This window comes from Actibacterium sp. D185-2, assembly GCF_054954595.1.
The window spans coordinates 1-110,676 of record NZ_JBPWNX010000008.1 but is presented as its reverse complement, the minus strand read 5'-3'; the positions used below and the strand labels follow the sequence as shown (position 1 = coordinate 110,676).

Here is a 110,676-nt window from a genome sequence, read left to right as displayed (position 1 = left end):
CGGGTGGCTGCGGCTGCCCCCTGAAAGGTTCTGAATTGACCGATTTTTCCATGCTCGGCCTTGCGCCGCGCCTTCTGCAAGCGCTCGAAGCCCAGGGCTTCACCGACCCGACGCCGATCCAGGCGAAGGCCATTCCGCACATCCTTGACGGGCGCGACATCATGGGCCTGGCCCAGACCGGCACCGGCAAGACCGCGGCCTTCGGCCTGCCGTTGATCCATCAACTGATGGAAGTGGGCCATGCCCCCGCGCCGAAAACCGCGCGCGCCCTGATCCTGGCCCCCACGCGCGAGCTGGTGAACCAGATCGCCGACAACCTGCATGGGTTCGTCAAGGGCAGCCACCTGAAGATTGCCAAGGTGGTCGGCGGGTCGTCGATCCACATGCAGACCAAGCAACTGGGCCGTGGCACCGACATCCTTGTCGCCACCCCCGGACGCCTGCTGGACCTGATCGAGCGGCGCGCCGTGTCGCTGGACCAAACCCGGTTCCTGGTGCTGGACGAGGCCGACCAGATGCTGGACCTGGGCTTTATCCATGCGCTGCGCAAAATCGCCGCGATGCTGGCCACCCCGCGTCAGACGATGCTGTTCTCGGCGACGATGAACAAGCAGATGAACGAACTGGCCCAGACCTATCTGGACCACCCGATCCGGGTGCAGGTCAGCACGCCGGGCAAAGCGGCCGATAAAGTGACGCAATGCGTACATTTCATCGAACAGCCCAATAAACCGGCAAAGTTGAAAGAATTGCTGGCCACCCACCCCGGCGAACTGGCGCTGGTCTTCGGGCGCACCAAGCACGGCTGCGAGCGTCTGAAGAAACAGCTGGAGGCCGCGGGATTCGCCGCAGGCTCGATCCACGGCAACAAAAGCCAGGGCCAGCGCGAGCGGACGCTGCAATCCTTCCGGGACGGCAAGATCAAGGTGCTGGTAGCCACCGATGTGGCCGCACGCGGCATCGACATTCCGGGTGTGGCGCATGTCTACAACTACGATCTGCCCAACGTGCCCGAGAACTATGTCCACCGCATCGGCCGCACCGCGCGCGCCGGCGCCGATGGCATGGCGATTGCGTTCTGCTCGTCCGAAGAGGTCGGCGATCTGCGCGGCATCGAAAAGGTGATGGGCATCTCGATTCCCGTCGCCTCGGGGCAGCCGCCGTTCGAAGAGCGCAAGCCGGCGCGCAAGGGCAACGGCCCCGCCGGAAAGTCCCAGCGCCGGCGTCCGCAGCGCGGCCGGGGCGGCAAGGGTCAGCGCATGGCCGCCTGAGCCGGAAAGCAGTGTAAGAAAAAGGGCGTCCCACGCGGGACGCCCTTTTTTTATTGGGAAACGAAGGCCCCTGTCAGGTTGCCTCTTCCTCCAGATGCAGCTTCATCTCCAGCAAGACGCACTGAAGGGCAGTGGTTTCGCGCAGCAGCCGCTTGGCCTCGTTGATGGTGATGATCCCGTCCTCGATCGACTGGCTGTATTCGGCCATCAGCATCGCGAAACGCTGCGACAGGGCCACCACGTCGGCATTCACCCCCCCGCTGTTTTCGGAGTTCCGCTTTTCCTGTGCATAGGACAGCGTGATCCCCTGCAACTCGGCCAGCGCGGTGGTGACATGCGGGAACCGCGCAGCCCCTTCCAGTGCCGCCACGGCATCGACCGGCATGAATCTGTCGGCATGTTCCTCGGCATCTGAATAATAGCGCCCCAGCGTCGCCTTGGACCGCCCTGTCAACGCACAGGCTGCTTCGACCCCCACATCCTTGACCAGCGCTTCGCTATGCTTCTTCAGGTAGCTTCCGATACCGCCCATATTTTCCCGCTCGCGTTTCAACGTCCGACATGCATGCGGGGAAACCCCGCATCCTTTTCCCATTACTGCGCTAAATGGGATTTGTCATATACATTTCAGTCTCTGGAAACAGAGACAAGTACGAGTAACCGGCTTCCCCTACGTCGGTTTTGGGTGGGGAGCGGCTGCGCCGTCGTTCTGGGGGCGATGGTTCGGGCAACCGGATCAAGTGGTGTCAGTCCTTCCCAGTGCATTTAAGGTGGCCTTTTTCAAGAGTTCCAGACCCGGGTATCATCCCCGATAAGCCGCCCGGGTCTGGGATTTTTGCCTTCTCCGCCACATGCCGGAAATCTTGACGGCACAGCCCTTGATCCCCGCCTTGCGGGGCTGGATAAACGGGGCATGGCAAAGCTCTATTTCAACTACTCCACCATGAATGCGGGAAAATCGACGCTGCTTTTGCAGGCGTCCCATAATTACCGCGAACGCGGGATGCAAAGCTTGCTGCTGACCGCCCGGCTGGATGACCGTGCCGGGGCGGGGCGGATCGCATCGCGCATTGGAATCGGCGAACCGGCGGCAACCTTCGGGGCGGCCGACGATCTGTTCGCACGAATCGCGGCGCGGCTGGCGGACGGCCCCTGCGCCTGCGTCTTCGTCGACGAGGCGCAGTTCCTGACCCCCGATCAGGTCTGGCAACTGGCGCGCGCCGTCGACGGCCTGAACGTGCCGGTCATGTGCTACGGGCTGCGCGTCGATTTTCGCGGTGAATTGTTTCCCGGCTCTGCCGCGCTGCTGGCGCTGGCCGACGAAATGCGCGAGGTGCGCACAATCTGCCATTGCGGCAAGAAGGCCACCATGGTGGTGCGCCTGGGGCCCGACGGCACCGCCCTGCATGACGGCGCCCAGGTGCAGATCGGCGGAAACGAGTCCTATGTCTCGCTCTGCCGGCGCCACTGGCGCGAAGCAATGGGCGACGCGGCGTAAGCGCCGCGCCGCCCGGTCGCGTTACATGTATTTGTGGAAAAATTCATCCACCGCGCGTTCGGCGGCGTCCTTGCGCTCGCCGTAACGTTCCTGCACCAGGCCGACCAGCTTTTCACGCTTGCCCGCGGCCTGGTCCAGCTCGTCATCGGTCAGTTTGCCCCACTTTTCTTTCGCGGCGCCTTTGAGCTGCTTCCAGTTGCCTTCAATAATATCCCAGTTCATGTCGAAGCTCCTTTCAGGTTGCGTTCGACAGGAAAACGGGTGGCGCGGCGATTAGGTTCCCGGCCTCAGACCTGATTGGGCGGTGTTTCGCCGGACAGGGCCGCGCGGATGTTCGCGACCGCCATCAGCCCCATCGCCTGGCGTACCTCCAACGCGGCGGTGCCCAGATGCGGCAGCAGGGTGACGTTTTCCAGCGCGCGCAAGACGGCAGGCACGTCGGGTTCGAATTCATAGACATCCAGCCCGGCCCCCGCGATCCGCCCGTCCTGCAACGCGGCAATCAGCGCGGCCTCGTCCACCACATCGCCCCGGGCGATGTTGACGAAATGCGCCGTGGGTTTCATCGCGGCGAAAACCCCGCCCTCGATCAGGTGGCGGGTGGCCGGACCGCCGGGCACCGCGACGACCAGAACATCGGCCGCCTGCGCCACCGCGTCGAGGCTGGCCAGCTGCGTGGCGGGCATACCGGGGTCATCCACCGCCGAGCGGTTGAAGAACACCACCGTCATGCCGAACCCGAAGTGGCAGCGTTTCGCGATCGCCTTGCCGATTCGCCCCATGCCAATGATGCCCACAGTCTTGCCGGTCACATGCTGGCCCAGCATCTGGGTCGGGTGCCAGCCCTGCCACTGGCCCGCGCGCACCAGCCGCTCGCCCTCGGCCGCGCGGCGGCAGCTCATCAGGATCAGCGTCAGGGCGATGTCGGCGGTGGCGTCGGTGACGGCGCCGGGCGTGTTGGTCACGGCGACGCCGACCGCACGCGCCGCCGCCACGTCGATGTGATTATAGCCCACGCCGAAATTGGCCAGGATCCGCGTGCGCGGATGGGGCACCTCGGCGAAAATATCGGCGGTGAACGCATCGCCCAGCGTAGGCAGAACCGCGTCGAAGATGGTCAGGGCCGCGCGCATTTCGGCGGGTTTCATCGGCGCGGTGCTGGTGCGGACCTCGACCTCGGCAAAGGCGCGGGCCGCTTCGCAGACGCTGTCGGGCAGCGGGCGGGTGATCAGAATCCGCGCCATCAGAACAGCCGCCCGCCGAGGGGCACGTCCTTGTCGGGGGTCAGCAGCACCACCTCGCCCGCGGCATCCGGCACGCCCAGCACCAGAACTTCGGACATGAACTTGCCGATCTGGCGAGGCGGGAAATTGACCACCGCCATCACCCGCTTGCCCGGCAGGTCCTCGGGCGTGTAATGCGCGGTGATCTGGGCCGAGCTTTTCCGCTCGCCGATCTCGGGCCCGAAATCGACCCACAGCTTGATCGCGGGCTTGCGCGCCTTGGGGTAAGGTTCGGCGCGGGTGATCTGCCCCACACGGATATCCACCTTCAGGAAATCGTCGAAACTGATCGTGCTCATTGGCCCAGTTCTCGGCTGCGGTCGGCGGCGGCCTTGACAGCCCGTTCCAAAAGCGCGGGAAACCCGGTTTGCGGTTCCATCAGAACCGCCAGCGCGGCGGCGGTGGTACCGCCGGGCGAGGTCACGTTCACGCGCAACTGCGCGGGGTCCTCGGCCGCAGTTTCCGCCAGTTGCCCCGCCCCGCCCACGGTGGCCTTGGCCAGCCGCATCGCCAGATCGGCGGGCAGCCCCTGCGCCTGCCCCGCGGCGGCCAGGGTTTCGATCAGGTGGAACACATAGGCCGGGCCAGAGCCCGACACGGCGGTGACCGCATCCATCTGCGCCTCATCCGTCAGCCGCACGGTCTGACCCACCGCCGACAGCAGCGCCTCGGCCAGTTGCAACTGATCCTCGCCCGCCACGACATTGCCGATCAGCGCGGTAATGCCACGCCCGACAGCGGCAGGGGTGTTCGGCATGGCGCGGATCACCGGCGTCTGCGCCCCCAGCGCGCGTTCGTAATATCCAAGCGGGGTGCCCGCCGCGACGGACAGAAACAGGGTGCGGTCATTGCCCAGCGGGGCAAGCTGCGGCAGCGCCTGTTCCATCATCTGGGGTTTCACGGCCACCAACACGATAGCGGGCGCATCAGGCAAGGCCGCGTTCAGATGCAGCCCCTGCTCCGCCAGCCCGGCCAGCCAGTCCGATGGATGCGGATCCAGCACCCAGACCGACGCGGGCGGCAATCCACCGGCCAGCCAGCCTTGCAGCATCGCCGAGCCCATCTTGCCACAGCCGAGAAGAACAAGCCCCCGGCTGCGAACATCATTCATATCCATCGAAACCCCCTGTCATTTGGGGGGCAGGTTAGGCGCGGCCGTAGGCCTCTGCAATGGCGACCTGCATCGCCTCGGCCGGGGTCTGATCCGTCCAGGAGACAAGCTGAAACGCGGGGTAGAAACGTTCCGACGCGGACACGGCGGTGCCGATCAGCCGGTCGATCTGTTCGGCGCTGGCGATCTGCCCCCCGGACAGAAGCAAGCCGTAGCGATAAACCATCAGCCGCTGCTCGTTCCAATAGGTGAACGCGCCCGCCCAGCACATGTCGTTGGTGCGGTTCAGCGCCTCATAAAGCTGGGGCAGCTTGTCCGCGGGCGGCTCCATCTCGAACGTGCAGATCAGGCGCAGCGTTTCGTCATAGGCCGACCAGGCCAGCGTGATGGAATAGGTCCGCCACTGCCCCTCGACGGCCATCGCGATCTGATCATCGGCCACACGGTCGAAATCCCAGTCGTGATGCTCGGCAATATGTTCGACGATGTCGATAGGGTGCAGCTCTTCGGTGTGAAGGAAGTCTTCGGAAAGTGACATGCCCGGCCTCTTTGGTTGTAGCCTGGCGTGGGTGGCAGCCCCGCTAGGCTTAGGTGCCTGCTCAAGGTGCGGCGGTTATAACCGACCACCCTTACTAGATATGGTGTGCCAAAAGAGGGGAAGCTGTAAAGGGCAATTATTGCAAATCTTATATGAACGCGGCTTTCCTGTTAAATTTCGGGCATTCCGAAAACCACGCCACGGGCCCGCCCCAACCTGAAAAGCGGGGCGGGCCTGTGGCGCAGGGCGTTGTTTCGAAAGCCGTATCAGGCCGCGTCAGACCATTCCCAGGGGCGTGTAAATTCCCCCAGCAGGTGCATGACGGCCTCGTCATCCACATCGCCGTCGCGCACCAGACGGGCCACCAGGCCGCGCTTCTTGTCCTCGACGACCTCGATCACATGGGCCTTGTGCCCGGCCTTTTCCAGCGCCGCGTCGTAAACCCGGGCGATGGCACGCTTGCGCAGTTCGGGCTTGAACACCTTGCCCACGGCGGTTTTCGGCAATTCGGCCAGAATCTCGATATGTTTGGGGATCGCCGCGCGTTCGTGGATATGGACCCGCGCATAGTCCATCAGCGCCTCGGGCGTGACCTCTGCCCCGTCCAGAAGTTCGACATAGGCGCAGGGCAGCTCGCCCGCGAAACTGTCGGGCTGTCCGATCGCGCCGACGAAGGCCACCGCCCTGTGACCGGCCAGGGCCTCTTCGATCTCGGCCGGGTCGATATTGTGGCCACCCCGGATGATCAGATCCTTGGCCCGCCCGGTGATGTAGAGATAACCGTCGGCATCCAGCCGCCCCAGATCGCCGGTGCGCAGATAACGCCCTTCGGCGAACAGGCCCAGATTCTTGGCATCCTCGGTATAGGTCGAACCGTCGAACACGCCGGGGCTGGAAATACAGATTTCACCCACCTCGTCGGTCTGACATTCCCGGTCGATATTGCCGACCGCGTCGCAATGCAGAATCCGCACGTCGGTATAGGGGAACGGAACCCCGACCGAGCCGGTCTTTTTCTGCCCGTCGGGCGGGTTGATCGACACCAGGCAGGTCGCCTCGGTCAGCCCGTAACCTTCGCAGATCGTTACCCCGGTGGCGGCCTCGAACCGGTGATACAGCTCGATCGGCAGTGGGGCGGACCCCGAAAACGCATAGCGCAGGCTGGACACGTCCGCATCCACCGGGCGCTGCATCAGCGCCGCGATCGCGGTGGGCACGGTGATGACGAAGGTGACGCGCCAGCGTTCGACCAGCTTCCAGAAATTGTCGAACACCCCGTCGCCGCGATAGCCCGCCGGGGTTGGAAACACCACATGCGCGCCCGAGGCAATGACCGACATCAGCACCGGATAGGCGGCAAAGACATGAAACAGCGGCAGCGGGCAGATCAGCGTATCCTGCTCGGTGAACAGCAGGCGCTGGCCCAGCCAGCCGTTATAGATCATCCCGGAAAAGCGGTGCTGCGCCACCTTTGGCATGCCGGTGGTGCCGCCGGTATGGAAATAGGCGGCCACGCGGTCCGTACCGCTTTCGGCAAAGTCGAGCGCGTCGGACCGTTCTTTCGCGGCTTCGGCGTTGAAATCCATCAGGTCGGCATGGTGATGGCCGGGGTTTTTCGGCCGGATCAGCGGCACGATCCAGCGCTTGGGCGGGGTCATGTACCGCAACAGATCGACCTCAAGCACCGTGTCCACATGCGGCGCATGTTTCACCGCCTCGGCCACCTTTTGCGCGATATCGCTTTTGGGAAAGCTTTTCAGCGTCACCACGACCTTGGCATTGGTTTCGCGCAGGATCGCGGCGATCTGCTCGGCCTCCAGCAGCGGGTTGATCGGGTTCACAATCCCCGCAGTCGCCCCGGCGATCAGGGTGATCGCGGTTTCGGTGCAGTTGGGCAGGATATAGGCCACCACATCGGTCTCGTCCACACCCAGACGGTGAAACAGGTTGGCGGCCTGCGTGACCCTGGCATGAAGCGCGTCCCAGCTCAGCGTTTCGGCCTTGTCCTTTGGGCCGGAAAACATCTGAAAACTCAGCGCGTTGCGGGGGCCGTGTCGCCGCGCGGTCTGGCTGAAATACTGATACAGCGTGACCGGAAGCCCGAGATCCGCCCAAGTGGTTTCGGCCTCAATAGCGTCACGATCCGCAGCGGATGCGAATTTCCCCATAGTGTTCTCCTCCCACAAGCCTCTGCCGGGCTTTCCAGTAAGATATGAAAATGAGAAGAAACTGGGCGCTTAGCAAGCATAAGCGCACCCCGAATACGCAACGTAAAGCGGCAACAGGGGGCGAATGCCCCCTGCCCCATGCGCGATTGGCCGCGATCAGACCTGCGGAATGCGCAGAACCTGGCCCGGATAAATCTTGTCGGGATGGGTAAGCATCGGCTTGTTGGCCTCGAAAATCTCATTATAGCGCGCGCCGCTGCCCAGCGTCTTGCTCGCGATCGCCCACAGCGTGTCGCCCTTTTCCACCGTATGGAACACCGGCTCATCGCCGCCGGCCTCATCCTCGACCGCGGCCACGCCTTCGACATTGCCGACGGCCAGAATGACCTTTTCCTTCATCTCCTGACTGGCGGCTTCGCCGCTGACCTTGACGGTGTCACCGTCAACGGTGATGTCCAGCCCGGTGGCGTCGAGGCCGAGTTCCTCGATCTCTTTTTTCAGCACATCCTCTGCCGGCGCTTCCGAGGCTTCGGCGGCGCCGACCAGTTTCTTGCCCGACCCTTTGATGAAATTCCACAGACCCATGGGGTTATCCCTCCGTTAAGTTGTCCGGAGCAGACCTTAGTCTTCTGCTGTAACAGGAAATAGGGGGAATTCAGGCCGCATTTTCCACCCCATGAGTGAACTGAAGCCGGGCCAGCCGCGCATAAAGCCCGCCCTCGGCCACCAGCGCGTCATGGGTGCCGGTGGCCACGATCCGGCCCTCGTCGAACACCACGATGCGGTCGGCCTTTTTCACGGTGGCCAGACGGTGCGCCACGATGATCGTGGTGCGGTCGGCGGTCATCTCATCCACCGCCTGCTGCACCAGCCGCTCGCTTTCGGCATCCAGCGCCGAGGTCGCCTCGTCCAGCAGCAGCACCGGTGCATCGCGCAGGATCGCGCGGGCAATGGCGATGCGCTGTTTCTGGCCACCCGACAGCATGACGCCGCGTTCGCCCACATAGCTGTCATAGCCATCGGGCAGCTTGCTGAGGAATTCATGCGCGGCGGCGGCGCGGGCGGCGGCCTCTACCTCGTCATCCGTCGCGCCGGGACGGCCGAAGCGAATGTTTTCACGCGCGGTATCGGCAAAGATCACCGGGTCCTGCGGCACCAGCGCCACATGCTGACGGAAATCCGAACGGGCAACTGCGTTCAACGGCAGGCCATCCAGCGTGATCTGCCCCTGCTGCGGGTCATAGAACCGCTGCAAAAGCTGGATAACGGTCGATTTTCCCGCCCCCGACGGGCCGACCAGCGCCACGGTCTCGCCCGGTTCTATGGTCAGGTTGATGCCCTCCAGCGCCGACTGGTCGGGCCGGGTGGGATAGTGAAAGGTCACATCCTCGAACGTAATCGCACCATGAACCGGGGTCGGCAGCGGTTTGGGATCGGCCGGGTCCTGCACGCTGTCCTCGGCATTCAGCAGCTCGACCAGGCGTTCGGTGGCCCCGGCGGCGCGCTGCAGTTCGCCCCAGATTTCAGACAGGGCGCCGACCCCGCCGGCCACCATGACCGAATAGATCACGAACTGCACCAGCTCGCCCACGCTCATTGCATCGGCGCGCACATCGCGGGCGCCGATCCACAGCACCCCGACCACGCCCGAAAAGACCAGCGTGATCACGATCACCGTCATCACCGCCCGGGTGCCGATCCGTTTTTGGGCCGAGACATAGGCGCGTTCCGTCACCTCGCCGAAACTGTCGCGGCTTTGCGTTTCGTGGGTGAAGGCCTGGACCGTCTGCACCGACAACAGCGCCTCGGAGGCCGACCCGGACGAGGCCGCGATCCAATCCTGGTTCTCGCGCGACAGCGCCCGCAACCGGCGGCCCAGCACCACGATCGGCACCACCACGGCGGGGACCAGCAACAGCACCAGCCCGGTCAGCTTGGCCGAGGTCAGCAACATCAGCACCATGCCGCCGAAGAAGATCAGCACATTGCGCAGCGCCACCGACACGGACGAACCGATCACCGACAGGATCAGCGTGGTGTCGGTGGTGATCCGGCTCAGGACCTCGCCAGTCATGATCCGCTCGTAAAAGGCCGGGCTCATGCCGATCATGCGGTTGAACACCGCCTTGCGGATATCGGCCACCACCCGTTCGCCCAGCCGGGTGACAAGATAATAGCGCAGCCCGGTGCCCAGCGCCAAAAGCCCGGCAATGCCCAGCGCCGCCAGAAAATAACCATCCAGCAACTGCGCGCTGTCGCTGCCGAAGCCGTCAACGACGCGGCGCACCGCAATCGGCAGAATCAGTGAAACCGAGGCGGTCAGGATCAGCGCCAACCCGGCCAGCGCCACCATGATCTTGTAGGGTGCTATGAACGGGGCCAGCCCGCGCAGCGCGCCGATCCGCTTGGATTTTTCACGCTCTTCGCCGGTGTCGCCATTCCGTCTTGCCATGCGCGTGCATCCCTTCTGGTGTTGGCCCGTCTTAAAAGATGGCGCGCGGGACAACAAGGCGCAGATGGTCGCCCTGAAGCGAGGATGGGGCGGGTATGGGCCTGCTTGCTCTCTTGGCTTGCGCCGCACGGCAATAGGGCAGAAGTTTGCCAAGCACTTGCGCATCAGCGCCGCTGCCGCTAAATAAATCATCGTCGCGGGCGTTGTGTAATGGTAAGACCTCAGCCTTCCAAGCTGATGACGCGGGTTCGATTCCCGCCGCCCGCTCCATTCCCTCAACAGATGTGCCTTTGTCAAACTTAGGCACGTGTGTGCCGCCAATGATCCTTCATGGCAGGTTTTCGGGACATCAGCCTTTTCAGGAATTTCAAATCGGGCGCAGGTTGGACAGTCGAGCGGCTCCGCCATACCCACCCGACTGATCCGCAGGTGCAACACGGCGGCGGGGACCGCATGAAAAAAGGCGCGCCGGTCAGGCGCGCCCCTGGGGTCGGTCAGCAGGGCCGATTACTTGGCGGTGATACGACCGTCGGTATAGGGCGTATAGGGCCCGGTCGCGGCCATGTATTCGGCGGTCACATCGGCCAGGTCGGGGCCGAAATCATAGACATGCTGCGCGTTGGTCGCGAACATCTTGTAGCCGTCGCCGCCGTTGCGGACATAGTTGTTGGTGACAACACCGTATGTCGCGGCGGGGTCGATCGGCACGAAGCTGTCGCCGTCGGCCACCATCACATCGGAAATCCGCGCGCCAGGTTCGGCCTTGGCGTCGAAGGTGAATTTCAGCCCGGCCACCTGCGGGAAGCGGCCTGCGCCTTCCTCAAGCTGGCTGACGCCGTTTTCCAGCGCGTCGATCACGGTCTGACCGTCGGTCTGGAACGTGGCCAGCGTGTTCTGGAACGGCAGCACGGTCAGCACCTCGCCCATCGTCACCTCGCCCGCATCGATGCTGGCACGCAGACCGCCGCCATTCTGGATGGCGATCTGGATGCCCTGCCCCTTGACCCGTTCCAGCATCGCATCGGCCACCAGATTACCCATCGAACATTCCATGGCACGGCAGACCGTACGGTCGCCCTCGATCGCCACGGCGGTTTCGGCCACGACCTTCTGGCGGATCTCGTCCAGCGGGACGGCCAGTTCGGCGATGCGGGCCTTGGTTACCTCATCCTCGGTGACGGCGGCATCCATGACCAGCGGCTCGCCCGTCGCTTCGGTGATCACGCCTTCGTCGTCGAAGGTCACGTTCAGCTCGCCCAAAAACTTGCCGTAAGCATAGGCCGACACGATGGCGGTATCGCCCACCATGGTCGGATAGGGGCCTTCGGCGCGCTCATCGGTATTGGACAGCAACGTGTTGGTGTGGCCGCCGACGATCACATCCACACCGGTGGTGTTTTCCGCCACCGTCTTGTCGACGCCGTACCCCGAGTGGCTGAGCACGATGATCTTGTTCACGCCGGCCTCAGTCAGCTTGTCGACTTCGGCCTGCACCGCATCGGACGGGTCGGTGAAGATGATGTTCTTGCCGGGGCTGGCCAGTTCATCGGTATCCTGCGGGGTCAGACCGATCAGGCCCAGCTTTTCGCCGCCCCGCTCGATGATCGTGGATTTCTGGATCGCACCGGCCAGCAGCGGCTCGCCCGAAATGTCGGCGTTCGACATCAGGATCGGAAAGCCGACCGAATCGACAAAGCCACGCAGAACCTCGGGGCCGTCGTCGAATTCGTGGTTGCCCACGGTCATCGCGTCATAGCCCATCTTGTTCATCATCTCGGCCGCGACCTTACCCTTGTAATAGGTATAGAACAGCGAGCCCTGAAACTGATCGCCCCCATCCACCAGGATAAAATTGTTGGTGCGTTTCTTGGCGTCTTCCAGTGCGGTCACCAGACGGGCCGAGCCGCCAAAGCATTTGCCTTCGGCGTTGTCCTCGGCCGAACAGCCGCTGTCATATTTCGAGATCGGCTCGAATCGCGCATGGAAATCGTTGGTGTGCAGGATGGTCAGGGAATAGTCCGCCGCGGCAATCCCTGCGGACAGGGCAAGGGCGGCGGTCGAGGCAGCAAGCAAGCGCACAATCATGGTGTAACTCCCGGTTGGCAGATGACGGTTTTATGACAGCAGGTTGACCCGTTCCGACGGCAGAGTCAAAGCCCGGAATACTGCGATGGCTACGCTGTGCCCGTGACATTTCGATGACGCCACGTCGGGGGCCAGAGCACGGTCAGGCGCTGTCGGCCCGCAGCCATCCACGGCAAAGCGTATCGGCCATCAGCGCGACGTCCCCCTGGCTCTGCCCGGTCAGCAGCCGCAGCCAGGCAAGCCCCATGATCGCATCCGCCGCCATGTTGACATCAAGACCCGGGTCGGCCTCGCCCCGCTCTTTTGCCCGCGAAATCATCCGACGGAGCCCGCCGATCCGCTCGCTGCGATAGGTTTCAAGGGCCTCGGCCAGATCTTCCTCTGCCTGGGCGCCGGCGATGATCAGGCGGAACATGCCACCCTCGGGCGTGGACCAGAAGGCAAACAGCGCGGCATAGAACTGCGCGATATCGGCCCGCAGCGCGCCGGTGTCGGGCAGGCGGAAATCCCCCTTGCGACGTTCATATATCGCGACAATAAGCCGCCCCCGCGACGGCCACCAGCGATAGAGCGTGGCCTTGCCCGCATGGGCGCGCCGGGCCACGGCCTCCATCGTCAGGCCGCGAAATCCCCGCTCGGCCAGAATTGCCTCGGCCGCATCCAGAACGGCGGCTTCGGTTTCGGGATTGCGCCGCGCCCCGATCGACAAGCGCGTTTTCTGTCCGGTCAAGCCTGCTCTCCCTTGCCAAAACGGAACGTATCGTTCATATAAACATAACGGAACGTTCCGTACCTATGGAGAGTGTCATGTCCGCCCCAGCCCGTAAACCCTCGCGCCTGCGCTTTGCCGTCTTTGTCTTCCTGGCCGTCTATCCGCTGGTCGTGGCAATTTCCTATCTCGTCGGGCCGCTGATCCTGCACCTGCCGATCTGGGAACGAAACCTGATCACCGTGCCGATCATCGTGGCGTCGATGGTCTGGGGGATCATCCCGCAGATCAACCGCCATTGCGCGCGCTGGCTGTAGGACAGTCCGGATTTCATCAACGGCATTGACCCGCACCCTATTGCGGGGCATCACGCGGCCATGCTGATCTTCAAGATATTCCGCCGCCCCGAATGGCAGGCGTTTCGCGATGCGGGCCAGACATCGGGCGCGCCGGTCGATCTGGCCGACGGCTACATCCATTTCTCGACCGCCGAACAGGTGACCGTGACCGCGGCAAAGCATTTCGCCACCGAAAGCGACCTGGTGCTGGTCGCGTTCGATGCGGGCGCGTTGGGCGATGCGCTGAAATGGGAAACCTCGCGCGGCGGGGCGCTGTTTCCGCATCTCTATCGCGCGTTGCGGCTGGACGAGGTGGTATGGGACAAATCCCTGCCGCTGGGCGTCACCGGCCATATCTTTCCCGAGGGCGTGGTATGAGCACACTGGAACGTCTGGGCCTGGGCCTTTTGCACCGCGTCGATCCCGAACGCGCCCATCATCTGTCGCTGATGGCGCTGCGGGCGGGGCTGGTGCCCCTGCCCGGCCTGCGCACCTCGCCCCGGCTGGCGACCACGCTGGCCGGTCTGGACCTGCCCAATCCGGTCGGACTGGCGGCGGGCTATGACAAGAACGCCGTGGCACTGACGCCGCTGGCGCGCGCCGGCTTCGGGTTCATCGAGGTGGGCGCCGCCACGCCGCGCCCGCAGCCAGGCAACCCGCGCCCGCGCCTGTTTCGCTTGACCGAGGATCGCGCGGTGATCAACCGCTTCGGGTTCAACAATGACGGGATGGACGTCATCGGCGCCCGGCTGGCGGACCGGCCCAAGGGTGCCATCATCGGGCTGAATCTGGGCGCCAACAAGGACAGCGCCGACCGCGCCGCCGATTTCGCGCAGGTGCTGGCCCATTGCGGCCCGCATGTGGATTTCGCCACGGTTAATGTCTCGTCCCCCAACACCGAACGCCTGCGCGAGTTGCAGGGCAAGGCGGCGCTGTCAGCGCTGCTGGCCGGGGTCATGCAGACCCGCGCCGCCCTGGCCCGCCCGATTCCGGTCTTTCTGAAAATCGCCCCCGATCTAAATGATGCAGAGCTGGCCGAAATCGCCGGGGTCGCCCTGGACACGGGGCTTGACGCGATCGTCGCCACCAACACCACGCTGGCGCGCGACGGTCTGCACGGCCCCCATGCGCAAGAGGCCGGCGGGCTGTCGGGCAGGCCCCTGTTTGCGAAATCCACCCGCGTGCTGGCCCGACTGTCGGCACTGACCGACGGGCGCATTCCGCTGGTCGGCGTGGGCGGTATTGCGTCGGCCGAAGATGCCTATGCCAAGATCCGCGCCGGGGCCTCGGCGGTACAACTTTATTCGGCGATGGTCTATCAGGGGCTGTCGCTGGTCCCACGGATCGTGGACGGGCTGGACAAGTTGCTGGCGCGTGACGGATTTGACACCGTGGCCCAGGCGGTGGGAACCGGAAAAGAGGATTGGCTATGAGCGGCATTACCATTTGGCACAATCCGCGCTGTTCGAAATCGCGCCAAGCGCTGGCCCTGCTGGAAGAGCGTGGCGAGACCCCGGTGGTGCGAAAATATCTGGACGACGCGCCCAGCCTTGAAGAGTTGCGGCTGGTGCGCGACACACTGGGCCTGCGCGCGGTGGATTTCTGCCGGGTCAAGGAAAAGCGCTTTGCCGAGCTGGGCCTGTCGAAGGATGCCGATGACGAAACCCTGCTGCGCGCGATGGCCGACAACCCAGTGCTGATCGAGCGGCCCATCGTCTTTGCCAAGGGCCGCGCCGCCCTTGGCCGCCCGCCCGAGCAGGTGCTGGAGATCCTTTAGGAAGAAAATTCGTGAATTTTCTTCCGCAGAAAATTTTTCGTGAAAAATTTTCCTCAGCCCTCTGCCGACGCTTCCAACCTCGGATAGCGCAGCGCCAGCGTCACCCCCCGGGCGACGAACGAGATCAACAGCGCCATCCACAGCCCGTGATTGCCAAAGGCCGGCATCAGCACAGCAATCGCCGCGACATAGACCACGAAGGAGATCGCCATCATATTGCGCATATCGGCGGTGCGGGTGGCCCCGATGAAGATGCCGTCGAACATCCAGGCCGCCAGCCCCAGCAGCGGCGCAAAGGCCATATAGACCAGATAGCCCCGCGCGGCCTCGCGCACTTCGGGCGCGGTGGTCATGATATCGATGATCCAGCCGCCGAACAGCGCGAAAGCCGCGGCCAGCGCCACCACGCAGACAAGCCCCCAGAACCCGGTCAACAGCGCCGCGCGCCGCAGCGACACCCGCGCCCGCGCACCCAGCGCCTGCCCCACCAGCGCCTCGGCCGCGAAGGCGAACCCGTCCAGCGCATAGGCGGTGATTTCCAGAAACTGCAACAGGATCTGGTTAGCCGCCAGCGTCACATCCCCGAAATCCGCGCCAAAGAACAGGAACGACACAAAGATCGCCTGCACCAGCAGCGACCGGATCAGGATATCACTGTTGACCCGCGCCATATGGGTCAGCCGCGCGGTATTGAACACGCGCGGCCAGTCTTTCCACGCGCTGCCCCGGAATGCGCCACGACACAGCCACAGGCCCAGCGCCGCCCCCGACCATTCCGCCAGGAACGTGGCAATGGCCACGCCTTCCACCCCCCAATCCAGGTCAAGCACGAACCACAGATCCAGAACGATGTTCAGGCCGTTCATCCAAAGCTGGATCACCAGCACCGCCCGGGTGCGTTCCAGCGCGATCAGCCAGCCGGTTATCCCATAGATCGCGATCGCCGCAGGGGCCGACCAGACCCGGATCCGCATATAGCTGCGGGCCATGCCTTCGACCTCGGCACTGGCTGGGGACAGCTGAAACGCCCCCCAGAACACCGGCGCCTGCAACAGGATCATCGCCAACCCCGCCGCCAGCCCAAGCATCAGCGCGCGCGACAGCATGGCGTCCACCTCGGCCCCGTCGCCAGCCCCGTGTGCCTGGCTGGTCAGGCCGGTCGTGCCCATCCGCAGAAAGCCAAAAATCCAGTATATGCCGGTAATGATGATCGCGCCGATCCCCACCGCGCCGATCGGGGCGGCCAATCCCATCTGCCCCACCACGCCGGTATCGACCGCGCCCAGGATCGGCACCGTCGCATTGGACAGCACGATCGGCAGGGCGATCTTCAGCACCCGCCGGTGGCTCAGCGCCGGGGGTGCCGCGACCTTAACCATCGCGGGATGGCATCAGGAAATGCCCCGTCGCCTGCGCGAACAGACGATCGCGGTTGTCCTGCCAACCTTCCACATGGACGCTGGCATAGCGCCGGCCCGAGCGGTTGATCCGCGCCCGCGCATAGGCGTCGCGTGGCAGGCCCGAGCGCAGGTAATCCACGGTAAAGTCGATCGTCTTGGGGATCCGCGGCAAATGCCCCGATTCCAGCGCCAGCGGATCCAGCGTGTCGCTTTCCATCTGCTCCCACAGCAGCGACCAACTCAGACCTATGATCGCGGTCACCTCCAGAAACGCGGCGGTCACCCCGCCATGAATCGCCGGCAAAAGCGGGTTGCCGATCAGTTGTTCGCTGAACGGCAGAATGGCGGTCAGCTCGTCCCCGCGGCGGTCGAATTCGATGCCCAGAAATCCGATATAGGGCACGCCGCGCACCAACGTCGACAGCGCGGCGTCGCGGCGCTGTTTGACGATCTGAACGGGCTCCGGCCGGGGGCGGGTCATTGGCCGCCCTCTTGCGGAATGTCGACGGTAAAGGCCCCCGTGGCGGCGGCCACCGGGCGGTCGCGGTCTTCGTCCATCGCGGTGGCGCGTACGAAAGCCACGGTGCGGGTGACATGATAGCATTCCGCCCGCGCGGTGATGCGCTGGCCCGGCGTCGCCGGCCGCATATAGTCGATCCGCAGATCCATCGTGGCGGTGCTGCCGGGAACCGCCGGGTGGCTGATCACCGCCGCCCCGCCGCAGGTATCCATCAGCGCCGACACGGCGCCGCCATGAATCACGCCGGTCTGGGGGTCGCCCACCAGCCGCGCGTCATAGGGCATCGAAATCTCGGCCACACCATCTGCCAGATACTCCAGACGCATCGACAGGGCGCGAGCGTGGGGAATCCCCTCGGTGAATTCAATGGCCAGTCTGGTCTTCGGATCGCTCATGTCGCGCCCCCTTATCTGCTGCCGGATTTATTGGGGCTTGCTATCCATGCTGCAAGTGCTAATTATTTAAATGAGAATAATTCGCAGATGCATTTAGTGAGCCACCCCATGCCAGCCGATCACCTGACCGCCAAAGCGCAGCCCCCGTTCGCCCTGGCGAATTTCCCCGGCCCCTTCCGCGCAAAGCGGCTGCTGGTCGTGCTTGTTTATCTTGCGCTGGCCTTGGCGCCCGGACGGCTGGGCGAGATCACGCGCGGGCTGTTCACCGATGCGTTCACCCAGGTCTCGGTCTTCGTGGCGGCAACCCTGCTGCTGTTCTACGGCGCAGAGCGGCTGTTCCATTTCGACATGGGCACCGCGCTGCGCAGCGCGAAACGCTGGCAGGTTCCGGTTGCCGCGTTTCTGGGGGCGACACCCGGCTGCGGCGGCGCGGTGGTCGTTGTCGCAGCCTATAGTTCGGGCCATGTCGGGCTGGGCGCGATGGTCGCCACGCTGACCGCAACCATGGGCGATGCGGCCTTTCTGCTGATCGCCACCCGCCCCGAGGCCGCAGCCGTGATCCTGCCGCTGTCGCTTTGCGTCGGCGTGATATCGGGCTGGCTGGTCGATGTCTTCAACCCGGTCGCGCTGGAGGCCCCCGGTGGGGCATGCAAAAGCCCCCCGGTGATCGGGCGCATCCGGGCGAAGGACTGGCTTTATATCCTGTTCGCCGCCCCCGGCCTTGTGTTCGGCGCGGCCCAGCTTGTTCAAATCCAGATGGACACCCTGTTCGGCATTCCCGCAACATGGTTCGGAATGATCGGCGTCACGACCGGCCTTGTGATCTGGTCCACATCGTCGGTGCAGGCCATGACCCATCCCGGCGATGCGCCCGTGACCCGCGCCGCCGAGGAAACCAGCTTTATCACCATCTGGGTGCTGGCGGCCTATCTGTTCTACGATTACGCCGCCGAATTCGCGGGGCTCGATATCAAGATGTGGTTCGAATCCATCGCGCCGCTGCTGCCGCTGATCGCCATTCTGGTCGGCTTCGTTCCCGGCTGCGGGCCGCAGGTTCTGGTAACCACACTCTATATCAACGGCGCGATCCCGTTTTCGGCCCTGATCGGCAATGCGATATCCAATGACGGCGATGCACTGTTTCCCGCCATCGCGCTGAACCCGAAGGCGGCGGCCCTGGCCACGGCCTATTCCGCGATCCCCGCGCTTATCGTGGCTTACGGGTTCTACTTTCTGGCGCCCGGCTTCATGAACTGATTTGCACCCCTGCGCCAAAGCGTCTACCGTAAAAGGCAATGCGGCAGACAGGGGGAAACGGTGGAAGCAGAGCGCCTGACCTTCAAGGAAATGTGCGCCCGGTTCGACGTCACACCTCGTACCCTGCGCTATTATGAATATATCGAGTTGCTGGCCCCCGAAAAGGATGGCCGCAGCCGGTTCTATACCCCCCGCGAAGTCGCCCGCCTGACGCTGATCCTGCGCGGCCGCCGGTTTGGCTTCAGCCTGGAAGAAATCCGGCAATGGCTGGAAATCTATGAGCAGCAGGGCACCGAAGCGCAGATGGCCACCTGGGTCGAATATGCCGACCGGCAGCTGATCGCGCTGAAAGAGCAGAAAGCGCAGCTGGAAAACACGATCGACGAGCTACAGAAACTGCGCGACGACGTGGCCTTGGGCCGCAGCTGACAGCCACATCCCGACAGGCGTCCCCCTACATCCGGTGACACGGCGTCAACGGTCGTTGTGACGTCACGTTTCGTTTACGTTCACGTCACCTTCCCTTGTATGACTGGAGCCGCACGCGCCACATAGCCCCAAAGCGCGAGCAAGAAGGCATGACTGTATGACCGATGACCTGATGACAATCCGACAGATGTGCGAGGCATATGACGTGACGCCGCGTACCCTGCGGTTTTACGAATCAAAAGAGCTTCTGTACCCGATCCGCGAGGGTCAGAAACGGCTGTTCACCAAACGCGACCGTGCGCGGCTGAAGCTGATCCTGCGCGGCAAGCGTTTCGGATTCAGCCTGGAAGAGATCCGCCAGCTTCTGGATCTTTACGACATCGGCGATCAGCAGGAGACACAGCTGCGGCGCACACATGACGCGGCCAGCAGGCATCTGTCGGAGCTCGAACAGAAGCGCGCCGAATTGGACACTGCAATCAATGACCTGAAGGATCAGCTTGCCTGGGTGGAGAGCAGGCTGGACGACTTCGGGCGGAAACAAGCCGCCGAGTAATCGGATCGGAGGATCAAAGGGAGAGAGACGGATGCCGGCCTATACCGCACCAACCAAAGACATGCAGTTCATCCTGCACGAACTGCTGAACGTGACCGAGACCGGCATCGCCGGTTATGACGAGCTGGAGGCCGATTTCACCGCCGCCGTGCTGGAAGAGGCCGGCAAGCTGGCGACCGAGGTGCTGGCGCCGCTGAACGCGGTCGGCGATACCGAAGGCTGCGTTCTGGAAAACGGCGTGGTCCGCACCCCGACCGGGTTCAAGGATGCCTATGAGCAGGTGAAAGCCGGCGGCTGGATGGCGCTTGACTGCGACCCCGAATATGGTGGCCAGGGCATGCCCTATCTGATGAACTCGGCCGTGGGCGAGATTTTCGTCTCCGCCAACATGGCGTTCAACATGTATCAGGGCCTGACCCATGGTGCCTATTCGGCGATCCATGCCCATGGCACCGCAGCGCAGAAGGCCACCTATCTGCCGAAGATGGTCACCGGCGACTGGACCGGCACCATGAACCTGACCGAACCGCATTGCGGCACCGATCTGGGCCTGATGCGCACCCGGGCCGAACCGCAGGACGACGGCAGCTATCTGATCACCGGGCAGAAGATCTTCATCTCGGCCGGCGATCACGATCTGGCCGAGAATATCATCCATCTGGTGCTGGCCAAGGCCCCCGGCGGCGGCGCGGGCACCAAGGGGATCAGCCTGTTCATCGTCCCGAAATTCATGGTGAACGAAGATGGCAGCCTGGGCGAACGCAATCCGGTATCCGTCGGCAAGATCGAGGAAAAGATGGGCATTCACGGCAATGCCACATGCGTGATGAACTATGACGGTGCGACCGGCTATCTGACCGGCGATCTGCACAAGGGCATGCGCGCGATGTTCACCATGATGAACGAGGCCCGGCTGGGCGTCGGACTGCAAGGCTATGCCCAGGCCGAAGCCGCGTATCAGAACGCGGTCGCCTATGCCAACGACCGGCTTCAGGGCCGCGACGTGACCGGCGCCAAGAACCCCGAGGGGCCTGCCGATCCGATCATCGTGCACCCGGACGTGCGCCGAAATCTGATGGATCAGAAGTCCTTTGTCGAAGGCGCCCGCGCCTTCACCTTCTGGGGCGCGCATCTGATCGACAAGGCGCACCGGCAGGACGACGCGGCGGCCGAGGGGCTGGTCTCGTTGCTGACGCCGGTCATCAAGGGCTTCCAGACCGACAAGGGCTTCGAGATGGCCGTAGCCGCGCAGCAGGTGTATGGCGGGCATGGCTATATCGAGGAATGGGGCATGTCGCAATTTGCCCGCGATGCCCGGATCACCCAGATCTACGAAGGTGCTAACGGCGTTCAGGCACTGGATCTGGTCGGTCGCAAACTGGCCCAGGACGGCGGCAAGCATGTGCTGGCGTTCTTCGAACTGGTCAAAACCTTCATCAAGGAGAACGACGACAACGCGGCGCTAAAGACGGACTTCCTGGAGCCGCTCAAGAAAGGCTCGAAGGATCTGCAGGCCGCGGCGATGTATTTCATGCAGGCCGGCATGAAGAACCCGAACGACGCGCTGGCGGGCTCTTATGACTTCATGCACCTGTTCGGGCATGTCTGTCTGGGGCTGATGTGGGCGAAAATGGCCAAGGCGGCGATGGAAGCGCTGGAGGCGGGCGCCGCTGATGTGGCATTCTATGAAACGAAGCTTGCCACAGGTCGCTATTACATGACCCGTCAGTTGCCCGCCACGGCCCTGCATCTGGCCCGGATCGAAACCGGCGCCGAAACCGTGATGGCGCTGGAAGCGGCCAGTTTCTGACCCAACGGGCGCCGGCCCCCGCCGGCCCCGCCACCAGGAGACGCCGAATGCCCAAACGCCTGCGCCTGACCCGCCGCTTTCCGGTCGCCATGACCGAGGACGGCTATCGCCGCCTGCGCCGCTTCGCGCAGGAGGCCGGATTGGACGAGGGCGAGGCGCTGTCGTTCCTGTTCGAGCATTTCGACAGCGTGACCGACCATACCAACCTGACCCACCGGCTGCGGCTGTTCAACGCCGAGCTGGAGGCGCGCAAACGGTGAGGACGCACGCGCGGCACAGGCTGGATCGCCTCCGGCGGGAGTATTTGGGCCGAGAAGAACAGGCAGGTCCACCCCGCCATCCGGCATTTTCCGGTCCGGGCCGGGGGCTGGCGGGACGGCGGGGCTTCTCCTCGGGCGGTCATCGGCTCTCCAGCCTGTACCGCAAGACAAAGACTGGGCCGTTAAGGTTAATGTCGGGTTATCGAAACGCAATCCGTGTTTCTTCTCGGCAAAAATACTCAATGCACGGCGCCTGACACGGGCGCGACGACGGGAGGAACGAATGACAATCAAACTGTATTGCTTCGGCGAAAGCGGCAATTCCTACAAGGCGGCGCTGACCATGGAACTGGCCGGGGTGGAGTGGGAGCCGGTTTTCGTCGACTTCTTCAACGGCGCGGCCCGCAGCCCCGAATTCCTGGCGATCAATCCGATGGGCGAGGTCCCGGTGATGATCGACGGGGATGTGACGCTTAGCCAGTCTGGCGTGATCCAGGACTATATCAGTTCGAAAACCGGCAAGTTCGGCGGCCGCAGCGCCAATGAGCGGCGTGAGGTTCTGCGGTGGGTCTTTTGGGACAATCACAAGATGTCGTCGCAATGCGGCACGGTGCGGTTCCTGATGAACTTCTTGCCCGAGGAAAAGCGCCCCAAGGAGGCGATCGCCTTCCTGCAAGGCCGCCTGAAGGCCGCGTTCAAGACGCTGGACACCGCGCTTGCCGGCCGCAGCTGGCTGGTGGGCGATCAGCCCACGATCGCCGACTTCGCCTGCTGCGGCTATCTGTTTTATCCTGAACCTTTTGGTTTCGAGCGGGCCGACTGGCCCAATATCGACGCGTGGCTGGACCGCATCAGTGCCCTGCCCGGCTGGAAGCCCCCCTATGACCTGATGCCCGGATCGCCCGCCGATCGCGCGTAAGACAATTCCAAGACAAGAAGAGAGGCAAAGATGACCGACGCCTATATCTATGACACCGTGCGCACCCCGCGCGGCAAGGGCCGCAAGGACGGTGCGCTGCACGAGGTGACCTCTGTCCGCCTGTCCGCCCAGGTTCTGAATGCGGTCAAGGCCCGCAACAATCTGGACGGCCACGCGGTCGAGGATGTGATCTGGGGCAATGTCACCCAGGTCGGCGAACAGGGCGGCTGCCTGGCGCGGAGCGCGGTACTGGCCTCGGATCTGGATCAGTCGATCCCGGGCCTGGCGATCAACCGCTTCTGCGCCTCCGGGATGGAGGCCGTGAACCTGGCCGCCAACCAGATCAGGGGCGGCGCGGGTGCCGCCTATATCGCGGGCGGGGTCGAAATGATGGGTCGCGTGGCCATGGGCAGCGATGGCGCCGCGATTGCGGTGGACCCGTCGCTGGCGATGGGCACCTATTTCGTGCCGCAGGGCATTTCGGCCGACATCATCGCCACCGAATACGGGTTCTCGCGCGATGACGCGGATGCGCTGGCGGTGGAAAGCCAGGCCCGCGCCGCGATGGCGTGGCAGGAAGGCCGGTTCGGCAAGTCGATCATCACCGTCACCGACCAGAACGGCCTGCCGATCCTGGATCATGACGAATACATGCGCCCCGGCACCAGCATGCAGACCCTGGGCGCGCTGAAACCGTCGTTCAAGGACATGGGCGAGGTCATGCCGGGTTTCGACAAGGTCGCGATCATGAAATACCCGCATCTGGAGCGGATCGAGCATGTGCACCATGCCGGCAATTCCTCGGGTATCGTGGACGGCGCGGCCAGCGTTCTGATCGGCAACAAGGCGTTTGGCGAGCAGTACGGGCTGAAGCCCCGCGCCCGCATCCGCGCCACCGCCAAGATCGGCACCGACCCCACCATCATGCTGACCGGCCCGGTACCCGTGACCGAGAAGATCCTGCGGGAGTCGGGCATGAGCATCGGCGACATTGACCTCTTTGAGGTGAACGAGGCCTTCGCCGCCGTCGTGCTGCGCTTCATACAGGCGTTTGACGTGGACAGCGCCACGGTCAACGTCAATGGCGGCTCGATCGCGATGGGCCACCCGCTGGGCGCCACCGGCGCGATCATCATCGGCACCCTGCTGGACGAGTTGGAGCGCACCGGCAAGGGCACCGGCCTTGCCACGCTGTGCATCGCCTCGGGCATGGGTGCGGCCACGATCATCGAAAGGGTGTGAGATGGGCGTCATCGACATGGACACCGTTCCGGTCAAGACCGGATCGATCTATCCCGAACCCTATGCCAGCCAGATGGCCGGGCGCAGTTCGCTGCGGCTGGGCACTGCTGGCGGATTGACCCAGTTCGGCGCCAATCTGGTCATCTTGCAGCCGGGCGCGAAATCCTCGCTCCGGCACTGGCACCTGCACGAGGATGAATTCGTGATGGTGACCGAAGGCGAATGCATTCTGGTGCAGGACGAGGGCGAAACCGTGATGCGGCCGGGGGACTGCGCGGCCTTTCCGGCGGGCGACCCGAACGGCCACCATTTCCTCAACCGCACCGCGGCCGAGGCCCGGTTCCTGGTCATCGGCAGCCGCGCCCCGCGCGAGGTAGCCACCTATTCCGATGTCGATCTGGTGCTGGAACTGGCCGATGGCACGGCCCGCTACACCCATAAGGACGGCAGCCCCTATCAGGGAGACAAGACATGACCGATTTCACCTATTCCGTAGACGGCGACGGCGTCGCCACCATCACCTGGGATCTTCAGGGCAAGTCGATGAACGTGCTGAACCTGGACGGTCTGACCCAGCTTGACGCACATATCGACGCGGCGCTGGCCGATGACGCGGTCAAGGGCGTGATCCTGACCAGTGGCAAGGACACCTTCGCCGCCGGCATGGATCTGAACATCATCGCCAAGATGAAAGAAGAGGCCGGCGATACCCCCGCCAAGGGCGTATTCGACTGGGTCATGGCGCTGCACGGGCTGCTGCGCAAGATCGAGCGCGCGGGCATGGACCCCAAGACCCTGAAGGGCGGCAAACCGATCGCCGCCGCCCTGCCCGGCACCGCCCTTGGTATCGGGCTGGAACTGCCGCTGGCCTGCCACCGCATCTTTGCCGCCGACAATCCGAAGGCCAAGATCGGCCTGCCGGAAATCATGGTCGGCATCTTCCCCGGCGCGGGCGGCACCACCCGTCTGGTACGCAAGCTGGGTGCGATGGCCGCGGCCCCCTTCCTGCTGGAGGGCAAGCTGTCGGACCCGAAAAAGGCCAAGGCCGCCGGGATCATCGACGAGGTGGCGGATGACCCCGTGGCCGCCGCGCGCGACTGGGTGCTGAATGCCAAGGACGCCGATCTGGTGAAACCCTGGGATGCCAAGGGCTACAAGATGCCCGGCGGTGCGCCCTATCACCCGGCGGGCTTCATGACCTTCGTCGGTGCCAATGCCATGATCAACGGCAAGACCCAGGGCGTGTACCCGGCGGCCAAGGCGCTGATGTCGGCAGTCTATGAAGGCGCGCTGGTGCCCTTCGACACCGCCCTGAAGATCGAGGCGCGCTGGTTCACCAATGTGCTGATGAACCCGTCCTCGGGGGCGATGATCCGCTCGCTGTTCATCAACAAGGAAGCGCTGGAAAAGGGCGCGGTGCGCCCGGCGGGCATCCCCGGCCAGAAGGTCGGGAAAGTGGGCGTTCTGGGCGCTGGCATGATGGGCGCGGGGATCGCGCTGGTTTCGGCCCTGGCCGGGATCGAGGTCGTGCTGCTCGACCAGAAGCAGGAGGCCGCCGACAAGGGCAAAGCCTATAGCGAAGCGTATATGGACAAGGGCATCGCCCGGCGCAAAGCCACGCCCGAAAAGAAAGAGGCCGTGCTGGGCCTGATCACCGCGACCACCGATTATGCCGCCCTCGAAGGGTGCGATCTGATCGTCGAGGCGGTGTTCGAGGACCCCGCGATCAAGGCCGAGGTCACCGCCAGGGTCGAGGCCGTGGTCGGTGCCGACTGCATCTTCGCCACTAACACCTCGACCCTGCCGATCAGCGAGCTGGCCAAGGCCAGCCAGCGGCCCGAACAGTATATCGGCATCCACTTCTTCAGTCCGGTGGACAAGATGATGCTGGTCGAGATCATCAAGGGCAAGCAAACCGGCGACCGGGCCGTGGCCAAGGCGCTGGATTTCGTGCGCCAGATCCGCAAGACGCCGATCGTGGTCAATGACGCGCGCTTCTTCTACGCCAACCGCTGTATCATCCCTTATATCAACGAAGGGGTGCGCATGGTGCGCGAAGGCGTGGCCCCCGCCCTGATCGAGAATGCCGCCAAGCTGGTCGGTATGCCGTTGGGCCCGTTGCAGCTGACCGACGAGACCTCGATCGACCTGGGCGTGAAGATCGCCAAGGCGACCAAGGCGGCGATGGGCGGCGACTATCCCAATGACGACGTGGACGAGGTGCTGTTCTGGATGTTCGATGCCGGCCGGCTGGGCCGCAAGGCGAATGCCGGCTTCTATGCCTATGACGCGGCAGGCAAGCGCGAAGGGCTGTGGGACGGGCTGGCGGCCAAGTATCCACTGGCCGCCGATCAGCCCGAGGTGACCGAGGTGCAGCACCGGCTGCTGTTCGCCCAAGTGCTGGAAGCCGTCCGCGCGCTGGAAGAAGGTGTGCTGATGGATATCCGCGAAGGCGACGTAGGCGCCATTCTGGGTTGGGGCTTTGCGCCGTGGTCGGGCGGGCCGCTGTCGTGGCTCGATATTCTGGGCGCGGGCCGCGCGGTTGCGCTGTGCGATCAGTTGACCGCAGCCCATGGCGACCGCTTCGCCGCACCGGCGCTGCTGCGCGACATGGCCGCGAAGGGCGAAACCTTCTATGGCCGGTTCGCGCCGCAGACCAAAGCCGCCTGAGGCAACGCACCAGGGGCCGCACCTGCAACGGGTGTGGCCCTTTTCTAGAACGAATAGCCAAAGCGCCGGATGTCTTCGGCGCACATCCGCGCCAGCAATTCCGCATCCGCATCGGAATAATAGCGACGATAATCCGCCCCCCGCGCCGACTGGTTGACCTGCGGCATGTCCAGCGCAAAGCCAAGATGCGCTTCGACCGGGGCCAGATCATCCGCCAGATGCTCCAGCCGCACGAAGGCATTGCACCGCTGCTGTCCCGTCGCGTCCTGCATGTAGGATCCGAAGCTCTGTGCGCCCAGGCTGGTGCGCGTTTGAACGTGGTTCAGAAACGGACTGAACGCCAGGTCATGCGCCAGCCCCACCGCCGGGTGGTCAAAGCTTTGCGCCCGCAGCCAGTGGTAATAGCTGACCGCCCGGTCCCAGGGGTTGCGTACCAGGGTGAAGGTAAAGAAACTGTCGATCTCCGCCTGCCCGACCAGCCCGTAAATATCGCGCAGCCGCGCATGTTTCCACAACCGCCCCACGGTCTGCACATCCTTCAGCCGCCGCCGCCGGTTGCGCGCCTTGGGCGTGTCGCCGATCAGGATGTCATCGGACATCGCCCGCGCCTCCAGCGCGAGGGCCAGAGAGGTCCCGCCGGTCTTGGGGATGTGAACGAAGATATAGCGCCGCCCGCGGGAAATGATCATGCCCGCAGCCTAGCGCAGCGCGCGGTCCGGGCAAAGACGCAGACCTGAACGCCATGGATTGCGGCGGCCCGTCTGCGCGGCTACATATTATGACAACCCGACAACAAGCGAGCAGGACCCCGGCCGCACATGACGGCGCTGTCAGAATTTGAACGGCTCGAAAGCCCCGGCTTGTGGCGTGACGGCCCCGACGCACAGCGGCGCGACGTGATCGTATCGTTCGGCGATGCGTCGCTGGTGATTTCAGACCTGCGCGAAAAGGCGCTGGCGCATTGGTCGCTGGCTGCCGTGACCCGGCTGAACCCCGGCGAAAGCCCGGCCTTGTTCAGCCCCGACGGCGGCCCCGAAGAGGTTCTGGAAATCGACGATGACGTGATGATCGGCGCCATCACCAAGGTCACCGCCGCGATCGAGCGGACCCGGCCCCGCCCCGGTCGTCTGCGGCTGGTCCTGCTGGGGTCCAGCCTGGCGCTGGTGGTCGCGCTGATGCTGTTCTGGATGCCCGGCGCGCTGCGCCGCCATACGGTGGCCGTGGTGCCCGCGACGATACGCGCCGAAATCGCACAGGGGTTGCTGCGCCATATCGGGCGGGTCGCGGGCCAGCCGTGCCACGCGCCAGGCGGCGACAGGGCACTGGCGCGGATGGCAAAGCGGCTGCTGAACGGCAATGCCACCTTGATGGTGCTGCCGGGCGGCGTGGCCCAGGCCGCGCATCTGCCCGGCGGGGTGATCTTGCTGAACCGCGCCCTGGTCGAGGATTACGAGGATGCCGATGTCGCCGCCGGCTTCGTGCTGGCCGAGCGCGCCCGCGCCGCCCGGCACGATCCGCTGGATCAACTGCTGCGCTTTGCCGGGGTGGTTCCGACCTTCCGCCTGCTGACCACTGGCGCCCTGCCCGACAGCGCATTGGAGGAGTATGCCAACACCCTGCTGACCCGGCCACCCGCGCCGCTGGACACCGAGGCGCTGCTGGCACGTTTCGCGGCGGCAAGGGTGCCGTCATCGCCTTATGCCTATGCGCTGGATCAGTCGGGCGAGTCCGTTCTGGCGCTGATCGAGGCCGACCCGATGCGCGGCGAAACGCGCGCGCCGGTGCTGCCGGATGGGGATTGGGTGCGGCTTCAGGGCATCTGCGGCGGATAGGACGCCGAAAAAACAACACCCCGCCAAGGGGGCGAGGTGCTGCTCACTGTCCGAGAAGTTTTTTATCGCACGAATGCGTCCCGGTACCCTGCCTTGCGGACCGCCCCGAGGGCGGAATTGATTTGCGACGGGTCGCCGAACGGCCCCGCCATCACGATCTGAAGCGGCTTGCCCTTGGCGCTGGTCCGCGCAACCCGCACCGGCAGGCCCATACGCTGCAACCGGCCAATGGTGGCCTGCGCGTTGGCGGCGACGCCGAAGCTGCCGACCTGAACGTAGCGCCGCGTGCCGGCGCTGGCCACGGCGGCTTTCGGCGCGGCAGCCTTCGGCTTTTGCGCGACCTTTACCCGGACAGGCGCGGATTTGGTCGAAACCCGGACCGACGTTGCCGCCGGCGCCTGGGCGGATCGGGTGGCCACTGCGGGGGCGGTGCCAGGCGTAATCAGTTTGCGCGGCACGGTCCGGGTCCAGACCTGATCCATCGCCGCTTCGCCCGCGGCGGTGCCCCTGGCGCGGTTCGGGTTCAGCCGGTCATCCTTCCACGCGGCGACATAGCCCTTGGGCACCGTGATCGGCGCGGGCGCTGCCATGACGGGGGCCACGCTACGGGTGGCCGGACGACCGCCCTGCAGGGCCGAGCCCCGCCTGGAGGGGCTGACCGTCTGCGGGCCACAGCGCACGCGCACATCCTTGCCGTTGTTTATATATTGCGTCGACAGCTCGGACGCACCCTTGCAGATCGGCGCGGCAGAAACCGGCGCGACCTTCTGTTTCACCGGCGTTGCGGGCACGGGTTTCGGCGCGGCCACGGGTTTCGGCGCGGCCACGGGTTTCGGCGCGGCCACGGTCTTGGGCGCGGGCCGGGCCACGCGCGGCGGTGTGGTGGTCGTGGCAACGGTCGGAATCGGCGCGCGGACCGTCTGTGTCGTGCGCACTGGCGTCGCGGCTTTCGGTGCGGGTGCGGCGGCAACCTTGGGCGCGGGGCCCGGCGCCGCGGCGAAGGTCGGCTTGAAGCCGCACATCACCTCGCGTCCCCGCGACACGCGCGGCACCCAGCTGACCTGACCGGCATAACCCGCACGGATATAAACGCAGCCCTTGCTGTCGACAAACTGGTTCGCGGTATAGCTTGCCGGGGGGTATTCCGCGGGGCCGTCATCCCGTCGAAGCGACGCGGCCTGACCGTCGCCTGCCAGAATCATCGCTGTGGCCAATATGGCCATACCTAATTTATACGCTCGCATCTCGGACCCCACAGGATATAGGGTTCACCCCCATATATTATGGTCCGAATCATGCAGGAAGGTTGCGAATCAGTAAAGCGCTATTTCGCTTATTTTGTGCCGTACATGCGATCGCCCGCATCCCCTAGCCCTGGAACAATATATCCATGGTCGTTCAGCTTTTCGTCTACCGCTGCTGTGACGATGGGCACATCGGGGTGGGCCTCTTTCATCCGGGCGACCCCTTCGGGCGAGGCCAGAAGGCACAGGAAACGAATATTGGTGGCCCCCGCCTTTTTCAGCAGATCAACCGCCGCGACCGAGGAGTTGCCGGTGGCCAGCATCGGATCGACCGCGATCACGATCCGGTCTTCCAGCGCTTCGGGCACCTTGAAGTAATACTGCACCGGCTCCAGCGTTTCTTCGTCGCGGTACAGGCCGATGAAGCCCACCCGCGCCGCCGGGATCAGATCGAGGATCCCGTCCAGCAGCCCGTTGCCCGCCCGCAGGATCGAGATCAGCGCCAGCTTCTTGCCGTCCAGAACGGGGGCGTCGATCTCGCACATCGGGGTTGCGATACGCCGCGTGGTCATCGGCAGCTCGCGCGTGACCTCATAGGCCAGCAGATGCGAAATTTCGCGCAGCAGACGCCGGAAACTGGCCGTCGACGTGTCCTTGTCACGCATCAGCGACAGCTTGTGTTGCACAAGGGGGTGATCAACAACAGTCAGGTGTTCAGTCATCGGCTTGCTCCAGGCGTTTCAACAGGGTCGCGCGGGTCGTTTCATCGCAGAAGGCGGCGTTGGCGGCAATGACATTGATCTGCCGGAAAGTGCCTTCATCCCAGTCGAACGCATCGGCCAGGCGATCATATTCATCGGTCATGCTGGTGTGAAAGAACGGCGGATCGTCGGTCGAGACGGTCACCTTCACCCCTTTGTCAAAGAACCGCCCGATCGGATGCGCGCGCCAATCGGGATAAAGGCCCAGCGCAATGTTCGAACCCGGGCAGACCTCCAGCACCACGCCGCTTTCGGCCAGTTCATCGACCAGCGAGGGATCCTCTGCGGCGCGCACACCGTGGCCGATCCGCTCGACCCGCAGGTCGCGCAGCGCCGCGCGCACCGACTCCGGCCCGCCCCATTCGCCGGCATGGGCGGTCAGCCGCAGCCCCGCCTCGCGCGCCATGTCGAACGCATAGGTGAAATCGCCGGGCTTTCCCGCCTTTTCATCCCCGGCCAACCCGAACCCGGTCAGCCAGTCGCCCGCCGTCTCGGCCGCGCAACGCGCGGTTTCCCTGGCCTTGTCGGGGCCGAAATGACGAATGCAGGTGACGACGCCGCGCATGATGATGCCATGGGCCCGTTCGGCCTGATCCGCCGCATCGCGGATCGCATGCAGATATTCGCGCCACGCCCCCACATCGCGCCCGCCGCAAAAATCCGGCGACAGAAAGCTTTCGGTATAGATCACACCATTGGCCGCGCTTTCCTCCAGCACAGCCAGGGTCAGCCGGTGGTAATCCTCGGGGGTTTGCAGGGTGGCGGTGGCGGCCTCATAGACCTGAAGAAACTGCCAGAAATCGCGAAACGCGTAACTGCCATTGGCGTCGAACGCGCCCGAAATATCCATGTGCTTTTGCTTTGCCAGCCCCCGGATGAAAGAGGGCGGCGCGGCCCCTTCCAGATGCAGATGCAGTTCGACCTTGGGGATGGCTTTCAGGTTCATGTCTTATCCTTATTGGGGCGTCACGCCCAGATGGCGCGCCATCAGATCGGCCACGCCGGTAAATCCGATCAGCCCGATTTCGCGCCCGCCCACGCCATGCGCCACCACCGGCACCCGTTCGCGGGTATGATCGGTGCCAACCCAGGTGGGATCGTTGCCGTGGTCGGCGGTGAACAGGATCAGATCGCCCGCCCGCGCCTTTTCGAACACACGCGGCAGTTGCCCGTCGAACCATTCCAGGGCTGCTGCATAACCCGACACGTTGCGCCGGTGGCCGAACAGGCTGTCGAATTCGACGAAATTGGCGAAGGTCAGACTGCCGTCCCCGGCCGTGTCCATCAGGCCCAGAAGATGCTCCATCAACTGCGCGTCGGTGCCCTTGCGCACATCGTCGATGCCCTGCATCGAAAAGATGTCGCCGATCTTGCCGATTGCATGCACCGCGCCCCCCGCCGCCTGCACCCAATCGCACAGGGTGGGCGCGGGCGGCGCCATGGCATAGTCGTGGCGATTGGTGGTGCGGGTAAACCCCGCCTGCGCCGTGCCGACAAAGGGGCGCGCGATCACGCGCCCCACCTTCATCGCATGCAGCATCGGCGCGATATCGCGGCACAGCTGCAACAGCCGCTCCAGCCCGAAGCTTTCTTCATGTGCGGCGATCTGGAACACGCTGTCGGCCGAGGTATAGCAGATCGGCCAACCGCTGCGCATATGCTCGGCGCCCATCTCGGCCAGAATGGTGGTGCCCGAGGCGTGGCAATTGCCCAATATGCCGTCCGTGCCCGCCAGGCGGCAAACCTCGGCCACCACGTCGGGCGGGAAGGCGGGCACCGTGTCGGGGAAATAGTGCCAGTCCCACGGCACCGGCACCCCGGCCAGTTCCCAATGCCCCGAGGGCGTGTCCTTGCCGCGCGAGACCTCTGTCGCGGCGCCCCACAGGCCCTGCGGTGTGGCCGTCAACCCCGGCGTGTCATCGCCCGAGGCCAGCCGTACCGCCGCCCCCAGCCCCAGCCGATCCAGGTTGGGCAAGGTCAGCGGCCCGCTGCGCCCCTGCTCCGCCTGCCCGGCGGCGCAGGCCTGCGCGATATGGGCCAGCGTGTTGGCCCCGGTATCGGGCGTGCCCGCGTTGAAGAACAAATCCGCATCGGGCGCGCCGCCGCAGCCGACGGAATCCATCACCAGCAGAAAGGCGCGCGCCATCAGCGCAGCCTCCGATGCACCAGCGGCGGGATCACCGGGGCCTTGTCGCCCAGCGTATAGGCCGCGCGCACCGCCGCTGCCGCCGCATCGGCCTCGGCCTCGGTGGCGGCATGCACCATGGCCAGCGGCATGTCGGGGCTCAGCCGTTCGCCCAGCGGTGCCAGCTCCGACAATCCGACCGAGGGGTTGATCTTGTCGCCGCCGCGCTTGCGCCCGCCGCCCAGTTCGACCACGGCCAGGCCCAGCGCGTGGCCGTCGATCTCGCGCACCACGCCGGCCTCGCCCACGGTGACCTCGCGCAACACCGGCGCCGCGGGCAGCCGGTCAGGCCAGCGTTCGACGAAATCCACCGGACCGCCCAGTTCCGCCACCATTTCACCGAAGCGTTCCGCCGCATCACCGCTTTCCAGCGCCCGGGCAATGCGCCCGGCCCCGTCGGCGGCATCGGCGGCCAGCCCGCCCAGCGCCAGCAACTCGCCGCCCAGCGCACAGGTCAGATCCCACAGCGCCGGGGTAACACCGGTGCCGGTCAGGGTTTCCATCACCTCGATCACCTCCAGCGCGTTGCCTGCGGCCCCCACCAGCGGCTGGCTCATGTCAGTGATCAGCGCCGTGGTCATGCAGCCCGCCCCCTGCGCGGTTTCCACCAGCGCCTCGGCCAGATCTTCGGCGTCTTCCAAATCCTTCATGAACGCGCCCGAACCGACCTTGACGTCCAGCACCAGCCCCTCCAGCCCGGCGGCCAGCTTCTTCGACAGGATCGACGCGGTGATCAGGTCGACGCTTTCCACCGTGCCCGACACATCGCGGATCGCATAAAGCCGCTTGTCGGCCGGGGCGATCTCCCCCGAGGCGCCGACGATGGCGCAGCCGATATTGGCGGTGATTTCACGCAGCCGGTCAATCGGCACCTCGGCGCGGTAGCCGGGGATCGATTCCAGCTTGTCCAGCGTACCGCCGGTATGGCCCAGCCCGCGCCCGGAAATCATCGGCACATAGGCACCGCAGACCGCCAGCGCCGGCGCCAGCAGCAGCGACACGCAATCGCCGATCCCGCCGGTGGAATGCTTGTCCAGCACCGGGCCGGGCAGATCCCAGTGCAGCACCTGACCACTGTCGCGCATCGCCTTGGTCAGCGCCACGCGCTCTTCCTTGATCAGCCCGTTCAGCAACACCGCCATGGCAAAGGCCCCGGCCTGTGCATCGGTCACCCCGCCATCGGCGAGCCCCTTGGCGAACCAGTTTATTTCGGCCTCGGACAGCGGGATCTCGTCACGCAACTTGGCGATGATGACGCGGGCATCCATGGGTCAGTCCTTTTTCATGTGGGACGCGCCGAACGCGCCGGGCAGCAGGCCCGACACGGTTGCGGTCTGCGTTGCGCCGCCGGTGGTCGCCATGGTCACGGGCACGTCCCCCGCGGCGAATTCGGCCAGTTTCTGACGGCAGCCGCCGCAGGGCGGCACCGGGGCCGGGCTGTCGGCGATCACCGCGACCTCGGCGATTTCATATTCGCCGGCGGCGCACATGGCGGCAATCGCGCCCGCCTCGGCACAGGTGCCTTCGGGATAGGCCACGTTTTCCACGTTGCAGCCGGTAAAGACCGCACCCGAGCGCGTGCGAAGCGCCGCGCCGACCTTGAAGTTGGAATAGGGCGCGTGGGCGTTTTCACGCACCGCCCGTGCTGCATTGAGAAGCGTCATCCGGGAAACCTCCTGCCCGCAATCTGAGCCGCGGCGCGCCGGGATGCAAGCCTGCCCCGCGCGCCCTGCCGGTGCGTCACCGGCCAAATCCGGCGCCGTACCGGCGTTCGCCATCATCCTGTCGCATATCCCGGTCAGGCTGGCCAGTGCCTGGCCTTGCCGCAAGTTCGGCTTGCGGGGCAGGCAGGATCGGCGTATCCGGGGCGTGCAGATTTAGTTTAATATTAAACCATCCTATAGGAAGGGCGTCATGGAGGACAAGAAGGCAAAGGGCGACCGTCAGGCGGCACTGCGCTATCACGCCGAGCCGCGGCCGGGCAAACTGGAGATCCGCGCGACCAAGCCGCTGGCCAACGGGCGCGACCTGTCACTGGCCTATTCCCCCGGTGTCGCCGAAGCCTGCCTTGAAATCCACGACACCCCGCAAACCGCCGCGCTTTATACGGCGCGGGCCAATCTGGTGGCGGTGATCACCAATGGCAGCGCGGTGCTGGGCCTGGGCAATATCGGCGCGCTGGCCGCCAAGCCGGTGATGGAAGGCAAGGCCGTCCTGTTCAAGAAATTCGCCAATATCGATTGTTTCGATATCGAACTGAATGAAAGCGACCCGGAAAAGCTGGCCGATATCGTCTGCGCGATGGAGCCCTCCTTCGGCGCGATCAATCTGGAAGACATCAAGGCCCCCGACTGCTTTATCGTTGAAAAGCTGTGCCGCGAGCGGATGAATATCCCGGTGTTCCACGACGATCAGCACGGCACCGCGATCGTGGTCGGCGCGGCGGCCACCAATGCCCTGCTGGTCGCGGGCAAGCGGTTCGACGAGATCAAGGTCGTTTCCACCGGCGGCGGTGCGGCGGGCATCGCCTGTCTGAACATGTTGCTGAAGCTGGGCGTGAAGCGTGAAAATGTCTGGCTGTGCGACATTCACGGGCTGGTCCATGAAGGCCGGACCGAGGATATGACCCCGCAAAAGGCCGCCTATGCGCAACCCTCCGATCTGCGCACGCTGGACGATGTGATCGACGGGGCCGATCTGTTCCTGGGGCTGTCGGGCCCGAAGGTTCTGACCCCGGAAATGATCAAGAAAATGGCCCCGCGCCCGATCGTTTTCGCGTTGGCCAATCCGACGCCCGAAATCATGCCCGACCTGGTGCGCGCCGCCGCCCCCGATGCGATCATCGCCACCGGCCGGTCGGATTACCCCAATCAGGTAAACAACGTTCTGTGCTTTCCGTTCATCTTCCGCGGCGCGCTGGATGTGGGCGCGACCGAGATCAACGACGACATGCAGCTGGGCTGTATCGAAGGCATCGCCGCCCTGGCCCGCGCCACCACCAGCGCCGAAGCGGCGGCCGCCTATCAGGGCGAGCAGCTGACCTTCGGCGCCGATTACCTGATCCCCAAACCGTTCGACCCACGGCTGATGGGGGTCGTCGCCTCGGCCGTGGCGAAGGCCGCGATGGCGTCGGGCGTAGCCACCCGCCCGATCGAGGATTTCGCCGCCTACAAGGAAAAGCTGGACGGTTCGGTGTTCAAGTCGGCGCTGATCATGCGCCCGGTCTTTGCCGCCGCCGCGCAGGCCCAACGCAATATCGTCTTCGCCGAGGGCGAGGACGAGCGCGTGCTGCGCGCCGCCCAGGCGATGATCGAGGAAACCACCGACAAGCCGATCCTGATCGGCCGCCCCGACGTGATCGCCCATCGCTGCGACCGGGCCGGGCTGACCATCCGCCCCGGCGAGCATTTCGAGATCGTGAACCCCGAAAACGACCCGCGTTACCGCGACTACTGGGAAACCTATCACATGCTGATGGCGCGGCGCGGCGTGACGCCCGACCTGGCCCGCACGATCCTGCGCACCAACACCACCGCCATTGCCGGGATCATGGTGCACCGGGGCGATGCCGACAGCATGATCTGCGGCACGTTCGGCCAGTATCTGTGGCATCTGAACTATGTTCGGCAATTGCTGGCGCGTGACGGGCTGCACCCGATCGGTGCGCTCAGCCTGATGGTGCTGGAAGATGGGCCGCTGTTCATCGCCGATACCCATGTGCATCCCGAACCCACGCCCGAACAGATCCGCAACACCGTGATCGGTGCCGCCCGCCATGTGCGCCGCTTCGGGCTGGAACCGAAGATCGCGCTGTGCTCGCATTCCGAATTCGGCAATCTAGATTGCGACACCGGACGGCGGATGCGCGCAGCACTGGAACTGCTGGAGATGCACGAGCCCGATTTCGCCTATGAAGGCGAAATGCACATCGATTCCGCCCTCGATCCGGTTCTGCGCGAACGGATCTTCCCCGGCAGCCGGCTGGAAGGTGCGGCCAATGTGCTGGTCTTCGCCAATACCGATGCCGCTTCGGGGGTGCGCAACATCCTGAAGATGCGCGCCGGCGGGCTGGAGGTCGGGCCGATCCTGATGGGCATGGGCAACCGCGCCCATATCGTCACGCCGTCGATCACCGCGCGGGGCCTGCTGAACATGTCGGCGCTGGCCGGTACGCCGGTGGCGCATTACGGCTAAGCGTCCGACAAAACGCCAGCATCAAAGCTGCGCGAAATAATCATATAGCATGGCGGCGATCCGCGTTTCGAACTTGCGCCAGCCCCCAGCGCTTCGTAACAGAATTATGCGGCTTGGAGGAGAGCATCATGACATACGCAGAGATTTACGCCGGCTGGAAGGCCGACCCGGACAGGTTCTGGATGAAGGCCGCCGAAGAGATCGACTGGATCACGCCGCCCTCCAAGGCGCTGTTCGACGACAAGGCCCCGATGTATGAATGGTTCTCGGACGGGATGGTGAACGCTTGCTGGAACGCGGTGGACCGCCATGTCGAGGCCGGGCGCGGCGATCAGATCGCCATCATCCATGACAGCCCCGTCACCCATTCCAAGAAATGGCTGACCTATGTCGAACTGCGCAACCGCGTGGCCACCCTGGCCGGGGCGCTGCGCGCCAAGGGCGTGGAAAAGGGCGACCGCGTCATCATCTACATGCCGATGATCCCCGAGGCGCTGGAGGCGATGCTGGCCTGTTCACGGCTGGGGGCTGTGCATTCGGTGGTGTTCGGCGGCTTTGCCGCGCATGAACTGGCGGTGCGGATCGACGACGCGACCCCCAAATGCATCATCGCCGCGTCCTGCGGGATCGAGCCGGGCCGCGTCGTGCATTACAAGCCCCTGCTGGATGGCGCGATCGAGCAGGCCACGCACAAGCCCGATTTCTGTGTCATCTTCCAGCGCGAACAGGAAGTCGCACATCTGGAAGAAGGCCGCGATTATAACTGGCACGGGTTCCAATACGGCGTCGAGCCCGCCGAATGCGTCCCGGTCGAGGGCAACCACCCGGCCTATATCCTGTATACCTCGGGCACGACCGGCCAGCCCAAGGGCGTGGTGCGCCCCACCGGCGGCCATCTGGTGGCGCTGAACTGGACGATGAAAAACATCTATAACGTCGATCCCGGTGATGTGTTCTGGGCCGCATCCGATGTGGGCTGGGTCGTGGGGCACAGCTATATCTGCTACGGCCCGCTGATCCACGGAAACACAACCGTGGTGTTCGAGGGCAAGCCGGTGGGCACACCCGATCCCGGCACGTTCTGGCGGGTGATTTCCGAGCACAAGGTGAAAAGCTTCTTCACCGCGCCCACGGCGTTTCGGGCCGTCAAGCGCGAGGACCCGAAAGGCGACTTCGTCAAGAAATACGACCTGTCCACGCTGAAAACCGTCTATCTGGCCGGCGAGCGCGCCGACCCCGACACTATCACCTGGGCCCAGGACCAGCTTGGCGTGCCGGTGATCGATCACTGGTGGCAGACCGAACTGGGCTACCCCGCCGTCTGCAACCCGGTCGGGATCGAACTGCTGCCGGTCAAGCTGGGCTCGCCGTCGGTGCCGCTGCCGGGATACGCGATGAAGATCGTCGATGACGACGGCAACGCCCTGCCTGCGGGCGAACTGGGGGCGGTCGTCACCCCCTTGCCGCTGCCGCCCGGCACGCTGCACACCCTCTGGAACGCCGAGGACCGGTTCCGCACAAGCTATCTGGAACACTTTCCGGGGTATTATGAAACCGGCGATGCCGGTTATCTGGACGATGACGGCTATCTCTACATCATGGCGCGCACCGATGACGTGATCAACGTGGCCGGGCACCGCCTGTCCACCGGCGCGATGGAAGAGGTGCTGGCCGCCCATCCCGATGTCGCGGAATGCGCCGTCATCGGCGTGGCCGATCCGCTGAAGGGGCAGGTGCCGCTTGGGTTTCTGTGCCTCAACAGCGGCGCGGGCCGCGATCATGGCGAGGTGGTCAAGGAATGCGTCAAGCTGGTGCGCGAGCAGATCGGCCCGGTCGCCGCGTTCAAGCTGGCTTGCGTGGTGGACCGGCTGCCCAAGACGCGTTCGGGCAAGATCCTGCGCGGCACCATGGTCAAGATCGCCGATGGCGGTGATTTCAAGATCCCCGCCACGATTGATGATCCGGCGATTCTGGACGAGATTGCCAGCGCTTTGAAAACACTGGGCTACCCAAACGCGAATTGATCACGGATAATGGCGTTAACCTGTCTCAAATGACAGGTTGGTGCTGTTGCGAGCCATGCGGTAAGACTGGTGGCAATGCAACTTTAACGAGTGAACGGGACGTGTGGATACGTCTGATCGGCAAAGGATTTGTGCTGTGACGCCACCGGCTTCACCCCCTTTTTCCGAAGACGCCCCGGTGAACAACAAGCGGGCCGCGCTTTTGGGGCACGACATTCGCAATGCGGTGTCGGACATTCTGGGGGGATTATCACTGGCTGATCTCAGCCCGCTGGACGTGGAATCGCGGCAGCAACTACAGCGTGTTCGCAGCGCGGGTGAACAGCTTGCGCGGCTCAGCGACGAGGTGCTCGCGCTGATCACCGGCGAGGCCGGACCCGGCGCAGCGCTGGCACAGAACCTGAACCTGCGATCATTTCTGGACGACATGCAGGCCCGCTGGTCCGCCCATGCCCACGAAAAGGGGCTGGAATTCGCGCTGGAACTGGGCGCCGACCTGCCCCCCGTGATCGGCACGCAACAGGGGCCGCTGGAACGGATACTGGCAAATCTCATCGGCAACGCGATGAAACACACGGATATGGGCGAGGTCACGCTGGCCGTCGGGATGCGGGCCCGCGAAACCCTGAGCCTGACGGTGCGCGACACCGGCCCCGGCTTCAGCGACGATGCGCTGGCGCGACTGTTCGAGGCCGGTGGTCGCCCGCCCGCAAGCGGCACCCCCGGCAGCGGCCTGGGCCTGCATATCGTGCATGAACTGGCCGATCAGATCGGCGGCCGGGTCGAGGTCGGCAATCACACGCTGGGCGGGGCGCGGGTATCGGTACTGCTGCCGCGCCCCGCCTGGGCGCCGGGCCTGGGCGATCTGGCGGATGCCGGCGCGCCCCTGCCCGACCTGACCGGGAAAAGCGTTCTGGTCGCCGAGGACAACAGGACCAATCAGCTGCTGATCCGGCAGATGCTCGACACGCTGGGCGCGGAATGCCGGATCGCCCCCGACGGGCAGGACGCACTGTCGCTGCTGGCGCGCGAGCATTTCAACCTGGCGCTGGTCGATATCGAAATGCCCCGCCTGTCGGGGCTGGATCTGATCCGCAGCCTGCGCGCGCGTGAGGCCGATACCGACAGCCCCGCCGATACATTGCCGGTCCTGGCGATCACCGCCTATGTGCTCAGCGCCAATCGCGAAGAAATCTACGAGGCCGGGGCGGACGGCATTCTGGCCAAACCGATCATGAGCCTTGAATCCTTCGGTCAGGCGATTGCCGCCGTTCTGGCCAAACACGCCACCGCCGCCCCCCCCGACCTGCCCCCAGCGGCCAGGATGCCCGCATTGAACGGGCTGCATCTGGACCGGCTGCTGGCGCTGGCGGGCGATGCGAATGGGCGCGAATTGCTGGACCGGCTGCGGCAGGATTTCCTGAGCGTTCAAAGCGGGGTGCAGGGCGGGCTGAACCTGCCCGATTTCGCGCTGTTGCGGGCCCGGACCCATGTGCTGATCTCGCTGGCCGGGGCGATCGGGTCCGATCATCTGCAATGCATGGCCGAAACCCTGAACACCGCCGCCCACAACAAGGACAACACCCTGACGCGGATCGTCGGCCCCAAGGTCGTGCAGCAGATCGGCCGGGTCCTGGCCCGGCTTGACGATGAATATGCGGGCCGGTTCGGGAAGGGGGCAGAATGACCCCCCTGCTGCTGATCGAGGACACGCCGTCGCTGCAGATGGTCTATGAATCGGTGCTGCGCAGCGCCGGGCACGAGGTCGTCAGCGCCGGCACCGCCCAGGAAGGGCTGACGCAGTTTCGCCGGCTGCGCCCGCATGTGGTTTTGCTGGATCTGATGCTGCCCGACCGCTCCGGGCTGGATCTGATGGCCGATCTGCTGGACATCCAGCCCGAAACCCATGTGATCGTTGTCACCGCCAATGGCTCGATCAACCGCGCGGTCGAGGCAATGCGCGGCGGCGCCTATGAATTCCTGCTCAAGCCGTTCAACGAACAGCGCTTTTTGCATGCGGTGGAAAATGCCCTGGCCGATGGCGCGCGACTGCGCGGCGAACGGATGGCCTCGACCGAAATAGGGCCGATGTCGACCTTTGTCGGCTCCTCGCCGGTAATGGCCGAGGTGTATGGCCGAATCCGCTCGGTCAGCCGGTCGATGGCCACGGTCTTTGTCACCGGCGAAAGCGGCACAGGCAAGGAAATCTGCGCCCAGGCGGTTCACAGCAGCTCGCACCGCGCGCAGGGCCCGTTCGTGCCGCTGAACTGCGGCGCGATCCCGCCCGACCTGCTGGAATCAGAGGTGTTCGGCCATCTCAAGGGCTCGTTCACCGGGGCAATCGCCGACAAGCCCGGCGCGGCGGCGGTGGCCGATGGCGGCACCCTGTTCCTGGACGAAATCTGCGAGATGGATCTGAACCTTCAGACCAAACTGTTGCGGTTCTTGCAGACCTCGACGATTCAGCCGGTGGGCGCGCCAACCCCGCGCAAGGTGAACGTGCGCATCATCTGCGCCACCAATCGCAACCCGCTGGAAGAGGTCCGTCGCGGCCGGTTCCGCGAGGATCTGTATTACCGGCTGCATGTGGTGCCGATCCATCTGCCGCCGCTGCGCGAGCGCGGCGAGGACGTGATCGAAATCGCCGAGCAGACGCTGCAGCGCTACGCCACCGAAGAGGGGCGCAATTTCACCGGCCTGTCCGACGAGGTGAAGGCCCTGTTCCGCCGGCTCAGTTGGCCGGGCAATGTGCGCCAGTTGCTGAATGTGCTGCGCCATGGGGTCGTGCTGAATGACGGGCCGCTGCTGACGCTCGACATGCTGCCGATCGAGCTGCACCACGAACGGGAACGGCTGAATGGCGCCCCAGCCCCGGTGGCCGCCCCCACGCTGGACGCCGAACGCCCGCATGTGACGCTGGACGGCCTTCTGGGCAAGACCCTGGCCGAGATCGAACAGATGGTGATCGAAGAAACCATCGTCCGCCACGGCGGATCGGTGCCCAAGGCGGCCCGGGTGCTGGATGTGTCGCCCTCGACCCTGTATCGCAAGCGCGAGGCCTGGTCGAAATCGGGCACTGATGACTGACGCCCCTGGCGTTTCAGACGAACTGTTCGCGGATCAGCCGCTCTTCCAGCCCATGGCCGGGATCGAACAGGATGCGGTGGCTGATCGACGGATCACTTTGAATTTCCACCGACACGACCACGCCCGCGCTGCGGCTGTCGGCATCGGCCATCACCGGCCGTTTCGACGGTTGCAGCACATCGAACCGCACCTTCGCGCTGCTGGGCAGCAGGGCCCCGCGCCAGCGTCGCGGCCGAAAGGCCGACATCGCCGTCAACGCCAGAACGTCCGACCCGATCGGCAGGATCGGCCCGTGCGCGGAATAGTTATAGGCCGTCGACCCCGCCGGCGTGGACAACAGCGCACCGTCGCAGACCAGTTCCGCCAGCCGCACCTTGCCGTCGATCGAGATACGCAGCTTGGCCGCCTGCGGCCCCGCGCGCAGCAACGACACCTCGTTGATCGCCAACGCCTCGTGCACGGCACCATCATGGGATATCGCGCGCATCCGCAGCGGGTGGATCACTTCTTCCTCGGCCGCGGCCAAGCGTTCCAGCAAACCCGGTTCGGCATATTCGTTCATCAGAAAGCCGACCGTACCGCAATTCATGCCATAGACCGGCACGTTCAGGTTCTGGGTCCCATGCAGGGTCTGCAGCATGAACCCGTCCCCGCCCAGCGACACGATCACATCGGCCTGCTCGGGCGGCACGTTGCCATATAGCGCGCACAGATGCTGGCGCGCGGTTTCGGCAATGTCGGTCTCGCTTGCCATGAAAGCGATTTTCGTTCGGGCCATTCGCGCGTCCTTCCTGTCGGCGCATTGTTCCCAGTGTGGGCGGCGGAACTCAAGCCCAAACCGGCGCCACCTGTCATCACCCTTGCGCGTTCACGCCGGCGCAAAAGTTTCCGATGCGCGCCCGGCATTTCGCGCAAACCGTCCGAACCGCCGTTTTCGGCCCTTTCGTGGCAGAGGTTTGTCAGTTAAATACGCCGCAATTCCGCTGCTTTCAGGAGATGACGCCATGAATGCCCCGCACCGCGACACCGGTTTCTTTACCGAGTCCCTTTCCACCCGCGACCCCGAAATCGCCGATGCCATCGGATTGGAACTGGGCCGCCAGCGCGACGAGATCGAGCTGATCGCCAGCGAAAACATCGTGTCCCGCGCGGTGATGGAGGCGCAGGGATCTGTCCTGACCAACAAATACGCCGAAGGCTATCCCGGGCGGCGCTATTATGGCGGCTGTCAGTTCGTGGACATCGCCGAAAACCTGGCGATCGACCGCGCCAAGCAGCTGTTCGACTGCGGCTTTGCCAACGTGCAGCCCAATTCCGGGTCGCAGGCCAATCAGGGCGTCTTTACCGCGCTGCTACAACCCGGCGACACCATTCTGGGCATGAGCCTGGACGCGGGCGGGCATCTGACCCACGGGGCCAAGCCCAACCAGTCTGGCAAATGGTTCAACGCGATCCAGTATGGCGTGCGCAAGCAGGACAGCCTGCTGGATTACGATCAGGTACAGGCACTGGCGACCGAGCATCAGCCCAAGCTGATCATCGCCGGCGGCTCGGCCATCCCGCGGCAGATCGACTTTGCCCGGATGCGCCAGATTGCCGACAGCGTCGGGGCCTATCTGATGGTCGACATGGCGCATTTCGCGGGGCTTGTGGCGGGTGGCCAGCACCCCTCGCCCTTCCCCTATGCGGATGTGGCGACCACGACCACGCATAAAACCCTGCGCGGTCCGCGTGGCGGCATGATCCTGACCAATGACGAAGCGATCGCGAAAAAGGTCAACTCGGCCATCTTCCCCGGTATCCAGGGCGGCCCCCTGATGCATGTGATTGCCGGCAAGGCCGTGGCCTTTGGCGAGGCGCTGCGCCCCGAGTTCAAGGATTACGCCGCGCAAGTGGTCAAGAACGCCCAGGCGCTGGCCGATCAGCTGATGAAAGGCGGGCTCGATATCGTCACCGGCGGCACCGACACCCATGTTCTGCTGGTCGATCTGCGGCCCAAGGGCGTCAAGGGCAACGCGACCGAAAAGGCGCTGGAGCGCGCCCACATCACCTGCAACAAGAACGGTATCCCCTTCGACCCCGAAAAGCCGATGGTCACCTCGGGCGTGCGCCTGGGCACCCCGGCGGGCACCACCCGCGGCTTCGGCGAGGCCGAATTCCGCCAGATCGCCGACTGGATCGTCGAGGTGATCGACGGGCTGGCCGCCAATGGCGAAGAGGGCAACGCCGAAGTCGAGGCCAAGGTACAGGCCGAAGTGCTGGCGCTGTGCGCGCGTTTCCCCGTCTATCCCGGCCTGTGATCTGCGGATCGGGTCGATGAAAAGGGGGCTTCGGCCCCCTTTTTCATGCGCGGCGATTGCCGGACGGGTCGGACTACGCCCCGATCAGACGTAGCCGCGCCAGACCAGCACCGCCACCACCGCCGCGAACACCGCGATCACGCTGAACGCGATACCGCCCAGGATGCTCAGCCCCGTGTCGATCCGACGCTTGTTGGGGTCCACGGTCTTCAGCCAGGCGGTCACACGCCGCTCTGCCGCTTCCAGCCGGGGCAGGTCGATCTGGCGCATCAGCCGTGGGTTGTCGGCCAGCGCCAGCGCATCGGCGATCGCCTGTGCGTCCCGGCGCACATGACCCGGCAGCAGCCGCCCGGCGCGCCTGACCTTGGCGGGCAGACCGTGGCCGCCCACATGCAGCCGCCGTTCCATCAGCCCGGCGATCCCGTCGGCCAGCTCCTGCACTGTCACCTCGGCCATTGGCCTTTTCTCCCTGCCCCGTTGCGCCCGCAAGGCGCCAAACGCACTGGCCCCGCCCCGCGCAAAACGCTATGCAAAGCCCATGCTCAATACGATCCTGACCGGCCCCGCCACCGCCACCCCGCCCCTGCTGATCGCCCATGGCCTGTTCGGCTCTGCACGCAATTGGGGGGTAATCGCGAAACGGATGTCTGACACGCGGCAAGTCATCACGGTTGATATGCGAAATCACGGGGAAAGTCGCTGGGAAGGGACCCATAGTTATCCCGATCTGGCCGCCGATCTGGCCCAGGTGATCGCCGCCCATGGCGGGCGCGCCGACGTGCTGGGCCATTCGATGGGCGGCAAGGCGGCGATGATGCTGGCCCTGACCCACCCGCAGGCGGTGAACCGGCTGATCGTGGCCGATATTGCGCCCGTGGCTTACGGCCACAGCCAGACGCCGCTGATCGACGCGATGCGCGCGATCGACCTTACGGCGGTCGCGTACCGCTCGGATGCCGACCGGCAGCTTGCCCAATGGGTGGATGATGCCGGCACCCGCGCGTTCTTGCTGCAATCGCTGGATGTGAAGGCACGGCGCTGGCGGCTGAATTTCGACGTTCTGGCCGCCGAGATGGCGAAAATCACCGGCTGGCCCGAAACCGGCGGACAGTTCGGCGGGCCTGCGCTGTTCTTGTCCGGCGCGACCTCGGACTATGTGAAACCCGAACACCGGCCGCTGATCAAAAGCTTGTTTCCAAACGCGGAATTTGCCGAGGTCGCGGGGGCGGGTCATTGGCTTCACGCCGAAAACCCGCGCGCGTTCGAGACAGAGCTGCGCCGCTTTCTGGACGCGCCAACCCCCTAGCGCCGGGGGCGGATCATCCGTTGCATGATATTGGTGCGCAGCACGAACTGCTCGTACAGAACGACCCCGACATGGGTCAGGATCAACCCGATCAGCACGCGTTTCAGGATATAGTGCGCCAACCCGGCCTGCGCCGATGACAGAACCCAGGCCAGCGCGCCGGTGACCGGCAGCAGCAACAGCACCGCATAAAGCGCGAAATGCAGGATCCGCGCGCCGGGCCGGCCGGGGGCGGGTATGCCCTGTTCCTGACGCAGCGCCAGCCGCAGTGCCACCAGAACCAGGATCAGCGCGCCGCACCCGAAATGCATCATCGCGCCGACCCCCAGCACAACGCCCGTCGCGTCAAGCCGGTCCTGAAACGCCTGTAGCGCGCTGTGCGGCAGCAGCAGTTGCAGCGCGACCAACAGCACGACCAGCCAATGCAGGCGAATTTGCGCCCGCGAATATCCGGCACCCGGCATTCATCCCTCCACTTCCTGCCCCGACAGAAGGGACAGCCTCTAAGTAAGAGGGGGCTCACCGATACAGCAAGACGGCTAAAAGGACAGGTTCCGCCGGGTCAACTGCTTGCCAGGTTTCGGGCCACGGCCCAGGAAACCGGCACCGCCACCACGAAACCGGCGGCAGCGGCGGCAAGAATGGGCACCAGGGTGTCGTAACCCGCGACAAGAACGACAACGATGGCCGACCCCATCAGGGTGGTGGAAATCAGCGAAAACAAGATCAGTGCAAGACGCAGCATGAGGCTCCTCCGGTCACGGCGCGGTCCACCTGCCATAAAAACCGGAATTGCGGATATGTCTTTGATCTGACGCAAACCCGCAGCCGATACCCTGGAACCCGATCGCGCCCGCCGCGTTATATCAGCAGGTTATCAATCTAGGAGCTGACAATGACCCGTATGATACTGGCCCTCACCGCGCTTATGGCGCTGACCGCCTGCGAAACCGTCGAAGGCGCCGGGCAGGATATCGAAAACGCCGGCGAGGCAATTTCCTCCGGGGCGCAGGAGACCCAGGCCGAAATGTAATCGGTCCGGGCGGGTAACGAGTATGGCGGGCCTTCGGGCCCGCTTTTTCATTCCTGGCCAGCGGTGGCGGCGCACAAGTGCTGGCAGGATGAAACCGGCTGGGCTATGCGTTGGAACGTCATGAATCAGGAGACGACAATGACCCGCATCATTCTGACCGTTGCCGCGCTGTTCACCCTGACCGCCTGCGCCACCATCGAAGGCGCCGGAAAGGATCTGGAAAGTGCCGGGCAGGCGATTTCCAGCGAAGCGCGCGAAGCTCAGGCCGGAAACTGATCGGAACCGTCGCGCATTGACAGCTGGCCGGTCGTCGGGCGAGGCTGGGGCATTCCCAGTATCCGTTTGAGGCCGCCCATGATTTCCTATCCCTCCTTCCCCTATTTCTCCGGCTGGAACAGCGATTTTCACGCCCCCTTCTCTGGCGATGTGATCCAGAGCATCGAGCCGCGAGTCTTTTCCCCCGACATCGCCGGCGATGCCGAGATCGAAGAGCGCATCCACATGAACGTGGCCAGCTATGGCAGGCAGTTGGGCAAGATCCTGGAAGCGCTGGAATTGCTGTCCGCCGCCACCGGCACCGATCTGCCCGCGATCACCGATCTGGTGGCCCGGGTCGAGGCCGAGAAAGCCGAGCGCCGCAGCAGCCTGCGCGCCGAGGCCGAGGCCGCCCTTGCCAAGCTCAGACAGGTCGACCCCGAGGCATGGCGCGACCTGTCCGGCGGCTGAGTCACCCGGCCGCATCGGACCTCTTGCCGTGCCGCCGGGTGGAAATGTCGGGCAGCGGTCAGGCCGGGATCTGATAGGCGGTCAGGGTCATGTCGCAGCCGGCGTCGCGGATCGGGGCCAGCGCCTGATAGGCGTCCGAGGCGAACCAACCCTCAAGGGCCGCCATATCGGGAAAGCGGATCACCCCGGTTCCATGCGGCGTGGTCTCGCCCAGCAGGGCGGCGCCAAAGCCGCCACGCATCACCATCTCGCCCCCGAAAGCGGCGATTGTCGGGCCAGCCTTGCTGGAGTATTCCGCCAGTTTTTCGGGGTCTTTCACGCGAATGGTCGCGATCGCAAAAGCTGTCATGGTCGTTCCTTTTCTTGACTCGACACGTTTTGATCACATATGAACAAAACATAGGCAAAATGATTTGTCCATAGGTGTATAAAACTTTTAGATCACAGGCGGATGAGGACGCAGACCTTGGCAAGACCTTCGAAATTCGACCGTGACGCGGCGCTGGAAATCGTGATGAACGAGATCTGGCGCAATGGCTATGAGGCGTCGTCGGTCAAGGCCCTGTCGGAACGTCTGGGCATCACCCGGTCAAGCTTTTACAACGCCTTCGGCACGCGCGAAGCGATGTTCCGGGAGGTGCTGGCGAAGTATTTCGAACAGACCCCCGACCGCCCCCTGGGCACGGCCACGCCGCAAACCCCGATCAAACCGCTGCTGACGAATATCCTGCGCGAAATCTGCCGCACCCGCGCCCTGGACCCCGAGGCGCGCGGCTGTCTGACGGTTAACTGCGTGGCAGAACTGTGCGCGACCCATCAGAACCTCGGCGGCCTGCTGGCAGAGGCCATCCTGGGCAGCACCGCCCGGATCGAGCAGGTCCTCGGCTGGGCCGCGACCGGCGGTGAAATCGACGAAACCGCCGATCTGCACACGCTGGCCCTGTCGGTGCAAAGCCTGATCCTGGGGTTGAGCGTGCTGAGCAAAATCGTTCATAGTGAGACCAAGCTTTGGGCCGTGGCCGCCGCCACGCTGAAAGGGCTCGGCCTGTATGAGGAGACCGCTCATGCGCAGCATTGAAGAGATTTACCAGATCGCCGCCGGGCGCAAGGGCGGCGCCGACGCGCTTGAGGCGCTGCTGGAAAAGCCGCTGCCGTCCGACGCGCTGGCCGCCCAGCCCGATGACCGCTGGCTGTCGGCCATGGCGAAATGCCTTTTTCAGGCCGGGTTCAACTGGAAAGTGATCGCCGCCAAATGGCCCGGCTTCGAAGAGGCGTTCGACGGGTTCCTGCCCGGTCGCGTCGCCCTGTATAATGACGACGACATGGACCGGCTGCTGGCCGACGCACGGATCGTGCGCAACGCGGCAAAGATCAGCGCCGTCATCGAAAACGCGATTTTCCTGACCGATCTGGCGCGCGACCACGGCACCGCCGCGCGGTTCTTTGCCGACTGGCCGGACGACGATCTGGTCGGCCTGCTGGACCTGATGAAAAAGCGCGGCGCGCGGCTGGGCGGTGTGACCGGGCAACGGGTGTTGCGGATGATGGGCAAGGACAGCTTCATGCTGTCCGCTGATGTCACCGCGCGGCTGATCGCCGAAGGCGTGGTGGACAAACCCCCATCGTCGAAGAGCGACATGGCTGCGGTGCAGGCGGCATTCAACGACTGGCGCGCAGCGTCGGGCCGCTCGATGTCCGAAATCAGCCGCCTGCTTGCGACCAGCATCGGCGGCTGACCGGGCACCCGAGTCGCCGCCGAAGCCCCCAATTGGCAGGATCGTCCGGCACAGGCGTGCGGCGGGCCACGGAAGGAAATGCCACCCCCGCCACGCCGGGCAAGAAGGCGGACCATGCAAACCCGCATCGGTGGAACAGTATTCCACCCCGTCAAGGGTTTTCCCCAGAAAACTCCTTTTCGACCCATCCGTATAGCGAAATACCGGGAAAATGGTCTACTTTCTGCATGTGCATTGGAGCCCGGACCTATGAAGCATTTCCCGATCTTCCTGTCTGTCAGTAACCGCCGCATCCTTGTGGCGGGCGGCGGTGATGCGGCCGTGGCCAAGCTGCGGCTGATCCTGAAGACCGACGCGCAGGCCGTGGTGTTTGCCGAAGACCCGGTGCCGCAAATCCGCGACTGGGCCGCGCAGGGGCGGCTGGCCCTTGTGCACCGCGCGGTGACGCGGGCCGATCTGGACAGGGCCGTGCTGCTGTACGCGGCACATGGCGATGCGGCGCTGGACGGCGATGTCGCCCGGCTGGGCGCGGCGGCGGGCGTGCTGACCAATATCGTCGACAACCTGCACGACAGCGCTTTTCTGACCCCCGCCATCGTGGACCGCAACCCGGTTACCGTCGCCATCGGCACCGAAGGCGCAGCACCGGTGCTGGCCCGTGCGATCAAGACCCGGCTGGAGGAGACGCTGCCGCAATCGACCGGCCTGCTGGCGCGGGTGGGCAAGGCATTTCGCCCGATGGCCGAACGCCTGCCGATGGGCCGCGCGCGCCGCGCCTTCTGGGCCGAGTATTATTTCCGGGCCGGTCCCGCCGCGCTGAACGCCGACGGCGCGGCGGCGCTGACCGGCACGCTGGAAACGCTGCTGGGCCAGCATCTGGGCACGCAGGCCCGCCCCGGCCATGTCGATCTGGTCGGTGCCGGGCCGGGCGACCCCGAGTTGCTGACCCTCAAGGCCCGCCGCCTGCTGGACGAGGCCGATGTGGTAATCCACGATCGCCTTGTCGCGCCGGAAATCCTGGAACTGGCCCGGCGCGAGGCGCTGATCGTCGAGGCCGGAAAGACCGGCTTTGGCCCCTCGATGCCGCAAGATGAGATCAACGCGCTGATGATCGCCCATGCGCGCGGCGGTGCCCGTGTGGTGCGGCTGAAGGCCGGCGATCCGGGCGTCTTTGGCCGCCTTGACGAAGAGCTGGACGCGCTGGCCGACGCGGGCATCGAATGGCGCATCGTGCCGGGCATCACCGCGGCCACCGCCGCCGTGGCCCAGATCGGCCAATCCTTCACCCGGCGCGGGCGCAACGGTGCGGTCCGGCTGCTGACCGGGCATGACATCAAGGGCTTTGCCGAGCAGGACTGGCGCGCGCTGGCCCGTAGGGGCGAGGTCGCCGGGATTTACATGGGCAAGCGCAGTGCGCGGTTCCTGCAAGGGCGGCTTTTGATGCATGGCGCGGACCCGGCCACGCCGGTCTGCATCGTCGAAAACGCCTCGCGCCCTGACAGCCGGGTGCGCGCGGCCACGCTGGGCGATCTGCCCGCCGCGCTGGCGGGGATCGACGGCCCCGCCGTCCTGTTGCTGGGGCTGGCCCCCCGCGCCGCCGCCGCCATGATTTCAGAGTTGAAGGAGCAGGCCCTATGAGCCGCCGTTTCACCCCCAAGGTCGTCACCGCCAATGACCTGCTGGATGGCGACGCCGTCTGGCTGACCGCCGACAACCGCTGGGCGCGGCGGATGACCGAAGCCGAGCTGATCGAGGACGAAGCCCACGCCCAGATCCGCATGATCGAGGCCGACAGCCAGCAGCATATCGTCGTCGGTGCCTATCTGGCCGATGCCAGACCGGGGCCAGACGGCCCCGAGCCCGTGCATTTCCGCGAGGCGTTCCGCACCCGCGGGCCGTCGAACTATGCCCATGGCAAGCAGGTGGAGACCCCCGATGTATAAGTACAACACCTTCGACGAGGCCTTCGTGCGCGAACGGGTGGCCCAGTTTCGCGGCCAGGTCGCGCGCCGCCTTGACGGCGCGCTGTCCGAGGACGAATTCCGCCCGCTGCGCCTGATGAACGGGCTTTACCTGCAACTGCACGCCTATATGCTGCGGGTGGCGGTGCCCTACGGCACGCTTTCCAGCCGCCAGATGCGCCAGCTGGCGATGATCGCGGATCGCTGGGACAAGGGCTATGGCCATTTCACCACGCGCCAGAACATCCAGTATAACTGGCCGAAACTGCGCGATGTGCCCGACATGCTGGCCGCGCTGGCCGATGTTGAAATGCACGCGATCCAGACCAGCGGCAACACGATCCGTAACGTGACCGCCGACCATTTCGCAGGCGCCGCCGCGGATGAGATCGAAGACCCCCGCGCCTGGGCCGAATTGATCCGGCAATGGTCCACCGACCACCCGGAATTCCAGTTCCTGCCGCGCAAGTTCAAGGTCGCCGTCACCGGCAGCCCCAATGACCGCGCCGTGACCCGCGCCCACGACATCGGGCTGCGGATGGTCACGCGCGACGGCGAGGCCGGGTTCGAGGTGATCGTGGGCGGCGGTCTGGGCCGCACCCCGATGGTGGGCCAGGTGATCCGTGATTTCCTGCCCAAATCCGATCTTCTGCCCTATCTCGAGGCGATCGTGAGCGTCTACAACCTGCTGGGCCGGCGCGACAACAAATACAAGGCGCGCATCAAGATCACCGTGCATGAAAACGGGCTCGACCATATCCGTGATCTGGTCGAGCGTGAATTCATCGCCCGCCGCGCGCTGTTCAACGGCGCCGATCAGGCGTTGCTGGCCGAAATCGCACCGGCCTTCGCGCCCCCGGCCTTTGTCACCGCCCCCACCGAAGGGTTCGACACGGCCCGCACCGCCGATCCGGTATTCCGCGCCTGGGCCGACACCAATCTGGCCGAGCATCGCGCGCCCGGCTATGCCATTGTCACGATCTCGCTCAAGGCCCACGGCGCGACGCCGGGCGACGCCAGTTCGGATCAGATGCGGGTGATGGCCGATCTGGCCGAAGAATTCGGCCATGACGAGCTGCGCGTCAGCCACGAGCAGAACATCGTGCTGCCGCATGTGCACAAATCATACCTGCCCGCGCTGCATGCCCGCCTGCTGGCGGCGGGGCTGGCCACGGCCAATGTCGGGCTGGTGTCCGATATCATCGCCTGCCCCGGCATGGATTACTGCGCGCTGGCCACCGCGCGTTCGATCCCCATCGCGCAAGACATCGCGACCCGGTTCGATGAGCTGAAGCTGGAACATGAAATCGGCCCGCTGAAGATCAAGATCTCGGGCTGCATCAACGCCTGCGGCCATCACCATGTGGGGCATATCGGGATCCTCGGCCTCGACCGCGCCGGGGTCGAGAATTACCAGATCACGCTGGGCGGCGACGGCACCGAAACCACGGTGATCGGCGAACGGGCCGGACCCGGCTTTGCCGCCGATGCGATCGTACCCGCGATCGAGCGGCTGCTGCTGGCCTATCTCGATCTGCGGGCGGATGCCGGGGAAACCTTCCTTGCGGCCTATCGCCGGCTGGGACCCGACCCGTTCAAGGCGGCGCTGTACCCCGGCGATGCCAAGGACCGGCGCCATGCGGCCTGACACCCCCCTGCTTCCCGTGGCCGAGCGTGTGGCGCATCTGAACACCCGCTACCGCCATCACGCGGCGATCGCGGTGCTGGAACGTGCGCTGCGCGATGACAGCGTCGGCCGGATCGCGCTGGTGTCGTCCTTCGGGGCGGAATCAGTGGTGCTGCTGCACATGCTGTCGGTGCTGGATCGCGCCACGCCGGTGTTGTTCATCGACACCCAGATGCTGTTCGAGGAAACCATCGCCTATCAGGCCGAGGTCGCGGCGGCACTGGGCCTGACCGATGTGCGCATGATCCGCGCCCGGCCCGAATCCCTGGCCGCCCGCGATCCCGACGGCGTGCTGCACGAATCCGATACCGACGCCTGCTGCGCACTGCGCAAGGTCGAGCCGCTGGACCGCGCATTGGCGCCGTTCGACGCCTGGATCACCGGGCGCAAGCGGTTTCAGGGCCAGACCCGTGCCGCCCTCGATTTCTTCGAAAACGAAGGCGATATGCGGATCAAGGTCAACCCGCTGGCCCATTGGGCACCGGCGGACGTGCAGGATTATATCGTCAACAACCGCCTGCCGCGCCATCCGCTGGTGGCGCGCGGCTATCCGTCGATCGGCTGCGCCCCCTGCACCAGCCGCGTGGCACCGGGCGAAGACCCGCGCGCCGGGCGCTGGCGCGATCAGGGCAAAGATGAATGCGGCATTCATTTCGTTGACGGAAAACTGGTGCGCGGCCCGCTGAAACAAGAGGAACCTCCGATGAACGTGATTGTCACCGATACCGGCTTTGCCGCCGATGACTGGACGCATGGCATCAACACGGTGGCAGATCTGGACAGGCTGGCCGGCGCCCCCGCGGTCGCGCTCGATCTGGCCTCTGACGCCGATCTGGCCCCGCTGGCCGGGCACCTGGACGGGATCGACATGATCCGCGTCGATTTTCCGGCCTTTTCCGACGGGCGCGGCTTTACCCTGGCGCGGCGGTTGCGGCTGATGGGGTTCCAGGGCCGTCTGCGCGCGCGCGGTCATGTCATTGCCGATCAATATGCGATGGCACGGCGCGCCGGGTTCGACGAGGTCGAAATCGCGCCCGATCTGGCCGAACGCCAACCCTGGCCGCACTGGCAGGCGCGCGCCGCCTGGCAGTCGCATGATTATCAGAACCGTTTGCGCGGCGCGGTCTGAACGCCGCCCGCTATCCGAGGATTTGACCGATGAATGATACAAGCCCCGTCTCCGCCACGCAGGCAAAACCCGTGGCCACCCTTCCCGACGCGCAAACCGTGACCTCTGTCCATCACTGGACGGACCGGCTGTTTTCGTTCCGCGTCACCCGGCCGCGCAGCTTGCGGTTCCGGTCGGGCGAGTTCGTCATGATCGGCCTGCCCGGCGAAAACGACCGCCCGGTGATGCGCGCCTATTCCATCGCCTCGCCCAACTGGGACGAAGAGCTCGAATTCTACTCGATCAAGGTGCCCGACGGCCCGCTGACCAGCCGCCTGCAGCATATCCGGCCCGGCGATCAGATCATCCTGCGCCCCAAACCCGTCGGCACCCTGGTGCTGGACGCGCTGCTGCCCGGCAAGCGGCTGTGGTTCTTCGCCACCGGCACCGGCATCGCCCCCTTCGCCAGCCTGATGCGCGACCCCGAGACCTATGAGCGCTACGACGAGGTCATCATGATGCACACCTGCCGCGAACAGGCCGAGCTGGCCTATGGCCGCGCGCTGGTCGAGAGCCTGCCCGACGATCCGCTGATCGGCGAGGTCGTGGCCGGCAAGCTGCGCTATTACCCCACGACAACCCGCGAGCCCGGGCCGCTCATGGGCCGGGTCACCGACAACCTGCGCTCGGGCAAGGTGTTCGCCGATCTGGGCGTGCCGCCGATCACGCCCGAAACCGACCGCGGCATGGTCTGCGGATCGTTGCAGTTCAACCTGGACATCAAGGACATCCTGGAAGGCTTCGGCCTGCGCGAGGGCGCCAATTCAGACCCCGGCGAATATGTCGTCGAAAAAGCATTCGTGGGCTAGCTCCTGTGTGCAGGGCCCTTGCGCCGCGCGCCGGTTTTTCCCATAAGGAACAGGAAGTCCGATGGAGAAGCCCATGCGCGCCCGCATCTATCAGCCCGCCAAGACGGCAATGCAGTCCGGCACCGCCAAGACCCACCACTGGATTCTGGATTACGCCCCCGCCAGCCCGCGCGACGTGGATCCGCTGATGGGCTGGACCAGTTCTTCGGACACGCAAAGCCAGGTCCGGCTGCGCTTCGACAGCAAAGAGGCCGCGCTGGACTATGCGCGCGAGCACGGCATCGACGCGATCGTGCTGGACCCCAAGCCGCGCAAGTTCAACATCCGCCCGCGCGGCTATGGCGACAATTTCGCCCCCGACCGGCGCGCCACCTGGACCCACTGAAGACTTGCCTTTCCGGGGCGGCTCCCGCAAAACCTGTCGCAGCGGTCCCATAGCTCAACTGGATAGAGCAGCTGACTTCTAATCAGCAGGTTCGGGGTTCGAGTCCTCGTGGGATCGCCATTTCCGGTCGGCGCGCGCAGTGTCGCGCGGCCTGAAACGCCCCCGGGCTCCGAACCGGCCACCGGAATCCCTTGCTGTCCCAAACGGATATCGCCCCCAGAACAGGTGCGCCCGCGCAGGACAAATGCCGGTTCATGGGCGGGATCTGCGATTTTGCGGTTTGGGTGCCGGGCGCGGAAATTATCCCTTGACGCCCCCCCGCGCCTCGCTTACCTAGCCCCTCGCTCATGGCGGAGTAGCTCAGTTGGTTAGAGCAGCGGAATCATAATCCGCGTGTCGGGGGTTCAAGTCCCTCCTCCGCTACCATCACCCTCCTAATAGATCAGTGACTTTCTCCTGCGGGGGTCTTTGGGCCGATTGGAAAACCGGTTTCAGGGTGGCGCCGGGGTAGCCGGGTTTCTTGACCCTCCATCTGGAAAACCCCACCAAAATCTATCAAACTGTTTTTGAAACGGGCTTTGCCGCATCCTCGGCTGCAGACGTTTCCAAACCGTCGAAAGCTCTGTACCGTCATGTGCCTGTGATCTGCACCCGTTAAGGGCATATTCATTCGAATGAATAGGGCCCACGATGCAGGACAAGACTTGGGAAACCGTCAGAGACACGATCGAACAAGACATCCAGACGGGTCGTTTGAAAGCCGGGGACAGATTGCCGACAGAGCAAAAGCTCGTCGAGCAACATGACGTGGGCCGCCATTCTGTACGGCGCGCCGTGGCCGATCTGGCGAAAAAGGGATTGCTCAGCGCCGAACAGGGGCGTGGCACCTTTGTCGCGCGCGCGCCCATCATCACCTACGAACTAAGCCGCAGGACGCGCCTGCGGGACAATCTGGCCAGCCAGGGGATCGATCTGCGGCGCGAACGTCTGGACGCTCGTGTCATTGCCGCGCCGAACCGCGTCGCCGAAGCCCTGAAGCTTCTCCCAGGCACGCTTGTATCGGCCGGCCGGCGGCTCACTTTTGCCGACAACGTACCTATCGCTGTGGGCGAAATCTATCATCCCGCAGATCGCTTTCCCGGCTATCTTGAACGGCGCGAAGTACTGGGTTCGGTCACGGAAACCTACAAATCCTACGGCATCGACGACTATCTCAGGGGCGCGACAACGCTTTACAGCCGCCAGGCCAAGCCCGAAGAGGCGCGGCTCTTGCGGCAACATAAAGAACTGACCGTCACTGTGATCTGTGCCGTCGACACGCTGATGGATGGCACACCGATTTCGTTTTCCCGCGTGGTCTGGTCGGCGCCGCGTGTCAAGTTCACGTTCCTCGGAGGATAGGATGCAGCCCATGTCGCACGGTGCGCTGTTGGATGTGCTTGCCAAAGCGGACCCGGCGCCGCTGAAGGCCCTTGCCGAGACGCTGATCGACCGGCTGGGGGAGATCGAGGTTGTGCAAAACCGCACCGGGTTGGTGATGCTGCCGATGCAGGACACGGCAGGCGGCACCGCCTTTCATCTGGGCGAGGTGCTGGTGAGCGAGGCACATATCTTGTCCGACGGCACGGTGGGTTATGGCATGCGCAAAGGGCACGATCTTGAAGCGGCTATGGCTATGGCCGTGGTGGATCTTGCGGTGGCCAGGGGGGTGTCGGAAAGCATTTGCATGTCCTTTTGCCGCGCGCAGGCCGAGGCGCAGGCGGCACGGGAGACCGAGACGCTGCGGCGGGTCGAGGCCACCCGCGTCGATATGGAAACTTTCTGATGCAGGTACCTCCGGCTTTTTCCGTTGAAGAGGCACAAGACAATGCGACCTTCGACGCCCTTTTGCGCGCGCTGTCGCGGCCCGGCACCCTGTGCGTCATGCCTGCTGCGGATGAGGCACCGATCATCAACGCGCTGCTGGACCGCGAGTGCAGGTCCTATTCCGCCGATCCGCGCCTGATGCCACAGATCCTGCGGACCGGCGCGCTGGTGGCCGATCTGGCGCAGGCCGACCATGCGTTTCTGGGCACACTGAGCGACCTCGCGCCCTTGGCCGAACTCGCCACAGGCTCGGATCTATATCCTGATGCGGGTGCCACGGTGATTGTCCAGGCACGGCTTGGTGACGGTGCTGCGCTGCGCCTGACCGGGCCGGGGATCGATGGCGCGGCCACGATAAATGTCGGCGGGCTTCCCGACGGCTTCTGGCAGCGCCGGGCGGAGCTGATCCGCTATCCGATGGGGTTCGATTTGTTGCTGACCGACGGCGCGTCCGTGATGGGCGTTCCGCGATCGACCTGCGTGGAGGTGCTCTGATGGCCTATGTGGCAACCCGTGGCGGAGAGCGCGCCATAGAGCAGGCCGAACGCCTGTTTCGCTCCGAGATGGGGGCGATCGACCCGGGCCGCGTCGCGGAGGTGAAACGCGCCCTGCCCTATCTCGTGGATCGTGTCATGGGGGAAGCCTCGCTTTACGATGAAGACCTTGCCGCGCTGGCGCTGGCCCAGACCGGCGGGGAGCTTTACGAGGCGGTTCTGCTTTTGCGGGCGTGGCGATCCACGCAGCCGCGTCTGTGTGTGGCCAAACCGGTCCGGCAACCCGACCTCTTCACCCACCGCCGGATTTCCGCAGCTTTCAAGGACATCCCCGGCGGGCAGGTTCTTGGGCCGACGCTGGACTATGCGCACCGCATTCTGGCGACCGAGGTGCTGCAGGGTGCCACGTTTACCCCGCCCGAGGTCACACCCGCCGCCACACCCGCAACGCCCCGCCAAGCCTCGGTCAGCGCGTGGCAGTCTGAAAATGACCTTGTCGACCTGCCGGAGCCGGACCAGACGCAGGGCAACGACATTCCCGATCTGACGCGAGAGCCGCTGTTGTTCCCGGCCAAGCGCGCGCACCGGCTGCAAAGCCTGGCGCGGGCGGAAACCGGCGGCGCACTGGCGTTGGGATACGCGGCCATGCGCGGCTACGGGCAGGCGCATCCAACCGTGAACGAATTGCGGCTGGCCGAGGCCGAAGTCATCGTCACGCATCCGCGCGGGACGACCTTTTCCGCGGGTCGGGTCAAGGTCAGCCAGGCCGAGGTTGTCTCCAAGAAAGGCGAGAAGCTGGGCCTTGGCTTCGCCGCGACGCTGGGCTGGAACGAGGTCAAGTGCATCGCCGCGGCCACGCTCGATCTGAACGCCAAGGGTGCGCCGAAAGGCGCGGCGACCGAAGAGGAATTTTTCCTCTATCACACCGAAGGTGTCGAGAGTTCGGGCTTCTGCATCCACTTCAAGCTGCCCCACTACGTCACCTTCCAGTCCTCACTCGACGCCATGCGCGATGCCAGGGCCAGAAAGGCCCGCGCCGGGGGCACGAAAACGGAGCCCGCGGAATGAACCTGAAGGACCTGACCAAGGATTGGGCGCCGATGAGCTATGGCTTTCTCGACGGCTCTGCCAAACGCGAGATGCGCCGCAAGATGCTAAAGGCCGTGGCGGTGCCGGGCTGCCAGATGCCCTATGCCAGCCGCGAAGTGCCGATGGCGCGGGGCTGGGGCACGGGCGGGTTGCAGGCGTCGCTGACGCTGATCACCCCCGACAAATGCGTCAAGGTGATCGACCAAGGCGCCGATGACAGTGTGAACGCCGCCTCGATCCGGCGTTTTCTGGCGCGGGTCTCTGGCGCGCCGACCACATTGGATACGCTCAAGGCCGATCTGATCCAATCGCGCCACCGCATCCCCGAGGAAATCCTGCGCGACGATCAGGTGTTGGTCCTGCAGGTGCCCAACCCCGAACCGCTGCGCCCGGTACAGCCCGACATGTCCGTCGCGCGGCAAATGCACGCCGATGCCGATTACGGGCGCATGTGGCTGCAACTGTATGAACAGATCGTGCGCGCGGGCCGGGTGATGCAGGGGGCAAGCTATCCGTCCATGGTCAATGGCCGTCATGTGATGACCCCATCGCCGATCCCGCGCTGGGACGTGCCCAAGCTGCACATGGCCAAGCACCTGACGATCCTGTCGGCGGGCCGCGAAAAGCGTATCTTCGCCGTGCCGCCCTTTACGCGGGTCGAACCGCTGGTCTTTGACGATGTGCCTTACAGGGTCGAGGAACACGCCCGGCTGGTCTGTTCCCGCTCCGGCGCCAAGGGCTTTTTCATGAACGAGATCCCCCAAGAGGACGGCGGTTCGACCTATGAGCTGTCGGACAGCGAATTCGGGGTCAAAACAATCCGCCGGTCCGAAGGTGACGCCGTAGCGATCGGCGAAACCTGGTACACGAATGGGGAGATGCGCAAATGACCGTCGCGCTGGAGGCCCCCCGCATCGTCACCGCAAAGCCGCTGGTCGAGGTGCACAATGTGTTCAAGACCTATGGCACCGTGACAGCCCTGCGCGATGTGTCGGCCACGGCCTATCCGGGCGAGGTGCTGGGCATCGTCGGCGAAAGCGGGTCGGGCAAGTCAACGCTTCTGCGCATGATGAACCTCGAAGAGATGCCGGATGAGGGCAGCTATACGCTCGATCTGCCGGACGCGCCGGGTAATCTGTTTGAACTGGACCGCTTTGCCCGCAGGATGCTCTGCGCCACGCGGATCGGGATCGTCTACCAGAACCCGCATCTGGGCCTTCTGATGAAGCATTCGTCGTCGGGCAACGTGGCCGAACGCCTGCTGACCGCAGGCGAGCGCAGCTTTGCCACCCTGCGCGCCAAGGCGTCAGAGGCGCTGGCGGCCTCGGAATTCCCGCTCGACCGCTTGGATGCGCCGCCGATCGAGCTGTCGGGGGGGATGCAGCAGCGGGTGCAATTGGCCAAGGCCATCGCGCTGGAGCCCGCGCTTTTGCTATTGGACGAACCGACGACGGGGCTCGATGTGTCTGTGCAGGCCCTGGTGCTGGACACGTTGAAACGGCTGCAACAGGAACGCCATATCACGATGGTGATCGTCAGCCACGATTTGGGCGTCATCCGGACGCTGGCCGACCGCGTGATGGTCATGCGGCGCGGCGAAGTGGTCGAGGCGGGGCTTGCCGACCAGATATTCCAAGACCCCCAGCACGCCTATACCCAGCAACTGGTGCACGCAAAGCTATGACACGGGTTCTTGACATTCGCGGCCTGACCAAGGGCTTTACCATGCACCATCTGGGCAGCACGCTCGGCGCGTTCCGGGATGTTTCCTTTACCGCCGATGCGGGCGAGTTCGTGCTGCTGAAGGGGGCCAACGGCGCGGGCAAATCCACCCTGCTGCGCACGCTGTATCGCAGTTATCTGGCGCAGGCGGGCGAGGTGCTGTTTCATTCCCGCCACGGGGTGATCGATCTGGTGCGCGCAGCGGACGTGGATATCGCCCACCTGCGGCGGACAGAAATCGGGTTCGTCACGCAGTTCCTCGTGGCGCGGCCGCGCGTCTCCGCCGAGGCGCTGGTGGCCGAGCCGCTTCGCCTGGCCGGACACTCAAAGGCACAGGCACTGGACGAGGCGCGGCGCTGGCTGGACACTTTCGGCGTCAAGCGTGCGCTCTGGCAGGCCTATCCCACCACCTTTTCCGGCGGTGAGCAGCAGAAGGTCAACCTTGCCCGGGCGCTGATCCTGCCGCAGAAGCTTTTGCTGCTGGATGAACCGACCGCCTCACTCGATGCCACTGCGCGGGCCGCGCTGGTGGCCCGGCTGGCCGATCTCAAGGCGGCGGGCACCACGATGATCGGCGTGTTTCACCACCCGGACGATGTCGCGCATTTAATCGACCGCATCATCGACTTGACCCCGGATGCCCCAACCCGCGAGGAGCGTGAAGATGTGGCTCTCTAATGTCTCTCTGGTTTTGCCCGGCCAGATCATTCCACGCGGATCGCTGCTGATCGAGGACGGCGTGATTGCCGAAATCTGCGACCATCCGGTGGCCGGTGGCATTGACGGCAACGGGGCAGAGGTTTTCCCCGGTTTCATCGACATGCATGGCGACATGATCGAAACCGAACTGGAGCCGCGCGCCCGTGTTGATTTCCCGGTGGAGGTTGCGCTGAACCATCTTGACGCCCGGCTGGCGGCGGCGGGGGTGACGACGGCCTATGCGTCGGTGTCCTTTTCGCGCGGGGCGCGGGATGGCGAACGGCGGTCATTTGCGCATACCAGCCGCACAATCCGGGCCATCCACGCGGCGCGTATGACTTGCCGGGTCGATCACCGCGTTCATGCGCGGTTCGACATCACCTTCGACAATGCCGTCGGCGTGCTGGAGGCGCTCTTGCAGGATAGGCAGGTGGATTTGGTCTCGATCATGGATCACACGCCCGGGCAGGGACAGTATCGAAATCTCGAAATTCACATCAAGAACAAAGCGGCACATAACGGCATCTCCGAAACCGAAGCGCGGCAGATGGTGGCGACCGCCATCGCCGAACGGACGCGCCCGCAGGAGGTTCTGCTGGCCAATATGCAGGCGGTCGCCCGGCTTTGCCGCGAACATGGCGTCGCCTTGGCCAGCCACGATGACGACACGGTCGACAAAGTTCATCTGATGGCCGATCTTGGTGCCGTCATCAGCGAGTTCCCGGTGACGCTGGAAGCTGCCCGGGCCGTCGCGTCAAAGGGGCTGATGACCGCGATGGGCGCACCGAATGCCATGCGCGGCAAGAGCTATTCGGGCAACCTGTCCGCGCGCGACGCCCATGCCGCGGGGCTTTTGCACATTCTGGCGGCCGACTATCACCCGGCGGCGCTTTTGCCGGCGATCCGCGCTCTGGCCGAACATGATCCCGACGGGCTGCCCGGTGCGGTGCGGCTGGCCACGGCCAACCCGGCCAAGGCGCTGGGGTTGACCGACCGTGGCGAAATCGCGCCCGGCAAGTCTGCCGATCTGATCGTGGTCGATTCCCATGACCGTGTCGCCTGCACACTTCGGGCCGGGGCCGTGATCTATTCGAACGGCACGCTGGAAGGCTTGTCCAAAGCGGCGCGCGCGGTGGCCTGAGGTTTTCACTGAATTGTCACGGACCGGTTGCCCGACCGTCATGCCCGCCACTTATCCCGAGGAGGCAGAATTTGTTCGGATGAATTGCCATGACCGGTGTACTCAGCCTCTCGGGGGTCTCTCGCGACTTTGGCCAGACAAAGGCCGTCGACTTGGTGTCACTCAACATCGAGGCCGGCCAGTTCGTCGGTGTGATCGGGCGCTCCGGCGCCGGTAAATCGACCCTGTTGCGCCTGATCAACCGCCTGATCGATCCCACGTCGGGATCGATTTCGTTTGAGGGCCGCGAGGTTACCGCGCTGAGGGGCCGGGACCTGCGCGCGTGGCGCCGCGACTGCGCGATGATCTTTCAGCAGTTCAATCTGGTCGACCGCCTTGACGTGCTGACCAACGTATTGGTCGGTCGGCTGGCGGGCACGGGATTCCTTCATTCCATGGCGATGCGGTTCTCCGACGAAGAGCGCACCATGGCCATCGAGGCGCTCGACCGTCTCGACATGGCGCCGAAAGCGCTGCAACGCGCCGGTACGCTTTCTGGTGGCCAGCAGCAGCGCGTCGCCATTGCCCGCGCATTGGTGCAGAACCCGCGCATCATGCTCGCCGACGAGCCCATCGCCTCGCTCGATCCGGGCAACGCAACCCGGGTGATGGACGCACTCAAACGCATCAACGAAGAAGACGGGCTGACCGTTCTGGTCAATCTGCACACGCTCGACACGGCGCGCGCCTATTGCCACCGGATCGTCGCCATGCGCGAGGGCCGCGTGATGTTCGACGGCGTCGCCGCGCAGCTTACCGACGACGTTGTGCGCGACATCTATGGCTCCGAGGGGCTGGCCGAATTCAACGAGGCCGTCACCTCCACCTCCATTCCGGCAGGGGGAAAGGCCAAACCCGTCCCCGCCTGAATACCCGTTTCAACACTGCTCAACCCACGGAGAGAGACCCATGAAACTGCTCAGCACTGCCGCCCTCGTGGCGCTCATCGCGGCCCCCGCCCTCGCCGAGGGCTGGAAGGACGACTATCAGGTCGTCAAATTCGGCGTCCTGTCGGGAGAGAACGAAAAAGACCGCCTGATGCGCACCGAACCGCTGCGCGCCTTCCTCGAAAACAAACTTGGCGTCGAGGTAGAGATCTTCACCGCCGGGAACTATGACGGCGTGATCCAGGCCATCGCCGCCGACCAGATCGAGATCGCCCGGTTCGGCTCTTCCTCCTACGCCGCTGCCTATACCGCCACGAACGGCGGTGTCGTGCCGGCTCTCACCACGATCAAGAAGAACGGCAATACCGGCTATCGCTCGATCGTCGTAACCCGCTGCGACAGCGGCATCGCCTCGCTTGCCGACGCCAAGGGCAAGGTTCACGCCTTCGCCGATCCGGATTCCACCTCCGGCTATGCGGTCCCCTACTTCAACATGGTCACGAAGGAAGGCTTCAAGCCCGAGGAATACTTCGCTTCCGTGCCCTTCTCCGGCTCCCACGAAGCGGGCGTGCAGGGCGTTGTCAACGGCACCTTCGACACCGCCTCCACCTATCAGAACAACGACCTGGACGGCATCTACCAGCGCATGGAAACCAAGGGCATGATCGAGTCCGGCCAGGTCTGCAAGATCTGGGAAAGCCCGGAAATCACCTCCGGCCCCTGGACCTTCCGTAACAATCTGCCCGCCGAGATGATCGAGGAAGTCACCACCGCCATCGAGGCTTTCCCGACGGAAGACCCCGAAGGTTACGCGCTCTTTTCTTCCTTCGACGAAACCGATCCCAACCCCGAAGTTGGGTACACCCGCGTGAACACCGACCGCTACCAGTGGATCGTCGACATGCGCGACTGGATCAAAGAGCACCGTCGCGGCTCCTGAGACTCAACGGGGCGGGGCCGCATTGGCCCCGCTCCAACGCCCCAAGGCTCCCCCATGACCCTCACCGCCGAACTCGTCGAAAATCCGCCCCTCTCCGGGCCATCCGCCATCGCCGCTTTCGAACGCGACTACGCGGCGAAGCGCCGGAGCGCACGGGTGAACTGGGTCATCGGGGTCACCATTTTCATTGTCCTTTTCGCTGTGACGTCCTGGCTTGGCGATTTCTTCAAGGTGACGCAGGTCACGTTGCGCGACGGCTCGCGCGATTGGCGCTGGGTGATCCCCGCCGGCATTCCGCGGCTCGGCGAATATGTCGCCCAGACCCTGCCGGTGCTGCGCTGGGACAGCTTCTGGACCGATCTTGCCGAATGGTTTTGGCGGTGGAGGGTCTGGCTGCGCCTGCTTCTGGAGACTGTCCTCATTGCCTTCATGGCCACCACCTTCGGCGTCATCGGCGGGTTTCTCTTGTCCTTCCCCGCCGCGCGCAACCTTTCGCCCAACAAAGGGGTGCTGTGGATTTGCCGGCGCTATCTCGAAATCGCGCGAACCGTGCCAGAGCTTGTCTGGGCGCTGATCTTCGTCTTCTGCTTTTCTGTCGGCCCGATGGCCGGCGTGCTTGCGGTCGGGCTTCATGCCACCGGCGCACTGGGCAAGCTCTACTCCGAGGTAAACGAGAACATCGACATGGCCCCGCTTGAGGGTGTGAAGGCCGCGGGCGGCACCTGGTTCGATCAGATCCGCTACGGTGCGGTGCCGCAGGTGCTGCCCAATATCATCAGCTACACGCTCCTGCGCTTCGAAATCAACGTGCGCTCCTCCTCGATCATCGGTTACGTCGGTGCGGGCGGTCTGGGTCAGGAAATCCGCACCGCGATGTCGTTTCAGGAATACACCGACCTCTCGGCGCTGTTTCTTATCCTTCTCGCCACCGTCATCGTGATCGACTACGGCTCAGAGCGGTTGCGCCACCGCGTCATTGGTTTGGGGGAGCGTAACACATGAACCAGGCCCGCATCGACGCCGCGAAAGCCGCCCATCCATTCGCCTTTCGCGCGCCTTTGTTCGTGCGCCTTCGGCGTGCTGCAATCTGGGCGGTGTTCGTCGGTCTTTTCGTCTACTGCCTGATCGCTTTCAACTTCTCTCCCGCGCGTATCTGGACGGGGATCGGGCGGTTCAGCGACGTGCTCAACTTCATGTTCCCGCCCTATGTCTGGAAAAGCTGGGCGGAATTCACCGAGATCGCCAAAGGGCTGGGCGAAACCCTGTCGATGGCCTTCCTCGGCACGCTTCTTGGCGCGATCTTTGCCTTTCCGATCTCGTTCCTGGGTGCCAAGAATATCAACCGCCTGAACTTTCTGCGCCTGAGCGCCCGCCGCGGCTATGACATTATCCGCGCTTTCGAGACGCTGATCCTGGCGTTGATCTTCATCCGCGCCTTTGGGCTGGGTCCACTGCCCGGCATCCTGGCCATCGCCGTGAGCGAGATCGGCACTTTTGCCAAGCTTTTCTCGGAAACCATCGAAAACACCTCCAACAAACCGGTTGAAGGGATCAAAGCCTCGGGTGGGTCGCGGCTTCAGCAGATCCGCTTCGGGATCACGCCGCAGGTCAATCCGGTGATCCTGTCGATTCTGCTCTACAATTTCGAATCCAACGTTCGCTCTGGCACGATCCTCGGTATTGTCGGCGCAGGCGGCATCGGGTTCCTGCTGTCTGACCGGATCTCGGCCTATCGCTGGGACGAGGCGTGGTCGATCATCTTTCTGATCATAGCAATGGTCTATCTGATCGACTGGTTGTCTGGTTTGCTTCGCCAGCGGCTGATCGGCAAAACCGAATTGGCACGCTGAGGGCAAAAAATGAGCGGCGCAGGATCGAAACAACGCCTGAGCGAGGCCCCCACCATCCACCCGGAGGCCCAGGTCGAGGATTGCCAACTGGGCGCTTGGACCGAGGTGGGCCGGGGCACGATGATGAAGTCCTCGCAGATGGGGGACTATTCCTATATCACACAGAACTGCCATGTGGTCTGGACCACCATCGGCAAGTTCTGCTCCATCGCCAATGCAACCCGGATCAACCCCGGCAATCACCCGACATGGAGGGCCGTACAGCATCATTCTGTTTATCGGGCCCAGGCTTACGGGTTGGGCGAGGATGACCACGATTTCTTCGAATGGCGCAAGGATCACTGGGTGACCGTCGGCCATGATGTCTGGATCGGGCATGGCGTGACGGTGACGGCGGGCGTGACCATCGGCACGGGCGCGGTGATCGGGGCGGGGGCCGTGGTGACGCGGGACGTGGCACCCTATACGGTTGTGGGCGGCGTGCCGGCGCGGGTCATCAAGCGGCGGTTTTCCGTGGCGCAGGCCGAGACGCTGATGGAAATTGCCGTATGGGACTGGCCGCGCGATAGATACAAGGCAGCTTTGCCGGATATACGCGCGCTGGACATCAATGCTTTCATTGAAAAATACCGTGGCTGATCCGCTGCCCGAACCGCGCCGGTGCAACATCGTGGACGGGCCCGGTTCCCAGGCCAGCAGTGGCAACAGCACTGCACCGGCATACATCAAGGCCCCCGTAGCCTAGACCCGTGCGTTCCCCGGCCCGGCCGCTGACAGATAGGTGCCGCAGGGCCGTCTCATCCCGCAGGAAGCGCGCGGTACGCGCAGCGCCCATCCACCCATGTGCCGCGAATGGCCGGGGGGTGTCCATCGGGCCAGTCCACCAGAACCAGATCCGCCCGGCGGTCCGTTGCGATCTCACCCCGGTCGGCCAAATTCATCGCCCCCGCCGGCCCCGCCGCAACGAGCGACCACAGCGTGCCGCGGTCAGCGCGTTTTTCGCGGTCCAACCGGTCGATGGCGGCCAGCAGGGACGGATAGAAATAGTCCGAGGCCAGCGCATCGCACAGCCCGGCCTCCACCATATCGCCCGCGCTCAGCGAGCCGATGTGGCTGCCCCCCCGCGCCGCGTTCGGGGCGCCAAAGATGACCGGATTGCCATTGGCGCGCGCGGCTTCGGCCGCTTCCATGACCATCGGGAACTCCGCGACCGTGGCGCCGAGGTCGTGAAACCACGCACGGGTCTCGGCGCGCGTGTCGTCATGGCTGAGCATCGGCGCCCCTGCCTTGCGTCCCGCCGCGGCCACGCGCTTGACGACATCCGCCACCTGCGGGCGGCGATCCCAAACCTGGCCCAGCAGCTTAATGTAATCTTCTTCATTCAGCCCGGCGCGATGCGCCTTTGAGGCCGTGCGCTTTTTCATTCGGTCATCATCCAAAGCGGCGATGGAAAAATCCGGCGACAACTCGAACGCCCGGTCCTGAATTGGCACATCGTAGGCGCGCATGGTCATCGAGGTATGGTCGTTGAAGGCAATCGACGGCAGAAGCGGCCCTGCCAGCGCCCACTCGATCACATCAAGCGCTTCGAAGGCGAAGGTTTCCCAACGCAATTGCACCCGGTTCTCGACCGTCAGGCGCGGCGCCAGATCGCGGATCACCTGCATCAGGTCGCGCCCACGGCCCACGTCGCGCAGCCCCGGCTCCCAACCCAGCGTGATCGCGTGATATGCCGTGGCGATGCCATTGGCGGCCAACTGCCGGTCAGTCTCCAGCACCGCCGCTTCAAGCGGAAAATAGACGTTCGGGCGTGGCATCAACTGGCGCTCGAACGCATCGCCGTGCACGTCGATCATTGCCGGGGCAAGGATGCGGCCCCGTGCGTCGATCACTTCGCCCTGCACCGGCCCGCCGATTTCGGCGATCCGGCCATCCGCGACGGTGACGGTGACGGTGGTTTCCACGATCTCCCCCGGCAGAAAGACGGTCGCGCCCTCGAAGGTCTGCACATTCATCGTCAGAGCCGCTCCATGATCAGGTGCCAGTGATAGGAGCCGGGCTTTTCGTGTTCCCGATCCTCCAGCCACTGCACTTCAAAGCCGGAAAACAACGCCAGCAATTCAGCGGCGGTGCAATAGTAATGTGGGTGGTTCTTGTCGCTATCGGGGCTGTCGAAAACCCAGGTGTTGCGCGAAATTTCGCGCCCCTCCGCTTTGGCGCGTTCATGCGGCAGGCGGCGCGCCGACAGCATCGTGCCCAGATAGCTGCCGCCGGGTTTCAGCACGCGCCGGATCTCGCCTATGGTGCGCAGCAGGATGTCTTCGTCGCCATGGTAGATGACATTCCAGCTCAGCACATGGTCAAAGCTGCCGTCCTCGAAGGGCAGATCGTGCATCCGGGCGTGCACGGTCGTGACACCGCCCGCCGCGTCGATGGCAGCCAGCCCCTCGGACGCGGCATCAAGCGCGGTCACATCGAAACCCTCGCGGGCCAGCCAGAGCGCGTGCCGCCCCACCCCGGCACCCAGGTCGAGGATACGCGCGCCCGGTTCCAGTCCGGCCGCCCAGACCTTCACGTCTTCTTCGGGGGACAGCCATTTGCTGTCGGCCTCGATGCCCGCCCATTGGGCGTTCCAGTGCTGATCCGCGGTATCTGTCTTCATTTGTCCGTTCCGATGATTTTCTTGCGGGCCCAGCCGCTGAGTGCCTCAATACCAATCACGACAGCGGCGATCATCAGGATCACCGTCATGGCTGTCGGATAGTCGAACAGGTCGAAACCGACCTTCAATTCTATTCCGATGCCGCCCGCACCGACGAACCCCAGGATGGTCGACGATCGCACGGCCTTTTCCAACGCGTACAGCGAGGTCGACACGAAGGCCGGCATCGCGGCAGGCACGGCGGCGCAGGCCACCACGTCCAGCTTGCTGGCGCCCGTCGCGATCAGGGCCTCTTGCGGCCCCTTGTCCACCGCCTCCATGTCATCCGCGAAGAAACGGCCGCAAAAGCCGACCGTGTCGACCATGATGGCCAGCATCCCGGCAAAGGGGCCAAGCCCCACGGCCACGACGAAGATCAGCGCCCATGCGATGTCTGGTACCGCCCGGATGAAGCCCAGCACCGTGCGCGTCACCGTATTGACAAGGCGGCCTGCCCCAAGGCCGCGCGCGGCCAAAAACGCGATGGGCAAAGACAGGAGCACCCCGAGGACCGCACCGGAAAAGGCGATCTGCAGCGTCTCGACCATTTTCCAGCCCAGCCGCTCCAGCGATCCGGTGGCCGGCGGCCAGGCCCGCGACAGGAAGTCGGCCAGCGCTGGCGGGGCACGCAGGATTTTCTCGCTCGACCAGCCTGCGCCCTCAAAGGCCCAGACAAGGATCGCAAGACCAATGGCGTAGCCGACGAAAGCTATTGCCGAGGGACGTTCGAAGCGCGCGGGCACCTTGCTCGTTTCAAGCATAGAGTCCTCTCAGATCCGTTCGGGACAGGGATGCTGCGGTTGCGTCGAGTTTCATATCCCCGTCCGCCAGGCCCAGAATCCGGTCGCCATAGCGCAGCGCGTGTTCAATGTTGTGCGAGGTGAAGACAACCGTCACCCCCTCTTGCCGCGCGAGGCGAAAGAACAACTCCATGACCTCCTCGCCTGCGGACGGATCGAGCGAGGCGCAGGGTTCGTCCGCGATCAGCAGCCTGGGTTTGCCGACAAGGGCGCGGGCGATGGCCACGCGCTGCGACTGCCCGCCCGAAAGCCGATCAGCCCGGCGCAGCGCCAGGTGGTCCAGCCCGACAGCGTGCAGCGCCGCCATCGCGGCCTGTCGCGCCTCGATTGGTGCAGAAACCTGTGACCACAGGCGGGGGCCCCGTTTGTGACCCAAAAGGCCATGCACCACGTTGGAAAGCACAGACAGGCGCGGAACCAAGTTGTGTTTCTGCGCCACAAGCCCGGTCTTGGCCCGCAAGCTGCGCAGGGCCGACGGCGTCGCCTGATGAACCGATTGCCCCAGCAGCCGCACATCGCCTGCAGAAGGCGGGACAAGCCCGAGAAGACAGCGCAAAAGGGTCGATTTCCCGGTGCCGTTCGCGCCGACCAGTGCCACGGCTTCACCGCAGACCAGACGAAAGCTGATGTCGGAGAAAATGCGCGCCTCGCCATAAGACTTGGCTAGGCGCACGGCTTCGGCATCGATCGCCGGCATGATAGCGGATGAAACCGGGGCGTCTGGCGCCCCGGTCTGTTCCGATCGGCTGGTACGTGCCGAGGTTCGTGTCGACAGATCAGTCACCGATAAAGCTGTCGAACTGCGGATAGCCCGCATTACTGTACATGGAGCGCACGTAGTCATAGGCGCTATCCTCGATCGCCACGAGGTCCATGCCGACATATTTGTCATTCTCTTCATGAGCCGTGATGCCGGCGATGATCTCGGCTTTGTGGTCGAGGATCGCGTCACGCACGGCGCCTGCGGCCTCGGCGGGCACATGCGTGCCGACCATGATCATGTCGTTGGGCAGATCGCCCGAGCGCGCGATCATCTTGAAGAAACCATAAGGCAGCTCGGTTTCCTTGTTGCGCACGTTCAGCCAGCTGCCGCCATTCGAGCCGATGGCATCCACGTCGCCGGCCTTCAGGGCTTCATGCGCGATGTTGCGGCTGGTATGGATCTTGTTGATGTCGTTGACCGGATCGACGCCGTAATCCGCCAGAAGCTGCATCGGGCAGAGCATGTTCGAGGTCGAGCCGATGTCGCCGAAAGCCACGCTCTTGCCCTTGAGGTCCGCCGGCACGTTGATGCCGCTATCGGCACGCACGATAATGGCGCAATGGTAGTCGGGCCGACCCAAGCCGATCAGCGGCGTGGCGTCGGTCAGCTTGTTGATCACGACATATTCCGCCGGGCCGGACACCACGAAATCCACCGACTGGCCGCGCAATGCTTCGGCGGCCGCGGTGCGGGAGTTGACCGGGTAAAACTCGAACGTATCGCCGGTTGCCGTTTCGAGCGCCTCCTTGAACGGGCCCCATTCGACCTGCAGACGCTCCATGCCCTCGACATCGGTCACGGCCAGCTTCCATGTCTCGGCCATTGCGGCCGTGGCGGACAACGCCACGACGCCAAGGCTCGCCAGTATCGTTTTGAACTTCATGACACCCTCCGTTGGAAATTCATCCGGATGAATGGAGGGCGCCTGTTTCAGGTGGTTGACGGTTGCGTGAAGTTTTGGTGACTGACCCAGTCACACCTGCCTGGCGCATCCACGCGGAACCGCCGATCCAACGTGTTGTCAGCGACCAGCAGGTTTGCCGCCCGGGCGCCCGGGGCGGTGCTTGTGGCCGGTCTGGGCTGTGTGTCTGCCACGTCGGTCAGACGCCCACACGGTTCCCGGCGCAGGACACGCCCGGGCCGCGCAGATCATCATGCGGCTTGCGATAGCCATTCGGCGGGCGGGGGCGCAGCGGACATACCGCAGACGCCGCGCGGCGTCTGCGAGGCTCAGATCCGCCGCTCACTCTTTTCCAGCGGTCGCGGATTTTCCGCGCAGCCGATCCGCCAGCCGCCCCAGCCCGCCGGCGAGACCCTGCCGGAACAGCAGCACCGTCGCGACAAAGACCACACCCTGCACAACCGGCACCCAGGCCCCGAAACCGGACAGGAAGTTCTGCAGGCTGACGATCACGGCCGCGCCGAGAACCGGCCCGAAAATGGTGCCCACGCCGCCGACAAGCGTCATCAGCAGGATTTCACCCGACATTGACCAGTGGACATCCGACAGCGACGCCAGTTGGAACACCAGAACCTTCAGCGCCCCGGCGACGCCCGCGACCGAGGCGGACAGGACAAAGGCCAGAAGTTTGTAAAGATCGACATTGTATCCCAGCGATATGGCACGTTGCTCATTCTCGCGGATCGCCACCAGGATCTCGCCGAAGGGCGAATGGATAATCCGGTAAATCGCAAGAAAACCCAGCAGGAAGGTTACGAGTACGAAGCCGTACATCGCCGTCGTATCGGAAAGGTCGATCACACCGAACAGCCGGCCGCGCGGCACCGCCTGAATCCCGTCCTCGCCGCCGGTAAAGGGCGCCTGCACGGCAAAGAAATAGAACATCTGCGCAAAAGCCAGGGTGATCATCGCGAAATAGATGCCCTGCCGCCGGATCGCCAGCGCCCCGACACCAAGCCCGAGCATGGCGCCGACCACGCCGCCGACCAGAAGGCAGGCCTCTGGCGGAAAACCCCATGACTTGGCGGCGACCGCAGCCACATAACCGCCCCAGCCAAGGAACATCGCATGGCCGAAAGAGATCAGCCCGGTATAGCCCAGCAACTGATTGAACCCGAGCACCAGCAGCCCGAAACACATGATCTTCATCATGATGACGGGATAGACAAACAGCGGCGCGACGATAAAGGCGGCTGCCATCAGAAGAAAGAGCATCATGTCCAGCCGGCCATTGCGGCGGCGATCGACCGGCGCGGCCTCGGACCCGGGGGCATGGACAATGTCCGCGGATTTTCCGAACAGCCCGTTCGGGCGCAACAGCAGGACGATCGCCATCACGATGAAGATCACGGTTTCCGACGCGACCGGCAGCACGAGTTTGGTCAACCCCTGCACGACGCCCAGGCCGAACCCGGTGGCGATTGCCCCCAGGATGGATCCCATACCGCCGATCACGACAATCGCGAAGATGACGACGATCAGATCTGTCCCCATCTGCGGGCTGACGCTGTAAATCGGCGCCGCAAGCACACCGGCGATGGCCGCAAGCGCCACGCCGAACCCGTAGGTCAGCGTGATAATGCGCGGCACGTTGATCCCGAAGGTGCGCACCAGTTTCGGGTTTTCCGTCGCCGCGCGCAGATAGACGCCCAGCCTAGTGTGTTCGATCGCCAGCCAGGTCACAAGGCAGACCCCAAGCGACAGCACGATCACCCACCCGCGATAAATCGGCAGGCGCATGAACCCGATATCGACCGAACCGCTCAGTGCCTGGGGGACATTGTAAGGCAGACCGGACGACCCATAGAGCGCGCGGAACACGCCCTCGATCACAATCGCGAGCCCGAGCGTCAGAAGCAGCCCGTAGATATGCTCCAGCTTGTAGAGACGGCGCAGAAAAACCACCTCGATCACGATCCCGAGCGCGCCGACGATCAGCGGCACCAGAAAGAGTGACGGCCAGTACCCGATATTGAACCAGTCCAGCAGGAAATAGGCCGCGAAGGCGCCCAGCATATATTGCGCGCCATGGGTGAAGTTGATCAGGTTGAGCATCCCGAAGATCACGGCAAGCCCAAGGCTCATCAGCGCATAGAACGCCCCGTTGATAAGCCCGAGGAACAGCTGCCCGTAGATCACCTGAATCGGATAGTCGAAAAGGTTATTCATGGATCATCCCCCCGCAGATCGGAGTTTCGGCACGGGCCGCCCGGTTGGCAGACATGCCCTGCGCGGCTTTGTTCGGTTTGTGTCGTGTGGTCATACCCCAAGATACTCCACCAGCCGGTCGGCGTGGGCGCCGATGGTTTCCTTGCCCAGTTCGTCGATCACTTTGCCCCTCTCCATCACGTAGTAGCGATCGGAAACGGTTGCCGCGAAGCGGAAGTTCTGCTCGACCAGAAGGATCGTGAAACCCTCTTCTTTCAGCGAACGGATCAGCGCGCCGATTTCCTGGATGATCACCGGCGCAAGCCCTTCGGTCGGTTCGTCCAGCAGCAACAGATGCGCCCCCGTCCGCAGGATCCGCGCGATCGCCAGCATCTGCTGTTCGCCGCCCGACAATTTGGTGCCGGGGCTCGACCGGCGTTCCAGAAGGTTCGGGAACAGATCATAGATGCGGTCAAGGCCCAGCCCGCCCGGCCCGATCACCGGCGGGAGCAGCAGATTTTCAAGCACGGAAAGGCTGGAGAATATGCCGCGTTCCTCCGGGCAATAGGCGATGCCGGCGCGCGCGATCTCTTCGGGCTTGCGCCCCAGAAGTTCGCGACCGCGCAGGCTGATCGAACCGCCGGTGCGGTCCATCAGCCCGATGATGGATTTCAGCGTCGTCGTCTTGCCCGCCCCGTTACGCCCGAGCAGGGTGACGATCTCGCCTTCGACGATTTCCAGGTTCACACCCTGCAGCGCATGGGATTCGCCGTACCAGGCATGGACATCTTCAAGGACAAGTCGATTTGCGCCCGCGTTCTGCGCCTGCGTCGGATCAGTCATGCTCCACCCCCATATAGGCCTGCTGCACCCGAGGGTCCGCCGACACTGTCTCGTACGGTCCTTCGGCAAGCACCTCGCCCCTGGCCAGAACGGTGATCGCGTCGCAGATATCGGCCACGACGCGCAGATTGTGCTCGACCATCAGGATCGTATGGCTCCGCCCGAGGCTGTGTATCAATTCGCTGATCAGGCCGATATCGGCGCTGGCCATGCCCGCCATCGGTTCGTCCAGCAACAGCATGTCAGGGTCCAGCGCCAGCGTCGTGGCAATCTCCAGCGCGCGCTTGCGGCCATAGGGCAGTTCGGCCGCGGTGGTGCCGGCATAGTCGGCCAGCCCGACGCGATGCAGCATCTCCATCGCCCGCGCGTTCATGACATCGAGCGATTTTGCCGACTTCCAGAAATAGAACGAATCCCCGCGTTCGCGCTGAAGCGCGATACGGACGTTTTCAAGCGCCGTCATGCGGGGGAAAACCGAAGATATCTGGAACGAACGCGCAAGCCCGCGATGGGCGACAGCAACCGGCGACAGACGGGTGATATCCGCCCCCTTGAACGTGATCGTTCCGGCGCTTGGTTGCATGAATTTCGTCAGCAGATTGAAACAGGTGGTCTTTCCGGCCCCGTTCGGCCCGATCAGGGCGTGGATTGTGCCGCGGCGAACCTTCAGGTTCACATTGTTGACGGCGACGATGCCCCCGAAACGCTTGGTCAGGCCGGCTGCCTCCAAAAGCGTTTCGGCATTCCCCCCGGCAATCATGACTTCATCTGATTGTTTCACGTCCGTGCTTTCCAACTTTTCGGTCCTCGCTCTGCCGTCCCCTTGCCCTCTGGCTGCGGCACGTCACGCCACCCAGGCCAGGACGGGCACCGCAACCGCACAGGGCGGGACAAATGCAGGAAGGCACCGTTACGACGCCTTCCTGACGCTCTCGAAAAGTTACTTCACCAACGGACAGAGGCTGGTCGACAGATCGGCATAAGCCTGATCGCCGGGGATGCGCCGCAGAATGTTGAAAACGTCCCAGCCCGAGGCCGCTTCGTCCGGTGCCTTGGCCTGCATCAGCAGCATGTCGTGAACCATGAGCCCATCGGCACGCGCGATGCCGTCAGACACGAACTGATCGTTGACCGGCAGCGCCCGCATCGCGTTCGAGATCCCGTCGCGATCCTTGGTCTCGGCCGCTTCGAACGCCTTGAGGAAATGCGTCACGGCGGAATAGACACCGATCTGCACCGCGCTCGGCGCCTGGCCCTTGCTGTGGCGCGACATGAATTCGGCAGACCATTTCGCGGCCTCCTCGCTCTGGTTCCAATAGTAGCCGTCAGAGGAAATCAGCCCCTTGACCGTATCCAGCCCGACCGCCCGGGCCGTGATCGGATACAGGTTCGAGGTGACAAGCTTTTGCGTGACGCCGAATTCCGCGGTCTGCTTGAGCGCATTGACAAGATCGGCGCCCGAATTCAGCAGCGCAATGACATCGGCACCCGAAGCCTGCGCCTGAAGGATGTAAGAGGCATAGTCGCTGGTGTTCAGCGGATGCTTGATCAGGCCGACGATTTCGCCGCCCACATCCGTAACGGCCGCCGAGATATCCTTGGCGACCGCGTCGCCATAGGCGTAGTCCGGCTGGATCAGGAACCATTTCCTGGCCCCTTCCTCGGTCGCCAGCCCCGCCAGGCCGTGCGCCGTGGCATAGCTGTTCGTCACCCACTGAAAGCCGAACGACGAACAGGCCTCGTTGGCAAAGCGCGAGGTCTGGCCGCCCGCAGCCAGAATAACGGCATGGCCCTTATCGCGCGCAACCTCGACGACCGCCAACAACACGCTGGAATTCGGCAGATCGACGATGGCGTCGATGTTCTCTTCGTCAATCCACTGACGCGCGATGTTGCTGCCCACCTCGGGTTTGTGCAGATGATCGCCCACCAGCAACCGGATCGGTCGGCCAGCGACTTCGCCGCCGAACGCATCGATTGCCATTTTCGCGGCCAGCACCGAACCTTCGCCGGTAATGTCGGAAAAGATGCCCGACATGTCGGTCAGAACCCCGACGGTAACGTGGTCTTTGTCCTGCGCCGCGGCCGGATGACCCAGCAACAGCGACATCGCGGCGGCCGAGGCGATTATCGCCCTCCTGGTAAATCCCATTTCATTCCTCCCTTTTATCTGACTTTTTGTTTTTAAAGCCGCCGGGGTCAGAGCCTCGGGGCCGCATGGTGGCCGGCGATCATCCAGCTGCCATCCTCACCACGCACGAGCGTGAGCATGATGCGGTAATTCAGGACTTTTGCCGCGCCCGCAAAGTTCACGTGGAAGTCGACGAACGACCCGACCACGATCACATTTTCGGCGATGCGGGCGCTTTGCGTGTCGAAGAAAACAGCCTCTTTCACGCCGCCTTTCGGCACGGCCTGGAAATAGGCCAGAACGCCCGCCTGCCCCGCAAAAAGGTCGGGCGCCGAGCCGTAGAACAGGGCATTCGGGGCATACATGCCGGCAAGCTCTTCTGACCTTGAGCCGACATTTGCGCCTGACCACGCCTCAAGGACGTTCTCCACAATCGCGGCCGTGTCGTCAGCCGCGGCCGCGCCCGTACCGCCGCCGAAGGTCAGGCAAAGCCCCAGGGCAGCGATCAAGGCAATCCGAGTCAGCCTTAACATCTTCACTCCTCCCTGATGCGCACGCTCGGCGGCCTGTTCGTTCGACAGGCGCGACCCGAAGAAAGGCTGCGAGCGCCTCCTCTCATCTCCTGCCGCGATGCCGATCCGGCAACGACGGCGAAAAGTGATGAGTCCACCAGTAATGTTATCAGCTCCAACATGTAAATATAAATTTGACGCATTAATTGTATTTTAAAACATCAAAACAGGATGTCTATTTTGCGTAAAATTATTAAACAGGCCCGCATTTTGGGACATATTGCAGGCAGAACGCCTCTCCAGGGCACGGCGAAGCGCGAATGTTCTGCCCCACGATACCTGAGGATTTCAGACCCGCATCAGCAGCCCACCGCATGGCTCTTGTTTTTATATTTATAAATTTTTACAGTATATAGGTTAGTGCCCAAAAGCAGACACCGCTGCCAGAGGAGGCTTGGCCTTCGCCCGCCCCCATTCCAGCGCACAAGGCGTCGTGCAGGGCACATACGGAAAGCTACATGGGCGCGAATATGTCCGATACCATGCGCAAATACGCGCCCGATCATCTTGAGACCGGCAAACAGCGGGGCGACGCGAGGCCGATGGAAGACGTCATCCCCCATATCCTTGTCACCGGCGCCACCCGCGGCATAGGGCGCGCCATCACCGACGACCTTCTTGCAGCCGGTCACCGCGTGGTGGGCATCGCCCGGCGTGACGATCCCGCCTATCCCGCACCGCTTTTTCACGCCGATCTGTCGGACGAGGGAAATACCGCGCGGGTGATCCGCCGTATCCTGACCGAATTCCCCATCGGCGGGCTGGTCAACAACGCCGGCAGCAGCACCCGAGAAGCCTGCACGGATTTCTCGGCCGACTTGTTTCGCCGCACTTTCGATCTCAACGTGCGGGCCGCAGCGCAATGCGTAAGCCTCTGCCTGCCCACAATGATCGCGCGCGGCCATGGGCGGATCGTCTCGATCAGCAGCAAGGCGATCACCGGCCGGCAGGGCTTTGCCACCTATGCCGGCGCGAAGGCAGCGCTGGCTGCGATGACGAAATGCTGGGCACTGGAACTTGCGGATCACGGCATCACCGCCAATACCGTGGCGCCCGGCGCTATCGAAACCGAGATGCTGAGCGCCAACAACCCGCCCGGCAGCGCCCCGCGGCGGACGCTGGAGGCCGCCGTTCCGATGGGCAGAACCGGCACCCCGGCCGAGGTTGCCGCCGCCGTCGGCTATTTCCTGTCGCCGGGGGCGGCCTATACGACCGGGCAGACCTTGCTTGTCTGTGGCGGGTGGAGTTTTGCATCACCATGACCCGGCAACCTGAATCACGCAGCGCCCCGCCCGCCCAAGCGCCTGACAACAGCCGGGCCCTGGAAATTCTACAAGCGATGGAAATCGACTGGACCGGGCGCGTCGCCTCGGGGTCGACCGAACGCACGCTCGATATCTATACCGAAGACGCGTTCTTCTTTGGGTCCACCCCGCACCTCCATGTCGGCCGCGAGAATATCAGGCACTATTTCGACGAGGTTCCCGAAGGCTATCTGCGCAAGGCCGATTTCTTCGAGCGGCAGGCCCGGTTCGTGGCGGAGGGCGTGATCCTCGCATCCTCCTATGTCGATTTCACCGTGTTTTACAACGGAGAGATCGAACTTCAGAATTACAGAATTACTTTCTGCCTCGTAGAAACCGATCAGGGTTGGAAAATCGCCCAGCACCATGCGTCCCGGATACTCGGCGGACACGGGCGTTGAACCGGATGTGGCACCACGATGACCCTTTCGCAAAACAACTACGATACAAAGCGGCCGCCGATGGGGTTTGTGTCCAAGCGGGCCTCCGCTATCGCAGCCTTCCCACATATCGTCAAAGCCACGCTTGACCCGGGCAAGGTGCATGTGTTTTCCACCGCCCGCCAAACGCAGTTCTTGATACAGATCATATCCGCGACCTGACCCCGCAGCTAGCGTCGGGGAAAGGTGCGCAGGTTCCGCCGCGCGATAGAGCTGCGGGGAACAGATGCTTTTTCAGAATTTCGGCGGAACAGACAATCAGGAGGTCACTGTGAAACGGCTCAACGAAATTACCTCGGGGTTTGCCATCGCGCCGGCGATGCTTTTGGCGTCGGTTGCGACCGCTGCGGCCTTCACCGCGTGTCAGGTCACCGATACCGGCGGGATCGACGACAACAGCTTCAACCAGACCGCATGGAAAGGCGTTCTGGACGCGCAGCAGGAGCTTGGCATCGACGGGCGCTTTCTGGAATCGCAGGCCGAAACCGATTACGAGGCCAATATCAATTCGCTTCTGGGCGGCCAGTGCGATGTGATCATCACCGTGGGCTTCCTGCTGGGTGACGCAACCCGGAACGCGGCCGAGGCGAACCCGGATCAGAAATTCTCGATCGTCGACTATTCCTATGATCCGGTCGTGCCCAACATCATGGGCCAGATTTATGCCACCGACGAGGCCGCCTTTCTGGCCGGCTATCTGGCGGCAGGCGTGTCCGAAACCGGCGTTCTGGGTGTCTTCGGCGGGATCAACATCCCGACCGTCACGATCTTCATGGACGGGTTCTATTACGGGGCAGAGTATTACAACCAGCAGAAGGGCACCGATGTGACCGTTCTGGGCTGGAACCCTGCCGCCGGCGAGGGGTTGTTCACCAACAATTTCGACTCGCTCGATGACGGGCGCGCCTTTGCGCAGAACCTGTATGACGAAGGCGCGGATATCGTGCTTCCGGTGGCCGGGCCGGTCGGCCTGGGGTCGGCGGCGCTGGCCGACGAACTGGGACCGGAAAGGCTGAAGATCGTCGGCGTGGATGCCGACCTCTATCTGACCGACCCGGAAAAGCAGCATGTCTATCTGACCTCGATCACCAAGCGCATGGACGCCACCGTGATGGATGTGATCAAGCGCGCGATGGACGGCACGTTCGAAGGCGGCAATATCGTCGGGACGCTTGACAATGGCGGCGTCGATCTGGCGCCCTTCCATGACATGGATCGCTTCGTGTCCGACGAGCTGAAGCAAGAGCTTGCCGTGATCCGCGCCGGGCTGATCGACGGGTCGATCAAGATCGGCGAATAACCCCCGGCCCCAAGGCTTCCCGGTTCAGGGAAGCCTTTCCTGTTCCATATATCAACGGAGCCTTCCCATGGATGTCGAGCTGCGCGGTATCACCAAACGCTTCGGCGAGGTCGTCGCCAATTCGGGTGTGAACCTGACAATCCGCGGCGGCGAGGTTCTGGGCCTTCTGGGCGAGAATGGCGCCGGGAAATCGACGCTGATGAATGTGCTGTGCGGCCTCTACCGCCCGGACGAGGGCGAGATCGTGATCGACGGCACGCCGGTCACGTTCAACGGGCCGGGCGATGCGAATGCGGCGGGGATCGGCATGGTACACCAGCATTTCATGCTGGTGCCGGTGTTCACGGTGGCCGAAAACGTCATCCTGGGGGTGGAACCCACCGGCCGGCTGGATTTTCTGGACCTGCAGACCGCGCGCAAACAGGTGCGCGAGATCAAGGAAAAATATGGGCTGGAGGTGGACCCGGACGCGCTGGTCGAAACCCTGCCGGTCGGGGTGCAGCAGCGGGTCGAGATCATCAAGGTTCTGTTCCGCTCGGCCGATGTGCTGATCCTGGACGAGCCGACCGCCGTGCTGACCCCGCAGGAGGTGACCGAGTTTTTCGAGATCGTCAAATCGCTGCGCGACGCGGGCAAGGCGCTGATCTTCATCACCCACAAGCTGAACGAGATTCTGGAAATCTCCGACCGTATCAGTGTGCTGCGCGGCGGCCAGATCGTCGGCGAAGGCGACCCCAAACAGGTGAAACCGGCCGAACTGGCCGAAATGATGGTCGGACGCGCCGTCAGCCTGGGCGTGACCAAAACGCCGTCTGTGCCTGGCCCCACCCTGCTGGACGTGCGTGACCTGACCGTGCTGCACGAAAACGACGACGTCGCGGTCGATCACATAAGCCTGTCTGTCAGAAGCGGCGAGGTGGTCGGCATCGCCGGGGTGCAGGGCAACGGCCAGTCCGCGCTGATCGAGGCGCTGACCGGGCTGCGGCGGGTGGCACATGGTGAAATCCGGTTCCTGGACCGCGACATCACCCACGCATCCGTCCGCGCACGGCACCGCATGGGCATTGCCCATATCCCCGAAGACCGTCAGCTCATGGGCCTGATCCCCAACTTTTCGGTGGCCGAGAACATGGTGCTGGATACGTATTACGACGACCGGTTTTCCTCGGGGCCGCATATTCTGTGGCAGAAGGTGAATGAAAGCGCGGCCCGCTCCGCGACCGAATTCGACGTGCGCACGCCGTCGGTCTTTGCCCCGGCGGGAACGCTTTCGGGCGGCAACCAGCAAAAGCTGATCGTCGCGCGCGAACTGTCGCGCGACACCAAGTTCGCAATCGCCGCGCAGCCGACCCGGGGGCTTGATGTCGGGTCGATCGAATATATCCACAAACGGCTGATGGATGCGCGGGCCGAAGGTGACGGTGTGCTGATCGTGTCGTCCGAACTGGACGAGATCATGGCGCTTTCTGACCGGATTCTGGTGATGTACAAGGGCCGCATCGTGGCCGAATTCGACGCAACGCATGGCCCGGCGGACAAATCCGCCATCGGCCTTGCCATGGCAGGAGCGGCGGCATGAGCGATCAGACATCCCTGGACGACACCAGCCGCAAGCTGCTTGAAAAGGCCGCGCCGGGGCGTGCCGAATTCGAAGAACTGATCCTGGTGCCGATCATCGCGGTGATCGCGGCCCTGATCCTGGGCGCGTTGACGATGCTGGCGACCAATGTCGATATCGCGACGATCGGCCGGTCCTATATCGCCCTGGTCGTAGGCTCGCTTGGATCGCTCAACGCGATTTCCGAAACCCTGACCTCGGCCACGCCGCTGGTTCTGGCCGGTCTGGGCCTGGCGCTGGGGTTCCGGGCCGGGCTGTTCAATATCGGGGCCGAGGGCCAGATCCTGATGGGTGGCATGGCTGCGGTGATCATGGGGTTCAGCTTTCCGGGGCTACCGTTTGCCATTCTGATGCCGTCCTGCCTGTTGGCCGGGGCGCTGGCGGGGGGGCTTTATGCCTCGATCGCGGGGTGGCTGCGGGCGACGACCGGCGCGCATGAGGTGATCTCGACCATCATGCTGAACCTGATTTCCTATCGGCTGATCGACTATATGCTGCGACTGCCGGTGATTCAGAAAGAAGGCCGCGCCGATCCGATCTCGAAATCGGTGCCGCCCCATGCCGAATTGCCGCGCCTGCTGGACTGGCTCGATCCGAACCTGCGGGTTCATGCCGGTGTCTTCCTGATGCTGATCGCGGTGGCGGTGGTGTACTGGATCCTGTTTCGCACCAAGCTCGGGTTCGAATTCCGCGCCAGCGGCGAAAGCCCCGAGGCCGCGCGCTATGCCGGGATGCGGTCGGGCGTTCTGATCGTGTTCGCCATGGCGTCGGCGGGTGCGCTGGCCGGGCTGGCCGGGGCCAATCAGGTGCTGGGCGTGCTGGGCCGCGCCACGCCCGGCTTTTCCGCCGGGATCGGGTTCGACGCGCTTGCGGTGGCGCTGCTGGGCCGGTCGCACCCGTTGGGGGTGCTGTTCGCCGGGCTGCTTTTTGGCGCGCTGGAGGCCGGCGGGCGGCAGATGCAGGTGGATGCGGGCGTCAGCATCGACCTGATCGGCATCATTCAGGCGCTGATTATCGTGTTCATCGCGGCACCCCTGCTGGTGCGGTCGCTCTTTCCATGGGGCTTTCGCCGGGCAGGTACGCGTGAGGGAGGCCGGAAATGACCAGCACGACTGAAACCATGCCCCTTGAGGACCGCAAGGTCGACACCGCCGCGCAAAGACGGGCGCGGGTCACGGGCGTCGTTCTTATCGCCCTTGCGATCTTCGTGGCCTTCGTATTCGGCATGGGCACCACCGGCGATGCCACCTTCCGCCTGTCGCGCGCCACCGATCCGATCGTGGTGCCCAATCTGGTGGTTCCGGCGGCCCCCTTCACCTATGTCGTCGCGGCGCTGCTGGGCTTTCTTGGCGCGCGTCAGTTCCTGCGCGGCGGCGGGCGCTGGACCGCGCTGTCGCTTGGTTTCGGGCTGGCGCTGGCGGTGGCGGCGTTTCTGGTCTGGGCGACGGCGGACAAGTCGTTTTCGCTGACCGGGATGCTGCAGGCCACCATGGTGCGGGCAGTGCCGATCGCACTGGGCGGGCTGGCCGGGGTGTTGTGCGAACGCGTGGCCGTGACCAATATCGCGATCGAGGGGATGCTGCTGGCCGGCGCCTTTACCGGGGCGCTGATGGGATCGCTGATCGGCGGCTGGGGCGGGCTGTTGTCGGCGGTGGTGATCGGCGGCATTTTCGGCTTTATCCTCGCCGCGCTGGTGGTGACTTATCGGATGGATCAGATCATCGCGGGGGTGGTGATAAACTTGTTCGTCGCGGGGGTGACCAGTTACGTCAGCAGTCAGGTGTTTCAGGAGCATCGCTATCTGAACAACGCCGCCGTGTTCCGGTCCATCAAGATCCCGGTTCTGGGCGATATCCCGGTGATCGGGCCGATGTTCTTCAACCAGAACATCTTTGTCTATGGCACCTTGGTCATGGTCGCCGTGGCGACTTATTACCTGTTCTATACGCGCAGCGGGCTGCGCGCCCGCGCTGTGGGCGAGCATCCGCGCGCCGCCGACACGCTGGGCATCAATGTGTACCGGATCCGCTATATCAACGTCATTCTGGGCGGCATGGTCGCGGGCTTTGGCGGGGCGTGGTTCACGCTGGGGTCGGTCGGGCGGTTCGACGAAAACATGACCGGCGGGCGCGGCTATATCGGGCTGGCCGCGATGATCTTCGGGCGCTGGCACCCTGTGGGCGCGCTGATGGCCGCGCTGATCTTCGGGTTCACGGATTCGCTTCAGCAAAAGCTGGCGCTGCTGCAAACCCCGATCCCGTCCGAGTTTCTGGCGATGTCGCCCTATATCGCCACGATCATCGTGGTGGCCGGACTGGTTGGCCGCAGCAGGGCGCCGGCCGCGGACGGCAAACCCTATATAAAGGAATAGCCGCGCCTATTTTTTGAAATTCGCGCCCAGCCGTTCCAGGATGTAATCCTTTGCGGTGATCGGCGCATAGCGCCCCTCGGGCCCTTCGATCACCGTGTCGGTGTTGCCCTGGCAGAAAAACGCGATGGAATAGCGCGGGCCCATATATTCGCCCGGTTTCGGCATCCGCACCCGGTGCAGGGTCGACAGCAGCTTGTCGTCGGACCAGCGCATCAGCATATCGCCGATATTGCAGGTCACGATACCGGGCAGCGGCGGCACGTCGGTCCAGGCCAGCGCGTCCGCCTCCTTGCCAGGGCACAGTTGCAGCCCGCCCTGCCCCGCGCGCTGATGCAGCAGCGTCAGACAGTCGAAATCGGTATGGGCGCCGGCGCGCCAGAATTCGAAATCCTCGGGCTTGGCGCCCTCCATTTCCAGATAGTGAATCAACCGCAGGGTGGATTGGTATTCAGGTACCAGCGGGTCATGGCCATCGGTAAAGAAATCCGGGCCAAAGCCCAGCTTGTCCGCAAAGCACGACAGCACCTTCATGCCCAGCGCCCAGTTCGCCCGCTCGAACGCCAGCACCGTCGCCTTGAAGCCGGGCAGCTCGGCCCCCGTGGGCCACAGACCCGACATGCGCGGCAGGGTGATCTGATAGCTTTCCTTCTGATCCGCCGTCCCGGTGGAGGGCCGCACCTGCGCCTTGTATTCCCAGCCCGCATTGGTGCCGGGCTTCAGCGGATATTGCGCCTTGGTATCCGCGCCAAGGCCAAAGAACCGCTCGGACAGGGCGAAGGCGTCGTCGATCAGCGATTGCGGAATGCCGTGATTTTCAAGCTGGAAGAACCCGATACCGGTGGCGGCCTGCCACAATGCCTCGGTGATTTCAGCCTTGCGGGCAAAGAAATCCGACATGTCGATGCGGGGGATGTCGCGGTCAACCTCGGCGCCCTTGCCGCCGATCTTCGTCTCTTGGTTCAGTTCTTTCATTCCATAGGTCATGCTCAGTCTCCATCCTGGGATGCCGGGGCAAACAGAGCGCAAAGGAGACGGTGAAGAAGCGCGCATCGGTTCGCCTTGCGGCAGTGTCAAACCAATGAGCAATGTCTGACGCGGGCGCGCCTCCGGCTTCTACTCGTGGCCAGAAATACCCAAAGGCGTGCCGGACGCCAAGGACCTGCCCCCGCAACGGCCACCAAAAGGCCGCTTTGACCACTCTGTGTGCAGCCGCCGGGCGGCCTTGCCGCTTTAGCGGGCGGTGGGTGCGAAGCTGTCCAGCGGCAGGTCGCGCATCTTGCGCAGCAGATCGACGAACCCGGCCACCTGATGGGCGCAGGTCGCATGTCCCTTGGCCGCCGTGGCGATCGTGGCATCGCCGACCGTGCCCGCCGGGTTCAGATCGCTGGACACCCAGCCATAGGACACCGGCCCGATGGGCGGGATCGGCGCGCCCTCGGCGGTGGAGCCGAAATTCCGCGCCTCGAGCATGTCCACACAGTCGGGGCAAAAGGCCAGCATCAGCGAGGTTTCCACATCGCCGCCATGAATGCCGAAGGCGCGCTCATGATCGCTATACATATCCGCGGGATGCCCGAACGCGCCCCATTGGCATTTCACCGCCAGCATCCCCGCCCGCACCCGCAATTCGCGCGACAGGATCGAAATCAGGTCAAGGTTACCGCCATGGCTGTTGACGATCACGATCTTGCGCAGGCCCGCCCGCGCCACCGACAACCCGATCTCGACCCAGGCTTTCAGCGCGGTTTCGGCCGACAGCGTCAGGGTGCCGGGGGCATGGATATGCTCGTTCGATTTGCCGACCGCCTGCACCGGCAGGATCAGGATATCCAGATCGTCCGGGCAGGTGTCCCGCAACTGCGCCAACATGCCGTTGGCGATCATCGTGTCGGTGCCGGTGGGCAGATGCGGGCCGTGCTGCTCGATCGCGGCGGTGGGCAGGATGGCAATGGTCTTGGCGGGATCCATGTCCGCGAATTCGGTCGTGCGGTACTGGGCCCAGTCGAGGCGTTTCATGGGGATGTCTCCGGCGAATAGGTGGCGTCAAGCCGCGCGCGCAGATAATCGGCACCGGAAATGGCGGGATATTTCGCCGCCCCCGTGCCGGGCAGGGCTGCAATGATACTATCAGGATTGGGGTCCAGGAAAAAGGCGACCGATCGGCGCTGGGTCCTGGGCGGCAGCACCCGGTGCGGGGTAGAGACATAGATGTCATTGGTCCAGCGCATCAGGCAATCACCGATATTGACGACAAAGGCACCGGGCACATGCGGCACATCCATCCAGTCGCCGCCGCGCGGTTTCACCTGAAGCCCCGCCACCCCGTCGGTCAGTAGCAGTGTGACCGAGCCGTAATCGCTATGCGCCCCGGCCCCGATCCCGCCGGTGGCGGGCGGATAGTGCAGCACCCGCAGCGTGGCCATCGGCGCGCTGAAATGCGGGGCGAAGAAACCCGAGGGCAGGCCCAGTTCATCCTCGAACGCCGCGTGCAGATCCACGCCCAGTTTCCAGACCGCATCGTAATAAGCCAGCATCGTGTCGCGGAACCCCGGCAGGTCGGGCCAGACATTGACGCCCCGGAACGGCGCACCAGCCAGTACGCGCGGGTCGTCGGCAGGCAGGTCCAGCCCCACGTTGAACGCCTCTTTCTGGTCGATCTGGCCGCTGGCCTCGTCCAGTGCCTCGGACCCTTGCGCGGCCCAGCCCCGGTTGTGCGGGCTGCGGCGGATATCAAGCGGCGCCTTGGCTGCCACAGGCTGTGCAAAGAACGCATCCGCCTGTGCGAACACATCGGCGATCAGCGCCTCGGGCACGCCGTGGCCCGACAGCAGGAAAAACCCGGTCTCGCGGCAGGCGTGCCCCAGATCGGCGACAAAGCCCGCGCGGTCAGCGCCGCCCGCGAAACGCTGCCAATCCAGAACCGGGATCATGCCGCCAACGCGCGCACAGGCGCACCTTTGGGCGGGCGGGCCGCGATCAGCCGGTCCACCCGCCGGGCGACCAGCGACAGATGCCGCGCGCGACTTGCGGGGGTCGAGCTGTCCATCAGGTAATGCGCGGCAAAGGCGGTGCGCCGGCGCGGCGCACAGATCAGCCCGACACCGCGCAGCAGGGTCCGCCGCCCCGGCGCGCCCACGAACCACGTCAGCAACCGGCTGGCACCGCAGGTGGTGAACACGCCCAGCTTGGTGATATGGGTCAGGCCGGGGCGGATCGTCTCGCCCTCGGCCTTGGGCATGATGAAGGCCAGATCGGGCAGCAATGACCGGTCCAGCCAGCCCTTCAGCATCGCGGGCAGCCCGTACCACCAGGTCGGATAGACAAAGATCAGCGTATCGGCCCATTCCAGATCGCGGCAGTCCTGTTCCACCGGCGCGCGGTTGGCGGGCACGTCCAGATAGCCCGAATGCTCGTCCCCCGACATCGCCGGGGGAAACGCGCGCGCATAAAGATCGCTCAGCCGGATTTCGGCGCCTGCGGCGCGCAGCCGTTCCAGCACCACGTCGCGCACGGCGGCGGTGAAACTGTCGGGGCGCGGGTGGCAATAGATGACCAGGGCTCGCATCTCAAAGTGCCTCCATTTCCCGTTTCACGCGGTCCAGATGGCGGGCGCGGTCCGCATCCGTGGCGCGGTTCAGATCGTACAGCGCAAGATAGCGCATCTTGTCGGGACGGCAGACATGCCAGACCGCGCGGGTGACGCATTTGCGCGGCGGATCGCCCGCCATAAAGGCCCGCAGCCTTGTGCCGCCATAGGTGGTGGCCGCCGCCAGCTTGCGGATATGGGTCAGGTTCGGTTTCACCTTACCGTCAATCAGCTTGAACGACACGCCCGGCAGGAACACCCGGTCCAGAAACCCCTTCAGGATCGCGGGATAGCCGAAGTTCCACACCGGAAAGACCATCACCAGCGCATCCGCCGCCCGCAGCCGTTCGACATAGTCCCGGACGGGTTCGATATTGTCGGGCTCGTCGTGATAGCCGCGCCGTTCCTCTTCGGTCAGAACCGCCTGAAACCCTTCGGCGTTCAGGTCGCAATCGTCGACCTCCCACCCCTTGGCCAACAGCGTTTCGACCACGACCTTGTGCACGGCGGCGTTATAGCTTTCCGGGCAGGGATGGGCATACAGGATCAGCGCGCGGGTCATTCGGCCACCTGCAGTCCGGGGTAATCATAAATCCCGGCATAGTCCCAGTCGGGATCGTCCCAGGCGATCATCTTGCCGGGATTCAGCAGGCCCTTGGGGTCGGCCTCGCGCTTGAAATTCAACTGCCGGGCATCCGTGGACTGGCGCCCGCCTTCCTCCAGCGTATAGCGGTGCGGGTTGAAGATCATACAGCCCATATCCTCGTGCAGCTTCACGATCTCTTCCAGCCGTTCGTCGCTGGTATATTCAACGATCGGCAGGCCCGCGAACATCACCTTGCCGTTCTCGCGCATCACCTCCAGATGCTGCAAAACCTCGGCCCCGAAGGTCGCGCGCACCTTTTCCACCAGCTCCAGATGCCGGGGGAAGGAATAGCGCACCTGAAGATAGGTCACCGAGGGTTTGAATTTCAGCGCGCGCAGGGTGGTGTGGTTCCAGCCATGCTCGAACACCGGGCCGGGGTCGCGCGGCCAGTCGTTGTCATCGGACCGGAAAATGACCCGCGCCGCCGGGCGACGGGCGGTGAACGTGTCGAATGCATCCAGTGAATGCGGCGCCACCATCAACCCGACCAGATGATCGCCCGGCGTGACATGCGGCTTCACCCGCTGGAAATAGGAATGCGCGATCGGCGCCTCATAGACCGAGGCCAGCTTGATCACGATTCCGTCCTCATTGGCCAGATCGGCGGCATATTGGGCGGCATCGGGAAAGGCATCGAAAGCCACGAACATGTCGACCCAGTCATAGGCCGGGGCCAGCGGCATCTCGATTTCGGTGATGATGCCGTTGGTGCCGTAGGCATGGCTGACGCGGGCCAGTTCCTCGCCCCGGAAGTCCAGCACGCGCGGCTCTGCCTCCATCGTGACCACGCGCAGGCGGATGATATTGCCCAGATCGCGCAGCGCGCCCCATTTGACCGACCCGACCCCGCCCGAGCCACCGGCGATGAACCCGCCGATGGTGGCGGTGGCGGCGGTCGAGGGCATCATGCGCAGTTCCTGCCCCGACTTGGCCTTTGTCTCGGCATCCAGATCCTTGATGATGCAGCCCGGTTCGGCCACCACGCGGCCGGGGTGAATTTCCTTGACCGATGCGAAATTCTTCATGTGGATGACGCAACCGCCGGCCAGCGGCATCGCCTGGCCGTAATTGCCTGTGCCCGCGCCGCGCACCGTAACCGGCACGTCATGGGCATAGCAGATCTTCAGCACCTCGATCACTTCGGCCTCTGATTTCGGGATCACCACGAAATCGGCCAGAACGTGATCCAGCCGCGCCTTCAGCACCGGCGAATACCAAAAGAAATCCCGGCTTTTGGCACGGATCGCGTTGGGGCTTTCGTCCATCTCGATATGCGACAGCGCGGCCTTTGCGGCGGCAACATTGGGTTTCATGGCTCACCTCATCAGATCGTCGAGTTCGGAATAATCGGGCAATGTGCGGTCGATCGCGCGGCCCGCGCGCAGCACGATGCGGTCGGATTGCGGGCGGGCGAACAGTTCGGTCCAACTGCGGGCCTTGCAGATCACCAGATCGGCGGGCGCCCCCGGCGCGAGCGAGGGCAGATCGAAGCCGCAGGCGCGGGCCGGGTTGGTCAGGAACGCCGCAGGCCAGTCGGGATCGGAATGATCCAGATGGCTGATCCGCGTGGCCTGGCGCATCACCTCGATCATGTCGAGATCGCCATAGGCATAGAACGGATCGCGGGTGTTGTCCGACGCGAAGGACACATTGATCCCGCGCGCCTTCATCTCATGCACCAATGTGACCCCGCGCAGCCGCGGCGTGCGGCCCGGCACGCGGTCCTGCAAATACATGTTGCACATCGGCAGGCTGACCACGTTGATCCCCGCCTTGGCGACCAGATCAAGCGTATGCAGCGCCTCGGCCGTGTCCTGCACCGACAGCGAACAGCAGTGCCCCACGGTCAGCGGCGCGTCGAAGCCCATTTCCAGCTTGGTCTCGGCGATCACCCGCAGCGTGGACACCGAGGGGTCAATGCTTTCGTCCACATGCATGTCGGTGTCCAGCCCGCGCGCGGCGGCCATGCGAAAGAAGGTCTGGATGCGCGCCTTCAGATCGGGAACCGGATAGCTGACCATGCCCAAGGTGGCCCCGCTTTGCGCCACGATATCGGCGGTGCGGGCAAAGAAATTATCCTCGGCCACGTTCTCGATCGACACCAGGCACGACGCCTGCAGCGCGATGCGCCCGGCCCAGTCTTCCCGCAATTCGCGGAAGATGGGGAAACTGATTTCATCCTGCGGCGCGAGGCTGTCCAGATGGGTGCGGATCGCGCCGGTGCCATGCGCCCAGGCGCAGCGCAGCGCGAAATCCATCCGGCGGCGCACATCGTCGGCCGACCAGTTGGCGGCGCGGTCTTCGGCCACCGTGGCCAGCGCCCCCATGAAGGTGCCGTCGGGGTTGGGCGCGCGGTCCCAGATATGGCCCTTGTCCAGATGGGTGTGCATATCGACGAAGGCGGGAAAGACGATGGCGCCGCCCATGTCCACCGCATCGCCGGCGCCGCTGTCGGTGATGCGCCCGTCTTCGATCGTCAGATCAAGGGGTATGAGGTCTTCGTGTTGTCCCAGCAGGCAGGCGGGGGTCTTGAGGTTCTTTAGTGTCACAGCGCCGCTGGGCAGAACGCGAAAATCCATCAACCCTCCCTTTTGAGTGCACTTTCATGCCATTTTCGCAGCAGCATATGGCTGAGAAATGACAGGCCCGCAAAGATCACCACGCCCGACCCGGCGATCAGCAAAAGTGCCGCGAACATGCGTGGGATGTTCAGCCGGTAGCCTGCCTCCAGAATGCGGAATGCCAGGCCGGAACCGATGCCGCCGGTGCCGGCCACGTATTCCGCCACCACCGCCCCGATCAGCGACAGGCCACCCGCGATCCGCAACCCACCCAGAAAATAGGGCAGCGCGGTCGGCAACTGCAAAAAGCGCAGCCGCTGCCAGCGCGTGGCGCCGTAGATCTTGTATAGGTCGCGCAGGTTGTGGTCGGTCGAATTCAACCCCAGCGTAGTGTTCGACAGGATCGGAAAGAAGGCCACGATCCACGCGCACAACAACAGCCCCGCCATCCGGTTATCGACATAGATGAAGATCAGCGGCGCGATCGACACCACCGGCGTGACCTGCAAGATCACCGCGAACGGATAGAACGACATCTCGACCAGGCGGCTTTGGGTGAACAGCACCGCCAGCCCGACCCCGCCGATCACCGCCACGGCCAGCGCCATCAGGGTGATCTGCAAGGTCACCAGAAGTGAATCGAACAGGATCGGCCAATCCTTGATCAGGGTTTCCAGCACCAGACCCGGGCCGGGCAGGATGTAATGCGGGATCTCGTTCCACACCACGATGCGGTCCCACAGGCCGACCGCGCCGATCAGCACCAGCATCGGCAGCAGCCATTTCCCCACGGTCTCGAACCGGCGGGCACGGGCGTGGCGCAGCTCTTCCTCGTCCACGGTCACCGGGACGGGCACTTCTATCTCCGTCACACTCATGCGTGCTCTCCGATCGCGGTCACCAGTGCGTCCGAGGTATCGCGGCACAGCGCGGCATAGCCGGCCGAGGTGCGGAACGACTCATTGCGCGGATAGGGCACGTCGATGGACATCTCGCTGCTGACCCGGCCCGGCCGCGCCGCCATCACCACGATGCGGTCGGACAGAAAGACGCTTTCGAACACCGAATGGGTCACGAAGATCACCGTGCAGCCGATCTTGGCCTTCAGGTCCAGCAGATCGTTGTTCAGCTTTTGCCGGGTGATTTCGTCCAGCGCGGCAAAGGGTTCATCCATCAGGATCAGCCGGGGCCGGGTCACCAGCGCGCGGGCAATCGAAACCCGCATCTTCATGCCGCCCGACAACTCGCGCGGATAGGAATTCAGGAACTTCTCCAGCCCGACCAGGCGCAGCGCCTCAAGCACCTCGTCGCGGACCGCGTTATAGGTCTTGCCGCGCAGACGGAACGGCAGCCAGACATTCTGCGCCACCGTGGCCCAGGGCATCAGGGTCGGTTCCTGAAACACCACGCCCAGATCGCCCTGCCCCTGCCCGCCTTCCCAGCGGATCGCGCCCGTGGTCGGGCGCATCAGCCCGGCGATCAGCCGCAGCGCGGTGGATTTGCCACAGCCGGACGGCCCCAGCAGGGAAATGAAATCGCCCTGATTGACGGTCAGGGCCATATCCTTCAACGCGACAACATCGCCACCAAATACCTTATCCACATTGACCATTTCCAAAACTTTGGGCCGTTGGCCAAGCGGAAGCGGCGCGGGCGCAGTTGCCATCGGGATCTCCGTCCTTAGATGACGAAACGGGCCACACCATTCGGGGCCCGTTTCGCTGGTATTGCCAATTATTCGCCCAGAAGCTTTTTCTTGACCGGAAGTGCGGCGCCGGTGTTCGAAAAGTCCAGCGTATACACACTGGACAGATCCAGACCCGGCTCGATCACCTTTGACGCGACCATCTTGTCATAGAAATCTTCGATGGTTTCCGCGGACATTGCCCCGATCCCCAGTTCCAGCGCAATGCCGCTGTCGACGATGCCGTATTTCTTCATCGCTTCGATCGAATAGGCCAGTTGCTCGTCGCTCATATCCGGGTTTTGCGACTGGATCAGCGCATTGCCCAACGTCGGATCGCCGTAAAGGTAATTCGCCCAGCCGATCGACGACCCTTCGACGAAACATTTCACCGCGTCCGGCTTTTCATCGATCGTGGCCTGCATGGTTTCGACCAGCGTGGCGTAGGTGTTGAACCCTTCGTCGGCGATGACATAGATATCCGGGTCAAAGCCGCCCTCGCGCTTGATCGCGAAAGGCTCGGACGTCACATATCCCTGCTGGGCGGCGTCGGGGTCGGCAATGAAGGGCGCCGAGTTGAACGTATAGGGCACGCGCTGTTCCGCGGAGAAGCCGAACTCGGTGATCATCCACTGAAAGTAGGACTGAAACCCGTTATCCCCGATCAAAAGCTTGGGCAGGGTTTTCAGCTCTTCGAAGCTGTTCACGCGGCCCGGATGGGTCATCAGAACCTGCGGCTCTTTTTGGAAATGGGCGGCGACGACCTTCAGCGGGATGCCTTGCTGCACCGCCGCGAACGGTAGCAGAAGGTTGCCCGACATGTTGAAGTCAAGCTTGCCCGCCATCAGCAGCGCGCGGTTATTCACCTGCGGGCCGCCGGGCACGATGGTCACGTCCAGACCGCACGCTTCGTACGTTCCATCCGCCGCAGCCTGATAATAGCCGCCATGTTCTGCCTCCGGCACCCAGTTGGTGCCAAACGTGACTTTCTCGTTGGCCGTTGCCGCCGTGGCGGACAGGGCCAGGGCGACGGTCGCCACCGTGCGTTTCAGGGTCATGGGAGCCTCCATTCATAATGCCGCGTCTAGACGCTAGTGTTCGGGGCGATCGCTTCGCCAGTCAACATGCACTCGCAGACTCATATTTTGATCAATTGCTCAAAAATGCGGCGGGTTTTCCCGGAAGACGCGCAGTTGTTGTTCGTTGCGGCGCAGACGCGGCTGGCGGGATTTACAGCCGCCCCACAGCCCCTGCACCATCGGCCGGTAACGTACTGCAGGAGATTCCCATGCCCCCCCTTTCCCCCACCTCGATCCGGCCCCCTTTCGCGCGCTATTCCCATGGCGTCGAGGTCCCCGCCGGGGCGCGGTTGGTGGTCACCTCGGGGCAGCTTGGGGTGCGCCCCGACGACACCGTGGCCGAGGGCGCGCAGGCGCAGGCTGAACAATGTTTCGAAAACATCGCGGCGATCCTGGCCGAGGCCGGAATGGGCCCGGCGGATGTGATCCGCATCAATGCCTTCGTCACCGACCGGGCGCATATGGCGGGGTATATGCAGGCCCGCGATGCCTGGCTGGCGCAGGCGGCGGACCCGCCGGCCTCGACCCTGGTGATCGTGTCGGGATTCACCCGACCCGAGTTCAAGGTCGAGGTCGAGGTGACCGCGGCCGCGATCTAAAGCGCGGCCACCGGCTCGTCCCGGTAATAGCCCAGCGAGGCCTTCAGCAGATGCTGCGTATAGGGGTGCTGCGGCGACATCGCGCGCATGTCCTCGACGCTCATCACCTCGACGATCTCGCCGTCCTTCATCACCGCGATGCGTTCGCACATATGGCCCACCACCGACAGGTCATGCGACACCATCAGGAAGGTCAGATTGTGTTCGGTACGCAGATCGGTCAGCAGATTCAGAATCTCGGCCTGCACCGACACGTCCAGCGCCGAGGTGGGTTCGTCCAGCAGCAGGATCGAGGGTTCCGGCGCCAGGGCCCGCGCGATCGCCACCCGCTGACGCTGCCCGCCCGACAACTGATGCGGATAGCGGAACCGGAACGACGGGCCAAGCCCGACATCCGTCAGCAGTCGCTCGATCCGGCTTTCCACATCGGTGAAACCATGCAGATACAGCGTTTCGCTTAACACCTGATCCACCGAATGACGCGGATGGAGCGAGGCATAGGGATCCTGAAACACCATCTGCACAGTCTTGTAAAAAGACTTGTCGCGGGTGCGGCCGACGGGGCGGCCATTGACCTCCATCCGGCCCGACCAGTTCGGCGCAAGCCCGGTCAGCGCGCGCATGATGGTCGATTTGCCGGACCCACTTTCGCCGACCAGGCCGAAACTTTCGCCGGTCGCCACCTCGAAGGTCGCGCCCTTGACGGCATTCACCCGGTCGCGGCCCGCGCCGAACCAGACATTCAGGTTCTCGAAACTCAGCGCGCTCATGCCGCCGGCCCCACGCTGGGCGCCGCGGCCCAGGCCGGATCGCGCTGCAGCACGTCCAGCCGGCGTTTTGGCGCATCCAGCCGCGGCAGCGAATTCAGCAGCCCGCGGGTATAGGGGTGCGTCGCCTCGTGCAGCTTGGCGGCGTCGCAGGTTTCCACCACGCGGCCCGCATACATGATCAGCACCCGGTCACAGAACTGCGCCACCAGATTCAGGTCGTGGCTGATGAAGATCAGCCCCATGCCGCGTTCCTGCACCAGCTTGTCCATGATCTGCAGAACCTGGCCCTGTACCGACACATCCAGCGCCGAGGTGGGTTCGTCCGCGATCAGGATTTCGGGATCCGGGATCAGCATCATCGCGATCATGATGCGCTGGCCCATGCCGCCTGACATCTCGTGCGGATAGGCGCGCATCACCCGTTCGGGATCGCGGATCGACACGGCCTCCAGCATTTCCAGCGCCTTTTGGCGCGCCTGGGCGCGGCCCGCGCGCGAATGCAGCTGATAGGCCTCCATGATCTGGTCGCCCACGGTCATCACCGGGTTGAGCGAGAATTTGGGGTCCTGCATCACCATCGAAATCCGCTGGCCGCGCACCGCGCGCATCTCGCGCTCGGATTTGGCCAGCAGATCCTCACCGGCCAGTGCGATCCGGTCGGCCGTCACCTGCCCCGGCGGGCGGATCAGCCGCAGGATCGCCCGGCCGGTCATCGACTTGCCCGACCCGCTTTCGCCGACGATGCCCAGCCGCTCGCGCCCCAGATTGAACGACACACCGCGCACCGCGTCGAACACGCCGTTGCGGGTGGGAAAGCGGACCCAAAGGTTTTCAACTTCCAGAAGGTTGGTCATTTCTCGTCCTTCGGGTCAAGCACGTCGCGCAGGCCATCGCCCAGCAGGTTGAACGCCAGCGATACGGTAAAGATCGCCAGCCCCGGCACGGTGGCCACCCACCAGTGATCCAGGATAAACCGGCGCCCCTCGGAAATCATCGCGCCCCATTCCGGGCTGGGCGGCTGCGCGCCGAGCCCCAGAAAGCCAAGCCCGGCGGCGGCCAGAATGATCCCGGCCATGTCCAGCGTCACCCGCACGATCAGCGACGAGATGCACAGCGGCCATATATGCTTTGTGATGATCCGCAGCGGCCTGGCGCCCTGCAGGCGCACCGCGCTGATATAGTCGGAATTGCGGATGGTCAGGGTTTCGGCCCGCGCGATCCGCGCATAGGGCGGCCAGGCGGTCAGCGAAATCGCCAGCACCGCGTTCTCGATCCCCGCACCCAGCGCGGCGACGAAGGCCAACGCCAGAACCAGCCGCGGAAACGCCAGAAAGATATCGGTGATCCGCATCAGGATCATGTCGATCCAGCCGCCGGCATAGCCCGAAACCGTGCCCATCAGCAGCCCCACCAGCGGCGCGATCAGCGCCACCAGCGCCACGATATAAAGCGTGATCCGCGATCCATAGATCAGCCGCGACAGCAGATCCCGGCCCAGCGAATCCGTGCCCAGCACATGCCCCTCGGCGCCGATCGGTTTCAGGCGGTTGGCCAGGTTCTGCACGAACGGATCCTGCGGCGCCAGCAGCGGCGCGAAGGCCGCGACCAGCAGCAAGAACACCAGGATCGCCAGCCCGAACATCGCCATCGGGTTGCCGCGAAACGCCAGCCAGCCCTGATAGGCAGAGGCCAGCCGCGCATGACGGCGCGAGGTGGGCGAATCTGTCAAAAGCCAGTCGCGCAATGTCGGATATGTCTCGCTCATTTGGCCCTCGGGTCGAAGAAGCGGTAAAGCAGATCGGAAAACACGTTCAGCAGAACGAAGATCAGCCCAACCGTGACGGTGCCGCCCAGAACGGCGTTCATATCCGCCGATAACAGCGCCGTGGTGATGTACGAGCCGATCCCCGGCCACGAAAAGATGATTTCGGTCAGAACGGACCCTTCCAGCAGGTTGGCATAACTCAGGGCGATCACGGTGATCAGCTGCACCAGGATGTTGCCGAAGGCATGGCGCCAGATCACGGCGCGTTCGGACAGGCCCTTGACCCGCGCGGTGGTGATGTACTCGGCGCTCATCTGTTCCAGCATGAATGACCGTGTCATGCGGCTGATATAGGCCAGACTGTAATAGCCCAGCAGCGACGCGGGCAGGATGATATGGCTCAGCGCGTTGCGAAACACCGACCAGTCACCGGCGATCGCGCTGTCCAGCAGGATCATGCCGGTGCGGGTGGGCACGACATCCTCATAGAAGATATCCAGCCGCCCCGGCCCGCCGACCCAACCCAGAATTCCATAAAAGATCAGCAGCCCCATAAGGCCAAGCCAGAAAATCGGCATCGAATAGCCCACCAGCGCCACGACGCGGGCGATCTGGTCGATCCACGAGCCGCGCTTGACCGCGGCCAGCACGCCCAACGGTACGCCCAGGAAAATCCCGATCAGCGTCCCCAGCGTGGCAAGTTCAAGCGTGGCGGGAAACACCCGCCTGATATCGTCCGACACCGGCCGCGACGTCAGCAGCGAGTTGCCGAAATCGCCATGCAGCACGTCCCAAAGGTAATAGCCGAACTGCACGATCAGCGGCTTGTCCAGACCCATCGCCGCGCGCGCGTCGTCATAGGTGGCCTTGGTCGCGCTTTCGCCCACGATTGACAGCACCGGGTCGATCGGCATGACCCGCCCGATGACAAAGGTCACGAACAGCAGGCCCAGCATCGTCATCGCGACAGAGGCCAGCGTAACCAGCAGCGACTTCAGCCAGGTCGGAAGAGGCAGCCGCTGCCGCCCCTCCCCTTGGTTTTCGCTCAGCGCCATTACTTGGTCACGGGCCAGTAGGATACGGCCGTGATCGCGCCGCCGAGGTTCAGATGCTCGACGTCGTCGTTCATGCCCATCTGCTCGATCTTCTGGAACATGATGCCGAAGGGCGAGATTTTGAGGAATTCGCGCTGCATGTCCTCATACATCGCCTTGCGCGCCTCAAGGTCACCTTCGACCACGGCGGCCTCGACCTTTTCGGTCAGCCCGCCGGTGTCCCAGGCGTTGCGCCAGGCCAGAAGGCCGGTCGCGCCTGCCTCGTCCGAGTTGTCGGGATTATAGGCGAAGGTGCCGGCATTGGTTTGCGGATCGGGATAGTCCGGGCCCCAGGCGCCGATATAGAGGTCCAGTTCGCGCGCGCGGTATTTGCTGAGGATCTGCTTGCCGGTACCGATCTCCAGGTTCAGCGTGATCCCGGCCTGGGCAAAGGTGTTCTGCAGCGTCTGCGCGATTTCCAGGCGCTCCTGCGCTTCACGCACACCGGCGGTGATTTCCAGGTTTTCCACACCGGCCGAGGCCAGCAGTTCCTTGGCCTTTTCGACATTCAGCGAATAGGGCGCATCGTCGATGGCCCCCAGATAGGTCGCCGGCAGGAAGTTCTGATGCACCGTCCACTGGCCCGTCAGGAAGCTGTCTTGCATGCCTTCGTAATCGACCAGATATTTCAGCGCGGTCAGCACTTCGGGCTTTGACAGTACCGGGTGCTTCATGTTGGCCGAGAAATACATCAAACGGCCGCGCAACTCGCTTGCCACCTCGATATCGTCGGCGCCGGTGATCCCCTTGATGTCTTCGGGGTTCAGGTTGCGGGCCACGTCGATATCGCCTTTTTCCAGCATCAGCCGCTGGGTGGCACTTTCCTGCACATGGCGCACGATCACGCGCTCCATCGCCGGGGCGCCCAGATAGAAATCGGGGTTGGACACCAGCGTGACCGATTCATTCGGCTTCCAGCTTTGCAGCTTGTAGGCGCCCGAACCGGCGGTGTTGGTCTTCAGCCAGGTGTTGCCCAAATCGCCGTCGACCTCGTTCTCCATCACCAGCTTCTTGTCGACGATGCCACCGATGGTGGCGGTCAGACAGTTCAGCACAAACGAGGTGGCATAGCGCTTGTTGGTGGTGATGGTCAGGGTGTTGCCATCGGCGACGATGGTTTCTTCCACATTCTCGGGGGTAAAGCCGAACTGCGTCAGGATGAAGCTGGGCGTCTTGTTCAGGGTCACCGCGCGACGCAGCGAAAACTCGGCGTCCTCGGCGGTGACCGGGTTGCCCGAATGGAACTTCACACCGTCGCGCATGGTGAAGGTGATGGTCTTGCCATCCTCGGACACGGTCCAGCTTTCGGCCAGATCGGGGCCATAGCCCGCGTCCAGATCCATCGGATCGAAATTGACCAGCTTGCCATAGACATTGCGGCTGACATCTGCACCGGCGAATTCGAAGCTTTCGGCCGGGTCCAGCGTGGTGATGTCGTCAAGCCGGTTGGCGATGACCAGCATGTTGTCCGGCGTTTCCGCCAGCACCGGCAGGGCCGTCATGCCCAGAGCAAGGCCGATCGCGGCCCCTGAAAGAAGCTTGGTGATCATAGTCATGTCTCTCTGTCTCTCCTGTTGGTTCAATTATTCAGCCGCGCGGTATGGGGTCTTATGCCCCCCAGGTTTTTTCCAGTACGCGCAACCAGTTCGCGTGGCACAGCTTGGTGATCAGCGTATCGTCATACCCATGCTCCGCCATTGCCTGTCTGAGGGCGGGCAACCCTGCCGCGGTCCCGATTTGCGACGGGATCTCGGCCCCGTCGAAATCGGATCCCAGACCGACACGATCTTCGCCCAGATGCTCGATCAGATGGTCCAGATGCCGCAGCATCTGGTCAAGGCCCGTGTCCAGCATCCGGCCGTCATCGCGCAGAAAGGCCACCGCGAAATTCAATCCGACCATGCCATCGCTGTCTTTTATGGCAGCAAGCTGTTTGTCGGTCAGGTTACGCGAATGCGGACAAATCGCATAGGCGTTCGAATGGGTCGCCACCAGCGGCGCCGTGCTGTGGCGCGCCACGTCCCAAAACCCGGCCTCGTTCAGATGCGACAGATCCAGCATGATGCCCAGCTCGTTGCAGCGCCGCACCAGCCGGACCCCGTGATCGGTCAGCCCGGTGCCGATATCGCCGGTGCTGGGAAAACGGAACGGCACGCCATGGCCGAAAATCGTCGGGCGGCTCCAGACCGGCCCGAGCGAACGCAGCCCGGCCTGATACAGCAGCTCCAGCGTATGCAGATCGGGATCGATCGCCTCGGCCCCTTCGATATGCAGGATCGCGGCGATGGTGTCGCTGTCCAGACAGGCGCGGATATCGGCGGCGGTGCGGCAGACCTTCAGCGCGCCCAGTTCCTGCAAGCGGAACAGCGTCGCGGCCTGGGTCAGTGCCACCGGCAGCGCGTCTTCCCATTCGATCGGTTCGGGCAGCGGCAGGTCGTATTGCGACTTGGTCATTTCATCGAACTTGAGGGCAAGATCGATGGGCGACGGAATATAGATCGCGAAGAAACCGCCGCCGAAGCCACCGGCGCGGGATTTCTCACCGTCGATATGCCCGCCGCGCCCGGTCAGGAAGGTTTCGGCCTGCCCGACACCACCGGCGCGGTAAAGTTTCGACAACACATCGTTGTGACCATCAAAGATGGCGGGGGCGGTCGGTCCGGTCATGTTGACCTCATGTGACGGAATCTTTTGGAAAGGGCACAAAGCCTGACCAGAATGCTACTGCAAAAAGCCTCATGGACGAGTCGAAAATCCATGATTATTACTCATTTGTGTATGAACAAAAATTGACAGGGCGAAATGGCACGGAAATCGGGGCACAGCCTGTCGGAATATCAGGCGCTGCGCGCGTTGATGGAGGGCGGCACGACCACCGCGGCCGCGCGCCGGCTGGGCCTGACCCAATCGGCGATCAGCCGCGCCATCGGCACGCTGGAGGCCCGGACCGGGCGCACCCTGTTCGAGCGCGAGTCCGGCCGTCTGCGCCCGACCGAGGACGCGGTGCGCCTGAACAGCCGGCTGGATCCGCTGTTCGACGCGCTTGACCGGATCGACGGCCCGGCCGCGCCGGTGCGCGAAAGCCTGCGCCTGATCGCGCCGCCCACCTATGCGCACCGCTTTCTGGTGTCGATGGTGACCGGCTTTCTGCAGGCCAATCCGCATTTCTTCGTCAGCTTCGAGGTCAACACCTCGGACGAGGTGATCCGCGGCATTCTGGAGGATCGCTTCGATCTGGGTCTGATCGGGGTGGAACTGTCGCGCTCGGGCGTGCGCCTGATCCCTTACCGGGTGTCCACCGCGGTCTGTGCGATGAACGTCGATCATCCGCTGGCCGGCAACGCGGTAATCCACCCCGCCGATCTGCATGATCAACGGCTGGTGGCCAATACCCACCGCCACGCCCGGCGCGCGCAGCTTGACAAGCTGCTGCACGAGGCCGGCGCGCGGCCCGAGATCGTGGCCGAGGTTTCCACCTCTTTCGCGGCGATCGATCTGGCAAAGGAAGGGCTGGGCCTGACCGTCGCGAACCCGTTTCCGGTCTATCACTACCGCGCCCGCGACATGGTGTTCCGGCCCTTCGCCTCGCCGATCCAGTATCGCAGCTATTTCGCGGTTTCGGATCAGCGCCCCCTGCCCCGCATCGCGCGGGCCTTCATGCGGCACCTGCGGCTGCACACCCCGGCTGACCCGTTTTCACAAAAGGGCTGATCAGCCCAGCGGCACCACATCCACGGATTGTCGGCTGGTATGCGCCCCCGAGGTGCGCAGTACGCCCTTCACCGGCGCCACGTCCGCATAGTCGCGGCCGCGCGCGATCACGATGTGATCGGTGGTGGCGAAGACCGCATTGGTGGGGTCGTATTCGACCCAGCCCATTTCGAACCCGCACCAGGCACGCACCCAGGCATGCATCGCATCCGCCCCTTCCAGCCGCGGCTTGCCCTCGGGCGGGACGGTCCGCAGAAAGCCGCTGACATAGCCGGCGGGAACGCCCAGGCTGCGCAGGCAGGTGATCATCACATGGGTGAAATCCTGACAGACGCCGTGCCGGTTCTCGAAAGCCTCGCGCGCCGAGGTGTCGACCGTGGTGGCATCGGCGTCGAAGGCCATGTCGCGGTGCAGGGCCAGGCCCAGCGCCTCGACCACCTCGAGCGAGGTGACCGCCTGCGCGGTTTCGGCCTGCGCATACTCGGCCATCGGTGCATCGGGCACGATCCGGGGCGAGGGCCCCAGAAAATGATGCGGCGCGATCGGGTCCAGCCCGTGAAACGCCTCGACCTCGTGCCCCAGGTCGGACAGCCGGGGCGACATGTCCAGCAACCGGCCCTGTGCGATCAGATCGACCCGGGCCTGAACCTGAAACAGCGTGGTCTTGTGCGGCGCGGCAAAGGCCACCTCGTTGGTGCTGTTGGCAAAGAAATCGGTGTCCCCGAACCATTCATCCGGCTGCGGCTCGATCTTCAGGCTGGCCGAGATCAGGCGCTGCTCGCCCGGCAGATCGGCAGGCACCAGCCGCAACAGATGCCGCCCCGACGCGGCCGGGCTGCCATAGCTGTATTCGATCTCCATCAGGATGTCGTAAAGCATGCTGTCCTACCTCAGATACGCCTGGGCCAGCCGGTCCGACATATCGGCGATCCCCGCCCCCAGATTTTCCAGAAACGCGGTGTCGATCTCTTCGGGGCTTTGCAGCGCAAGGTCGGTATGGATGCGCAGCACGGTGCGCTGCAGCGGCGACAGCCGGCCGTGATCCGCCGGGCCGGGCAGAAAGCGCAGATGCTCCTGTATATCATTGAGCTGCGCCAGCACGGAACGCGGGTTCAGCCCGTCCAGCGCCATCAGATCCAGCACCGTGGCGCGGTTCGCCGTCACCGAATAGCGGCGCCGGTGGCTCATCGTGCTGTCGCCCAGTTCCAGCAGCAGATCCTGCGCACCCTCGGGCGCCTCCGCGCCGGTGAAGGCCAGCAGGCTGGAGGTCATGCTGCCCGCGCGTTCCAGCGCCCGGCCGATCGACAGAAAGCGCCAGCCGTTAAAGCGGTACATGTTGTCCTGCACCAGCCCCGAAAATCCCGACACCTTGCGCAAAAGCTGCCCCATGGCGCGGGCCGCATCGTCGCCCGGCTGCAGGCTGTCTTCAAGGCTGCGCAGGGTTTCCATCAGCTCGCCCAGCGCCATCGAGCCGTCGACCGAAAACCGGTCGCTGACATGGGCCGCGCTGCCGGTCGCCGCCGACATGGCCGCGGTCAGGGCGTCGGGGATCGGCATGTCGGGGTCGATGCCGCGCACATCCATGTGCCCGGTCAGCGCCACCAGAAGCGGCGTGTCGGGCCGGACCGCTTCGGCCAGGCGGGCGTGATAGGCGCGCAGCAGCCGCAGCAGGTTCTCTGTGCGCTCGACATAACGGCCCAGCCAGAACAGATTGTCCGCCGCCCGGCTGGGCAGCGCGCCGGGCTGGGCGCGCTCGAACAGCTCGGTCTCGCGCGGCAGCATGGTTTCGCTGTCGGACGTGGCGCCGCCGATGACCCAGACATCCGACACCAGCCCGCCCTTCTGCATCGCCACCCCGGTCGAGGCATCCGACAGCCCGATCCGGGCAAAGCCGCCGGGCATCACCTGCCAGCCGTCGCGGGTGCGCGCCAGGAACACCCGCAGGCTCATCGGGCGCGGCTGCAGCTTGCCGTTCACGAAGGCCGGGGTGGTCGATAGCTGCACCTGCTGCTGCCCCACCAATTGCGCGCCGTCCCGCGCGATCCTGTCGGCGATCTGATCCGGCGACAGATCGCCGGCCAACATATCCTCGGGGGCGAAGGCCAGCCCGGTGGAATAGGCCGCGCTGATCGTCATGCTGTCGGCATTGCGCGCGACATGGGCCCGCTCCTCGGCGCCGCCGCACCACCAGGTGGCGATGTTGGGCATCCGCAGCCGCCGCCCCATCAGCGCCTCGGACAGGCGCGGCATGAAGGCCAGAAAGGCGCGGGTTTCCAGCACGCCCGCGCCCAGCGCGTTGATCATGGTCACATTGCCGTCGCGCACCGCCCGCAACAACCCCGGCGTCCCCAGCCGCGAGCCTTCGTTCAATTCCAGCGGATCGGCCCAGGACGCATCCAACCGCCGCCACAGCACGGTGATCGGCTGCAATCCGTCGATGGTGCGCACCATGAGCTGGCCGTTGCGCACCGCCAGATCCTCGCCCTCCAGCAGCATGAAGCCCAGATAGCGGGCGATATAGGCATGCTCGAAATACGTCTCGTTCATCGGGCCGGGCGTCAGGATGCCGACGCGGCTGTTTTCATCCGCGCGCAGCCCCTGAAGCGTGTCGCGAAAGGTGCGGAAGAAACCGGCCAGCCGGGTAACATTGGCATTGTCGTAAAGCCCCGAATAGACCCGCGCCGTGGCGATCCGGTTTTCCAGCGCAAAGCCCGCCCCCGACGGGGCCTGTGTGCGGTCGCCAAGCACCCACCATTCGCCGCGCGGCCCGCGCCCGATATCGAAGGCCATGAAATGCAGGAAATGCCCCGACCGCGGCCGCACCCCGACCAGCGGGCGCAGCCATTCGGCGTTCTGCGCGACCAGCGCGGGCGGCAGGTGCCCCTCGGCCACCAGCCGGTTGTCGCCATAAAGATCGGCGGCCACCGCTTCCAGCAGATCGGCGCGCTCGGACAGGCCGGCGGCGATTTCGCGCCATTCGGCCTTGTCGATCAGCACCGGCATATGGCTGAGCGGCCAGGCCCGCCCGCCGGTATCCTGCGGCCCGTAGCGGCGATAGAACACACCGGCATCGCGCAGATATTGATCGCCGCGCGCCATCCGGCGGGCCATCTCTTCGCCGCTGATCTGCGCCAGCCGCTGCATGAAGGCGGCCCAGACCGGGCGCACCTGCCCGTCCGGGCGCATCAACTCGTCCGGTACGCCCTTTGGCGGGCGATATCCCTTCAGGAATGTCGCCAGCGCCTCCCCCGCCCGATCCGTGCCGCGCGCCTCCACCGGCTCAGATCCCCGGCATGCGCCGCAGATCCAGCGTCATCGGAAACTCGCGATGCGGCTGCTCTGCGGGCGGCAGATAGGTGCCCGGCGTGTGGCCGCGCGCCTCGAACCGGGCCAGGCGGCGGGCCTCGGCCTCGTTGCCATTGACCGGGAAGGTATCATAGCTGCGCCCGCCGGGATGGGCCACATGATAGACGCAACCGCCCAGCGCATGGCCGGTCCAGGTGTCGAAAATGTCAAAGGTCAGCGGCGCATTGACCGGCAGAACCGGGTGCAGTGCCTCGGGCGGTTGCCAGGCCTTGAACCGCACCGCCCCCACCGACACGCCGCCGGTTTCGGTCTTTTGCAGCGGCACGCGGCGCTGGTTGCAGGCCACGACATAGCGTTCCGGGTCGGTGGTGGTAAGTTGCACCTGCAACCGTTCCACCGAACTGTCGGTATAGCGCACCGTGCCGCCGATCGCGCCGGTTTCACCCAGCACATGCCAGGGTTCCAGCGCCTGACGGATTTCCAGATGCACCCCTTCATATTCCACCTCGCCGCAGAACGGAAAGCGGAACTCGGCCTGCGCCTTGAACCAGTCGGGTGACAGGTCGAACCCGTGCTCCTTGAGGTTGCGCAACACGTCCAGGAAATCCTCCCAGATGAAATGCGGCAGCATGAACCGGTCATGCAGGCGTGTGCCCCAACGGATCGGGTGGCCCTGCACCGGGTTTTGCCACATCCGCGCGATCAGCGCCCGGATCAGCACCTGCTGCGCCAGGCTCATGCGCGGGTTCGGCGGCATCTCGAAACCGCGGAACTCGATCAGGCCCAGCCGGCCGGTGGGGCCGTCGGGGGAATACAGCTTGTCGATGCAGATCTCGGCACGGTGGGTGTTGCCGGTGACGTCGATCAGGATATTGCGCAGCAGCCGGTCCACCAGCCACGGCATCGGCGGCACGCCCTGCTGTGGTGTGGGAATCTGCGCCAGGGCGATTTCCAGTTCATAGAGGCTGTCATGACGGGCCTCGTCGAGGCGCGGCGCCTGACTGGTCGGACCGATGAACAGGCCCGAAAACAGATAGGACAGCGACGGGTGCCGCTGCCAGTGCAGGATCAGGCTTTTGAGCAGATCGGGGCGGCGCAGGATCGGGCTGTCCAGCGTCGTGGCCCCGCCGACCACCACATGGTTGCCGCCCCCGGTGCCGGTATGGCGACCGTCGATCATGAACTTGTCGGCGCCAAGGCGCGACTGGCGGGCCTCTTCGTACACAGCTTCGGTGGTGGCCTTGCATTCTTCCCAGTTGGCGGCGGGGTGGATGTTCACCTCGATCACACCGGGGTCGGGCGCCACACGGATCACGTTGAGGCGCGGATCATGCGGCGGCGAATAGCCTTCGATATGCACCGGCAGGCCCTGCCGGGCGGCTGCCGCCTCGGCCGCGGCGACCAGTTCCAGATAATCCTCGATACGCTCGACCGGGGGCATGAAGACGCACAGCCGGCCGTCGCGCGGCTCGACGGAAATCGCGGTGCGCACTGCGCCGCCGATGATGCCGATCTCCTGCTCGACCACATCCTGCGGCGCGGTGCCTTCGGCGTCTTCAACCTTGGTCACCCGCTGGGTGTGGTCCGCGGAAATCTCCGGGCCGCCGAATTCTTCGGGCTTGAAGTCGGGCAGCGGCCCGCGCGATTCGGTCGGATCGGCGATGTTGGTATAGGGATACTCGGACGCAGGCACATGCGGCAGCGTACCCAGCGGCAGACGATAACCCACGGGGCTGTCACCCGGCACCAGAAAAATATGCCCGCGCCGCAGTTTCCATTTTTCCGAGCGCCAGCGCCGACCGCTGGCCCGCGCCTGCCAGCTTTGCACCGGCAGCACAAAGCCCGAAGGCTCGGTCAGCCCGCGCGCAAAGACCCGCGCGATCCGGTGCCGTTCCTCGGGGTCTTTCAGCTTGGAATTCTCGGGCGTCACGTTTTCGGGCAGGTTGCCTTCCTTGATGATCCATTCGGCCGGATCCTCGAATGCGGGAACCACATAGTCCGGCGCCAGCCCCAGCTCGCCTGCGATGTCCTGCATCAGCATTTCGGCCTTGTCGGCATCGGCGCCCGTCTGCTGACCTTCCTGGGCGACAAGATCGGGGTTGTTCCAGATCGGCTTACCATCCTTGCGCCAGTACAGCGAGAAGGTCCAGCGCGGCAGGCTTTCGCCCGGATACCACTTGCCCTGCCCGTAATGCAGAAACCCGCCCGGCGCGAACCGTTCGCGCAGACGGCGGATCAGCACATCGGCGCGGTCCCGCTTGGTCGGCCCGACGGCGGCGGTGTTCCATTCCTCCGCCTCGAAATCGTCGATCGATACGAAGGTCGGCTCGCCGCCCATGGTCAGGCGCACGTCGCCCTCGGCCAGCGCCTTGTCCACCTTGTGGCCCAGCGCGTCCAGCGCGTCCCAGGCGTCGTCGGAAAACGGCTTGGTGATGCGCGGATGCTCGGCCACCCGGGTCACGGTCATGTCGAAGTCGAAGCTGACCTCGGCCGGGCTGGCCAGCCCCGAGATCGGGGCGGCATTGCGGTAATGCGGTGTGGCGGCCAGCGGGATATGGCTTTCGCCGGTCAACAGGCCGCTGGTCGGGTCCAGCCCGATCCAGCCCGCGCCGGGGACATAAGCCTCGCACCAGGCATGCAGATCGGTGAAATCGTGATCGGTGCCCGGCGGACCGTCGAGCGAGACAAGGTCGGGTTTCAACTGGATCAGATAACCCGACACAAAGCGCGCGGCGATCCCCAGATGGCGCAGCACCTGCACCAAAAGCCAGCTAGAGTCGCGGCACGATCCCTTGCCGATATGCAGGGTCTCGTCCGGGGACTGCACGCCCGGTTCCATCCGGATGACATAACCCGTCTCATCCGCGATCCGCGCGTTCAGACCGACCAGGAAATCCACCGTTCGCTGCTCGCTCCGGTCGATCGAGTCCACAAACGCCTGCAACGCCAGACCGGCGGGTTCGGGGGTGCGATAGATCGACAGATCCGGCAGGATGTCGTTGGCATAGTCGAACGGCCAATGCTCGGCGCTGTCTTCGACAAAGAAATCGAACGGGTTGTAGACCGACATGTCCGCGACCAGATCGACCTCGATCTTCAGTTCGCGCACCGGTTCGGGGAACACATAGCGCGCCAGCCAGTTGCCATAGGGATCCTGCTGATAGTTCACGAAGTGATCCGCCGGGCTGACCTTCAGCGAATGCGAGATCACCCGCGTACGGCTATGCGCCGCCGGACGCAGCCGGATTACCTGTGGCCCCAGGGTGACGGGGCGGTCGTATTTGTAATGCGTCAGATGATGGATCGCGGCTTTGATCGACATGTGCAGGATGACCTTTCTGGATGGCGTCAACCTTCCACAAAATTCACCCCCAGACTATCTGGTTTTTTCGCGCCCGCAGAAACAAGAGCGGGAATTGCGCATCCATAGGGTGCACCCCGCCCAAAACCGTGGCAGTCTGGCGGGAATGAACGCCAGAGAATCGTCGCCCATGCCCAGTCCGCCCATGATCGTCTTTACCGATCTCGACGGCACCTTGCTGGATCATGACAGTTATAGCCACGCCGCCGCCGGTCCCGCACTGGCCCGTTTGCGCGCCGCTGGCGTCCCCGTGATTCTGGCCAGCTCGAAAACCGCCGCCGAAATCGCGCCGCTGCGCGCCGCACTTGGCTTTGCCCATGTGCCCGCCATCGTCGAAAACGGCGCAGGCCTGCTGGACGCCGGTGCGGATGCGCCGACGACCGGCGGGCGTTATGGCGCGCTGCGCGCCGCGCTGGACGCTTTGCCGCCCGAGCTGCGGCAGGGCTATCAGGGCTTTGGCGACTGGGGGCCGGACGGGATCGCCGAACAGACCGGCCTGCCGCCCGACACCGCGGCGCTGGCCGCGCAGCGCCTGTATTCAGAGCCGGGCCTGTGGACCGGTCCCCCTGACCGCAAACAGGCGTTTCTGGCCGCGCTGAAAAAAAGCGGCATTCACGCGCGCGAAGGCGGCCGGTTTCTGACGCTTTCCTTCGGCGGCACCAAGGCCGGGCAGATGGATGCGGTGCTGGCGCGCTTCGGCAACCCGTTCTCGGTCGCGCTGGGCGATGCGCCAAATGACGTGGAAATGCTGGAACGGGCCGATCTTGGCGTCATAGTCGCCAATCCGCACCGCGCGCCCCTGCCCGAACTGGCGGGGGAAAGCGCGGGCCGAATACGGCGCACCACGGCCCCCGGCCCGATAGGTTGGAACCAAGCCATGTCGGCAATCATTGTCGAACACGGGCTATAAGCAGGAGAGAAGAGCTTGGCGGATTTTCATCAAAACGGAAACGTGGCGACGCTGCATAACCTGCGCACCACCACCCCCGAGGCCCTGTCGCATGAACTGGTCACCTTCGCGCAAACGCGCAAGATCAGCCTGATCCTGCCCTCGCTCTATTCCGAGCTGGAGGGTGAGGCGCTTCCGAACATCCTGGAGGAACTGGCGCAGGTGCCCTATCTGCACCGGATCGTGATCGGGCTGGACCGCGCAGACGAGGCACAATACCGCCACGCGCGCGAATTCTTCGCCAGGCTGCCGCAGGATCATGTGGTGATCTGGAACGACAGCCCGCGCATGAAGGCCATTCATCAGCGGCTGGACAATATGGGCCTGGACGCCGGCGAACCCGGCAAGGGCCGCAATGTCTGGTTCTGCCTGGGCTATACCCTGGCCTGCAAGGACAGCGCCGTTGTGGCCCTGCATGACTGCGACATCATCACCTATCACCGCGACATGCTGGCCCGGCTGGTTTACCCGCTGGCCAATCCGAATTTCCCCTATCAGCTGGCCAAGGGCTATTATGCCCGCGTCGGCGAGGGCAAGCTGAACGGCCGTGTCAGCCGCCTGCTGGTCAGCCCGCTTCTGATCGCGCTGAAGAAGGTGGTCGGGGATCGCGACTATCTCGATTTTCTGCGGGCCTTCCGCTATCCGCTATCGGGTGAATTCGCCATGCGCGTCGCGCCGCTGGCCGATTTGCGCATCCCGTCCGACTGGGGGCTCGAGGTCGGCGTGCTGTCCGAAGCCTGGCGCAACCTGGCGCCGAAATCGGTCTGTCAGGTCGAGATTTCGGACAATTACGACCACAAGCATCAGATCGTATCGGAAGAGGACGCCAGCAAGGGCCTGTCGCGCATGTCGATCGACATCGCCAAGTCGATCTACCGCAAGCTGGCCACCGACGGCACCGTGTTTTCCGAGGAAATCTTTCGCTCGCTCAAGGCCACCTACTACCGCTCGGCGCTGGATCTGCTGGAATGCTACAACAGCGACGCGCGGATGAACGGCCTGTATATCGACCGCCACCAGGAGGAAAAGATGATCGAGCTGTTTGCCCAGAACATCGTGACGGCCGGTCAGATCTTCCTCGACAGCCCCGCCGACAGCCCGTTCATCCCGACCTGGAGCCGCGTGCAATCCGCGGATTCGGCGCTGATGACCGACATGCTGCGCGCGGTGGCGGATGATTACGACGATTACGGGTGAGGTCGGAAAAGTGGCGGGCTGGGTTTGAAGGGAAACGTCCGCTAAGCGGACAAAGCCGTCATTGGCACCAGACGTAATTTCAGGCACTCTACTCTGGATTGAAGTAAGGTAGTGGGCGCGATTTGGACAAGGTTATAGTCACGGGTGCAAATGGGGTTGGCAAAAGTCACTTCGCGGCAAGGCTTGCTTCGGTGCGCCCAGATGTTCCGGTGCTTTCATTCGATTCTATTAAACTCACAACTGGCTGGGAACAAAGGCCACGTGCAGAAATAGATGCTGCCCTTGCTATCGAAATCGGAAAACCCATGTGGATTCTTGAAGGCGGTCCAAGTCTTTTGTTTCAAGCAGTTGAAAAGGCAGATGCTCTGGTCTGGCTGGACCCGCCAGAACATGTCAGGGCATGGCAACTTGCGACGCGACCATGGAAGTTTTTTGGAAAGACAGGGACTATCCTGAATTTTGTGCCCTGACGTGGTAACTGCTCGAAGAGGAGACCCACGTATGAGCATCGATAAAGACATCTTGGACCGATTGATGGAAGGCCGCGCGCCTGGTGATTTGTT

General features: G+C 64.2%; 113 protein-coding genes, 3 tRNA genes and 2 pseudogenes. 62 read left to right on the top strand and 56 right to left on the bottom strand.

The features are described 5' to 3' along the window. Window positions 1-35 precede the first annotated feature (35 nt). A complete protein-coding gene (locus ACSR1C_RS14015; protein WP_460259907.1) occupies window positions 36-1,271 on the top strand; it encodes a DEAD/DEAH box helicase in 1,236 nt (411 codons plus the stop codon). 73 nt (window positions 1,272-1,344) lie between these two features. Here the strand turns inward: ACSR1C_RS14015 and ACSR1C_RS14010 are convergent, their stop codons facing one another. Then, complete coding sequence (locus ACSR1C_RS14010) at window positions 1,345-1,803, bottom strand: hypothetical protein (protein WP_460259908.1); 459 nt, start codon at window positions 1,801-1,803, stop codon at window positions 1,345-1,347. A gap of 381 nt (window positions 1,804-2,184) precedes the next feature. Here ACSR1C_RS14010 and ACSR1C_RS14005 point away from each other — a divergent pair, with 381 nt between their 5' ends. Then, window positions 2,185-2,769, top strand: coding sequence for a thymidine kinase (locus ACSR1C_RS14005; RefSeq protein ID WP_460259909.1), 585 nt, complete (start codon window positions 2,185-2,187; stop codon window positions 2,767-2,769). Window positions 2,770-2,790: 21 nt separating this feature from the next. Here ACSR1C_RS14005 and ACSR1C_RS14000 read toward each other — a convergent pair whose 3' ends face one another. The 8 genes from ACSR1C_RS14000 to ACSR1C_RS13965 all read right to left on the bottom strand — a co-directional run bounded on the left by ACSR1C_RS14000 (window position 2,791) and on the right by ACSR1C_RS13965 (window position 10,321). Beyond that, the gene (locus tag ACSR1C_RS14000) at window positions 2,791-2,991 is read right to left on the bottom strand and encodes a CsbD family protein (RefSeq protein WP_460259910.1); all 201 of its coding nucleotides are present in this window, start codon (window positions 2,989-2,991) and stop codon (window positions 2,791-2,793) included. A 65-nt stretch (window positions 2,992-3,056) separates the two neighbouring features. Further along, complete coding sequence (locus ACSR1C_RS13995; protein ID WP_460259911.1) at window positions 3,057-4,013, bottom strand: 2-hydroxyacid dehydrogenase; 957 nt, start codon at window positions 4,011-4,013, stop codon at window positions 3,057-3,059. Further along, window positions 4,013-4,351 (bottom strand): tRNA-binding protein, encoded by a 339-nt coding sequence (locus tag ACSR1C_RS13990; RefSeq protein ID WP_460259912.1) that lies wholly within the window; start codon window positions 4,349-4,351, stop codon window positions 4,013-4,015. The genes ACSR1C_RS13995 and ACSR1C_RS13990 overlap by 1 nt, the downstream gene beginning before the upstream one ends. Then, window positions 4,348-5,169 (bottom strand): pyrroline-5-carboxylate reductase, encoded by an 822-nt coding sequence (proC, locus tag ACSR1C_RS13985; RefSeq protein WP_460259913.1) that lies wholly within the window; start codon window positions 5,167-5,169, stop codon window positions 4,348-4,350. The genes ACSR1C_RS13990 and proC overlap by 4 nt, the downstream gene beginning before the upstream one ends. A gap of 28 nt (window positions 5,170-5,197) precedes the next feature. Then, entirely contained in the window at window positions 5,198-5,701 is a 504-nt protein-coding gene (locus ACSR1C_RS13980) for a type III secretion system chaperone family protein (RefSeq protein ID WP_460259914.1), read from the bottom strand. A gap of 266 nt (window positions 5,702-5,967) precedes the next feature. Beyond that, window positions 5,968-7,869 (bottom strand): acyl-CoA synthetase, encoded by a 1,902-nt coding sequence (locus tag ACSR1C_RS13975; protein WP_460259915.1) that lies wholly within the window; start codon window positions 7,867-7,869, stop codon window positions 5,968-5,970. 156 nt (window positions 7,870-8,025) lie between these two features. Beyond that, complete coding sequence (lysM, locus tag ACSR1C_RS13970) at window positions 8,026-8,454, bottom strand: peptidoglycan-binding protein LysM (protein WP_460259916.1); 429 nt, start codon at window positions 8,452-8,454, stop codon at window positions 8,026-8,028. Between the two features lie 70 nt (window positions 8,455-8,524). Beyond that, window positions 8,525-10,321, bottom strand: a complete 1,797-nt coding sequence (locus ACSR1C_RS13965; protein WP_460259917.1) for an ABC transporter transmembrane domain-containing protein — start codon at window positions 10,319-10,321, stop codon at window positions 8,525-8,527. Window positions 10,322-10,517: 196 nt separating this feature from the next. Here ACSR1C_RS13965 and ACSR1C_RS13960 point away from each other — a divergent pair. Next, window positions 10,518-10,591 (top strand) — tRNA-Gly (locus ACSR1C_RS13960). A gap of 237 nt (window positions 10,592-10,828) precedes the next feature. Here the strand turns inward: ACSR1C_RS13960 and ACSR1C_RS13955 are convergent. Continuing rightward, window positions 10,829-12,406: a bifunctional metallophosphatase/5'-nucleotidase gene (locus ACSR1C_RS13955; protein WP_460259918.1), complete on the bottom strand. Its 1,578-nt coding sequence runs from the start codon at window positions 12,404-12,406 to the stop codon at window positions 10,829-10,831. 142 nt (window positions 12,407-12,548) lie between these two features. After that, window positions 12,549-13,136: a TetR/AcrR family transcriptional regulator gene (locus tag ACSR1C_RS13950; protein WP_460259919.1), complete on the bottom strand. Its 588-nt coding sequence runs from the start codon at window positions 13,134-13,136 to the stop codon at window positions 12,549-12,551. Window positions 13,137-13,213: 77 nt separating this feature from the next. Here ACSR1C_RS13950 and ACSR1C_RS13945 point away from each other — a divergent pair, with 77 nt between their 5' ends. From ACSR1C_RS13945 to arsC, 4 genes are read left to right on the top strand one after another with little or no spacing between them, the layout of a single operon-like run. Next, entirely contained in the window at window positions 13,214-13,432 is a 219-nt protein-coding gene (locus ACSR1C_RS13945) for a hypothetical protein (RefSeq protein WP_460259920.1), read from the top strand. Between the two features lie 60 nt (window positions 13,433-13,492). Beyond that, the gene (locus ACSR1C_RS13940; RefSeq protein ID WP_460259921.1) at window positions 13,493-13,831 is read left to right on the top strand and encodes a DUF952 domain-containing protein; all 339 of its coding nucleotides are present in this window, start codon (window positions 13,493-13,495) and stop codon (window positions 13,829-13,831) included. Beyond that, complete coding sequence (locus ACSR1C_RS13935; RefSeq protein ID WP_460259922.1) at window positions 13,828-14,886, top strand: quinone-dependent dihydroorotate dehydrogenase; 1,059 nt, start codon at window positions 13,828-13,830, stop codon at window positions 14,884-14,886. Before ACSR1C_RS13940 ends, ACSR1C_RS13935 begins: the two co-directional genes overlap by 4 nt. Beyond that, a complete protein-coding gene (gene arsC / locus ACSR1C_RS13930) occupies window positions 14,883-15,230 on the top strand; it encodes an arsenate reductase (glutaredoxin) (protein ID WP_460259923.1) in 348 nt (115 codons plus the stop codon). The genes ACSR1C_RS13935 and arsC overlap by 4 nt, the downstream gene beginning before the upstream one ends. A gap of 53 nt (window positions 15,231-15,283) precedes the next feature. Here arsC and ACSR1C_RS13925 read toward each other — a convergent pair whose 3' ends face one another. From ACSR1C_RS13925 to ACSR1C_RS13915, 3 genes are read right to left on the bottom strand one after another with little or no spacing between them, the layout of a single operon-like run. After that, window positions 15,284-16,609, bottom strand: a complete 1,326-nt coding sequence (locus tag ACSR1C_RS13925) for an MATE family efflux transporter (protein ID WP_460259924.1) — start codon at window positions 16,607-16,609, stop codon at window positions 15,284-15,286. Next, window positions 16,602-17,111 (bottom strand): PaaI family thioesterase, encoded by a 510-nt coding sequence (locus ACSR1C_RS13920; RefSeq protein WP_460259925.1) that lies wholly within the window; start codon window positions 17,109-17,111, stop codon window positions 16,602-16,604. Before ACSR1C_RS13920 ends, ACSR1C_RS13925 begins: the two co-directional genes overlap by 8 nt. Next, on the bottom strand, window positions 17,108-17,545 hold the full coding sequence (locus tag ACSR1C_RS13915) for a PaaI family thioesterase (RefSeq protein WP_460259926.1): 438 nt from the start codon (window positions 17,543-17,545) through the stop codon (window positions 17,108-17,110). The genes ACSR1C_RS13920 and ACSR1C_RS13915 overlap by 4 nt, the downstream gene beginning before the upstream one ends. A gap of 108 nt (window positions 17,546-17,653) precedes the next feature. Between ACSR1C_RS13915 and ACSR1C_RS13910 the strand changes: the two genes are divergently transcribed. From ACSR1C_RS13910 to ACSR1C_RS13870, 9 genes are all read left to right on the top strand, one after another. Then, a complete protein-coding gene (locus tag ACSR1C_RS13910) occupies window positions 17,654-18,802 on the top strand; it encodes a putative manganese transporter (RefSeq protein ID WP_460259927.1) in 1,149 nt (382 codons plus the stop codon). A 60-nt stretch (window positions 18,803-18,862) separates the two neighbouring features. Next, window positions 18,863-19,231: a MerR family transcriptional regulator gene (locus tag ACSR1C_RS13905; RefSeq protein ID WP_460259928.1), complete on the top strand. Its 369-nt coding sequence runs from the start codon at window positions 18,863-18,865 to the stop codon at window positions 19,229-19,231. Window positions 19,232-19,388: 157 nt separating this feature from the next. Beyond that, window positions 19,389-19,787, top strand: coding sequence for a MerR family transcriptional regulator (locus ACSR1C_RS13900; protein WP_460259929.1), 399 nt, complete (start codon window positions 19,389-19,391; stop codon window positions 19,785-19,787). A 31-nt stretch (window positions 19,788-19,818) separates the two neighbouring features. Continuing rightward, on the top strand, window positions 19,819-21,597 hold the full coding sequence (locus ACSR1C_RS13895; RefSeq protein WP_460259930.1) for an acyl-CoA dehydrogenase C-terminal domain-containing protein: 1,779 nt from the start codon (window positions 19,819-19,821) through the stop codon (window positions 21,595-21,597). A gap of 47 nt (window positions 21,598-21,644) precedes the next feature. After that, complete coding sequence (locus ACSR1C_RS13890) at window positions 21,645-21,857, top strand: hypothetical protein (RefSeq protein ID WP_460259931.1); 213 nt, start codon at window positions 21,645-21,647, stop codon at window positions 21,855-21,857. A 283-nt stretch (window positions 21,858-22,140) separates the two neighbouring features. Further along, window positions 22,141-22,776, top strand: coding sequence for a glutathione S-transferase family protein (locus ACSR1C_RS13885; RefSeq protein WP_460259932.1), 636 nt, complete (start codon window positions 22,141-22,143; stop codon window positions 22,774-22,776). Window positions 22,777-22,806: 30 nt separating this feature from the next. Further along, window positions 22,807-24,018: an acetyl-CoA C-acetyltransferase gene (locus ACSR1C_RS13880; protein ID WP_460259933.1), complete on the top strand. Its 1,212-nt coding sequence runs from the start codon at window positions 22,807-22,809 to the stop codon at window positions 24,016-24,018. Window position 24,019: 1 nt separating this feature from the next. Then, window positions 24,020-24,493 (top strand): cupin domain-containing protein, encoded by a 474-nt coding sequence (locus ACSR1C_RS13875; protein WP_460259934.1) that lies wholly within the window; start codon window positions 24,020-24,022, stop codon window positions 24,491-24,493. After that, a complete protein-coding gene (locus tag ACSR1C_RS13870; protein WP_460259935.1) occupies window positions 24,490-26,688 on the top strand; it encodes a 3-hydroxyacyl-CoA dehydrogenase NAD-binding domain-containing protein in 2,199 nt (732 codons plus the stop codon). The genes ACSR1C_RS13875 and ACSR1C_RS13870 overlap by 4 nt, the downstream gene beginning before the upstream one ends. Window positions 26,689-26,732: 44 nt before the next feature. Here the strand turns inward: ACSR1C_RS13870 and ACSR1C_RS13865 are convergent, their stop codons facing one another. After that, window positions 26,733-27,377, bottom strand: coding sequence for a sulfotransferase family 2 domain-containing protein (locus ACSR1C_RS13865; protein ID WP_460259936.1), 645 nt, complete (start codon window positions 27,375-27,377; stop codon window positions 26,733-26,735). Window positions 27,378-27,506: 129 nt separating this feature from the next. On the opposite strand from ACSR1C_RS13865, the gene ACSR1C_RS13860 reads away from it, so the two are divergent. Further along, window positions 27,507-28,520, top strand: a complete 1,014-nt coding sequence (locus ACSR1C_RS13860; protein ID WP_460259937.1) for a hypothetical protein — start codon at window positions 27,507-27,509, stop codon at window positions 28,518-28,520. Window positions 28,521-28,582: 62 nt separating this feature from the next. On the opposite strand, the gene ACSR1C_RS13855 is transcribed toward ACSR1C_RS13860, so the two are convergent. From ACSR1C_RS13855 to cdd, 6 genes are all read right to left on the bottom strand, one after another. Next, complete coding sequence (locus ACSR1C_RS13855; RefSeq protein WP_460259938.1) at window positions 28,583-29,734, bottom strand: SPOR domain-containing protein; 1,152 nt, start codon at window positions 29,732-29,734, stop codon at window positions 28,583-28,585. A 119-nt stretch (window positions 29,735-29,853) separates the two neighbouring features. Continuing rightward, a complete protein-coding gene (gene upp / locus ACSR1C_RS13850; RefSeq protein ID WP_460259939.1) occupies window positions 29,854-30,486 on the bottom strand; it encodes a uracil phosphoribosyltransferase in 633 nt (210 codons plus the stop codon). Then, on the bottom strand, window positions 30,479-31,471 hold the full coding sequence (locus tag ACSR1C_RS13845; protein WP_460259940.1) for an adenosine deaminase: 993 nt from the start codon (window positions 31,469-31,471) through the stop codon (window positions 30,479-30,481). The genes upp and ACSR1C_RS13845 overlap by 8 nt, the downstream gene beginning before the upstream one ends. A gap of 9 nt (window positions 31,472-31,480) precedes the next feature. Next, window positions 31,481-32,671: a phosphopentomutase gene (locus ACSR1C_RS13840; RefSeq protein ID WP_460259941.1), complete on the bottom strand. Its 1,191-nt coding sequence runs from the start codon at window positions 32,669-32,671 to the stop codon at window positions 31,481-31,483. After that, complete coding sequence (locus ACSR1C_RS13835; protein ID WP_460259942.1) at window positions 32,671-33,978, bottom strand: thymidine phosphorylase; 1,308 nt, start codon at window positions 33,976-33,978, stop codon at window positions 32,671-32,673. Before ACSR1C_RS13835 ends, ACSR1C_RS13840 begins: the two co-directional genes overlap by 1 nt. 3 nt (window positions 33,979-33,981) lie before the next feature. Continuing rightward, window positions 33,982-34,374 (bottom strand): cytidine deaminase, encoded by a 393-nt coding sequence (gene cdd / locus ACSR1C_RS13830; protein ID WP_460259943.1) that lies wholly within the window; start codon window positions 34,372-34,374, stop codon window positions 33,982-33,984. 250 nt (window positions 34,375-34,624) lie between these two features. On the opposite strand from cdd, the gene ACSR1C_RS13825 reads away from it, so the two are divergent. From ACSR1C_RS13825 to ACSR1C_RS13810, 4 genes are all read left to right on the top strand, one after another. Continuing rightward, window positions 34,625-36,904 carry an NADP-dependent malic enzyme gene (locus ACSR1C_RS13825; protein ID WP_460259944.1) on the top strand — a complete coding sequence of 760 codons (2,280 nt, stop codon included), beginning with the start codon at window positions 34,625-34,627 and terminating at the stop codon, window positions 36,902-36,904. A 128-nt stretch (window positions 36,905-37,032) separates the two neighbouring features. Then, on the top strand, window positions 37,033-38,928 hold the full coding sequence (gene prpE / locus ACSR1C_RS13820) for a propionate-CoA ligase PrpE (RefSeq protein ID WP_460259945.1): 1,896 nt from the start codon (window positions 37,033-37,035) through the stop codon (window positions 38,926-38,928). Between the two features lie 178 nt (window positions 38,929-39,106). Further along, window positions 39,107-40,615 (top strand): ATP-binding response regulator, encoded by a 1,509-nt coding sequence (locus ACSR1C_RS13815; RefSeq protein ID WP_460259946.1) that lies wholly within the window; start codon window positions 39,107-39,109, stop codon window positions 40,613-40,615. Further along, window positions 40,612-42,015: a sigma-54-dependent transcriptional regulator gene (locus ACSR1C_RS13810; RefSeq protein ID WP_460259947.1), complete on the top strand. Its 1,404-nt coding sequence runs from the start codon at window positions 40,612-40,614 to the stop codon at window positions 42,013-42,015. The genes ACSR1C_RS13815 and ACSR1C_RS13810 overlap by 4 nt, the downstream gene beginning before the upstream one ends. A 13-nt stretch (window positions 42,016-42,028) precedes the next feature. On the opposite strand, the gene ACSR1C_RS13805 is transcribed toward ACSR1C_RS13810, so the two are convergent. Then, on the bottom strand, window positions 42,029-42,793 hold the full coding sequence (locus tag ACSR1C_RS13805) for an NAD kinase (RefSeq protein WP_460259948.1): 765 nt from the start codon (window positions 42,791-42,793) through the stop codon (window positions 42,029-42,031). Between the two features lie 226 nt (window positions 42,794-43,019). On the opposite strand from ACSR1C_RS13805, the gene glyA reads away from it, so the two are divergent. Beyond that, window positions 43,020-44,315: a serine hydroxymethyltransferase gene (glyA, locus tag ACSR1C_RS13800; protein ID WP_460259949.1), complete on the top strand. Its 1,296-nt coding sequence runs from the start codon at window positions 43,020-43,022 to the stop codon at window positions 44,313-44,315. An 84-nt stretch (window positions 44,316-44,399) separates the two neighbouring features. Here glyA and ACSR1C_RS13795 read toward each other — a convergent pair whose 3' ends face one another. Then, on the bottom strand, window positions 44,400-44,771 hold the full coding sequence (locus ACSR1C_RS13795; RefSeq protein ID WP_460259950.1) for a hypothetical protein: 372 nt from the start codon (window positions 44,769-44,771) through the stop codon (window positions 44,400-44,402). An 82-nt stretch (window positions 44,772-44,853) separates the two neighbouring features. Here ACSR1C_RS13795 and ACSR1C_RS13790 point away from each other — a divergent pair, with 82 nt between their 5' ends. After that, window positions 44,854-45,621 carry an alpha/beta fold hydrolase gene (locus tag ACSR1C_RS13790; RefSeq protein ID WP_460259951.1) on the top strand — a complete coding sequence of 256 codons (768 nt, stop codon included), beginning with the start codon at window positions 44,854-44,856 and terminating at the stop codon, window positions 45,619-45,621. Here ACSR1C_RS13790 and ACSR1C_RS13785 read toward each other — a convergent pair. Together ACSR1C_RS13785 and ACSR1C_RS13780 are read right to left on the bottom strand one after the other, a co-directional pair. Then, a complete protein-coding gene (locus tag ACSR1C_RS13785; protein WP_460259952.1) occupies window positions 45,618-46,085 on the bottom strand; it encodes a cytochrome b/b6 domain-containing protein in 468 nt (155 codons plus the stop codon). The two genes, ACSR1C_RS13790 and ACSR1C_RS13785, sit on opposite strands and share 4 nt — an antisense overlap. 98 nt (window positions 46,086-46,183) lie before the next feature. Then, window positions 46,184-46,366: a CTP synthetase gene (locus ACSR1C_RS13780; protein WP_460259953.1), complete on the bottom strand. Its 183-nt coding sequence runs from the start codon at window positions 46,364-46,366 to the stop codon at window positions 46,184-46,186. A 150-nt stretch (window positions 46,367-46,516) separates the two neighbouring features. Between ACSR1C_RS13780 and ACSR1C_RS13775 the strand changes: the two genes are divergently transcribed. The 3 genes from ACSR1C_RS13775 to ACSR1C_RS13765 all read left to right on the top strand — a co-directional run bounded on the left by ACSR1C_RS13775 (window position 46,517) and on the right by ACSR1C_RS13765 (window position 47,380). Then, window positions 46,517-46,654, top strand: a complete 138-nt coding sequence (locus ACSR1C_RS13775) for an entericidin A/B family lipoprotein (RefSeq protein WP_460259954.1) — start codon at window positions 46,517-46,519, stop codon at window positions 46,652-46,654. Window positions 46,655-46,792: 138 nt separating this feature from the next. Next, complete coding sequence (locus ACSR1C_RS13770) at window positions 46,793-46,930, top strand: entericidin A/B family lipoprotein (protein ID WP_460259955.1); 138 nt, start codon at window positions 46,793-46,795, stop codon at window positions 46,928-46,930. A gap of 78 nt (window positions 46,931-47,008) precedes the next feature. After that, window positions 47,009-47,380 carry a hypothetical protein gene (locus ACSR1C_RS13765; protein WP_460259956.1) on the top strand — a complete coding sequence of 124 codons (372 nt, stop codon included), beginning with the start codon at window positions 47,009-47,011 and terminating at the stop codon, window positions 47,378-47,380. 58 nt (window positions 47,381-47,438) lie between these two features. On the opposite strand, the gene ACSR1C_RS13760 is transcribed toward ACSR1C_RS13765, so the two are convergent. Then, a complete protein-coding gene (locus ACSR1C_RS13760) occupies window positions 47,439-47,729 on the bottom strand; it encodes a DUF1330 domain-containing protein (protein WP_460259957.1) in 291 nt (96 codons plus the stop codon). A 117-nt stretch (window positions 47,730-47,846) separates the two neighbouring features. Between ACSR1C_RS13760 and ACSR1C_RS13755 the strand changes: the two genes are divergently transcribed. The 24 genes and pseudogenes from ACSR1C_RS13755 (at window position 47,847) to ACSR1C_RS13640 (ending at window position 66,492) form a co-directional block, all read left to right on the top strand. Continuing rightward, entirely contained in the window at window positions 47,847-48,458 is a 612-nt protein-coding gene (locus ACSR1C_RS13755) for a TetR/AcrR family transcriptional regulator (protein WP_460259958.1), read from the top strand. Then, entirely contained in the window at window positions 48,445-49,116 is a 672-nt protein-coding gene (locus ACSR1C_RS13750) for a DNA-3-methyladenine glycosylase I (RefSeq protein ID WP_460259959.1), read from the top strand. The genes ACSR1C_RS13755 and ACSR1C_RS13750 overlap by 14 nt, the downstream gene beginning before the upstream one ends. Before the next feature lie 249 nt (window positions 49,117-49,365). Further along, a complete protein-coding gene (gene cysG / locus ACSR1C_RS13745; RefSeq protein WP_460259960.1) occupies window positions 49,366-50,754 on the top strand; it encodes a siroheme synthase CysG in 1,389 nt (462 codons plus the stop codon). Continuing rightward, complete coding sequence (locus ACSR1C_RS13740) at window positions 50,751-51,059, top strand: DUF2849 domain-containing protein (RefSeq protein WP_460259961.1); 309 nt, start codon at window positions 50,751-50,753, stop codon at window positions 51,057-51,059. The genes cysG and ACSR1C_RS13740 overlap by 4 nt, the downstream gene beginning before the upstream one ends. Further along, window positions 51,052-52,725, top strand: coding sequence for a nitrite/sulfite reductase (locus tag ACSR1C_RS13735; RefSeq protein ID WP_460259962.1), 1,674 nt, complete (start codon window positions 51,052-51,054; stop codon window positions 52,723-52,725). The genes ACSR1C_RS13740 and ACSR1C_RS13735 overlap by 8 nt, the downstream gene beginning before the upstream one ends. Beyond that, window positions 52,715-53,458 (top strand): annotated as a pseudogene (locus ACSR1C_RS13730) (phosphoadenylyl-sulfate reductase); the annotation flags it as partial. The gene ACSR1C_RS13735 and the pseudogene ACSR1C_RS13730, both read left to right, overlap by 11 nt. 9 nt (window positions 53,459-53,467) lie before the next feature. Beyond that, window positions 53,468-53,893: a DUF934 domain-containing protein gene (locus ACSR1C_RS13725; protein WP_460260016.1), complete on the top strand. Its 426-nt coding sequence runs from the start codon at window positions 53,468-53,470 to the stop codon at window positions 53,891-53,893. A 29-nt stretch (window positions 53,894-53,922) separates the two neighbouring features. Next, window positions 53,923-54,741: a ferredoxin--NADP reductase gene (locus ACSR1C_RS13720; protein ID WP_460259963.1), complete on the top strand. Its 819-nt coding sequence runs from the start codon at window positions 53,923-53,925 to the stop codon at window positions 54,739-54,741. 73 nt (window positions 54,742-54,814) lie between these two features. Beyond that, a complete protein-coding gene (locus tag ACSR1C_RS13715; RefSeq protein ID WP_460260017.1) occupies window positions 54,815-55,126 on the top strand; it encodes an ETC complex I subunit in 312 nt (103 codons plus the stop codon). A gap of 43 nt (window positions 55,127-55,169) precedes the next feature. Then, window positions 55,170-55,246: transfer RNA gene (locus tag ACSR1C_RS13710), tRNA-Arg, on the top strand. 229 nt (window positions 55,247-55,475) lie between these two features. Continuing rightward, window positions 55,476-55,552 (top strand) — tRNA-Met (locus ACSR1C_RS13705). A 264-nt stretch (window positions 55,553-55,816) separates the two neighbouring features. Next, the gene (gene phnF, locus ACSR1C_RS13700) at window positions 55,817-56,527 is read left to right on the top strand and encodes a phosphonate metabolism transcriptional regulator PhnF (protein ID WP_460259964.1); all 711 of its coding nucleotides are present in this window, start codon (window positions 55,817-55,819) and stop codon (window positions 56,525-56,527) included. 1 nt (window position 56,528) lies between these two features. Next, window positions 56,529-56,951 carry a phosphonate C-P lyase system protein PhnG gene (locus ACSR1C_RS13695; protein ID WP_460259965.1) on the top strand — a complete coding sequence of 141 codons (423 nt, stop codon included), beginning with the start codon at window positions 56,529-56,531 and terminating at the stop codon, window positions 56,949-56,951. Continuing rightward, window positions 56,951-57,487, top strand: coding sequence for a phosphonate C-P lyase system protein PhnH (gene phnH / locus ACSR1C_RS13690; RefSeq protein ID WP_460259966.1), 537 nt, complete (start codon window positions 56,951-56,953; stop codon window positions 57,485-57,487). The genes ACSR1C_RS13695 and phnH overlap by 1 nt, the downstream gene beginning before the upstream one ends. Further along, entirely contained in the window at window positions 57,487-58,554 is a 1,068-nt protein-coding gene (locus tag ACSR1C_RS13685) for a carbon-phosphorus lyase complex subunit PhnI (protein ID WP_460259967.1), read from the top strand. The genes phnH and ACSR1C_RS13685 overlap by 1 nt, the downstream gene beginning before the upstream one ends. Then, window positions 58,551-59,465 (top strand): alpha-D-ribose 1-methylphosphonate 5-phosphate C-P-lyase PhnJ, encoded by a 915-nt coding sequence (locus ACSR1C_RS13680; protein WP_460259968.1) that lies wholly within the window; start codon window positions 58,551-58,553, stop codon window positions 59,463-59,465. Before ACSR1C_RS13685 ends, ACSR1C_RS13680 begins: the two co-directional genes overlap by 4 nt. After that, window positions 59,462-60,259 (top strand): ATP-binding cassette domain-containing protein, encoded by a 798-nt coding sequence (locus ACSR1C_RS13675; protein WP_460259969.1) that lies wholly within the window; start codon window positions 59,462-59,464, stop codon window positions 60,257-60,259. The genes ACSR1C_RS13680 and ACSR1C_RS13675 overlap by 4 nt, the downstream gene beginning before the upstream one ends. Beyond that, on the top strand, window positions 60,256-60,975 hold the full coding sequence (locus tag ACSR1C_RS13670) for a phosphonate C-P lyase system protein PhnL (RefSeq protein ID WP_460259970.1): 720 nt from the start codon (window positions 60,256-60,258) through the stop codon (window positions 60,973-60,975). Before ACSR1C_RS13675 ends, ACSR1C_RS13670 begins: the two co-directional genes overlap by 4 nt. Next, window positions 60,962-62,137: an alpha-D-ribose 1-methylphosphonate 5-triphosphate diphosphatase gene (locus ACSR1C_RS13665; protein ID WP_460259971.1), complete on the top strand. Its 1,176-nt coding sequence runs from the start codon at window positions 60,962-60,964 to the stop codon at window positions 62,135-62,137. The genes ACSR1C_RS13670 and ACSR1C_RS13665 overlap by 14 nt, the downstream gene beginning before the upstream one ends. A gap of 89 nt (window positions 62,138-62,226) precedes the next feature. Next, window positions 62,227-63,045: a phosphonate ABC transporter ATP-binding protein gene (gene phnC, locus ACSR1C_RS13660; protein WP_460259972.1), complete on the top strand. Its 819-nt coding sequence runs from the start codon at window positions 62,227-62,229 to the stop codon at window positions 63,043-63,045. Window positions 63,046-63,085: 40 nt separating this feature from the next. After that, window positions 63,086-64,003 (top strand): phosphate/phosphite/phosphonate ABC transporter substrate-binding protein, encoded by a 918-nt coding sequence (phnD, locus tag ACSR1C_RS13655; RefSeq protein ID WP_460259973.1) that lies wholly within the window; start codon window positions 63,086-63,088, stop codon window positions 64,001-64,003. Between the two features lie 54 nt (window positions 64,004-64,057). Beyond that, window positions 64,058-65,005, top strand: coding sequence for a phosphonate ABC transporter, permease protein PhnE (gene phnE, locus ACSR1C_RS13650; protein WP_460259974.1), 948 nt, complete (start codon window positions 64,058-64,060; stop codon window positions 65,003-65,005). After that, window positions 65,002-65,853 carry a phosphonate ABC transporter, permease protein PhnE gene (gene phnE / locus ACSR1C_RS13645; RefSeq protein WP_460259975.1) on the top strand — a complete coding sequence of 284 codons (852 nt, stop codon included), beginning with the start codon at window positions 65,002-65,004 and terminating at the stop codon, window positions 65,851-65,853. The genes phnE (ACSR1C_RS13650) and phnE (ACSR1C_RS13645) overlap by 4 nt, the downstream gene beginning before the upstream one ends. A 9-nt stretch (window positions 65,854-65,862) precedes the next feature. Beyond that, a complete protein-coding gene (locus ACSR1C_RS13640; protein ID WP_460259976.1) occupies window positions 65,863-66,492 on the top strand; it encodes a DapH/DapD/GlmU-related protein in 630 nt (209 codons plus the stop codon). Between the two features lie 158 nt (window positions 66,493-66,650). On the opposite strand, the gene ACSR1C_RS13635 is transcribed toward ACSR1C_RS13640, so the two are convergent. The 11 genes and pseudogenes from ACSR1C_RS13635 to ACSR1C_RS13585 all read right to left on the bottom strand — a co-directional run bounded on the left by ACSR1C_RS13635 (window position 66,651) and on the right by ACSR1C_RS13585 (window position 76,733). Beyond that, window positions 66,651-67,868 carry an alpha-D-ribose 1-methylphosphonate 5-triphosphate diphosphatase gene (locus ACSR1C_RS13635; RefSeq protein ID WP_460259977.1) on the bottom strand — a complete coding sequence of 406 codons (1,218 nt, stop codon included), beginning with the start codon at window positions 67,866-67,868 and terminating at the stop codon, window positions 66,651-66,653. 2 nt (window positions 67,869-67,870) lie between these two features. Beyond that, on the bottom strand, window positions 67,871-68,515 hold the full coding sequence (locus tag ACSR1C_RS13630) for a class I SAM-dependent methyltransferase (protein WP_460259978.1): 645 nt from the start codon (window positions 68,513-68,515) through the stop codon (window positions 67,871-67,873). Continuing rightward, on the bottom strand, window positions 68,512-69,315 hold the full coding sequence (gene phnE, locus ACSR1C_RS13625) for a phosphonate ABC transporter, permease protein PhnE (RefSeq protein WP_460259979.1): 804 nt from the start codon (window positions 69,313-69,315) through the stop codon (window positions 68,512-68,514). The genes ACSR1C_RS13630 and phnE (ACSR1C_RS13625) overlap by 4 nt, the downstream gene beginning before the upstream one ends. Beyond that, the gene (locus tag ACSR1C_RS13620; RefSeq protein ID WP_460259980.1) at window positions 69,308-70,051 is read right to left on the bottom strand and encodes a phosphonate ABC transporter ATP-binding protein; all 744 of its coding nucleotides are present in this window, start codon (window positions 70,049-70,051) and stop codon (window positions 69,308-69,310) included. Before ACSR1C_RS13620 ends, phnE (ACSR1C_RS13625) begins: the two co-directional genes overlap by 8 nt. Before the next feature lie 79 nt (window positions 70,052-70,130). After that, window positions 70,131-71,000, bottom strand: a complete 870-nt coding sequence (locus ACSR1C_RS13615; RefSeq protein WP_460259981.1) for a PhnD/SsuA/transferrin family substrate-binding protein — start codon at window positions 70,998-71,000, stop codon at window positions 70,131-70,133. A 360-nt stretch (window positions 71,001-71,360) separates the two neighbouring features. After that, window positions 71,361-72,227 carry a branched-chain amino acid ABC transporter permease gene (locus ACSR1C_RS13610; protein ID WP_462596926.1) on the bottom strand — a complete coding sequence of 289 codons (867 nt, stop codon included), beginning with the start codon at window positions 72,225-72,227 and terminating at the stop codon, window positions 71,361-71,363. Between the two features lie 135 nt (window positions 72,228-72,362). Then, window positions 72,363-73,247: pseudogene (locus tag ACSR1C_RS13605) on the bottom strand (branched-chain amino acid ABC transporter permease); the annotation flags it as partial. A gap of 90 nt (window positions 73,248-73,337) precedes the next feature. Then, the gene (locus ACSR1C_RS13600; protein ID WP_460259982.1) at window positions 73,338-74,069 is read right to left on the bottom strand and encodes an ABC transporter ATP-binding protein; all 732 of its coding nucleotides are present in this window, start codon (window positions 74,067-74,069) and stop codon (window positions 73,338-73,340) included. Next, window positions 74,062-74,829 (bottom strand): ABC transporter ATP-binding protein, encoded by a 768-nt coding sequence (locus ACSR1C_RS13595; RefSeq protein ID WP_460260019.1) that lies wholly within the window; start codon window positions 74,827-74,829, stop codon window positions 74,062-74,064. The genes ACSR1C_RS13600 and ACSR1C_RS13595 overlap by 8 nt, the downstream gene beginning before the upstream one ends. Before the next feature lie 180 nt (window positions 74,830-75,009). Next, entirely contained in the window at window positions 75,010-76,221 is a 1,212-nt protein-coding gene (locus tag ACSR1C_RS13590) for an ABC transporter substrate-binding protein (RefSeq protein ID WP_460259983.1), read from the bottom strand. 47 nt (window positions 76,222-76,268) lie between these two features. Further along, entirely contained in the window at window positions 76,269-76,733 is a 465-nt protein-coding gene (locus tag ACSR1C_RS13585; RefSeq protein ID WP_460259984.1) for a YybH family protein, read from the bottom strand. A 497-nt stretch (window positions 76,734-77,230) separates the two neighbouring features. Between ACSR1C_RS13585 and ACSR1C_RS13580 the strand changes: the two genes are divergently transcribed. The 7 genes from ACSR1C_RS13580 to ACSR1C_RS13550 all read left to right on the top strand — a co-directional run bounded on the left by ACSR1C_RS13580 (window position 77,231) and on the right by ACSR1C_RS13550 (window position 83,805). Further along, window positions 77,231-78,034, top strand: a complete 804-nt coding sequence (locus ACSR1C_RS13580) for an SDR family oxidoreductase (RefSeq protein WP_460259985.1) — start codon at window positions 77,231-77,233, stop codon at window positions 78,032-78,034. Further along, window positions 78,031-78,477, top strand: coding sequence for an SgcJ/EcaC family oxidoreductase (locus ACSR1C_RS13575; protein WP_460259986.1), 447 nt, complete (start codon window positions 78,031-78,033; stop codon window positions 78,475-78,477). The genes ACSR1C_RS13580 and ACSR1C_RS13575 overlap by 4 nt, the downstream gene beginning before the upstream one ends. 18 nt (window positions 78,478-78,495) lie before the next feature. Further along, window positions 78,496-78,678, top strand: a complete 183-nt coding sequence (locus ACSR1C_RS13570) for a hypothetical protein (protein WP_460259987.1) — start codon at window positions 78,496-78,498, stop codon at window positions 78,676-78,678. A 109-nt stretch (window positions 78,679-78,787) separates the two neighbouring features. Then, the gene (locus ACSR1C_RS13565; RefSeq protein WP_460259988.1) at window positions 78,788-79,816 is read left to right on the top strand and encodes a BMP family lipoprotein; all 1,029 of its coding nucleotides are present in this window, start codon (window positions 78,788-78,790) and stop codon (window positions 79,814-79,816) included. 67 nt (window positions 79,817-79,883) lie between these two features. Further along, window positions 79,884-81,395, top strand: coding sequence for an ABC transporter ATP-binding protein (locus ACSR1C_RS13560; protein WP_460259989.1), 1,512 nt, complete (start codon window positions 79,884-79,886; stop codon window positions 81,393-81,395). Next, a complete protein-coding gene (locus ACSR1C_RS13555) occupies window positions 81,392-82,537 on the top strand; it encodes an ABC transporter permease (protein ID WP_460259990.1) in 1,146 nt (381 codons plus the stop codon). The genes ACSR1C_RS13560 and ACSR1C_RS13555 overlap by 4 nt, the downstream gene beginning before the upstream one ends. Continuing rightward, on the top strand, window positions 82,534-83,805 hold the full coding sequence (locus ACSR1C_RS13550; RefSeq protein WP_460259991.1) for an ABC transporter permease: 1,272 nt from the start codon (window positions 82,534-82,536) through the stop codon (window positions 83,803-83,805). The genes ACSR1C_RS13555 and ACSR1C_RS13550 overlap by 4 nt, the downstream gene beginning before the upstream one ends. Window positions 83,806-83,811: 6 nt before the next feature. Here ACSR1C_RS13550 and ACSR1C_RS13545 read toward each other — a convergent pair whose 3' ends face one another. The 10 genes from ACSR1C_RS13545 to ACSR1C_RS13500 all read right to left on the bottom strand — a co-directional run bounded on the left by ACSR1C_RS13545 (window position 83,812) and on the right by ACSR1C_RS13500 (window position 93,340). Further along, on the bottom strand, window positions 83,812-84,789 hold the full coding sequence (locus ACSR1C_RS13545) for an isopenicillin N synthase family dioxygenase (protein WP_460259992.1): 978 nt from the start codon (window positions 84,787-84,789) through the stop codon (window positions 83,812-83,814). Window positions 84,790-85,035: 246 nt separating this feature from the next. After that, window positions 85,036-85,821: a creatininase family protein gene (locus tag ACSR1C_RS13540; RefSeq protein WP_460259993.1), complete on the bottom strand. Its 786-nt coding sequence runs from the start codon at window positions 85,819-85,821 to the stop codon at window positions 85,036-85,038. Further along, window positions 85,818-86,735 carry an isopenicillin N synthase family dioxygenase gene (locus tag ACSR1C_RS13535; RefSeq protein ID WP_460259994.1) on the bottom strand — a complete coding sequence of 306 codons (918 nt, stop codon included), beginning with the start codon at window positions 86,733-86,735 and terminating at the stop codon, window positions 85,818-85,820. Before ACSR1C_RS13535 ends, ACSR1C_RS13540 begins: the two co-directional genes overlap by 4 nt. After that, a complete protein-coding gene (locus tag ACSR1C_RS13530) occupies window positions 86,732-87,370 on the bottom strand; it encodes an NAD(P)H-dependent oxidoreductase (RefSeq protein WP_460259995.1) in 639 nt (212 codons plus the stop codon). Before ACSR1C_RS13530 ends, ACSR1C_RS13535 begins: the two co-directional genes overlap by 4 nt. A 1-nt stretch (window position 87,371) precedes the next feature. Beyond that, window positions 87,372-87,953 carry an NAD(P)H-dependent oxidoreductase gene (locus tag ACSR1C_RS13525; protein ID WP_460259996.1) on the bottom strand — a complete coding sequence of 194 codons (582 nt, stop codon included), beginning with the start codon at window positions 87,951-87,953 and terminating at the stop codon, window positions 87,372-87,374. Continuing rightward, window positions 87,950-89,350 (bottom strand): FAD-binding oxidoreductase, encoded by a 1,401-nt coding sequence (locus ACSR1C_RS13520; protein WP_460259997.1) that lies wholly within the window; start codon window positions 89,348-89,350, stop codon window positions 87,950-87,952. The genes ACSR1C_RS13525 and ACSR1C_RS13520 overlap by 4 nt, the downstream gene beginning before the upstream one ends. 3 nt (window positions 89,351-89,353) lie before the next feature. Further along, window positions 89,354-90,616: a cytosine deaminase gene (locus ACSR1C_RS13515; RefSeq protein ID WP_460259998.1), complete on the bottom strand. Its 1,263-nt coding sequence runs from the start codon at window positions 90,614-90,616 to the stop codon at window positions 89,354-89,356. Next, the gene (locus ACSR1C_RS13510) at window positions 90,616-91,476 is read right to left on the bottom strand and encodes an ABC transporter permease (protein WP_460259999.1); all 861 of its coding nucleotides are present in this window, start codon (window positions 91,474-91,476) and stop codon (window positions 90,616-90,618) included. The genes ACSR1C_RS13515 and ACSR1C_RS13510 overlap by 1 nt, the downstream gene beginning before the upstream one ends. After that, window positions 91,473-92,264, bottom strand: coding sequence for an ABC transporter ATP-binding protein (locus ACSR1C_RS13505; RefSeq protein ID WP_460260000.1), 792 nt, complete (start codon window positions 92,262-92,264; stop codon window positions 91,473-91,475). The genes ACSR1C_RS13510 and ACSR1C_RS13505 overlap by 4 nt, the downstream gene beginning before the upstream one ends. Before the next feature lie 68 nt (window positions 92,265-92,332). Beyond that, window positions 92,333-93,340 (bottom strand): ABC transporter substrate-binding protein, encoded by a 1,008-nt coding sequence (locus ACSR1C_RS13500; protein ID WP_460260001.1) that lies wholly within the window; start codon window positions 93,338-93,340, stop codon window positions 92,333-92,335. Between the two features lie 230 nt (window positions 93,341-93,570). On the opposite strand from ACSR1C_RS13500, the gene ACSR1C_RS13495 reads away from it, so the two are divergent. Continuing rightward, a complete protein-coding gene (locus tag ACSR1C_RS13495; RefSeq protein WP_460260002.1) occupies window positions 93,571-93,960 on the top strand; it encodes a RidA family protein in 390 nt (129 codons plus the stop codon). Here ACSR1C_RS13495 and ACSR1C_RS13490 read toward each other — a convergent pair. Genes ACSR1C_RS13490 through ACSR1C_RS13465 form a run of 6 tightly spaced genes read right to left on the bottom strand, consistent with a single transcriptional unit; the run spans window position 93,957 to window position 100,256 of the window. Continuing rightward, entirely contained in the window at window positions 93,957-94,730 is a 774-nt protein-coding gene (locus ACSR1C_RS13490) for an ABC transporter ATP-binding protein (protein ID WP_460260003.1), read from the bottom strand. The genes ACSR1C_RS13495 and ACSR1C_RS13490 overlap by 4 nt on opposite strands. Then, a complete protein-coding gene (locus ACSR1C_RS13485; RefSeq protein ID WP_460260004.1) occupies window positions 94,727-95,584 on the bottom strand; it encodes an ABC transporter ATP-binding protein in 858 nt (285 codons plus the stop codon). Before ACSR1C_RS13485 ends, ACSR1C_RS13490 begins: the two co-directional genes overlap by 4 nt. Next, a complete protein-coding gene (nikC, locus tag ACSR1C_RS13480; protein WP_460260005.1) occupies window positions 95,581-96,495 on the bottom strand; it encodes a nickel transporter permease in 915 nt (304 codons plus the stop codon). Before nikC ends, ACSR1C_RS13485 begins: the two co-directional genes overlap by 4 nt. Further along, window positions 96,492-97,550, bottom strand: coding sequence for an ABC transporter permease (locus tag ACSR1C_RS13475; protein ID WP_460260006.1), 1,059 nt, complete (start codon window positions 97,548-97,550; stop codon window positions 96,492-96,494). The genes nikC and ACSR1C_RS13475 overlap by 4 nt, the downstream gene beginning before the upstream one ends. Next, the gene (locus ACSR1C_RS13470; protein ID WP_460260007.1) at window positions 97,550-99,145 is read right to left on the bottom strand and encodes an ABC transporter substrate-binding protein; all 1,596 of its coding nucleotides are present in this window, start codon (window positions 99,143-99,145) and stop codon (window positions 97,550-97,552) included. The genes ACSR1C_RS13475 and ACSR1C_RS13470 overlap by 1 nt, the downstream gene beginning before the upstream one ends. A gap of 52 nt (window positions 99,146-99,197) precedes the next feature. After that, complete coding sequence (locus tag ACSR1C_RS13465) at window positions 99,198-100,256, bottom strand: dipeptidase (RefSeq protein ID WP_460260008.1); 1,059 nt, start codon at window positions 100,254-100,256, stop codon at window positions 99,198-99,200. A gap of 135 nt (window positions 100,257-100,391) precedes the next feature. On the opposite strand from ACSR1C_RS13465, the gene ACSR1C_RS13460 reads away from it, so the two are divergent. Next, the gene (locus ACSR1C_RS13460) at window positions 100,392-101,300 is read left to right on the top strand and encodes a LysR family transcriptional regulator (protein WP_460260009.1); all 909 of its coding nucleotides are present in this window, start codon (window positions 100,392-100,394) and stop codon (window positions 101,298-101,300) included. Here the strand turns inward: ACSR1C_RS13460 and ACSR1C_RS13455 are convergent, their stop codons facing one another. From ACSR1C_RS13455 to ACSR1C_RS13445, 3 genes are read right to left on the bottom strand one after another with little or no spacing between them, the layout of a single operon-like run. Further along, on the bottom strand, window positions 101,301-102,179 hold the full coding sequence (locus ACSR1C_RS13455; protein WP_460260010.1) for a transglutaminase family protein: 879 nt from the start codon (window positions 102,177-102,179) through the stop codon (window positions 101,301-101,303). Window positions 102,180-102,185: 6 nt separating this feature from the next. Beyond that, window positions 102,186-104,576 (bottom strand): circularly permuted type 2 ATP-grasp protein, encoded by a 2,391-nt coding sequence (locus ACSR1C_RS13450; protein ID WP_460260011.1) that lies wholly within the window; start codon window positions 104,574-104,576, stop codon window positions 102,186-102,188. Between the two features lie 4 nt (window positions 104,577-104,580). After that, window positions 104,581-107,928 (bottom strand): transglutaminase family protein, encoded by a 3,348-nt coding sequence (locus ACSR1C_RS13445; RefSeq protein ID WP_460260012.1) that lies wholly within the window; start codon window positions 107,926-107,928, stop codon window positions 104,581-104,583. A gap of 169 nt (window positions 107,929-108,097) precedes the next feature. On the opposite strand from ACSR1C_RS13445, the gene ACSR1C_RS13440 reads away from it, so the two are divergent. The 3 genes from ACSR1C_RS13440 to ACSR1C_RS13430 all read left to right on the top strand — a co-directional run bounded on the left by ACSR1C_RS13440 (window position 108,098) and on the right by ACSR1C_RS13430 (window position 110,583). Beyond that, on the top strand, window positions 108,098-108,877 hold the full coding sequence (locus ACSR1C_RS13440; protein WP_460260013.1) for an HAD-IIB family hydrolase: 780 nt from the start codon (window positions 108,098-108,100) through the stop codon (window positions 108,875-108,877). Window positions 108,878-108,892: 15 nt separating this feature from the next. Then, window positions 108,893-110,113 carry a glycosyltransferase family protein gene (locus tag ACSR1C_RS13435; protein WP_460260014.1) on the top strand — a complete coding sequence of 407 codons (1,221 nt, stop codon included), beginning with the start codon at window positions 108,893-108,895 and terminating at the stop codon, window positions 110,111-110,113. A gap of 122 nt (window positions 110,114-110,235) precedes the next feature. Then, entirely contained in the window at window positions 110,236-110,583 is a 348-nt protein-coding gene (locus ACSR1C_RS13430) for a P-loop NTPase family protein (protein ID WP_460260015.1), read from the top strand. Window positions 110,584-110,676: the final 93 nt, after the last annotated feature.

Excerpts from the sequence above, each read along its gene's own strand:
- ACSR1C_RS14010 (WP_460259908.1), bottom strand. The coding sequence starts at position 1,803 with ATGGGCGGTATCGGAAGCTACCTGAAGAAGCATAGCGAAGCGCTGGTC.
- ACSR1C_RS14005 (WP_460259909.1), top strand. The coding sequence starts at position 2,185 with ATGGCAAAGCTCTATTTCAACTACTCCACCATGAATGCGGGAAAATCG.
- ACSR1C_RS14000 (WP_460259910.1), bottom strand. The coding sequence starts at position 2,991 with ATGAACTGGGATATTATTGAAGGCAACTGGAAGCAGCTCAAAGGCGCC.
- ACSR1C_RS13995 (WP_460259911.1), bottom strand. The coding sequence starts at position 4,013 with ATGGCGCGGATTCTGATCACCCGCCCGCTGCCCGACAGCGTCTGCGAA.
- ACSR1C_RS13990 (WP_460259912.1), bottom strand. The coding sequence starts at position 4,351 with ATGAGCACGATCAGTTTCGACGATTTCCTGAAGGTGGATATCCGTGTG.
- proC (WP_460259913.1), bottom strand. The coding sequence starts at position 5,169 with ATGGATATGAATGATGTTCGCAGCCGGGGGCTTGTTCTTCTCGGCTGT.
- ACSR1C_RS13980 (WP_460259914.1), bottom strand. The coding sequence starts at position 5,701 with ATGTCACTTTCCGAAGACTTCCTTCACACCGAAGAGCTGCACCCTATC.
- ACSR1C_RS13975 (WP_460259915.1), bottom strand. The coding sequence starts at position 7,869 with ATGGGGAAATTCGCATCCGCTGCGGATCGTGACGCTATTGAGGCCGAA.
- lysM (WP_460259916.1), bottom strand. The coding sequence starts at position 8,454 with ATGGGTCTGTGGAATTTCATCAAAGGGTCGGGCAAGAAACTGGTCGGC.
- ACSR1C_RS13965 (WP_460259917.1), bottom strand. The coding sequence starts at position 10,321 with ATGGCAAGACGGAATGGCGACACCGGCGAAGAGCGTGAAAAATCCAAG.
- ACSR1C_RS13955 (WP_460259918.1), bottom strand. The coding sequence starts at position 12,406 with ATGATTGTGCGCTTGCTTGCTGCCTCGACCGCCGCCCTTGCCCTGTCC.
- ACSR1C_RS13945 (WP_460259920.1), top strand. The coding sequence starts at position 13,214 with ATGTCCGCCCCAGCCCGTAAACCCTCGCGCCTGCGCTTTGCCGTCTTT.
- ACSR1C_RS13940 (WP_460259921.1), top strand. The coding sequence starts at position 13,493 with ATGCTGATCTTCAAGATATTCCGCCGCCCCGAATGGCAGGCGTTTCGC.
- ACSR1C_RS13935 (WP_460259922.1), top strand. The coding sequence starts at position 13,828 with ATGAGCACACTGGAACGTCTGGGCCTGGGCCTTTTGCACCGCGTCGAT.
- arsC (WP_460259923.1), top strand. The coding sequence starts at position 14,883 with ATGAGCGGCATTACCATTTGGCACAATCCGCGCTGTTCGAAATCGCGC.
- ACSR1C_RS13925 (WP_460259924.1), bottom strand. The coding sequence starts at position 16,609 with ATGGTTAAGGTCGCGGCACCCCCGGCGCTGAGCCACCGGCGGGTGCTG.
- ACSR1C_RS13920 (WP_460259925.1), bottom strand. The coding sequence starts at position 17,111 with ATGACCCGCCCCCGGCCGGAGCCCGTTCAGATCGTCAAACAGCGCCGC.
- ACSR1C_RS13915 (WP_460259926.1), bottom strand. The coding sequence starts at position 17,545 with ATGAGCGATCCGAAGACCAGACTGGCCATTGAATTCACCGAGGGGATT.
- ACSR1C_RS13910 (WP_460259927.1), top strand. The coding sequence starts at position 17,654 with ATGCCAGCCGATCACCTGACCGCCAAAGCGCAGCCCCCGTTCGCCCTG.
- ACSR1C_RS13900 (WP_460259929.1), top strand. The coding sequence starts at position 19,389 with ATGACCGATGACCTGATGACAATCCGACAGATGTGCGAGGCATATGAC.
- ACSR1C_RS13895 (WP_460259930.1), top strand. The coding sequence starts at position 19,819 with ATGCCGGCCTATACCGCACCAACCAAAGACATGCAGTTCATCCTGCAC.
- ACSR1C_RS13890 (WP_460259931.1), top strand. The coding sequence starts at position 21,645 with ATGCCCAAACGCCTGCGCCTGACCCGCCGCTTTCCGGTCGCCATGACC.
- ACSR1C_RS13885 (WP_460259932.1), top strand. The coding sequence starts at position 22,141 with ATGACAATCAAACTGTATTGCTTCGGCGAAAGCGGCAATTCCTACAAG.
- ACSR1C_RS13880 (WP_460259933.1), top strand. The coding sequence starts at position 22,807 with ATGACCGACGCCTATATCTATGACACCGTGCGCACCCCGCGCGGCAAG.
- ACSR1C_RS13875 (WP_460259934.1), top strand. The coding sequence starts at position 24,020 with ATGGGCGTCATCGACATGGACACCGTTCCGGTCAAGACCGGATCGATC.
- ACSR1C_RS13870 (WP_460259935.1), top strand. The coding sequence starts at position 24,490 with ATGACCGATTTCACCTATTCCGTAGACGGCGACGGCGTCGCCACCATC.
- ACSR1C_RS13865 (WP_460259936.1), bottom strand. The coding sequence starts at position 27,377 with ATGATCATTTCCCGCGGGCGGCGCTATATCTTCGTTCACATCCCCAAG.
- ACSR1C_RS13860 (WP_460259937.1), top strand. The coding sequence starts at position 27,507 with ATGACGGCGCTGTCAGAATTTGAACGGCTCGAAAGCCCCGGCTTGTGG.
- upp (WP_460259939.1), bottom strand. The coding sequence starts at position 30,486 with ATGACTGAACACCTGACTGTTGTTGATCACCCCCTTGTGCAACACAAG.
- ACSR1C_RS13845 (WP_460259940.1), bottom strand. The coding sequence starts at position 31,471 with ATGAACCTGAAAGCCATCCCCAAGGTCGAACTGCATCTGCATCTGGAA.
- ACSR1C_RS13840 (WP_460259941.1), bottom strand. The coding sequence starts at position 32,671 with ATGGCGCGCGCCTTTCTGCTGGTGATGGATTCCGTCGGCTGCGGCGGC.
- ACSR1C_RS13835 (WP_460259942.1), bottom strand. The coding sequence starts at position 33,978 with ATGGATGCCCGCGTCATCATCGCCAAGTTGCGTGACGAGATCCCGCTG.
- cdd (WP_460259943.1), bottom strand. The coding sequence starts at position 34,374 with ATGACGCTTCTCAATGCAGCACGGGCGGTGCGTGAAAACGCCCACGCG.
- ACSR1C_RS13825 (WP_460259944.1), top strand. The coding sequence starts at position 34,625 with ATGGAGGACAAGAAGGCAAAGGGCGACCGTCAGGCGGCACTGCGCTAT.
- prpE (WP_460259945.1), top strand. The coding sequence starts at position 37,033 with ATGACATACGCAGAGATTTACGCCGGCTGGAAGGCCGACCCGGACAGG.
- ACSR1C_RS13810 (WP_460259947.1), top strand. The coding sequence starts at position 40,612 with ATGACCCCCCTGCTGCTGATCGAGGACACGCCGTCGCTGCAGATGGTC.
- ACSR1C_RS13805 (WP_460259948.1), bottom strand. The coding sequence starts at position 42,793 with ATGGCCCGAACGAAAATCGCTTTCATGGCAAGCGAGACCGACATTGCC.
- glyA (WP_460259949.1), top strand. The coding sequence starts at position 43,020 with ATGAATGCCCCGCACCGCGACACCGGTTTCTTTACCGAGTCCCTTTCC.
- ACSR1C_RS13795 (WP_460259950.1), bottom strand. The coding sequence starts at position 44,771 with ATGGCCGAGGTGACAGTGCAGGAGCTGGCCGACGGGATCGCCGGGCTG.
- ACSR1C_RS13790 (WP_460259951.1), top strand. The coding sequence starts at position 44,854 with ATGCTCAATACGATCCTGACCGGCCCCGCCACCGCCACCCCGCCCCTG.
- ACSR1C_RS13785 (WP_460259952.1), bottom strand. The coding sequence starts at position 46,085 with ATGCCGGGTGCCGGATATTCGCGGGCGCAAATTCGCCTGCATTGGCTG.
- ACSR1C_RS13780 (WP_460259953.1), bottom strand. The coding sequence starts at position 46,366 with ATGCTGCGTCTTGCACTGATCTTGTTTTCGCTGATTTCCACCACCCTG.
- ACSR1C_RS13775 (WP_460259954.1), top strand. The coding sequence starts at position 46,517 with ATGACCCGTATGATACTGGCCCTCACCGCGCTTATGGCGCTGACCGCC.
- ACSR1C_RS13770 (WP_460259955.1), top strand. The coding sequence starts at position 46,793 with ATGACCCGCATCATTCTGACCGTTGCCGCGCTGTTCACCCTGACCGCC.
- ACSR1C_RS13765 (WP_460259956.1), top strand. The coding sequence starts at position 47,009 with ATGATTTCCTATCCCTCCTTCCCCTATTTCTCCGGCTGGAACAGCGAT.
- ACSR1C_RS13760 (WP_460259957.1), bottom strand. The coding sequence starts at position 47,729 with ATGACAGCTTTTGCGATCGCGACCATTCGCGTGAAAGACCCCGAAAAA.
- ACSR1C_RS13750 (WP_460259959.1), top strand. The coding sequence starts at position 48,445 with ATGCGCAGCATTGAAGAGATTTACCAGATCGCCGCCGGGCGCAAGGGC.
- cysG (WP_460259960.1), top strand. The coding sequence starts at position 49,366 with ATGAAGCATTTCCCGATCTTCCTGTCTGTCAGTAACCGCCGCATCCTT.
- ACSR1C_RS13740 (WP_460259961.1), top strand. The coding sequence starts at position 50,751 with ATGAGCCGCCGTTTCACCCCCAAGGTCGTCACCGCCAATGACCTGCTG.
- ACSR1C_RS13735 (WP_460259962.1), top strand. The coding sequence starts at position 51,052 with ATGTATAAGTACAACACCTTCGACGAGGCCTTCGTGCGCGAACGGGTG.
- ACSR1C_RS13725 (WP_460260016.1), top strand. The coding sequence starts at position 53,468 with ATGAACGTGATTGTCACCGATACCGGCTTTGCCGCCGATGACTGGACG.
- ACSR1C_RS13720 (WP_460259963.1), top strand. The coding sequence starts at position 53,923 with ATGAATGATACAAGCCCCGTCTCCGCCACGCAGGCAAAACCCGTGGCC.
- ACSR1C_RS13715 (WP_460260017.1), top strand. The coding sequence starts at position 54,815 with ATGCGCGCCCGCATCTATCAGCCCGCCAAGACGGCAATGCAGTCCGGC.
- phnF (WP_460259964.1), top strand. The coding sequence starts at position 55,817 with ATGCAGGACAAGACTTGGGAAACCGTCAGAGACACGATCGAACAAGAC.
- ACSR1C_RS13695 (WP_460259965.1), top strand. The coding sequence starts at position 56,529 with ATGCAGCCCATGTCGCACGGTGCGCTGTTGGATGTGCTTGCCAAAGCG.
- phnH (WP_460259966.1), top strand. The coding sequence starts at position 56,951 with ATGCAGGTACCTCCGGCTTTTTCCGTTGAAGAGGCACAAGACAATGCG.
- ACSR1C_RS13685 (WP_460259967.1), top strand. The coding sequence starts at position 57,487 with ATGGCCTATGTGGCAACCCGTGGCGGAGAGCGCGCCATAGAGCAGGCC.
- ACSR1C_RS13680 (WP_460259968.1), top strand. The coding sequence starts at position 58,551 with ATGAACCTGAAGGACCTGACCAAGGATTGGGCGCCGATGAGCTATGGC.
- ACSR1C_RS13675 (WP_460259969.1), top strand. The coding sequence starts at position 59,462 with ATGACCGTCGCGCTGGAGGCCCCCCGCATCGTCACCGCAAAGCCGCTG.
- ACSR1C_RS13670 (WP_460259970.1), top strand. The coding sequence starts at position 60,256 with ATGACACGGGTTCTTGACATTCGCGGCCTGACCAAGGGCTTTACCATG.
- ACSR1C_RS13665 (WP_460259971.1), top strand. The coding sequence starts at position 60,962 with ATGTGGCTCTCTAATGTCTCTCTGGTTTTGCCCGGCCAGATCATTCCA.
- phnC (WP_460259972.1), top strand. The coding sequence starts at position 62,227 with ATGACCGGTGTACTCAGCCTCTCGGGGGTCTCTCGCGACTTTGGCCAG.
- phnD (WP_460259973.1), top strand. The coding sequence starts at position 63,086 with ATGAAACTGCTCAGCACTGCCGCCCTCGTGGCGCTCATCGCGGCCCCC.
- phnE (WP_460259974.1), top strand. The coding sequence starts at position 64,058 with ATGACCCTCACCGCCGAACTCGTCGAAAATCCGCCCCTCTCCGGGCCA.
- phnE (WP_460259975.1), top strand. The coding sequence starts at position 65,002 with ATGAACCAGGCCCGCATCGACGCCGCGAAAGCCGCCCATCCATTCGCC.
- ACSR1C_RS13640 (WP_460259976.1), top strand. The coding sequence starts at position 65,863 with ATGAGCGGCGCAGGATCGAAACAACGCCTGAGCGAGGCCCCCACCATC.
- ACSR1C_RS13635 (WP_460259977.1), bottom strand. The coding sequence starts at position 67,868 with ATGAATGTGCAGACCTTCGAGGGCGCGACCGTCTTTCTGCCGGGGGAG.
- ACSR1C_RS13630 (WP_460259978.1), bottom strand. The coding sequence starts at position 68,515 with ATGAAGACAGATACCGCGGATCAGCACTGGAACGCCCAATGGGCGGGC.
- phnE (WP_460259979.1), bottom strand. The coding sequence starts at position 69,315 with ATGCTTGAAACGAGCAAGGTGCCCGCGCGCTTCGAACGTCCCTCGGCA.
- ACSR1C_RS13620 (WP_460259980.1), bottom strand. The coding sequence starts at position 70,051 with ATGCCGGCGATCGATGCCGAAGCCGTGCGCCTAGCCAAGTCTTATGGC.
- ACSR1C_RS13615 (WP_460259981.1), bottom strand. The coding sequence starts at position 71,000 with ATGAAGTTCAAAACGATACTGGCGAGCCTTGGCGTCGTGGCGTTGTCC.
- ACSR1C_RS13610 (WP_462596926.1), bottom strand. The coding sequence starts at position 72,227 with ATGAAGATCATGTGTTTCGGGCTGCTGGTGCTCGGGTTCAATCAGTTG.
- ACSR1C_RS13600 (WP_460259982.1), bottom strand. The coding sequence starts at position 74,069 with ATGACTGATCCGACGCAGGCGCAGAACGCGGGCGCAAATCGACTTGTC.
- ACSR1C_RS13595 (WP_460260019.1), bottom strand. The coding sequence starts at position 74,829 with ATGATTGCCGGGGGGAATGCCGAAACGCTTTTGGAGGCAGCCGGCCTG.
- ACSR1C_RS13590 (WP_460259983.1), bottom strand. The coding sequence starts at position 76,221 with ATGGGATTTACCAGGAGGGCGATAATCGCCTCGGCCGCCGCGATGTCG.
- ACSR1C_RS13585 (WP_460259984.1), bottom strand. The coding sequence starts at position 76,733 with ATGTTAAGGCTGACTCGGATTGCCTTGATCGCTGCCCTGGGGCTTTGC.
- ACSR1C_RS13580 (WP_460259985.1), top strand. The coding sequence starts at position 77,231 with ATGGGCGCGAATATGTCCGATACCATGCGCAAATACGCGCCCGATCAT.
- ACSR1C_RS13575 (WP_460259986.1), top strand. The coding sequence starts at position 78,031 with ATGACCCGGCAACCTGAATCACGCAGCGCCCCGCCCGCCCAAGCGCCT.
- ACSR1C_RS13570 (WP_460259987.1), top strand. The coding sequence starts at position 78,496 with ATGACCCTTTCGCAAAACAACTACGATACAAAGCGGCCGCCGATGGGG.
- ACSR1C_RS13560 (WP_460259989.1), top strand. The coding sequence starts at position 79,884 with ATGGATGTCGAGCTGCGCGGTATCACCAAACGCTTCGGCGAGGTCGTC.
- ACSR1C_RS13555 (WP_460259990.1), top strand. The coding sequence starts at position 81,392 with ATGAGCGATCAGACATCCCTGGACGACACCAGCCGCAAGCTGCTTGAA.
- ACSR1C_RS13550 (WP_460259991.1), top strand. The coding sequence starts at position 82,534 with ATGACCAGCACGACTGAAACCATGCCCCTTGAGGACCGCAAGGTCGAC.
- ACSR1C_RS13545 (WP_460259992.1), bottom strand. The coding sequence starts at position 84,789 with ATGACCTATGGAATGAAAGAACTGAACCAAGAGACGAAGATCGGCGGC.
- ACSR1C_RS13540 (WP_460259993.1), bottom strand. The coding sequence starts at position 85,821 with ATGAAACGCCTCGACTGGGCCCAGTACCGCACGACCGAATTCGCGGAC.
- ACSR1C_RS13535 (WP_460259994.1), bottom strand. The coding sequence starts at position 86,735 with ATGATCCCGGTTCTGGATTGGCAGCGTTTCGCGGGCGGCGCTGACCGC.
- ACSR1C_RS13530 (WP_460259995.1), bottom strand. The coding sequence starts at position 87,370 with ATGCGAGCCCTGGTCATCTATTGCCACCCGCGCCCCGACAGTTTCACC.
- ACSR1C_RS13525 (WP_460259996.1), bottom strand. The coding sequence starts at position 87,953 with ATGACCCGCGCGCTGATCCTGTATGCCCATCCCTGCCCGGAAAGCTAT.
- ACSR1C_RS13520 (WP_460259997.1), bottom strand. The coding sequence starts at position 89,350 with ATGAAACCCAATGTTGCCGCCGCAAAGGCCGCGCTGTCGCATATCGAG.
- ACSR1C_RS13515 (WP_460259998.1), bottom strand. The coding sequence starts at position 90,616 with ATGGATTTTCGCGTTCTGCCCAGCGGCGCTGTGACACTAAAGAACCTC.
- ACSR1C_RS13510 (WP_460259999.1), bottom strand. The coding sequence starts at position 91,476 with ATGAGTGTGACGGAGATAGAAGTGCCCGTCCCGGTGACCGTGGACGAG.
- ACSR1C_RS13505 (WP_460260000.1), bottom strand. The coding sequence starts at position 92,264 with ATGGCAACTGCGCCCGCGCCGCTTCCGCTTGGCCAACGGCCCAAAGTT.
- ACSR1C_RS13500 (WP_460260001.1), bottom strand. The coding sequence starts at position 93,340 with ATGACCCTGAAACGCACGGTGGCGACCGTCGCCCTGGCCCTGTCCGCC.
- ACSR1C_RS13495 (WP_460260002.1), top strand. The coding sequence starts at position 93,571 with ATGCCCCCCCTTTCCCCCACCTCGATCCGGCCCCCTTTCGCGCGCTAT.
- ACSR1C_RS13490 (WP_460260003.1), bottom strand. The coding sequence starts at position 94,730 with ATGAGCGCGCTGAGTTTCGAGAACCTGAATGTCTGGTTCGGCGCGGGC.
- ACSR1C_RS13485 (WP_460260004.1), bottom strand. The coding sequence starts at position 95,584 with ATGACCAACCTTCTGGAAGTTGAAAACCTTTGGGTCCGCTTTCCCACC.
- nikC (WP_460260005.1), bottom strand. The coding sequence starts at position 96,495 with ATGAGCGAGACATATCCGACATTGCGCGACTGGCTTTTGACAGATTCG.
- ACSR1C_RS13475 (WP_460260006.1), bottom strand. The coding sequence starts at position 97,550 with ATGGCGCTGAGCGAAAACCAAGGGGAGGGGCGGCAGCGGCTGCCTCTT.
- ACSR1C_RS13470 (WP_460260007.1), bottom strand. The coding sequence starts at position 99,145 with ATGACTATGATCACCAAGCTTCTTTCAGGGGCCGCGATCGGCCTTGCT.
- ACSR1C_RS13465 (WP_460260008.1), bottom strand. The coding sequence starts at position 100,256 with ATGACCGGACCGACCGCCCCCGCCATCTTTGATGGTCACAACGATGTG.
- ACSR1C_RS13460 (WP_460260009.1), top strand. The coding sequence starts at position 100,392 with ATGGCACGGAAATCGGGGCACAGCCTGTCGGAATATCAGGCGCTGCGC.
- ACSR1C_RS13455 (WP_460260010.1), bottom strand. The coding sequence starts at position 102,179 with ATGCTTTACGACATCCTGATGGAGATCGAATACAGCTATGGCAGCCCG.
- ACSR1C_RS13445 (WP_460260012.1), bottom strand. The coding sequence starts at position 107,928 with ATGTCGATCAAAGCCGCGATCCATCATCTGACGCATTACAAATACGAC.
- ACSR1C_RS13440 (WP_460260013.1), top strand. The coding sequence starts at position 108,098 with ATGCCCAGTCCGCCCATGATCGTCTTTACCGATCTCGACGGCACCTTG.